Origin of the sequence: Actinoplanes sp. NPDC089786 (assembly GCF_040684855.1) — a bacterium.
In the GTDB taxonomy this organism is placed as follows: domain Bacteria; phylum Actinomycetota; class Actinomycetes; order Mycobacteriales; family Micromonosporaceae; genus Actinoplanes.
On record NZ_JBFBGU010000013.1, the window covers coordinates 55,842 to 171,184 of the forward strand.

Annotated in this window: 98 protein-coding genes, 1 tRNA gene and 3 pseudogenes (1 of these 102 only partly in view); 29 read left to right on the forward strand and 73 right to left on the reverse strand. The window is 70.8% G+C overall.

The annotated features are described in order from the left end of the window. Positions 1-200 precede the first annotated feature (200 nt). Positions 201-1,805, reverse strand: a complete 1,605-nt coding sequence (locus AB0O15_RS30095; protein ID WP_364325076.1) for an ABC-F family ATP-binding cassette domain-containing protein — start codon at positions 1,803-1,805, stop codon at positions 201-203. A 212-nt stretch (positions 1,806-2,017) separates the two neighbouring features. Between AB0O15_RS30095 and AB0O15_RS30100 the strand changes: the two genes are divergently transcribed. Then, the gene (locus AB0O15_RS30100; RefSeq protein WP_364325079.1) at positions 2,018-2,938 is read left to right on the forward strand and encodes a neutral zinc metallopeptidase; all 921 of its coding nucleotides are present in this window, start codon (positions 2,018-2,020) and stop codon (positions 2,936-2,938) included. Here AB0O15_RS30100 and AB0O15_RS30105 read toward each other — a convergent pair. Together AB0O15_RS30105 and AB0O15_RS30110 are read right to left on the reverse strand one after the other, a co-directional pair. Then, complete coding sequence (locus tag AB0O15_RS30105) at positions 2,935-5,487, reverse strand: hypothetical protein (RefSeq protein ID WP_364325082.1); 2,553 nt, start codon at positions 5,485-5,487, stop codon at positions 2,935-2,937. The genes AB0O15_RS30100 and AB0O15_RS30105 overlap by 4 nt on opposite strands. Before the next feature lie 40 nt (positions 5,488-5,527). Beyond that, positions 5,528-6,160: an acVLRF1 family peptidyl-tRNA hydrolase gene (locus AB0O15_RS30110; RefSeq protein ID WP_364325085.1), complete on the reverse strand. Its 633-nt coding sequence runs from the start codon at positions 6,158-6,160 to the stop codon at positions 5,528-5,530. A 78-nt stretch (positions 6,161-6,238) separates the two neighbouring features. Between AB0O15_RS30110 and AB0O15_RS30115 the strand changes: the two genes are divergently transcribed. Further along, positions 6,239-6,913 (forward strand): DNA alkylation repair protein, encoded by a 675-nt coding sequence (locus AB0O15_RS30115; RefSeq protein ID WP_364325091.1) that lies wholly within the window; start codon positions 6,239-6,241, stop codon positions 6,911-6,913. Between the two features lie 3 nt (positions 6,914-6,916). On the opposite strand, the gene AB0O15_RS30120 is transcribed toward AB0O15_RS30115, so the two are convergent. Next, positions 6,917-7,516 carry a LysE family transporter gene (locus AB0O15_RS30120; RefSeq protein ID WP_364325094.1) on the reverse strand — a complete coding sequence of 200 codons (600 nt, stop codon included), beginning with the start codon at positions 7,514-7,516 and terminating at the stop codon, positions 6,917-6,919. A gap of 169 nt (positions 7,517-7,685) precedes the next feature. On the opposite strand from AB0O15_RS30120, the gene AB0O15_RS30125 reads away from it, so the two are divergent. Together AB0O15_RS30125 and AB0O15_RS30130 are read left to right on the forward strand one after the other, a co-directional pair. Next, positions 7,686-8,696, forward strand: coding sequence for a histidine phosphatase family protein (locus tag AB0O15_RS30125; protein WP_364325097.1), 1,011 nt, complete (start codon positions 7,686-7,688; stop codon positions 8,694-8,696). A 24-nt stretch (positions 8,697-8,720) separates the two neighbouring features. Continuing rightward, the gene (locus AB0O15_RS30130; RefSeq protein ID WP_364325100.1) at positions 8,721-9,218 is read left to right on the forward strand and encodes a serine hydrolase; all 498 of its coding nucleotides are present in this window, start codon (positions 8,721-8,723) and stop codon (positions 9,216-9,218) included. A 161-nt stretch (positions 9,219-9,379) separates the two neighbouring features. On the opposite strand, the gene AB0O15_RS30135 is transcribed toward AB0O15_RS30130, so the two are convergent. The 10 genes from AB0O15_RS30135 to AB0O15_RS30180 all read right to left on the reverse strand — a co-directional run bounded on the left by AB0O15_RS30135 (position 9,380) and on the right by AB0O15_RS30180 (position 19,646). Continuing rightward, positions 9,380-11,959, reverse strand: a complete 2,580-nt coding sequence (locus tag AB0O15_RS30135) for a CHAT domain-containing protein (RefSeq protein WP_364325103.1) — start codon at positions 11,957-11,959, stop codon at positions 9,380-9,382. A gap of 411 nt (positions 11,960-12,370) precedes the next feature. Further along, entirely contained in the window at positions 12,371-13,087 is a 717-nt protein-coding gene (locus tag AB0O15_RS30140; protein WP_364325106.1) for a maleylpyruvate isomerase family mycothiol-dependent enzyme, read from the reverse strand. A 37-nt stretch (positions 13,088-13,124) separates the two neighbouring features. Further along, entirely contained in the window at positions 13,125-13,481 is a 357-nt protein-coding gene (locus AB0O15_RS30145) for a metal-sulfur cluster assembly factor (protein ID WP_364325109.1), read from the reverse strand. Next, a complete protein-coding gene (sufU, locus tag AB0O15_RS30150) occupies positions 13,478-13,912 on the reverse strand; it encodes a Fe-S cluster assembly sulfur transfer protein SufU (RefSeq protein ID WP_364325112.1) in 435 nt (144 codons plus the stop codon). Before sufU ends, AB0O15_RS30145 begins: the two co-directional genes overlap by 4 nt. Beyond that, a complete protein-coding gene (locus tag AB0O15_RS30155; RefSeq protein ID WP_364325115.1) occupies positions 13,909-15,144 on the reverse strand; it encodes a cysteine desulfurase in 1,236 nt (411 codons plus the stop codon). Before AB0O15_RS30155 ends, sufU begins: the two co-directional genes overlap by 4 nt. Before the next feature lie 85 nt (positions 15,145-15,229). Continuing rightward, positions 15,230-16,000 (reverse strand): Fe-S cluster assembly ATPase SufC, encoded by a 771-nt coding sequence (gene sufC / locus AB0O15_RS30160; RefSeq protein ID WP_364325118.1) that lies wholly within the window; start codon positions 15,998-16,000, stop codon positions 15,230-15,232. After that, positions 15,997-16,329, reverse strand: coding sequence for a non-heme iron oxygenase ferredoxin subunit (locus AB0O15_RS30165; protein WP_364325121.1), 333 nt, complete (start codon positions 16,327-16,329; stop codon positions 15,997-15,999). Before AB0O15_RS30165 ends, sufC begins: the two co-directional genes overlap by 4 nt. After that, positions 16,326-17,459, reverse strand: coding sequence for a Fe-S cluster assembly protein SufD (gene sufD, locus AB0O15_RS30170; protein WP_364325124.1), 1,134 nt, complete (start codon positions 17,457-17,459; stop codon positions 16,326-16,328). Before sufD ends, AB0O15_RS30165 begins: the two co-directional genes overlap by 4 nt. A 49-nt stretch (positions 17,460-17,508) precedes the next feature. Beyond that, positions 17,509-18,930, reverse strand: coding sequence for a Fe-S cluster assembly protein SufB (gene sufB / locus AB0O15_RS30175; protein ID WP_364325127.1), 1,422 nt, complete (start codon positions 18,928-18,930; stop codon positions 17,509-17,511). Then, positions 18,927-19,646, reverse strand: coding sequence for a transcriptional regulator (locus tag AB0O15_RS30180; protein ID WP_364325129.1), 720 nt, complete (start codon positions 19,644-19,646; stop codon positions 18,927-18,929). Before AB0O15_RS30180 ends, sufB begins: the two co-directional genes overlap by 4 nt. A 71-nt stretch (positions 19,647-19,717) precedes the next feature. On the opposite strand from AB0O15_RS30180, the gene AB0O15_RS30185 reads away from it, so the two are divergent. Then, positions 19,718-20,650: a COX15/CtaA family protein gene (locus AB0O15_RS30185; protein WP_364325529.1), complete on the forward strand. Its 933-nt coding sequence runs from the start codon at positions 19,718-19,720 to the stop codon at positions 20,648-20,650. On the opposite strand, the gene AB0O15_RS30190 is transcribed toward AB0O15_RS30185, so the two are convergent. Next, positions 20,647-21,336, reverse strand: a complete 690-nt coding sequence (locus AB0O15_RS30190) for a TetR/AcrR family transcriptional regulator (RefSeq protein WP_364325132.1) — start codon at positions 21,334-21,336, stop codon at positions 20,647-20,649. The genes AB0O15_RS30185 and AB0O15_RS30190 overlap by 4 nt on opposite strands. Positions 21,337-21,481: 145 nt before the next feature. Here AB0O15_RS30190 and AB0O15_RS30195 point away from each other — a divergent pair, with 145 nt between their 5' ends. Beyond that, positions 21,482-22,696, forward strand: a complete 1,215-nt coding sequence (locus tag AB0O15_RS30195; protein ID WP_364325135.1) for a cytochrome P450 — start codon at positions 21,482-21,484, stop codon at positions 22,694-22,696. A 10-nt stretch (positions 22,697-22,706) separates the two neighbouring features. Beyond that, on the forward strand, positions 22,707-22,901 hold the full coding sequence (locus AB0O15_RS30200) for a (4Fe-4S)-binding protein (protein WP_364325138.1): 195 nt from the start codon (positions 22,707-22,709) through the stop codon (positions 22,899-22,901). On the opposite strand, the gene AB0O15_RS30205 is transcribed toward AB0O15_RS30200, so the two are convergent. The 3 genes from AB0O15_RS30205 to AB0O15_RS30215 form a co-directional block, all read right to left on the reverse strand. Continuing rightward, entirely contained in the window at positions 22,888-23,805 is a 918-nt protein-coding gene (locus AB0O15_RS30205; RefSeq protein ID WP_364325141.1) for a hypothetical protein, read from the reverse strand. The genes AB0O15_RS30200 and AB0O15_RS30205 overlap by 14 nt on opposite strands. Before the next feature lie 29 nt (positions 23,806-23,834). Beyond that, positions 23,835-24,128 carry a hypothetical protein gene (locus tag AB0O15_RS30210; protein ID WP_364325144.1) on the reverse strand — a complete coding sequence of 98 codons (294 nt, stop codon included), beginning with the start codon at positions 24,126-24,128 and terminating at the stop codon, positions 23,835-23,837. A gap of 180 nt (positions 24,129-24,308) precedes the next feature. After that, positions 24,309-25,265 (reverse strand): heme o synthase, encoded by a 957-nt coding sequence (locus tag AB0O15_RS30215; protein ID WP_364325532.1) that lies wholly within the window; start codon positions 25,263-25,265, stop codon positions 24,309-24,311. 246 nt (positions 25,266-25,511) lie between these two features. Between AB0O15_RS30215 and tkt the strand changes: the two genes are divergently transcribed. The 5 genes from tkt (at position 25,512) to pgl (ending at position 32,202) form a co-directional block, all read left to right on the forward strand. Beyond that, positions 25,512-27,662, forward strand: a complete 2,151-nt coding sequence (tkt, locus tag AB0O15_RS30220) for a transketolase (protein ID WP_364325147.1) — start codon at positions 25,512-25,514, stop codon at positions 27,660-27,662. Positions 27,663-27,673: 11 nt separating this feature from the next. Continuing rightward, positions 27,674-28,816, forward strand: coding sequence for a transaldolase (gene tal / locus AB0O15_RS30225; RefSeq protein ID WP_364325150.1), 1,143 nt, complete (start codon positions 27,674-27,676; stop codon positions 28,814-28,816). Positions 28,817-28,901: 85 nt separating this feature from the next. Beyond that, the gene (gene zwf, locus AB0O15_RS30230; protein ID WP_364325535.1) at positions 28,902-30,419 is read left to right on the forward strand and encodes a glucose-6-phosphate dehydrogenase; all 1,518 of its coding nucleotides are present in this window, start codon (positions 28,902-28,904) and stop codon (positions 30,417-30,419) included. Next, complete coding sequence (locus AB0O15_RS30235) at positions 30,416-31,435, forward strand: glucose-6-phosphate dehydrogenase assembly protein OpcA (RefSeq protein WP_364325153.1); 1,020 nt, start codon at positions 30,416-30,418, stop codon at positions 31,433-31,435. Before zwf ends, AB0O15_RS30235 begins: the two co-directional genes overlap by 4 nt. After that, positions 31,432-32,202 carry a 6-phosphogluconolactonase gene (pgl, locus tag AB0O15_RS30240; RefSeq protein ID WP_364325156.1) on the forward strand — a complete coding sequence of 257 codons (771 nt, stop codon included), beginning with the start codon at positions 31,432-31,434 and terminating at the stop codon, positions 32,200-32,202. The genes AB0O15_RS30235 and pgl overlap by 4 nt, the downstream gene beginning before the upstream one ends. 69 nt (positions 32,203-32,271) lie before the next feature. On the opposite strand, the gene AB0O15_RS30245 is transcribed toward pgl, so the two are convergent. Both AB0O15_RS30245 and AB0O15_RS30250 read right to left on the reverse strand, forming a co-directional pair. Next, complete coding sequence (locus AB0O15_RS30245; protein WP_364325159.1) at positions 32,272-32,784, reverse strand: hypothetical protein; 513 nt, start codon at positions 32,782-32,784, stop codon at positions 32,272-32,274. Next, a complete protein-coding gene (locus AB0O15_RS30250; protein WP_364325162.1) occupies positions 32,781-33,737 on the reverse strand; it encodes a SigE family RNA polymerase sigma factor in 957 nt (318 codons plus the stop codon). Before AB0O15_RS30250 ends, AB0O15_RS30245 begins: the two co-directional genes overlap by 4 nt. A 746-nt stretch (positions 33,738-34,483) precedes the next feature. On the opposite strand from AB0O15_RS30250, the gene AB0O15_RS30255 reads away from it, so the two are divergent. Continuing rightward, positions 34,484-35,083 (forward strand): GNAT family N-acetyltransferase, encoded by a 600-nt coding sequence (locus AB0O15_RS30255; RefSeq protein WP_364325538.1) that lies wholly within the window; start codon positions 34,484-34,486, stop codon positions 35,081-35,083. A gap of 6 nt (positions 35,084-35,089) precedes the next feature. Here the strand turns inward: AB0O15_RS30255 and AB0O15_RS30260 are convergent, their stop codons facing one another. From AB0O15_RS30260 to rsgA, 13 genes and pseudogenes are all read right to left on the reverse strand, one after another. Beyond that, positions 35,090-35,431, reverse strand: a complete 342-nt coding sequence (locus AB0O15_RS30260) for an RNA polymerase-binding protein RbpA (protein ID WP_364325164.1) — start codon at positions 35,429-35,431, stop codon at positions 35,090-35,092. A gap of 153 nt (positions 35,432-35,584) precedes the next feature. Then, complete coding sequence (secG, locus tag AB0O15_RS30265; RefSeq protein WP_364325167.1) at positions 35,585-35,839, reverse strand: preprotein translocase subunit SecG; 255 nt, start codon at positions 35,837-35,839, stop codon at positions 35,585-35,587. Between the two features lie 85 nt (positions 35,840-35,924). Beyond that, complete coding sequence (gene tpiA / locus AB0O15_RS30270; RefSeq protein WP_364325170.1) at positions 35,925-36,716, reverse strand: triose-phosphate isomerase; 792 nt, start codon at positions 36,714-36,716, stop codon at positions 35,925-35,927. Continuing rightward, positions 36,716-37,918: a phosphoglycerate kinase gene (locus AB0O15_RS30275; protein WP_364325541.1), complete on the reverse strand. Its 1,203-nt coding sequence runs from the start codon at positions 37,916-37,918 to the stop codon at positions 36,716-36,718. The genes tpiA and AB0O15_RS30275 overlap by 1 nt, the downstream gene beginning before the upstream one ends. Continuing rightward, positions 37,915-38,910 carry a type I glyceraldehyde-3-phosphate dehydrogenase gene (gene gap / locus AB0O15_RS30280; RefSeq protein WP_364325173.1) on the reverse strand — a complete coding sequence of 332 codons (996 nt, stop codon included), beginning with the start codon at positions 38,908-38,910 and terminating at the stop codon, positions 37,915-37,917. The genes AB0O15_RS30275 and gap overlap by 4 nt, the downstream gene beginning before the upstream one ends. 329 nt (positions 38,911-39,239) lie before the next feature. Beyond that, the gene (gene whiA, locus AB0O15_RS30285) at positions 39,240-40,220 is read right to left on the reverse strand and encodes a DNA-binding protein WhiA (RefSeq protein WP_364325176.1); all 981 of its coding nucleotides are present in this window, start codon (positions 40,218-40,220) and stop codon (positions 39,240-39,242) included. A 59-nt stretch (positions 40,221-40,279) separates the two neighbouring features. After that, positions 40,280-41,251: a uridine diphosphate-N-acetylglucosamine-binding protein YvcK gene (yvcK, locus tag AB0O15_RS30290; protein WP_364325179.1), complete on the reverse strand. Its 972-nt coding sequence runs from the start codon at positions 41,249-41,251 to the stop codon at positions 40,280-40,282. Beyond that, positions 41,248-42,135, reverse strand: coding sequence for an RNase adapter RapZ (gene rapZ / locus AB0O15_RS30295; RefSeq protein WP_364325544.1), 888 nt, complete (start codon positions 42,133-42,135; stop codon positions 41,248-41,250). The genes yvcK and rapZ overlap by 4 nt, the downstream gene beginning before the upstream one ends. 432 nt (positions 42,136-42,567) lie before the next feature. Next, positions 42,568-44,526 (reverse strand): annotated as a pseudogene (gene uvrC, locus AB0O15_RS30300) (excinuclease ABC subunit UvrC); the annotation flags it as partial. 254 nt (positions 44,527-44,780) lie between these two features. After that, on the reverse strand, positions 44,781-45,302 hold the full coding sequence (locus tag AB0O15_RS30305; RefSeq protein WP_364325182.1) for a Rieske (2Fe-2S) protein: 522 nt from the start codon (positions 45,300-45,302) through the stop codon (positions 44,781-44,783). 961 nt (positions 45,303-46,263) lie between these two features. Continuing rightward, positions 46,264-49,167, reverse strand: a pseudogene (gene uvrA, locus AB0O15_RS30310) (excinuclease ABC subunit UvrA); the annotation flags it as partial. 138 nt (positions 49,168-49,305) lie between these two features. Further along, positions 49,306-51,018 (reverse strand): hypothetical protein, encoded by a 1,713-nt coding sequence (locus AB0O15_RS30315; protein WP_364325185.1) that lies wholly within the window; start codon positions 51,016-51,018, stop codon positions 49,306-49,308. A gap of 67 nt (positions 51,019-51,085) precedes the next feature. After that, positions 51,086-52,099 (reverse strand): ribosome small subunit-dependent GTPase A, encoded by a 1,014-nt coding sequence (gene rsgA / locus AB0O15_RS30320; protein ID WP_364325188.1) that lies wholly within the window; start codon positions 52,097-52,099, stop codon positions 51,086-51,088. A gap of 201 nt (positions 52,100-52,300) precedes the next feature. On the opposite strand from rsgA, the gene AB0O15_RS30325 reads away from it, so the two are divergent. Both AB0O15_RS30325 and AB0O15_RS30330 read left to right on the forward strand, forming a co-directional pair. Next, complete coding sequence (locus tag AB0O15_RS30325) at positions 52,301-53,005, forward strand: maleylpyruvate isomerase family mycothiol-dependent enzyme (protein WP_364325191.1); 705 nt, start codon at positions 52,301-52,303, stop codon at positions 53,003-53,005. After that, the gene (locus AB0O15_RS30330; protein WP_364325547.1) at positions 53,002-53,661 is read left to right on the forward strand and encodes an MBL fold metallo-hydrolase; all 660 of its coding nucleotides are present in this window, start codon (positions 53,002-53,004) and stop codon (positions 53,659-53,661) included. Before AB0O15_RS30325 ends, AB0O15_RS30330 begins: the two co-directional genes overlap by 4 nt. Positions 53,662-53,741: 80 nt before the next feature. Here the strand turns inward: AB0O15_RS30330 and AB0O15_RS30335 are convergent, their stop codons facing one another. Together AB0O15_RS30335 and AB0O15_RS30340 are read right to left on the reverse strand one after the other, a co-directional pair. Then, positions 53,742-53,972: a hypothetical protein gene (locus tag AB0O15_RS30335; RefSeq protein ID WP_364325194.1), complete on the reverse strand. Its 231-nt coding sequence runs from the start codon at positions 53,970-53,972 to the stop codon at positions 53,742-53,744. Between the two features lie 282 nt (positions 53,973-54,254). Then, a complete protein-coding gene (locus AB0O15_RS30340) occupies positions 54,255-54,491 on the reverse strand; it encodes a hypothetical protein (RefSeq protein ID WP_364325197.1) in 237 nt (78 codons plus the stop codon). Positions 54,492-54,567: 76 nt separating this feature from the next. Here AB0O15_RS30340 and AB0O15_RS30345 point away from each other — a divergent pair, with 76 nt between their 5' ends. After that, positions 54,568-54,951, forward strand: coding sequence for a hypothetical protein (locus tag AB0O15_RS30345; RefSeq protein WP_364325199.1), 384 nt, complete (start codon positions 54,568-54,570; stop codon positions 54,949-54,951). After that, entirely contained in the window at positions 54,951-56,621 is a 1,671-nt protein-coding gene (locus AB0O15_RS30350; RefSeq protein ID WP_364325202.1) for a caspase family protein, read from the forward strand. The genes AB0O15_RS30345 and AB0O15_RS30350 overlap by 1 nt, the downstream gene beginning before the upstream one ends. Before the next feature lie 45 nt (positions 56,622-56,666). Here AB0O15_RS30350 and AB0O15_RS30355 read toward each other — a convergent pair whose 3' ends face one another. Continuing rightward, positions 56,667-59,408 carry an alpha-amylase family glycosyl hydrolase gene (locus AB0O15_RS30355; protein ID WP_364325205.1) on the reverse strand — a complete coding sequence of 914 codons (2,742 nt, stop codon included), beginning with the start codon at positions 59,406-59,408 and terminating at the stop codon, positions 56,667-56,669. Between the two features lie 102 nt (positions 59,409-59,510). Here AB0O15_RS30355 and AB0O15_RS30360 point away from each other — a divergent pair, with 102 nt between their 5' ends. Continuing rightward, entirely contained in the window at positions 59,511-60,740 is a 1,230-nt protein-coding gene (locus AB0O15_RS30360) for a phytase (RefSeq protein ID WP_364325208.1), read from the forward strand. Here the strand turns inward: AB0O15_RS30360 and AB0O15_RS30365 are convergent, their stop codons facing one another. Next, on the reverse strand, positions 60,741-61,406 hold the full coding sequence (locus AB0O15_RS30365; RefSeq protein WP_364325211.1) for a hypothetical protein: 666 nt from the start codon (positions 61,404-61,406) through the stop codon (positions 60,741-60,743). Positions 61,407-61,597: 191 nt separating this feature from the next. On the opposite strand from AB0O15_RS30365, the gene AB0O15_RS30370 reads away from it, so the two are divergent. Continuing rightward, entirely contained in the window at positions 61,598-62,185 is a 588-nt protein-coding gene (locus AB0O15_RS30370; protein ID WP_364325550.1) for a DUF998 domain-containing protein, read from the forward strand. 39 nt (positions 62,186-62,224) lie between these two features. On the opposite strand, the gene AB0O15_RS30375 is transcribed toward AB0O15_RS30370, so the two are convergent. Genes AB0O15_RS30375 through AB0O15_RS30395 form a run of 5 tightly spaced genes read right to left on the reverse strand, consistent with a single transcriptional unit; the run spans position 62,225 to position 65,890 of the window. After that, on the reverse strand, positions 62,225-62,638 hold the full coding sequence (locus AB0O15_RS30375; protein ID WP_364325214.1) for a type II toxin-antitoxin system VapC family toxin: 414 nt from the start codon (positions 62,636-62,638) through the stop codon (positions 62,225-62,227). 2 nt (positions 62,639-62,640) lie between these two features. Further along, entirely contained in the window at positions 62,641-62,880 is a 240-nt protein-coding gene (locus AB0O15_RS30380; RefSeq protein ID WP_364325217.1) for a type II toxin-antitoxin system Phd/YefM family antitoxin, read from the reverse strand. Positions 62,881-62,933: 53 nt separating this feature from the next. Continuing rightward, positions 62,934-63,665, reverse strand: a complete 732-nt coding sequence (locus AB0O15_RS30385) for an aspartate/glutamate racemase family protein (protein ID WP_364325220.1) — start codon at positions 63,663-63,665, stop codon at positions 62,934-62,936. Next, complete coding sequence (locus AB0O15_RS30390; protein WP_364325223.1) at positions 63,655-65,148, reverse strand: NCS1 family nucleobase:cation symporter-1; 1,494 nt, start codon at positions 65,146-65,148, stop codon at positions 63,655-63,657. The genes AB0O15_RS30385 and AB0O15_RS30390 overlap by 11 nt, the downstream gene beginning before the upstream one ends. A 31-nt stretch (positions 65,149-65,179) precedes the next feature. Next, a complete protein-coding gene (locus tag AB0O15_RS30395; protein ID WP_364325226.1) occupies positions 65,180-65,890 on the reverse strand; it encodes a GntR family transcriptional regulator in 711 nt (236 codons plus the stop codon). 94 nt (positions 65,891-65,984) lie between these two features. Here AB0O15_RS30395 and AB0O15_RS30400 point away from each other — a divergent pair, with 94 nt between their 5' ends. Continuing rightward, the gene (locus AB0O15_RS30400) at positions 65,985-66,608 is read left to right on the forward strand and encodes an ATP-dependent Clp protease proteolytic subunit (protein WP_364325229.1); all 624 of its coding nucleotides are present in this window, start codon (positions 65,985-65,987) and stop codon (positions 66,606-66,608) included. 29 nt (positions 66,609-66,637) lie between these two features. Here AB0O15_RS30400 and AB0O15_RS30405 read toward each other — a convergent pair whose 3' ends face one another. Beyond that, the gene (locus AB0O15_RS30405) at positions 66,638-67,063 is read right to left on the reverse strand and encodes a 50S ribosomal protein L11 (RefSeq protein ID WP_364325232.1); all 426 of its coding nucleotides are present in this window, start codon (positions 67,061-67,063) and stop codon (positions 66,638-66,640) included. Between the two features lie 270 nt (positions 67,064-67,333). Between AB0O15_RS30405 and typA the strand changes: the two genes are divergently transcribed. Beyond that, positions 67,334-69,196, forward strand: coding sequence for a translational GTPase TypA (typA, locus tag AB0O15_RS30410; RefSeq protein ID WP_364325235.1), 1,863 nt, complete (start codon positions 67,334-67,336; stop codon positions 69,194-69,196). Between the two features lie 29 nt (positions 69,197-69,225). On the opposite strand, the gene AB0O15_RS30415 is transcribed toward typA, so the two are convergent. Next, positions 69,226-70,230 (reverse strand): TerC family protein, encoded by a 1,005-nt coding sequence (locus tag AB0O15_RS30415; RefSeq protein WP_364325238.1) that lies wholly within the window; start codon positions 70,228-70,230, stop codon positions 69,226-69,228. 351 nt (positions 70,231-70,581) lie between these two features. On the opposite strand from AB0O15_RS30415, the gene AB0O15_RS30420 reads away from it, so the two are divergent. Then, the gene (locus AB0O15_RS30420) at positions 70,582-70,872 is read left to right on the forward strand and encodes an antibiotic biosynthesis monooxygenase family protein (RefSeq protein WP_364325241.1); all 291 of its coding nucleotides are present in this window, start codon (positions 70,582-70,584) and stop codon (positions 70,870-70,872) included. Positions 70,873-70,933: 61 nt separating this feature from the next. Here AB0O15_RS30420 and AB0O15_RS30425 read toward each other — a convergent pair whose 3' ends face one another. The 3 genes from AB0O15_RS30425 to uvrB all read right to left on the reverse strand — a co-directional run bounded on the left by AB0O15_RS30425 (position 70,934) and on the right by uvrB (position 74,414). After that, complete coding sequence (locus tag AB0O15_RS30425) at positions 70,934-71,728, reverse strand: hypothetical protein (protein ID WP_364325244.1); 795 nt, start codon at positions 71,726-71,728, stop codon at positions 70,934-70,936. Continuing rightward, positions 71,721-72,221 (reverse strand): SigE family RNA polymerase sigma factor, encoded by a 501-nt coding sequence (locus tag AB0O15_RS30430; protein WP_364325247.1) that lies wholly within the window; start codon positions 72,219-72,221, stop codon positions 71,721-71,723. The genes AB0O15_RS30425 and AB0O15_RS30430 overlap by 8 nt, the downstream gene beginning before the upstream one ends. Before the next feature lie 69 nt (positions 72,222-72,290). Beyond that, positions 72,291-74,414: an excinuclease ABC subunit UvrB gene (gene uvrB, locus AB0O15_RS30435; RefSeq protein ID WP_364325250.1), complete on the reverse strand. Its 2,124-nt coding sequence runs from the start codon at positions 74,412-74,414 to the stop codon at positions 72,291-72,293. A gap of 450 nt (positions 74,415-74,864) precedes the next feature. Between uvrB and AB0O15_RS30440 the strand changes: the two genes are divergently transcribed. After that, complete coding sequence (locus tag AB0O15_RS30440) at positions 74,865-75,287, forward strand: DoxX family protein (protein WP_364325253.1); 423 nt, start codon at positions 74,865-74,867, stop codon at positions 75,285-75,287. A gap of 31 nt (positions 75,288-75,318) precedes the next feature. Here the strand turns inward: AB0O15_RS30440 and AB0O15_RS30445 are convergent, their stop codons facing one another. The 3 genes from AB0O15_RS30445 to rpsA form a co-directional block, all read right to left on the reverse strand. After that, the gene (locus AB0O15_RS30445) at positions 75,319-76,176 is read right to left on the reverse strand and encodes an HAD family hydrolase (protein WP_364325256.1); all 858 of its coding nucleotides are present in this window, start codon (positions 76,174-76,176) and stop codon (positions 75,319-75,321) included. Further along, positions 76,173-77,030: a dephospho-CoA kinase gene (coaE, locus tag AB0O15_RS30450; RefSeq protein WP_364325259.1), complete on the reverse strand. Its 858-nt coding sequence runs from the start codon at positions 77,028-77,030 to the stop codon at positions 76,173-76,175. Before coaE ends, AB0O15_RS30445 begins: the two co-directional genes overlap by 4 nt. A gap of 82 nt (positions 77,031-77,112) precedes the next feature. After that, positions 77,113-78,636: a 30S ribosomal protein S1 gene (gene rpsA, locus AB0O15_RS30455; protein ID WP_364325261.1), complete on the reverse strand. Its 1,524-nt coding sequence runs from the start codon at positions 78,634-78,636 to the stop codon at positions 77,113-77,115. Between the two features lie 310 nt (positions 78,637-78,946). Here rpsA and AB0O15_RS30460 point away from each other — a divergent pair, with 310 nt between their 5' ends. Together AB0O15_RS30460 and AB0O15_RS30465 are read left to right on the forward strand one after the other, a co-directional pair. Further along, on the forward strand, positions 78,947-79,741 hold the full coding sequence (locus AB0O15_RS30460) for a class I SAM-dependent methyltransferase (RefSeq protein WP_364325264.1): 795 nt from the start codon (positions 78,947-78,949) through the stop codon (positions 79,739-79,741). 10 nt (positions 79,742-79,751) lie between these two features. Further along, positions 79,752-79,862, forward strand: a pseudogene (locus tag AB0O15_RS30465) (DUF3140 domain-containing protein); the annotation flags it as partial. 28 nt (positions 79,863-79,890) lie between these two features. Here AB0O15_RS30465 and AB0O15_RS30470 read toward each other — a convergent pair. The 10 genes from AB0O15_RS30470 to AB0O15_RS30515 form a co-directional block, all read right to left on the reverse strand. Then, positions 79,891-80,265: a metalloregulator ArsR/SmtB family transcription factor gene (locus AB0O15_RS30470; RefSeq protein ID WP_364325267.1), complete on the reverse strand. Its 375-nt coding sequence runs from the start codon at positions 80,263-80,265 to the stop codon at positions 79,891-79,893. Positions 80,266-80,380: 115 nt separating this feature from the next. After that, entirely contained in the window at positions 80,381-83,074 is a 2,694-nt protein-coding gene (gene polA / locus AB0O15_RS30475; RefSeq protein WP_364325270.1) for a DNA polymerase I, read from the reverse strand. A 141-nt stretch (positions 83,075-83,215) separates the two neighbouring features. Next, positions 83,216-83,926 (reverse strand): ABC transporter ATP-binding protein, encoded by a 711-nt coding sequence (locus AB0O15_RS30480; protein ID WP_364325273.1) that lies wholly within the window; start codon positions 83,924-83,926, stop codon positions 83,216-83,218. Next, positions 83,916-84,812, reverse strand: a complete 897-nt coding sequence (locus AB0O15_RS30485; protein WP_364325276.1) for an ABC transporter ATP-binding protein — start codon at positions 84,810-84,812, stop codon at positions 83,916-83,918. Before AB0O15_RS30485 ends, AB0O15_RS30480 begins: the two co-directional genes overlap by 11 nt. After that, positions 84,805-85,956: a branched-chain amino acid ABC transporter permease gene (locus tag AB0O15_RS30490; protein WP_364325279.1), complete on the reverse strand. Its 1,152-nt coding sequence runs from the start codon at positions 85,954-85,956 to the stop codon at positions 84,805-84,807. The genes AB0O15_RS30485 and AB0O15_RS30490 overlap by 8 nt, the downstream gene beginning before the upstream one ends. Beyond that, positions 85,953-86,894 (reverse strand): branched-chain amino acid ABC transporter permease, encoded by a 942-nt coding sequence (locus AB0O15_RS30495; RefSeq protein WP_364325282.1) that lies wholly within the window; start codon positions 86,892-86,894, stop codon positions 85,953-85,955. Before AB0O15_RS30495 ends, AB0O15_RS30490 begins: the two co-directional genes overlap by 4 nt. 69 nt (positions 86,895-86,963) lie before the next feature. Further along, a complete protein-coding gene (locus AB0O15_RS30500; protein WP_364325285.1) occupies positions 86,964-88,121 on the reverse strand; it encodes a branched-chain amino acid ABC transporter substrate-binding protein in 1,158 nt (385 codons plus the stop codon). Between the two features lie 370 nt (positions 88,122-88,491). Continuing rightward, positions 88,492-89,646, reverse strand: coding sequence for a branched-chain amino acid ABC transporter substrate-binding protein (locus tag AB0O15_RS30505; protein ID WP_364325288.1), 1,155 nt, complete (start codon positions 89,644-89,646; stop codon positions 88,492-88,494). 164 nt (positions 89,647-89,810) lie between these two features. Further along, a complete protein-coding gene (locus tag AB0O15_RS30510; protein ID WP_364325290.1) occupies positions 89,811-90,977 on the reverse strand; it encodes a hypothetical protein in 1,167 nt (388 codons plus the stop codon). Beyond that, positions 90,974-91,588 (reverse strand): response regulator, encoded by a 615-nt coding sequence (locus AB0O15_RS30515; protein ID WP_364325293.1) that lies wholly within the window; start codon positions 91,586-91,588, stop codon positions 90,974-90,976. The genes AB0O15_RS30510 and AB0O15_RS30515 overlap by 4 nt, the downstream gene beginning before the upstream one ends. Before the next feature lie 124 nt (positions 91,589-91,712). On the opposite strand from AB0O15_RS30515, the gene AB0O15_RS30520 reads away from it, so the two are divergent. Continuing rightward, positions 91,713-91,789: transfer RNA gene (locus AB0O15_RS30520), tRNA-Leu, on the forward strand. Between the two features lie 87 nt (positions 91,790-91,876). Beyond that, entirely contained in the window at positions 91,877-93,094 is a 1,218-nt protein-coding gene (locus tag AB0O15_RS30525; RefSeq protein ID WP_364325296.1) for a hypothetical protein, read from the forward strand. Positions 93,095-93,307: 213 nt separating this feature from the next. Here AB0O15_RS30525 and AB0O15_RS30530 read toward each other — a convergent pair whose 3' ends face one another. The 5 genes from AB0O15_RS30530 to gltB form a co-directional block, all read right to left on the reverse strand. Further along, entirely contained in the window at positions 93,308-94,186 is an 879-nt protein-coding gene (locus AB0O15_RS30530) for an acyl-CoA thioesterase II (protein ID WP_364325299.1), read from the reverse strand. Positions 94,187-94,188: 2 nt separating this feature from the next. Beyond that, positions 94,189-95,625, reverse strand: a complete 1,437-nt coding sequence (gene pyk, locus AB0O15_RS30535) for a pyruvate kinase (protein ID WP_364325302.1) — start codon at positions 95,623-95,625, stop codon at positions 94,189-94,191. A gap of 91 nt (positions 95,626-95,716) precedes the next feature. After that, positions 95,717-99,700: a WD40 repeat domain-containing protein gene (locus tag AB0O15_RS30540; RefSeq protein WP_364325305.1), complete on the reverse strand. Its 3,984-nt coding sequence runs from the start codon at positions 99,698-99,700 to the stop codon at positions 95,717-95,719. A 57-nt stretch (positions 99,701-99,757) separates the two neighbouring features. Then, on the reverse strand, positions 99,758-101,236 hold the full coding sequence (locus AB0O15_RS30545; protein ID WP_364325308.1) for a glutamate synthase subunit beta: 1,479 nt from the start codon (positions 101,234-101,236) through the stop codon (positions 99,758-99,760). Then, the gene (gene gltB / locus AB0O15_RS30550) at positions 101,229-105,809 is read right to left on the reverse strand and encodes a glutamate synthase large subunit (RefSeq protein ID WP_364325311.1); all 4,581 of its coding nucleotides are present in this window, start codon (positions 105,807-105,809) and stop codon (positions 101,229-101,231) included. Before gltB ends, AB0O15_RS30545 begins: the two co-directional genes overlap by 8 nt. 149 nt (positions 105,810-105,958) lie before the next feature. Here gltB and AB0O15_RS30555 point away from each other — a divergent pair, with 149 nt between their 5' ends. Further along, positions 105,959-106,816 carry a GNAT family N-acetyltransferase gene (locus AB0O15_RS30555; RefSeq protein ID WP_364325314.1) on the forward strand — a complete coding sequence of 286 codons (858 nt, stop codon included), beginning with the start codon at positions 105,959-105,961 and terminating at the stop codon, positions 106,814-106,816. A gap of 77 nt (positions 106,817-106,893) precedes the next feature. Here the strand turns inward: AB0O15_RS30555 and AB0O15_RS30560 are convergent, their stop codons facing one another. From AB0O15_RS30560 to trpC, 5 genes are read right to left on the reverse strand one after another with little or no spacing between them, the layout of a single operon-like run. Next, a complete protein-coding gene (locus AB0O15_RS30560) occupies positions 106,894-108,075 on the reverse strand; it encodes an NAD(P)/FAD-dependent oxidoreductase (protein WP_364325317.1) in 1,182 nt (393 codons plus the stop codon). A 46-nt stretch (positions 108,076-108,121) separates the two neighbouring features. Next, entirely contained in the window at positions 108,122-109,207 is a 1,086-nt protein-coding gene (gene lgt / locus AB0O15_RS30565) for a prolipoprotein diacylglyceryl transferase (protein WP_364325320.1), read from the reverse strand. Positions 109,208-109,245: 38 nt separating this feature from the next. After that, on the reverse strand, positions 109,246-110,046 hold the full coding sequence (gene trpA, locus AB0O15_RS30570) for a tryptophan synthase subunit alpha (RefSeq protein WP_364325323.1): 801 nt from the start codon (positions 110,044-110,046) through the stop codon (positions 109,246-109,248). Next, entirely contained in the window at positions 110,043-111,278 is a 1,236-nt protein-coding gene (gene trpB, locus AB0O15_RS30575; RefSeq protein ID WP_364325326.1) for a tryptophan synthase subunit beta, read from the reverse strand. Before trpB ends, trpA begins: the two co-directional genes overlap by 4 nt. Continuing rightward, positions 111,275-112,078: an indole-3-glycerol phosphate synthase TrpC gene (trpC, locus tag AB0O15_RS30580; RefSeq protein ID WP_364325553.1), complete on the reverse strand. Its 804-nt coding sequence runs from the start codon at positions 112,076-112,078 to the stop codon at positions 111,275-111,277. Before trpC ends, trpB begins: the two co-directional genes overlap by 4 nt. A gap of 402 nt (positions 112,079-112,480) precedes the next feature. Here trpC and AB0O15_RS30585 point away from each other — a divergent pair, with 402 nt between their 5' ends. Continuing rightward, the gene (locus AB0O15_RS30585) at positions 112,481-112,813 is read left to right on the forward strand and encodes a hypothetical protein (RefSeq protein WP_364325329.1); all 333 of its coding nucleotides are present in this window, start codon (positions 112,481-112,483) and stop codon (positions 112,811-112,813) included. Between the two features lie 155 nt (positions 112,814-112,968). On the opposite strand, the gene AB0O15_RS30590 is transcribed toward AB0O15_RS30585, so the two are convergent. The 3 genes in view from AB0O15_RS30590 to hisI are tightly spaced (each overlapping or abutting the next) and all read right to left on the reverse strand, a layout consistent with a single transcriptional unit that may run on beyond the window. Then, positions 112,969-113,667 carry a Trp biosynthesis-associated membrane protein gene (locus AB0O15_RS30590; RefSeq protein WP_364325332.1) on the reverse strand — a complete coding sequence of 233 codons (699 nt, stop codon included), beginning with the start codon at positions 113,665-113,667 and terminating at the stop codon, positions 112,969-112,971. Beyond that, positions 113,664-115,187: an anthranilate synthase component I gene (locus AB0O15_RS30595; protein ID WP_364325335.1), complete on the reverse strand. Its 1,524-nt coding sequence runs from the start codon at positions 115,185-115,187 to the stop codon at positions 113,664-113,666. Before AB0O15_RS30595 ends, AB0O15_RS30590 begins: the two co-directional genes overlap by 4 nt. Next, on the reverse strand, positions 115,184-115,343 hold the end of the coding sequence (gene hisI, locus AB0O15_RS30600) for a phosphoribosyl-AMP cyclohydrolase (RefSeq protein ID WP_364325338.1). The gene runs 218 nt beyond the window's last position; 160 of the gene's 378 nt are visible here — the last part of the coding sequence; the start codon falls outside the window, past its right edge; it ends in the stop codon at positions 115,184-115,186. Before hisI ends, AB0O15_RS30595 begins: the two co-directional genes overlap by 4 nt.

The following is a 115,343-nucleotide window of genomic DNA, read 5'->3' on the forward strand; positions in this document are numbered from 1 at the left end:
AAGGTCACCGTGCGTCGATGTCTCGCTCACCGAGCGCCGTGATCCACTGACCGAACGGGCACAGCGCCGGCGATGTTAGCGCTCACCAAAATGACCGATGCCCTGTCGGTTCTGACCGTTGGCGGTCAGAAGTCGCACAGGCTGTGCGACGCCCGGTTGACAAAGCCAAACGCGCAGTGATCGGGATCAATTGGGACAGATCACGCCAACTCGACCAGCTCGAGCAGGTCGTCGCTCCACGCGTCCTCGTCGCCGTCCGGCAGCAGGATCGCCCGATCGGGCTTCAGCGCCTGCACCGCGCCCGCGTCGTGGGTGACCAGGACGATGGCGCCGGGATAGTTGGCGATCGCGTCCAGCACCTGCTCGCGGCTGACCGGGTCGAGGTTGTTCGTCGGTTCGTCCAGCAGCAGCACGTTCGCGCCGGAACAGACCAGCGTGGCCAGGGCCAGCCGGGTCTTCTCGCCGCCGGACAGCACACCGGCCGGCTTCTCGACGTCGTCGCCGGAGAACAGGAAGGCGCCCAGGATCTTCCGCAGCTCGGTGTCGGTCTGCTCGGACGCGGCGCTGCGCATGTGTTCCAGCACCGTGCGGTCGACGTCGAGCGTCTCGTGCTCCTGCGCGTAGTAGCCCAGCCGCAGGCCGTGCCCCGGGCGCACCTCGCCGGTGTCGCTGTCCAGGATGCCGCCGAGGATGCGCAGCAGGGTCGTCTTGCCGGCGCCGTTCAGGCCCAGGATCGCGACCCGGGAACCACGGTCGACGGCCACGTTCACGTCGGTGAAGATCTCCAGCGAGCCGTACGACTTGGACAGCCCGGCCGCGGTCAGCGGGGTCTTGCCGCACGCGGCCGGCTGCGGGAACCGGACCTTGGCGACCCGGTCGCTGGTGCGTACCTCGTCCAGACCGCTCAGCAACCGCTCGGCCCGCCGGGCCATGTTCTGCGCGGCCACCGTCTTGGTCGCCTTGGCCCGCATCTTGTCGGCTTGCGCCATCAGGGCGCCGGCCTTCTTCTCGGCGTTGGCCCGCTCGCGGCGGCGCCGCTTCTCGTCGGTCTCGCGCTGGTCGAGGTAGGTCTTCCAGCCGACGTTGTAGATGTCGACCATCGAGCGGTTGGCGTCCAGGTACCAGACCTTGTTGACCGCGGCCTCCAGCAGCGCCACGTCGTGGCTGATCACCACGAGCCCGCCCTTGTGCTGGGCCATGTAGCCGCGCAGCCAGGTGATCGAGTCGGCGTCGAGGTGGTTGGTCGGCTCGTCGAGCAGCAGGATGCCCTTGCCGTTCTGGCCGGAGTTCTGGAACAGGATGCGGGCCAGCTCGATGCGGCGCCGCTGACCGCCGGACAGGGTGCCGATGGTCTGCGCGAGGGCCCGGTCGGGCAGGCCGAGGTTGGCGCAGATCCGGGCCGCCTCGGCCTCGGCGGCGTACCCGCCCAGGCTGGCGAACTGGTCCTCCAGGTTGCCGTAGCGCCGGATCAGCTTCTCGTCGCTGCTCTCCTCGAGCTGCACCTCGAGCTTCTGCATCTCGGCCAGCAACACATCAAGACCGCGGGCGGAGAGTACGCGGTCACGTGCGGTCACGTTGAGATCACCGGTACGCGGGTCTTGTGGCAGGTAACCGACCTCGCTGGTGCGGGTGACCTCACCGGCGAACGGCTGGCCCTCACCCGCGAGCACCTTGAGGGTGGTGGTCTTGCCGGCGCCGTTGCGGCCGACCAGGCCGATCCGGTCGCCCGGCTGCACGCGCAGCGTGGTCGGGCTGATCAAGATGCGTGCGCCCGCGCGGAGTTCCAGGCCGGTGGCGGTGATCATGGTTGAGACTCTCGCTCTCAGAGGTCGAAGGCTGTTTTAAGGCACGCGTAGGCACCGGACACCCAGGTCGGGAGGCCGGTGTGGGGCGGTCAGCCTTGACAGAGCTTCACGGCCGCTAGTCTACCGGGCGGCCGGTGACACCTCCCAACCGATTAGTTCACAAGATCATCGGGTACACCGCTGCCACCTGCGTAAGCGCGAATGAGGGTGAGATGGAGCTCAACGAAAACGCCCGGGTCGACACGAGTCAGATCGACGACCAACGCGGCTCCGGCGGTGCCGGGGGCGGCGGCATCGGCGGCCTGCCGATCGGAGGCGGCGGCATCACCGGCATCATCATCAGCCTGCTGCTCGCCGTGGTCGGCGGCTACTTCGGCATCAACCAGATCAGCGGCGGTGGCGGCGAGCCACAGACCGGGGACAACACCAGCCTGTCCCAGGAGTGCTCGCAGCCGGACGCGACCGAGAAGCTCGACTGCCGCAACGCGCTCTACGTCAACTCGATCCAGGACTACTGGGTCGAGGCGATGCCGGAGGCGTTCGGCGACCCGTACAAGCCGGCCAAGACGGTGTATTTCGCCAACCGGGTGAGCACCGCGTGCGGCGCCGCCGACTCCGGGGTCGGGCCGTTCTACTGCCCCGGGGACGACCGGGTGTACATCGACCTCACCTTCTACAAGCAGCTCGCCGACCAGCTCGGCGCGCCGGGCGAGTTCGCCCAGCCGTACGTGCTGGCCCACGAGTACGGCCACCACATCCAGGACCTCACCGGCACCGAGGCCACCATGCGCCGCCAGCAGCAGCGCGACCCCAGCCAGCAGAACGCGCTGAGCGTCAAGCTCGAGCTGCAGGCCGACTGCTACGCCGGGGTGTGGGCCAAGAACGCCACCGGCACGGACGACGGCAGCGGCCAGAAGATCTTCACCAGCATCACCGACCAGGACATCCAGGAGGGCCTGGACACCGCGGCCAAGATCGGCGACGACACCCTCCAGCAGCGCGGCGGCGGCACGGTCAACCCGGCCGAGTTCACCCACGGCACGTCGGCGCAGCGCCAGCAGTGGTTCCGCACCGGCTTCGAGTCGGGCAGCGCCAAGTCCTGTGACACCTTCAAGCAGGGAGCGGTCTCCTAGACGATCTCGGCCTGGATCCGGCGGAGCTGTTCGACCGCGACCGCCGGATTCACGCCGACCATCCGATGGACCTCCGTCATCCCATCGGCCAGCCGTACCCGCGCCGCCACCTCGCGCGGCATGAACAGATCCAAGACGGTGGCGAAGTACAGGAAGACCGCGGCCACCGGCGGATGGGAGCCGACCACCTCCGCCGCCTCGCGCAGACCCTCCCCGCTGGCGGTGGGCCAGCTGTCCGCCGCGAACAGGGCCGGCAGCGGTGGTTCGAGGTCGGGTGACGCCTGCTGAAACGCCCGCTTCACGGCCTGGACCTCCAGCTCGACCAGCCGCTGCGCCATCAGCGATAAGGCGGTCGGCCCGGAGGATGTCCGATGTTCGTCGAGCATGGTGCGGGCCACCCGGAGGACATCACGGGGCATCCCGCCGGCCAGACAGTGACACAGGATCCAGAACTCGTCGGGTACGCCCGCCACCCGGTTCCGGAGCAGCTCGACCGAATCGGCCACCGCCAAGGCCCTCAGTCGCACCACGTGGTCGAACGCGCTGTCGAACACGGTCCTGATCCGTACCACCCGTCGCTCGAAGCCGGCCAGCGCCTCGTCCGAGAGCGAGACCAGGAAGACACAGTGCGGCACGCCGAAGGCCGCCTTGATCTCGTTGACGAACTGCTCCGCCAGCCGCGGGTCGGCGATCCGGTCGGCCTCATCGATGGCGACCAGCAGCTTTCCTCGCCCGTCGGTCTCGCCGTGCCACCAATCAGCCACCGCGGTCGCGAAGGTCCGGTATTCAGCCACCAACTCCGGGAGGCTGAAGGGCTGCTCCGCCCATTGATCGGCCCGCCTCAGTCCCACCTGCATCGGCCCGCGGCCGGCGCCGACCGAACGTTCGGCCGAGACGGTCTGCAGAAATCGGGTCCGACGCAGCCGTTTGGCGGCCTCCGCGGCGAGGGCGACCTCCTGCCGTCGTACCGCCGGCCGCAACCACCGCGCCAGGACGAACAGCGCGACGCTCACCGCCAGATATGTCGCCGGCAACTCGGGGAACGACAGGTGGTCGGCCAGCCGCTCGCGTGCCCCTGCGAAAGGGATGACCAGCAGACAGACCTTGGCCGCGGTGCGCAACGCCCAGACGAGAAGGCGACGGGCCTGCGACCACAGCCGGCCGAACAGCGAACGTGATCGCTGGTTCCCCAGGCGATCGAGGACGGTCTGGCACAGCCGGGCATAGAGGTGCAGCAGGAAGTCGCGCGGTTCGTACCGGACCGGAGCCGAAACCAGGACGCCGAGGGCCCCGGTGTCCTGGGCGTCGACCGTCGAGCGGAGGAGGGTGGTCTTGCCGACACCGCGAGACCCGCTGATCGCGACCGCCCCGACGCCGAGGTCGAAGACAAGACCGCGGAGCTGTTCGGCCTCCGAACGCGGCACCACCTGGTCGGCTGACAGCACCGCGAAGCCCGGGGCGCTGCGGATGTTCAACGTCGGCGGAGGCCGGGAGTTCGCGATCCTGGTGTATTCGTCCCGAAGCCGCTGACGGATCATCTCGGTGAGATCGCGTCGCCAGGATCGGTAGGCGCGCCGGCGCCGGCCCGCCGAGGTGACCAGACCACGCACCAACGCGATCATCACAATGACCAGAGCACCGAGCACGGCGTAGAAGTCGACCGCGGGCAGGGCGGAACCCGCCATCGCGGCGCCCCAATGCACCCGCTCGGTCAAGGGTTGGAACGAGCCCTCGCGCAGGGCCTCCAGCAACGCCCACAACACACGGACCAGATCGGGCACGATCAGGGCGACCGGCGCCAGCAGAACGGTGAAGAACACCAGCCGCCCCATGGACGATGAGGCACGTGCCCGTACCTCCGCGGTCGCGTCGTAGATGTCCTCCTGCTCACGCATCGCGTGGCTCACGATCGTCGGCCAAGGCACGTCGAACGCCGCGCTCAGGGCGAGAAACTCCGGAGTCAGCCGCAACCCCTCGGCGAGAGGCAGGCATCGGCCGCGATGCCGGTCGAGGATCTCGTCCCCGATCAACTCGGCCGCCTGGTCGAGCAATCGGTCGGCGGACATCGCCTTCCACACCGGTCGTCCCGCCAGCGCGGTCCACCGGCCCAGCCCGATGCGATGCCGACCGGCGACCACCGCGACACCCACGAGCGGGGGTTCCTCCGGTTTGTCAACGACCATGGCGGCCGCGGGCCGATGGATCGGCACGGTCAGCCGGACCGGGTCGCCCGGAGAGGGCAGGTTGCCGGGAAGCACCCGCATCCTCGTGCGCACGACCAGGTCCGGCTCGGCGCAGTCGATCGTCACCTCGGCCAGCTGGTACACCGCCATGTCGGTCAGCGACACCCGCCGGATCTCACCGGCCATCTCGACGTGTGCACGTGCCTGGAGGAAGAGCAGGATTCGACAGAGGACCGCGCACACCAGAAATACCAGGGCGACCACTGCGAATGTCCATCCGGCCTGGACGGCGGCCGCGCCCAGGAACGCGGCGACGAGCACGAGAACGATGGTGAACGCGCCAAGGAGAAATCGGGCAGCGGTCACCTGACGATCTCATCGGTGATGAATCGGGCCCGCAATCGTCCTATGGGTCCTTGACGAGCACGCGTACGGCCCGGGCCGCGGCGATGGCGTCCACCAGGACGGCGTGCCGCGGCTCGGGCACGTCGAGGAACCGGTCGGCCCGGACGGCGGCCAGCGGCGCCAGGTCGCGGCCGGCCAGCACGGCGTCCACCGCCGACCGGTCGCCGCCGGTGATCAGCGCGGCGAGGTCGCGTACATGAGGAAGAAGAACGCGCTCCGCGATGCCGGCGCCGTCGGCCGTGGCCGCCTTGGCCTGATTGTCCCGGCGACGCGCGAAGCGCTGTTGCGACCATCCACCGGCCGCGGTCCGGCCCTGCACGTAATGCCGGTCGACCTTGGAGACGGTGAGCTCGGCGCCGGTCGCGACACCGACCGCGATCGCACCCTTGCGGGCAAGGAGCAGGCCGAGCGTGCGGGGCGCGGCCGCGGTCAGCAGAAGATCGGCGAGCTCGGGTACGTCACCCGCGCCCGGCGGCGCCTCGAAGGTGGCGACGGCGCCATCCGACGCGGTCACGGTCAGGCCGCCGGTGGTGTACGACCCGTGCCGCGTCGCGAAGTTGTGCAGCCACCGCTCCAGCCGCTCGGGGGCGACATCCACCCACCGCCCACCTCCCGCCGCCGGCCGCGCACTCATGCCACCCACCCTACGGTCGGAGGAACCGCCGGGTCGCGAACCCGGGCGGCCCGGGCGGGAGTGGCATGATCGGTTTTCATGAGCGACGTCGCCGACCGGGTGCTGGCCCGCCTCGTGCCGGACTTCGAGCAGGAGGCCGACCCGGGGCGCGCCGAGGGGCAGCAGGCCTACATGCGCGACCAGTTCCCGTACCTCGGGCTGACCCTGCCTCAGGTCCGCAAGCTCAGCAAGATCGTCATGACGGGTCTCCCCCGCCCGGGCCAGGACGATCTGCGCGCCATCGTGCTGCGGTGCTGGGACCTGCCCGAGCGGGAGTTCCAGTACTTCGCCTGCGAGATCCTGCGCGGCGACGCCCTGGACCCGGAGTTCCTGCCGACCCTGCGCACCCTGATCACCACCAAGTCGTGGTGGGACACGGTCGACCCGCTGGCCACCCGGGTGGTCGGCGACCTCGTGCGGGCCCATCCGGCGCTGGCCACGACGATGGACGCCTGGTCGGCCGACGACAACCTGTGGCTGGCCCGGACGGCGATCCTGCACCAGCTGCACTGGGGCACGGCGACCGACACCCGGCGGCTGTTCTCCTACTGCACGGCGCAGGCCGGCCACCGCGACTTCTTCATCCGCAAGGCGATCGGCTGGGCGCTGCGCCACTACGCCCGCACGGATCCGTCGGCCGTGCGGGCCTTCGTCGACGCCCTCCGCGACGTGCTGTCCCCACTGTCGGTCCGCGAGGCCACCAAACACCTCTGACCACTAGATGATCATCTCGACGGCCAGCGCGGCGATCACCGCGCTGGAGGTCAGGGCAGTCACGAGCCGGCCACGCGTACCCGTCAGCAATCTCCCGACCAGCGATCCCCCGCCCGCGATCAGCAGTTGCCAGCTCGCCGAGGCCAGGAACGCGCCCACCACGAACCACAGCCCGCCGCCCGCGCCACCGCGCCCCAGCACGAGCGCCGCGAAATAGACCACCGTGGCCGGGTTCAACAAGGTCAAGCCCAAGATGCCGAGGTACGCCCGGAGCACGCCGGTCGGCCGATCGCGCTCGGCCGGCCGGGTCCGGCGCCGGCGCAGGGCCCCCACCGCGGTGAAGCCGGCGAACACCAGCAGCGCGATCGCCCCGATCCACCGCAGTGGCGTGGCGACGGGCGCGATGATCCCCGCGATGGCCGCGCCGCCCGCGACCGCGAGCAGCGCGTAGATCCCGTCGGCGGTGGCCGCCCCGAGCCCCGCGGCCGCCCCGACCCGCAACGATTCCCGGGCACTGAGCGTCACGATCAACGCACCGATGGCCCCGACGGGCACAGCGATGCCGTAGCCGGCGATCACGCCGGCCAGGAACGCCCCGCTCATGACCGCTGGAGAAGGACCGCCATCCGGCCGGCCGGCTTCTGCTGTCGCGCGGCGACGAGGCCGGCGCGAACAGAGACCCGGGTCCTGCGGTGAACGATCACGCGCCCATGATGCGCACCACACCGGCGATCACGCGACCGAATTCCGTGACGCGCCCTAGGGTGGAGCGGTGCCAGTCGTCTCGGAACTGATCCTGCTGCGCCACGGGCAGAGCGCCGCCAACGTGGCCTTTCCCGCGGCCGATGCCCAGGGCCTCGTGGACAGCGGCCTGACCGGTCGCGACCGTGATGTCGAGCTCACCGAGCTCGGCGTGACCCAGGCCCGAGCCGTCGGGGCCTGGCTGGCCGGGCTGCCCGCCGACCGCGTTCCCGAGATCCCGATCACGTCGCCCTATCTGCGCGCCCGCGAGACCTGGCGGATCGCGGCCGAGACGTCCGGCCTGGGCTTCCCGCCCGCGACGACCGACGAACGCCTCGTCGACCGCCTGCTCGGCGACCTCGAGATGATGACCCGCGCCGCGGTGGAACGAGACTTCCCCGACGACGCCCGCTTCCACGGCACCAGCGACTACCAGTGGCGGCCCCGGAACGGCGAGTCCTTCGGCGACATCCGCATCCGGCTGAAGTCGTTCCTCGACGACGTCAACGAGCAGCACGCCGGCCGCCGCGTCGTCGTCACCGCCCACGACTCCGTCGTCCTGATGATGCGCGCGATCATCGAAGACCTCGACTGGGACGGCGTCGACCGCGTCGCGGCCGGCAACACCGTTCGCAACGCCTCGATCACGGTCTTCGACGGCCGCGGCGGCACCCTGGTGCTCGACCGCTACAACACGGTCGACCACCTCGACGATGTCCCACCCCTCACCCTGCCGCCGCCGGTTCGGGCCGTCTTCGACGCCACCAACGCCGCCGACTCGGACGCCTTCGTGGCCGCGTTCGCCCCCGACGGCGTGATCGACGACTGGGGCACCACCTACCAGGGCCACGACGGCATCCGCGGCTGGAACAACACCGACAACATCGGCGTCCAGGCCCGGCTCGACCCGTCCGGCGCCGCCTGGGAACACGACGAGTACGTGGTCACCGCCACCGTCTCCGGCAACGGCTTCAACGGCGAGAGCCACTTCCGCTTCCAGGTGGCCGACAACCTGGTCACCCGCATGACGATCCGCGCCTGACGGTCGCCCGGGTCCATCTCCACTTTGGATGGTTATGGTGAACCTGGAAGAAATCGTGGCCGCCGGATCGTCGAGCCGCTCGGCCTGACCGGAACGCACCTGCCGGGAGCACAGACCACGCTGCCCTCGCCTCATGCCCGGCACTACTCCCCGCTCATGGTGCCCGGCGCGAAGCAACACGACGTGACCGAGCTGAACGCGAGCTACGCCTGGGCGGCCGGCGGCGTGATCTCCACCCTCGACGACCTCACCCGCTTCCTCGCCGCGCTGCTGGCCGGTCACCTCCTGCAGCCCGTCCTGCAGGAGCAGATGTTCACCGGCGCGCCCGGCAGCACCTACGGCCTGGGCATCCGCTGGCCGCTGGCCGGCAACCGAACGGTGTGGGGCCACAACGGCATGATCCACGGCTCCTTCACCATCGCCGCCGGAACCCACGACGGCACCCACGTGGCCGCCGCCAACATCAACAGCGACAACCGCGACTACCCGATCGACGCGTTCAGCGACCTCTTCAACTCCTGACGCGCGGGCACCCGGCTGGCCCTCCACCGGGCCGAGCCGGTGCGGGACGGGCCAGCCGCGTCCGGTCGGTCATCCTTTCGCCACCACCGGCACGCGGGCACCCCTCGCCACCACCGGCGGGCGCATCGTCTCGACCCTGGCACCGACGCAGAGGCGGGGCGCTATCGCCAGCCCGTCTCGATCAGCATGAACGGCCAGCGTTCGCGGGGGTGGGCGAAGACGGCCGGCTTGCCGCGACGGACCAGACGCACCGCCTCGGCCAGGGCCTCGGCCGGCGGGTGACCCTCGGACAGGGACCGATAGAACGCCTCGACCAGTGTGCGCATCGGGCGGTCATGAACCGGCCAGCGGGTCAGCAGCACGGCCCGAGCGCCGGCCGCGAACAGCGCCCGGCTCAGCCCGACAATGCCTTCACCGGAGCGGTCCGCGCCCACGGCCGACGCGCAGGCCGACAACGTGACAACGTCGGCGCAGAGGTCGAGCGAGAACAGCTCGTAGGCGCGCAGCGGCCCCGCGGCCAACGCCAGGGCGGAGTAGAGCGGCTCGTCGTCGCGGGCCAGCGCATGCACCGCGAAGTGGACGTACCGGCTGCCGGCCGCATAGGTGCGGACGGCCTCGGCGGAGGCATCCGGTCCGGAGAGGCACACAGTCTCGCCACTCAGGCACGCCGCCGCCGACTCGATCTCCCGGGTGACCGCCGGGATCCGCGGCAGCCCCGGCGCCTCGGCCACCGCAAAGCCCGCGAACTCCCGCGTCACCCGAGCCCGTCGCCGACCCCCGAACCGCACCACCGTCGTAGCAGACGGCGCATAGGAGACAACGCGTTCGGTGAGCGCCTCGAACGGAAGGTAACCCAGCGTCACATCAGCGCAGACAACCAGCCGGCCGTCCGTCGGCATCCCCGCGAGCAACCACTCCCCCAGCCGCCTCCACGCTGCCTCGGGTGGCGCCGCGGCTCCAGGGTCTCGACAGCTGTCGAGCACCTCGCCGACCGCCACGCGCAGCTCAGCCGCGCCGGGCTCCAGCCGCCGGAAGTCGAACGAGTCACAGGTAACCGTCCAGCGAAAGACTTCGTCGTCGGTGACCTCGTAGAGCGCCAGCATGACTCCACCGCCCAGCACCGCCTGAATCTCCGCAACGGTGCACGGCACGGGGTAATCACGCTGCGCCGACACCGGCTCACCGGCCAGCCGCCGCAACCGCTCCCGCTCGGCCCGCGCCTCCAACGCGTCACGCTCAGCTTCCAGCACCCGCCGGACATCGTCAGCGGCGCCACCTTCCACCCCGGCCGCCCGGTGACCGGCAGCGCCGCCTTCCACCCAGGACGCCCGGTCAACGGCGCCGTCCAAGCCATCAGGTTCCGCCTCAGGCAACGGGCGGACGACGCGGGCAGGTTCCACCTCCGGTGACGGCCGGACAACGCGGGCAGGTTCCACCTCCGGTGACGGCTGGACGGCACGGGCAGGTTCCGCAGGTGGTGACGGGGTGGCGGTGGCGGCCAAGGTGTCGAGTTCCGTGTAGATCCCGGCCAGGCGGCGCTGGATCGGGTCGGCGGCGATCGGCGCGGGTGTGCCGGCCGACAGGAGTTCGGCCAAGGTTCGGGCGCGGAACGCCTCGGCGGCGGCGAAGGCGGCCTCGGCGTCCCCGGGCGCCTGCCGACGGGCCGACACCTCGATGCGCCCGTGGTAGACCTCGCGGGTAGCGCCGAACCAGCGCTCCAGCCCGGGCTCCCTCGCCGAGCCGAGCCGGTAGCGCTCGGCCAGCGCGATCGCCTCGTCGTAGCGGGCCGCGGCGGCGTCCAGGTCGTCACGCCGGCGCGCGAAGTCGCCGAGCATGGCGAGGATGGGTTGCAGTTCACGCAGGCGGGTGGAGACCTTCGAGCAGATTTCGTACGCCCGGAGCGCCATCGCCTCGCCGGCCCGCGGGTCGCCGAGGAGGTCGTGCGCCCGGGCGGCGACGAGGCTGGCCTGGGCCAGGTTCCGGTTGGCCGCGGGCGCCGCGTCGATCGTCTGCCGGGCCAGGCTCAGCGCACCGGCGTAGTCGCCGGCCTCCAGCAGCTCGCCCGCCCGGTGGGCGCGGGCCACGGCCAGGGCGGGCGACGCCGGCGCCACCCGGCGGCCCAGGCCGACCGCTTCGTCGAGCAGCTCGGCCGGTGGCGGCCGGTCGGGCAGCCCGGCCAGGTTGCCGATCGCGTTCGCCAGCTCGATCGAGCCCGGGGCACACATCCGGCGCACCCGCACCGCCTCTTCGAAATGGCGCCGCGCCTCGGTCCAGTTCCGCAGCTCGGAGTAGCAGGCCCCGATGTTGTTGAGCACCGTGCCGCGCTCCCGCGACGGTCGCGGCAACGTCCCATCCCCCTCGCGGCCGACAATGGTGTCCAGGCTGCGGCGAAGCATGACCAGCGCACCCGCGAAGTCACCACGGTTCATCCGCTGGTAGGCCTGCTCCTGCTCAACCCGCTCACGCCGCTTCGGGCCAAGTCCGGGCAACCGCAACGCCTCAGCCAGCGCCGCCTCGGCACCGTCGGGGTCTCCCGCCGCTTGCAACGCAAGCGACAGATTGGTGAGCGTGGTGTGCTGTGAAGCCGCACTCTCGTGACTGCGCCGCTTCCACTCAACCGCCCGACGCAACAGACCGACCGCGTGTTCAGGGCGACCAAGCAACGTGTACGCCCGACCGAGATTCCCCAGCGCCGCCGAAGCCAGCGCATCACTGACCCCAAGCGCCGCATAGCCGCCCATCGCCACCTCGAGGCAGACGCGCGCAGCCTCGAGATCTCCACGTTCAAGCGCGGCATACCCCCTCGGCCGCCTGCGCGTCGACGTCGCCCCGGCTCCTCCGCTTCACATCAGAACCTGACGGACCGCCCGCAAACCACGTCAATCCGCCCGGCCACCCGACCCAGACCCAGATCAATCCGCCCAGCCACCCGACCCAGACCCAGATCAATCCGCCCAGCCACCTGACGCAGACGCAGATCGATCCGACGGCCGCCCACGCGAAGCCCGGCAGAGCCCGGCAGAGCCGACGACCGCATCACGCGAGACGCGCGTTCACGGCCTTGCGCACCGGCCCCGGTCGCGGAGTGCCACGACGGGTCGGTGTTGCGGTTGGTGGAGGCCGTTGGGCGTACCTTCGCACGGTTTTGATCGTCAGTCGGTGTTGACCCAGGCGCGGAGGCGGTCGAAGGTCTGGTCGCCGGTGGTGGAGAGGGCGGCCAGCGGGCTGCGGCCGTAGAGGCCGAGGAGCAGGTCGCTGGCGGTGCCGGTGACGGTGGCCGTTGATGACGACGGTGGGGCGGTGAGCAGGGACGCGCCGGACGGGGTGAGGTTGGTGGACCAGGAGCGGCCCTCGGTGGCGGTCAGGGTGAGGACGGCCGGTGGGTGGGGCCAGGCGCCCATCGAGCCCAGGCTGACCTCGACGAACTCGGCGATCGCGTCGGACGCCACCTCGACGGGGAGTGGGCTGGGCTTGCCGATCGCCTCCTCGGCGTCCCAGGCGTGGACCGCCGCCTCCTGCACCTGGTGGCGGGCCACGGCGCCGGCCGTCTGGGGCGCACCGGACGCGCCCCACCAGGTGAAGCAGGGCTGGTCGGGGGACGCCTCGCGTAACGCTGACAGCAGGTCGGCGGTCGAGGCGTCGAACCAGGTCAGCAGGTCGTCGGCCGGGGACGGCTCGTGCCAGGTGGGACGCTCGCCGCGCAGGCGGACCGACTCGGCCCAGAAACGCTGCACGCCGCCGAGGTGGGTGGTGAGGTCGTGCAGCGTCCAGCCCGGACAGCCGGGGACGCGGGCCTCGACCGAAGGGGCGGAGGCGACCGCGTCTCGCAGCGTGGCGGAACGGGCGGCGATCTGAGCGAGGTAGTCCATGCCCGATGTTCTATCAGCGGGCTACGACAAAATCGGCTCAGACGTTGAAGCCCAGGGCGCGCAGCTGGTCGCGGCCCTCGTCGGTGATCTTGTCGGGGCCCCACGGCGGCAGCCAGACCCAGTTGATCCGGAAGTCCTTGACCAGACCGCCGCCAGGGCCGGTGGTCAGGGCGGCCCGGGTCTGGTCCTCGATGACGTCGGTGAGCGGGCACGCCGCCGAGGTCAGCGTCATGTCCAGCGTCGCCACGTTCTCGTCGTCCACGTGCGCGCCGTAGACCAGACCGAGGTCGACGACGTTGATCCCCAGCTCGGGGTCGACGACGTCTTTCATGGCTTCTTCGATGTCCGCGATGGAGGCCTTCGAGACCTCCGACGGAACGGTGGACTCAGTCATACCGTTACCTCCACACCGGCGCGTGCCGCGGCGTCCTTGAACGCCATCCACGGCAGCAGCGCACACTTGACCCGGGCCGGATAACGCGCCACCCCGGCGAACGCGATCCCGTCACCCAGCACCTCTTCGTCCGGCTCGACCTGGCCGCGACCCTGCATCAGCTCGACGAAGGCGTCGTGAATCTTCGCCGCCTCGCCGATCGGCTTCCCCTTGAGCAGCTCGTGCAGCACCGACGCGGACGCCTGGCTGATCGAGCAGCCCATGCCGTCGTACGAGATGTCGGAGAGGTCGTCGGTCACCCGGATGGTGATCTCGTCACCGCACGTCGGGTTCACGTGGTGCGCCTCGCCCGAGTAGGGGTCGCGCAGCCCGCGGCCGTGCGGGTGCTTGTAGTGATCCAGGATGATCTCCTGGTAGAGCGCATCGGTCATGGCCCGAACACCTTCTTCACCTGCTCGACCCCAGCCGCCAGAGCGTCGATCTCGGCGGTCGTGTTGTAGAGGTAGAACGACGCGCGGGTCATCGACGAGACGCCGAACCGCGCACACACCGGACGTGCGCAATGATGCCCCACCCGGACCTCGACGCCCAGGTCGTCCAGGATCTGCCCGACGTCGTGCGGGTGCACGCCGGCGACGTCGAACGACACCGTGCCGCCACGGCCGTCGGGGGTTCCGGGGCCGAAGACCCGGACGCCGTCGATGCCCGCGAGCGTCTTCAGCGCGTACCCGGTGAGCTCCATCTCATGCTCGTGGATCGCGGCCATGCCGATGCCGGAGAGGTAGTCGATCGCGGCGCCCAGCCCGACCGCCTCGGCGATCGGCGGGGTGCCGGCCTCGAACCGGGCGGGCGGCGCGGCGAACGTCGTGTGTTCCATCGTGACGGTCTCGATCATCGAGCCGCCCCCGAGGAACGGCGGCATCTCGGCCAGCAGCGTGCCACGCCCCCAGAGCACGCCGATGCCGGTCGGGCCGAGCATCTTGTGGCCGGTGAAGGCGATCAGGTCGGCGCCCAGGTCGACCACCGAAAGAGGCAGATGGGGTACGGACTGAGAACAGTCGAGCAGCACCGTCGCACCGACCTGGTGGGCCCGCTCGACGATCCGGGAGACGTCGTTGATCGTGCCGAGGATGTTCGACATGTGGACGAGCGACACGATCCGGGTCCGCTCGTTGACCAGCGTGTCGAGGGCCGACTCGTCCAGCCGGCCGTCATCGGTCACGCCGAACCAGCGCAGCGTGGCGCCCGTACGCCGGCAGAGGAGCTGCCACGGGACGATGTTCGAGTGGTGCTCCATCTCGGAGACCACGACCTCGTCGCCGGGGCCGAGCTCGAGCAGCTGGCCCAGCGAGTGGGCGGCCAGGTTGATCGCCTCGGTCGAGTTCTTGGTGAACACGACCTCGTCGGCCGACCGGGCGCCGATGAACGTGGCCACCTTGGCCCGGGCGTCCTCGTACGCGGTGGTCGACTCGGTGCCGAGGGTGTGCACCGACCGCGACACGTTGGCGTTGGACCGCTCCCAGTACGAGCGCATGACGTCGAGCACCTGCACCGGCTTGTGCGAGGTGTTGGCGCTGTCCAGGTAGACCAGCGGATGCCCGTTGATCTCCCGGCTCAGGATCGGGAAGTCCTCCCGCACCCGTGCGACGTCGAAGCCACTCATGCTGCGCCTTCCTTTGGCATGCCCTTCTGGCCCTCGCCTGCGACGCCGTCCGCAACCGCCGGGCAGTGCCGCTCGGTGCAGGCGGTCATGCCGGCGAGCCCGCCTTCTCGACGAACTCGGCGTAACCCGAAGCCTCGAGCTCCTCGGCCAGCTCGGAGCCGCCCTCCTTGACGATCTTGCCGGCCACGAACACGTGGACGAAGTCGGGCTTGATGTAGCGCAGGATCCGCGTGTAGTGGGTGATCAGCAGCAGGCCGGACTCGCCGGTCGCGCGGACCCGGTTGACGCCCTCGGACACGACCTTGAGCGCGTCGATGTCGAGGCCGGAGTCGGTCTCGTCGAGGATGGCGATCTTCGGCTTGAGCAGCTCGAGCTGCATGATCTCGTGGCGCTTCTTCTCGCCGCCGGAGAAGCCCTCGTTGACGTTGCGCTGGGCGAACGCCGGGTCCATGTGCAGCTTCTCCATCGCGCCGCGCAGCTCGCCGGCCCAGGTGCGGAGCTTCGGCGCCTCGCCGTCGATGGCGGTCTTGGCGGTACGCAGGAAGTTCGCCACCGACACGCCGGGCACCTCGACCGGGTACTGCATGGCCAGGAAGAGGCCGGCCCGGGCGCGCTCGTCGACGGTCATCGCCAGCACGTCGTCGCCGTCGAGCGTGACCGTGCCGCCGGTGATCTGGTACTTGGGGTGGCCCGCGATGGAGTAGGCCAGCGTGGACTTGCCGGATCCGTTCGGACCCATGATGGCGTGCGTCTCGCCCGACCGCACGGTCAGGTCGACGCCGGCCAGGATCGGCTTGAGCTCGCCCTCGGGCAGCTTCACCGACACCTGCAGGTCGCGGATCTCCAGGGTGCTCACGGCATTACTCCATTGCTCGGTGTCGTCGATACGTAGATGTCGCCGTCGCGGATCTCGACGGGGAAGGTCGCCACCGGCTCGGTGGCGGGCAGGCCGCTGGGCTCGCCGGTCCGCACGTCGAAGCGCGAGCCGTGCAGCCAGCACTCGAGCGTGCAGCCGTCGACCTCGCCCTCGGAGAGCTGGATCGAGGCGTGGCTGCACTCGTCGCGTACGGCGTAGAACTGGTCGTCGTCGGCGTGCACGACCGCGATCTCGACGCCGTCGACCTCGGTGGCCAGGACCGAGCCCTTCGCCACCACGTCGGCCGGCCCCACGAACTGGAAACTCATGCCCCGGCCTTGGCCAATCTCGCCTCGATCGCGTCGCCCAGCCGCTCGCGCAGCTCCTCGGACGGGATCTTGTTGATCAGTTCGGCGAAGAAGCCGCGGACCACCAGCTTGCGGGCCTCACCCTCGGGGATGCCGCGCGCCATCAGGTAGAACAGCTGCTCGTCGTCGAAGCGGCCGGTCGCGCTCGCGTGTCCGGCGCCGGCGACCTCGCCGGTCTCGATCTCGAGGTTGGGTACGGAGTCGGCCCGCGCGCCGTCGGTCAGCACGAGGTTGCGGTTGATCTCGTACGTGTCGGTGCCCGTGGCCGCGGCCCGGATCAGCACGTCGCCGACCCAGACGGTGTGCGCCGACGCACCCTGCAGGGCGCCGCGGTAGCCGACGTAGCTGCGGCAGTCGGGCACGCCGTGGTCGACTAGCTGCCGGTGTTCGATGTGCTGGCCGGCGTCGGCGAAGTAGAGACCCCACAGCTCGGCGTCGCCGCCGCGCCCGGTGTACTCGACGCTGGCGAACTGCCGGAGCAGGTCACCGCCGAGCGAGACCTGCACGTGCTGGACCCGCGCGTCCCGGCCGACCTGGAACTTGATGTGCTGGGCCTGCACCGCGCCGCGGTCCCACTCGGTGAGCGTGACGAACGTCAGCTGGGCGCTGTCGCCGAGCACGACCTCGATGTTGTCGGCCAGCGTGACCGTGCCGGTCTGCTCGAGGATCAGCGTGAGCTTGGCGAAGTTGCCCACCTTGACGAAGGTGCGCGCCCCGGCCGCGTCGCCGCCCCGGCCGACCCGCCGGATCAGCACCGGCTCCTCGGCCTCGGTCTCGGCGGCGACGTCGATCAGCGTCACGCCGGCCGCGGAGCCGTAGGCGAGGGCGCTGATCCGGTCGAACGGCGTGAGGATGTCGTCGACCGACTCCACGTCCTTGATCGACACGCCGGGCGGCAGCTGGTCGTGCTGCCACTCCGGCGCGGTGCCGGTCAGGGCGGGCGCGGTGATCAGCTCACCGAGCCGCTTGATCGGGGTGAAACGCCACTCCTCCTCGAGCCCGCCGACCTTGGGGAAGTCGGTGACGTCAAAGGAGCGCAGCACCTGGGACTTGGTGCTGGGCGGCGGAGCTGCCAATGCGTCGGTACTCATCTCATCCTTCGGCTTAAAGCTGGACCACAGGTGCGGGGCATCTGGGCGGCTAGCCCACTGCCCCTTCCATCTGGAGTTCGATCAGGCGGTTCAGCTCGAGCGCGTACTCCATCGGGAGTTCCTTGGCGATCGGCTCGATGAAGCCACGGACGATCATCGCCATCGCCTCGTCCTCGGTCAGGCCCCGGCTCATCAGGTAGAAGAGCTGGTCGTCGCTGATCTTGGAGACGGTCGCCTCGTGGCCCATGTTGACGTCGTCCTCGCGGATGTCCACGTACGGGTACGTGTCCGACCGGGAGATCGTGTCGACCAGCAGCGCGTCGCACTTGACCGTGCTCTTGCTGTGGTGCGACCCGTCCAGCACCTGCACCAGACCGCGGTACGACGTGCGGCCACCGCCGCGGGCGATCGACTTGGAGATGATCGTCGAGGAGGTGTGGGGCGCGGCGTGCACCATCTTGGCCCCGGCGTCCTGGTGCTGGCCCTCGCCGGCCATCGCGACCGAGAGCACCTCGCCCTTGGCGTGCGCCCCGGTCATGTAGACGGCCGGGTACTTCATCGTCACCTTGGAGCCGATGTTGCCGTCGACCCACTCCATGGTCGCGCCCTCTTCGCAGGTGGCGCGCTTGGTGACCAGGTTGTAGACGTTGTTCGACCAGTTCTGGATGGTCGTGTAGCGGCAGCGGGCGTTCTTCTTGACGATGATCTCGACGACCGCGGAGTGCAGCGAGTCGGACGAGTAGATCGGCGCCGTGCAGCCCTCGACGTAGTGCACGTAGGCGCCCTCGTCGACGATGATCAGCGTCCGCTCGAACTGGCCCATGTTCTCGGTGTTGATCCGGAAGTAGGCCTGCAGCGGAATGTCGACGTGCACGCCCTTCGGCACGTAGATGAACGAGCCACCCGACCACACCGACGTGTTCAGCGCGGCGAACTTGTTGTCGCCGACCGGGATCACGGTGCCGAAGTACTCCTTGAAGACGTCCTCGTGCTCACGCAGGGCCGTGTCGGTGTCGAGGAAGAGGACGCCCTGCTCCTCGAGGTCTTCACGGATCTTGTGGTAGACGACCTCGGACTCGTACTGCGCCGCGACGCCGGACACCAGGCGCTGCTTCTCGGCCTCGGGGATGCCCAGCTTGTCGTACGTGTTCTTGATGTCGGCCGGCAGGTCGTCCCAGGTGGCGGCCTGCTTCTCGGTGGAGCGCACGAAGTACTTGATGTTCTGGAAGTCGATGCCGGTGAGGTCGGCGCCCCAGTTCGGCATCGGCTTGCGGTCGAACAGGCGCAGGCCCTTGAGCCGCAGGTCGAGCATCCACTGCGGTTCGTTCTTGAGCGCGGAGATGTTGCGCACCACGGCCTCGGACAGGCCGCGCTGGGCGGTCGCCCCGGCGGTGTCGGCGTCGGCCCAGCCATATTCGTACTTGCCCAGGGCGGCGAGGTGCTCTTCCTGAGTGACGATCTGGTCGGTCATATCTGTGTCCTAACCGTGGTTGCGTTCTCACGCGCCGGACCCGGGATGTGCGTGGTGCACACCCCGTCGCCGTGCGCGATGGTGGCGAGACGCTGCACGTGGGTGCCGACGAGCCGCTGGATGACCGCGGTCTCGGCGTCGCACAGCTGGGGAAACTCGGCGGCCACGTGCGCCACCGGGCAGTGGTGCTGGCAAAGCTGGCCGCCGGTCGCGATCGTCGTCGCGCTGGCAGCGTATCCCTCGGCGGTGAGCGCCTCGGCAAGCGCCTCCGCCCTGGCGATCGGGTCGTCCCCGGCCTCCAGCAGAGCGGTGCGGCAGCGCTCCTCGAGCGACGCGACCTGGGTGGCGGCGAAGGCGGTGACCGCTTCGGGACCGCACTGGTCGGCGATCCACCGCAACGCGGCGGTGGCCAGGCCGTCGTAGAAGTGTGGGAAGCTCTCGCGCGCGGCCGCGGTGAGCACGAACGCCTTGGCCGGACGGCCCCGGCCGCGGGGCGCCGAGTTGCGCGACTCACGAACCTCGACCAGCTGGTCGGCGAGCATCGCGTCGAGGTGCTTGCGGATCGCCGCCGGGCTCAGCCCGAGATCGGCGCCGAGCTCGGCCGCGGTGGCCGCGCCCCGCTCGAACAGGAGCTGGGCGACCCGGTCACGGGTGCGGACGTCCGGCGCGGCGGCCGTGGCCCCCGCGTTGCTCCGGATCTGCACCTCGTATTTCACTACGACAACGTTACGTATTTCGGCGGGCCGCCGCAAACCAGCCCGCCGGTGATCCGGAACACCCGCGTACGATCCGCCTGGTGAGCGTTCGCCTCCCCCTGCGCCCCCTGGCCCTCGCGTCCCTCGTGCTGAACGCGCTGCTGGTGGTGACCGGCGGCGCCGTCCGCCTGACCGGCTCCGGTCTCGGCTGCCCCACCTGGCCCAGATGCACCGACGCGTCGTACACGACGACCGCCGCGATGGGCGTGCACGGGGCGATCGAATTCGGCAACCGGCTGCTCGGCGTCGTGATCGGGCTGGTCGCGCTGGCCACGTTCATCGCCGCGCTGTTGGAGAAGCCGCGGCGCCGCGGGCAGGCCCGGCTGAGCTTCGCGCTCGGGCTGGGCGTGGTGGCGCAGGGCGTGGTCGGCGGCATCACCGTGCTGACCGGCCTCAACCCGTGGATCGTCGGCGCGCACTTCGTGATCTCGATGGTGATGACCGCCGGGGCGTACGTGCTGTGGAAGCGCACCGCCGAGCCGGGCGCCCCCCGCCTCCCGCTCGTGCCGGGACCGCTGCGCACCCTGGCCCGCGTCACGGCCGTGGTGAGCGCGGCGGTGATCCTGGTCGGCGTGGTCGTCACCGGCAGCGGCCCGCACGCCGGCGACGCCGAGACCCCGCGCAACGGCTTCGACCCGACCACCATCTCCCAGGTCCACGCCGACCTGGTGTTCCTGCTGATCGGCCTGTCGGTGGCGCTGTGGTTCGCGCTGCGGGCGGCGGACGCGCCGCCGGCCACGGTCCGGGCGGCCGGCGTGCTCGTCCTGGTCGAGCTGGGTCAGGGGCTGATCGGCTTCGTGCAGTACTTCACGCACCTGCCGGTCCTGCTGGTCGGGGCGCACATGCTCGGCGCCGTGTTCGTCTGGCTCGCCACCCTGGCCGCGGTACGCGCCCTCAGCGCGAGCCCCGCGCCCGCCCCGGCCACGCCGGCCGCCGAGCCGGTCCCGGCCACCAGCGCCGCCTAGGGGTCGTTGGGGGCGATCCGGCCGAAGCCGGCCAGTCCGCCGTGCTGCCGCAGGTGCTCGACGTCCTGGTAGTCCACCGGCCGCCCGGGCAACGGCGACGCGCGCTCCGGCCGGAACGCGTCCATCATCAGGGCGAAGAGCCGGTGGAAGGCCATCTCGCCGAGGTCGTCGTCGGCCGCCGGCACCAGCCGTGACACCGCCGCCAGCATCAGCAACAGGTCGCCGCCGTCGATGTCCGGGCGGATCGAGCCCTGCTCCTGACAGCGGCGCAGGAGCCGGCTGACCACGCCGAGGAGTTCGTCCCGCTGCTCCTGGATCACCGGGTTGTCCTTGATCGCCTGGACCGCGACCGCCGAGACGGACGTCATGACGATGCCCAGGTAGAGGTCGCGAATGGCGTGCAGGAGGGCGTCGAGGGCCACGGCCGGATCCGGCTCGTCCCGCTCCAGCCGACCGGCCAGCTCCGCCATCCGCCGCAGGTTGTCCTGGCTGACCGCCTTGATCAGCTCGGAGCGGTCCGGGAACCGCCGGTAGAGGGTGCCGACGCCCACCCCGGCCGCCCGCGCGATCTCGTCCATCGGCACGTCCGGACCCTTGCGCAGGAACATCGTCCGGGCCGCCTCGATGATCTGTTCCCGGTTGCGCCGGGCGTCGGCACGGAGCGTGGCCGACGTCTGCTGATCCACCGCATCTCCCTCCGACCCGCTGACCTGGCCGTGGCCCGGAGTATGGCATGCATCGCGCGGAACTCTTCCGTCCGCTGTGGACGAACGGTGCGCTGCTGAGTACGCTGCGTTAAGCGGAAGAAAATCCTCCGGATAACCCATTGAGGTGATCATCGTGACGGAACCAGAGCCCTTCCCGGTCGCGCGCCGCTGCCCGTTCGCCGAACCCGCCGAGTACGCGCAGACCCGCGACGAGGCGCCGATCAGCAAGGTCCGGCTCCAGGGCGGCGCCGAGACCTGGTGGGTCGCCCGGCACACCGAGGGCCGGGCCATCCTCGCCGACCGCCGGTTCTCCTCGGACCGCCGGCGGCCCAACTTCCCGGTCCCCGGCGCCGCCAAGGGCCTCCGCGAACGCCTCCGGGCCCAGCCACCGTCCATGATCGGCATGGACGGCGAGGAGCACGCCGCCGAGCGCCGCGCCCTGATCGGCGAGTTCACCGTCAAGCGGCTGGCCGCCCTCCAGCCGCGCATCCAGCAGATCGTCGACGGCTTCGTCGACACCATGCTGGCCGCACCCGAGCACCCGATCGACCTGGTCCGGGCGCTGTCGCTGCCAGTGCCGTCGCTGGTGATCTGCGAGCTGCTCGGCGTGCCGTACGACCAGCACGAGTTCTTCCAGAGCCGCACCACGGCGCTGATCCGCCGCGGCACCCCCGAGGACGAACGCACGCGGGCCCTGGCCGAGCTCCGCGGCTACCTCGGCGACCTGATCGTGCGCAAGGAGTCCGAGCCGGGTGACGACCTGTTCAGCCGCCAGATCGCCCTGCGCCGCGAGGCCGGCCCGCTCGACCACCCGGGCCTGGTCAGCATGGCCTTCCTGCTGCTCGCGGCCGGCCACGAGACCACCGCCAACATGATCTCGCTCGGCGTCGTCGGCCTCCTGAACCACCCCGCCCAGCTCGCCCGGATCAAGGCCGACCCGGGCCTGACGCCGATGGCCGTCGAGGAGCTGCTGCGCTACTTCACCATCGTCGAGACGGCCACCTCACGCGTCGCGACCGAGGACGTGGAGATCGGCGGGGTGCGGATCAACGCGCACGACGGGGTGATCGTCTCCGGCCTGTCCGCCAACTGGGACCCCCGGGTCTTCCCCCGCCCGGCCGACCTGGACATCGATCGTCGCGCCCGCAACCACATCGCCTTCGGGTACGGACCGCACCAGTGCCTCGGCCAGAACCTGGCCCGCCTCGAGCTCCAGATCGTGTTCGACACCCTGTTCCGGCGGATCCCCGGCCTCCGGCTCGCCGAACCGGTGGACGAGGTCCCGTTCAAGAACGATTCGGTCATCTACGGCGCGTACGAGCTGCCGGTCACGTGGTGAGGAGGCCATCTTGCGGATCAAGGCGGACACCGGCGTCTGCGTCGGCGCGGGTCAGTGCGTGCTGACCGATCCCGACGTCTTCGACCAGGACGACGACGGCATCGTCGCGCTGCTCACCGACCGGCCGGAGGGCGAGGCGGAACGACGCGCCCGGGACGCGGTCATGCTCTGCCCGTCCCAGGCGTTGTCGATCATCGAGGAGTAGCACCCAGGCGGGCGACGATCGCGTCGGCCATCCGCTCGGCCGAACCGGGCGCGTAGGTCCAGAACAGCGACGGCTCGGTCAGCTCCACCTCGACCAGCAGCGGCGCGTCGTCCGGGCCCGGGATCAGGTCGACCCGGGCGTAGAGCAGGCGGTCCGGCGAGGGCAGGGCGGCGATGACGCGCTCGCCGACGGCCAGTTCGGCCTCGGTCGGCGTACGCGGGCTGATCTCCTCGTTGTACTCCGCGTCCTTGTCGCCGAGGTCGGGCCCGGTCAGCAGCGGGCCCTTGCGGATCGCGTGGCTGAAGGCGAGCCGCCCGTCCGGGCCCGGGGTGTAGAGCAGCGCCGTCTCGCCGACCCCGTCGACCGCGGTCAGGTAGGGCTGCACCATCGCCGTACGCCCCGCCTCGTGCAGCCGGGCGACATGCGCGACCGCGACGCCGGCCTCGCCCGGCAGCGCGTACCGGCCGGTGTCCTTGCTGCCGGCACTGATCGTGGGCTTGACCACCCACTCGCCGGCGTCGGGCGGCGTCCACCCCTCCCCCGGCTCCACGAACGTCGTGGGTGTCACCGGCAGGCCGGCCGCGGCCAGCTCGCGCAGGTAGTGCTTGTCGGTGTTCCACTCGACCACGGCGGCCGGGTTGGCCAGGGCCGGGACGGTGTGGGCCCAGGCGACGAACCGGTCCCGCCGCGCCGGGTAGTCCCAGGTGCTGCGGAGCACCGCCAGGTCGTAGGACGGCCAGTCGGCCGCCGGGTCGTCCCACCTCGGGGACTCGACGGTCACCCCGCGGGCGCGCAGAGCGTCACGCAGCGGGAACTCGTCTTCGTACAGCTCCGGGAAGATGTCACAGGTTACGAGGGCGACCCGGGATCTCTCCCGGGTCGCCACGTCTTCATCTCGGGTCATGCGGCTATCAGATCAAGGGTGGGCCCGGTTCAGCGAGCCATGCTCCGCCGTGCCATGGAGCGCCACAGGTCGTTGCTGGGACGCATCTGCTCCATCAGTTCGCGCTCCCACTCGTTCTCCACCGCGACACCGGCCGCGTCGCACGCCTCGCGCGCCACAGCGGTGCTGTGGGCGAACTGGTCGGACCACTCGCCGTCGTCGCCGACCAGGACGATGCGCGCGCCCTTCTTGCCGACGTACTCGATGACGGCCTTCGCCCCACCGTGCTCGCCGGCGAACGACTTGATGCCGGCGGTCAGACTCGTATCGGAACCTTCTGCCATGGACCGAAGAGTAAGCAGACTTCGGGCGAAGGCAAGAAGACATGCCCGGTAATTGTGATGCCAATTACCTGCGGGTTTAAGCCTTCAGCACATTGGTTCATACCGATTTTGTCCGAATTGCACCCCGAGACGGTTCCACCGAAGGGCGTACCCCGAGTGTCGGACAAATCCGACATCGAGTCACACCAGAGCGTCGACCGCGACCGCGATGAAGAGGATCGTCAGGTACGTGGTGGACCAGTGGAACAGCCGCATCGGGCGCAGCGGGCGCCCGGCGCGGGACCGCCGGACGAGGAGCACCGCCTCGGCGAGGAAGAGCCCGCCGACGAGCAGAGCCGCGGCGCCGTAGATCGGGCCCAGGCCGAGCGGCCAGGCGGCCAGCGAGGCAGCCACGGTCAGCACGGTGAAGACCAGGATCTCGCGGTTCACCCGGGCGGCGGAACGGACCACCGGGAGCATCGGAATGCCGGCCCGCGCATAGTCGTCCTTGTACTTGATGGCCAATGCGTAGAAGTGCGGCATCTGCCAGAAGAAGACGACTGCGAAAAGCGCCCAGCCCATCGGGGCCACGCCGCCGGTCACCGCGGCCCACCCGATGATCACCGGAGCGGCGCCGCAGATGCCGCCCCAGAAGGTGTTCTGCGAGGTCCGGCGCTTGAGCCACAGCGTGTACACGACGTCGTAGTAGAAGATCGCCGCGGCGGTCAGCGCGGTCGCCAGCCAGTTGGTGAGGACCGCCATCAGCACCACCGAGATCACCGCGAGGGTGAACCCGAAGACCAGCACCGCGCGGGGCGTCACGCTGTGGGCCGGCAGCGGGCGCCGCTTGGTGCGGCGCATCAGCTGGTCGATGTCGCGGTCGATGTAGCAGTTCAGCGCGCTGGCCGCGCCGGCCGCCAGCGCCCCGCCGACCAGCACGATCGCCATCAGGCCGAGGTCGGGCAGCCCGCCCGCGGCGAGCATCATCGCCGGGATCGTGGTGACCAGCAGGAGCTCGACGATGCGCGGCTTGGTGAGCGCGACGTACGCACCGAGGACGGCCCGGAGATCGCGCTTGGCCGCCGTTCCCTCCCCGGCCTCGGCCGGCTCGGCCCGGAGGCCGGAGGGCCGTCCCTGGGCGGGACGCTCGGTGATCATGCTCACGGACAGCCACCTTCCGGCATCGGAACAACTGCGTCGCGGCCGTTGCCGTTGTCGATCCGGCGGCGCGCTCGGACAGACTACGCGCAGCCTGGGACCCTGCTCCGACGACCCGTCGTAGATGCCGGGCGTCACAGGTTTGAACCCCACTGTCCGCTCTCAGCGTATGGGCCTGTGCCGTTCGCCGGGCGTGGGTTTACCGGCAATGGATAGGGTCAACTTCATAAGGAATCCGATAAAGACATGCCCGAGGAGCACACCGACGTGGCTGCCAAGTCTCCAGAGCTGAACTGGTCCGACCTCGACAAGCGGGCGGTCGACACCGTCCGAGTCCTGGCCATGGACGCCGTCGAGAAGTCCGGCAACGGCCACCCGGGCACCGCGATGAGCCTCGCCCCGGTCGCCTACCTGCTGTTCAACCGCGTGATGCGACATGACCCGAGTGACCCGCACTGGGCCGGGCGCGACCGGTTCGTGCTCTCCTGTGGTCACTCCAGCCTCACCCTCTACATTCAGCTCTATCTCTCCGGCTACGGCCTGGAGATCGACGACCTGGCCGCGCTGCGGCAGTGGGACTCGCTGACCCCGGGCCACCCGGAGTACGGGCACACCCCCGGCGTCGAGGTCACCACCGGTCCGCTGGGCCAGGGCATCGGCAACGCGGTCGGGATGGCGATGGCCGCCCGGCGCGAGCGGGGCCTGTTCGACCCGACCGGCGAGCCCGGCGCGTCCCCGTTCGACCACAACATCTTCGCCATCTGCTCGGACGGTGACATCGAGGAAGGCGTGAGCCACGAGGCCAGCGCCATCGCCGCGGTGCAGAAGCTGGGCAACCTCACGCTGATCTACGACGACAACGAGATCTCCATCGAGGACGACACCCGGATCGCCAAGAACGAGGACGTGGCGGCGCGCTACGCGGCGTACGGCTGGCATGTCCAGACCGTCGACTGGCGCACCGGCGACGCCGACCAGGGCGACTACCACGAGAACGTCGAGGCGCTCTGGGCGGCGATCCAGGCGGCCAAGGCCGAGACCGGGCGCCCGTCGTTCATCGCGCTGCGCACGATCATCGGCTGGCCGGCGCCGAACAAGCAGAACACCGGCAAGATCCACGGCTCCGCCCTGGGCGCCGACGAGGTGGCCGCCACCAAGCGGGTGCTGGGCTTCGACCCCGAGAAGTCGTTCGACGTCACGCCCGAGGTCATCGAGCACACCCGCCAGGTCCGCACCCGCGGCCAGGAAATGCGCGCCGAGTGGCAGAAGTCGTTCGACGCGTGGGCCACGGCCAACGACGACGCGAGCGCCCTGTTCCACCGGCTCGACGGCAAGAAGCTGCCCGAAGGCTGGGAGAAGTCGCTGCCCGAGTTCCCGGCCGACGAGAAGGGCCTGGCCACCCGGGCCGCGTCCGGCAAGGTGCTGGAGGCGCTGGCCCCGGTGCTGCCCGAGCTGTGGGGCGGCTCGGCCGACCTGGCCGAGTCCAACAACACCACGATGAAGGGCGAGCCGTCGTTCATCCCGGCGGAGTACGCGACCAAGGCGTTCCCCGGCAACGAGTACGGCCGCACCCTGCACTTCGGCATCCGCGAGCACGGCATGGGCGCGGTGCTGAACGGCATCGCGGTGCACGGCGGCACCCGCCCGTACGGCGGCACCTTCCTGGTCTTCAGCGACTACATGCGCGGCGCCGTCCGGCTCTCGGCGCTGATGAAGATCGGCGTCGTCTACGTGTGGACGCACGACTCGATCGGCCTGGGCGAAGACGGTCCGACCCACCAGCCGATCGAACACCTGACCGCGCTGCGGGCCATCCACGGGCTCGACGTGGTCCGCCCGGCCGACGCCAACGAGACCGCGTGGGCGTGGCGGGGCGCGCTGGAGCACAACGACCGGCCGACCGCGCTCGCCCTGAGCCGGCAGAACCTGCCGACCATCGACCGCTCGAAGTACGCGAGCGCCGAGGGCACCCTCAAGGGCGGCTACATCCTGTCCGAGGCGTCCACCGGCTCGCCGAGCGTGATCCTGGTGGCCACCGGCTCCGAGGTGGCGATCACCCTCCTCGCGCAGGAGCGGCTGGAGGCGGCCGGCACGCCCACCCGGGTCGTGTCGATGCCCTGCCAGGAGTGGTTCTTCGAGCAGGACACGGCGTACCAGCAGCAGGTTCTGCCGCGAGGTGTTAAAGCCCGCGTAACCGTCGAGGCTGGCATCCGGATGAGCTGGGACCGCATCCTGGGAGAGGCCGGCGAGGCGGTGAGCATCGAGCACTACGGCGCCAGCGCTCCCGCCAAGATCCTGTTCGAGCAGTTCGGGTTCACCGCGGACAACGTGGTGGCCAAGGCCAACGCCGCCCTCGCCAAGGTCGGCGAAATCACCGGTCACACGACCGGTAGCTGAGGAGTAGCACGATGACCGACCGACTGGCCGAGCTGTCCGCCGCAGGGGTGGCGGTCTGGCTCGACGACCTCTCCCGGGTGCGACTGCACACCGGCTCGCTCGACCAGATGCGCCGCGAGCAGCACGTGGTCGGCGTGACCACCAACCCGACCATCTTCGCCAAGGCGCTGTCCGACGCCGGCTCGTACGACGAGCAGCTCAAGGACCTGGCCGCCCAGGAGGTGACCGTCGAAGAGGCGGTGCGCCTGCTGACCTCGTACGACGTGCGCTGGGCGTGCGACGTGATGCGGCCCGCGTACGACGCCTCCAACGGGGTGGACGGACGGGTCTCCATCGAGGTCGACCCGCGCTCGGCCTTCCTGACCGAGAAGACGCAGTCCGAGGCCAAGACGCTGTGGTGGCTGGTCGACCGGCCCAACCTGTTCATCAAGATCCCGGCGACCGAGGCCGGGCTGCCGGCGATCACGGCGACGCTGGCCGCGGGCATCAGCGTCAACGTCACGCTGATCTTCTCGCTCGAGCGCTACCGCGCCGTGATGGACGCCTTCCTGGCCGGCATCGAGCAGGCCAAGGCCAACGGGCACGACCTCACCAAGATCGCCTCGGTCGCCTCGTTCTTCGTGTCCCGGGTGGACACCGAGATCGACAAGCGTCTCGACAAGATCGGCAGCGAGGAGGCCAAGGCGCTCAAGGGCAAGGCCGCGGTGGCCAACGCCCAGCTCGCCTACCAGGCGTACGCCGAGGTCTTCGGCTCGGACCGCTGGCAGGCCCTGGCCGACGCCGGCGCCCACCCGCAGCGCCCGCTGTGGGCCTCCACCGGCACCAAGAACCCGGCCTACAAGGACACCATCTACGTCGAGGAGCTCATCGCCCCCGGCGTGGTGAACACGATGCCCGAGTCGGTCATCAAGGCCTACGAGGACCACGGCGAGACCCGGGGCGACACCGTCACCGGCAGGTACGCCGAGGCCCAGAAGGTCATGGACGACGTGGCCGCGATCGGCGTCGACCTCACCGACGTCTTCAAGGTGCTCGAGGACGAGGGCGTCGAGAAGTTCGAGGCGAGCTGGGGCGAGCTGCTCGAGGACGTCAAGAAGTCGCTCGACGCCGCCAAGGCGGGCTCGCCGAGCCCGAGCGACGCCGCCGACAGCTAGAGGCGTCGAACGGAGGCCGCCGCGGGCATCTGGCCTGCGGCGGCTTCCCCCGCGTAACCCAGCGACATTTGGCAGGATGGACCTCGTGGGCAATCCGCTGCGTACCGCACAGGACCGTCGGCTTCCCCGGATCCCGGAGCCGTGCGCTCTGGTGATCTTCGGAGTCACCGGTGACCTCTCCCGTAAGAAGCTCATCCCGGCCGTCTACGACCTGGCCAACCGCGGCCTCCTGCCGCCCGGCTTCGTGGTCCTGGGCTTCGCCCGGCGCGACTGGGGCGAGGGCGAGTTCGAGTCGCTCGCCTACGAGGCCGCCAAGAAGGGCGCCCGGACGACCTGGCGCGAAGACGTCTGGACCCGGCTGGCCAGCCAGTTCCAGTTCGTGCCCGGCTCGTTCGACGACGACGCCGCCTTCGACCACCTCGCGGCCACCCTGGACGACCTGCGCGAACGCAACGGCATCCCGGGCAACGCCGCCTTCTACTTCTCCATCCCGCCGGCCGCGTTCCCGCTGGTGCTCAACCAGCTCAACCGCACCGGGATGGCCGACAACGCGAAGTCCGGCGGCTGGCGCCGGGTCGTCGTCGAGAAGCCGTTCGGCAACGACCTGCAGAGCGCGATCTCGCTGAACCAGCTGGTCGACGAGGTCTTCACGCCCGAAGACGTCTACCGCATCGACCACTACCTGGGCAAAGAGACCGTCCAGAACATCATGGCGTTGCGCTTCGCGAACAGCCTGTTCGAGCCGGTCTGGAACTCCAAGTACGTCGACTCGGTGCAGATCACGATGGCCGAGGACGTCGGCATCGGCACCCGCGCCGCCTTCTACGACGCGTCCGGCGCCGCCCGCGACGTGCTCCAGAACCACCTGCTCCAGCTGCTCGCGCTGGTCGGCATGGAAGAGCCGACGAGCTTCGACCCCAATGAGGTACGCGCGGAGAAGCTCAAGGTCCTCAAGGCGATCAGCCTGCCCGAGGACATCGAGCAGGGTTCCGTCCGCGGGCAATACCTCCAGGGCTGGGTGGCCGGCGAGCGCGCGGTGGGCTACCTGGAGGAGAAGAACATCCCGGAGGACTCGACCACGGAGACGTACGTGGCGGTCCGGCTCGGGATCCAGAACCGGCGGTGGGCGGGCGTCCCGTTCTTCGTACGCGTGGGGAAGCGCATGCCCCGCCGGGTGACCGAGATCGCGATCCTCTTCAAACGCGCGCCCCATCTGCCCTTCGACCCGGCCGACGTCGAGATGCTGGGCCACAACCAGCTGGTCGTGCGGGTGCAACCGGATGAGGGCGTGGTGCTGAAGTTCGGGTCCAAGGTGCCGGGCACCACGATGGAGGTCCGCGACATCGCGATGGACTTCCAGTACGGCGCGGCGTTCACCGAGTCGAGCCCCGAGGCGTACGAGCGCCTCGTGCTCGACGTCCTGGTCGGCGACCGGACCCTGTTCCCGGACGCGGCCGAGGTCGAGCAGTCCTGGCGGGTCATCGACCCGCTGGAGGAGGCGTGGGCCGGTAAGAAGCCACATCCCTACCGCGCCGGCGAGTGGGGGCCGCGCGCGGCCGACGAGTTGCTGGCCCGCGAGGGTCGTTCCTGGAGGCGGGCATGATCGGGCTGTGGGACACCACCGGCAACGAGGTCGTCAAGGCCCTGGCCGCTGAGCGGCGCAGTGCCGGGGGCGTGGCGTCCGGTCTCGCCCTGACGCTGATCGCGGTGGTCGAGGAGAAGCAGGTACGCGAGGCCGAAGCGGCCGCCACGATCGCCGCCGCCGCACACCCGTGCCGGCTGCTCATCGTGGTCCGCTCCGACCTCGAGGCGAGCCGCAGCCGGCTCGACGCCGAGATCGTGGTCGGCGGCCGGCTGGGCCCGGCCGAGGCGGTGGTGATGCGGATGTACGGCCGCCTCGCCCTGCACGCCGAGTCGGTGGTCATGCCGCTGCTGGCGCCCGACGTGCCGGTGGTGACCTGGTGGCACGAGACGCCACCCGACCTGATCGCCAACGACTTCCTCGGCGTGGTCGCCGACCGCCGGATCACCGACTGCGCGCTCGCCACCGACCCGGTCGCGGCGCTGCGGCAGCGGGCGGCCGACTACGCCCCCGGCGACACCGACCTGACCTGGACCCGCATCACCCTGTGGCGGACCCTGGTCGCGGGCGCCTTCGACACCACCGAGGAGCGGGTCACCGGCGCGACCATCGTGGCGCCGCCGAGCGACCCGACGGCCGCGCTGATGAAGGGCTGGCTGCGGTCCCGCCTCGGCATCGAGCCGGTGTGGGAGCCGACCGACCGCTCGCCGCGCATGCATTCGGTGGCGCTGGAGTGCGCCAACGGCGACCGCGTGTCGGTCACCCGGGAAGAGGGCACGGCGCTGTTCAGCCGCACCGGCCAGGAAGACCGCTACATGCCGCTGCCGAAGCGGCCGGTGGGCGACGAGCTGGCCGAGGAACTGCGGCGGCTCGACCCCGACCAGATCTACGGCGAGGCGCTGGGGGCGATGGCCGGGCTGACCGGGCTCGACCACAAGCAGCCGTCCCGCGTACACGTCTGGAAGGACCCCGCCCTGGCCGCCCGCGCCGGCGACACGACCGGAGCGATGGCCGGGCCGGGCGGCTCCGCGGCATGAGCGAGACCGTAGTGGTGGTGGTACCCGACGCCGACATCCTGGCGTCGGCCGTGGCGGCCCGCCTGGTCGTCAAGATCATCGACGCCCAGGCGGAACGGGGCTGGGCCGGCGTGGTGCTCACCGGCGGCCGCATCGCCGGCAAGGTGCTGCGCGCGCTGCAGGAGCTGCCGGCGGCCGACGCGATCGAGTGGTCGCACGTCGACCTGTGGTGGGGCGACGAGCGGTTCCTGCCGTCCGGCGACCCCGACCGCAACGAGACCCAGGCCCGCGCCGCGGTGCTCGACGCGCTGCCGCTCGAACCGGCCCGGGTGCACGCCATGCCGCCCTCGGACGGCCCCGACGGCGACGACGCGGAGGCGGCGGCCGACCGGTACGCCCGTGAGCTGGCCGCCGCGGCCAAGCCCGGCAGCTCCGAACTGCCCCACTTCGACGTGCTGATGCTGGGCGTCGGCGAGGACGGCCACGTGGCGTCGATCTTCCCGGAACACCCGGTGGGCTACGAGACGGGTACGACCGCAGCCGTGCACAACAGCCCCAAGCCCCCGCCCACCCGCGTCACCCTGACCCTGCCCACAATCAACACGGCCGAAGAGGTCTGGCTGATCGCCTCCGGCCCCGACAAGGCCGCCCCCGTCGGCATGGCCCTCGAGGGCGCCGGCCCCAAGCAGATCCCCGCGGCCGGCGTGTCCGGCACCGAGAAGACCCTGTGGCTCCTCGACCGGGCGGCCGCGGCCAACGTGCCGGCCAAGATGCGCAGCCTGCGCTGACCCACCCTCCCGGCCGGTCAGCCCACCGGGCCTCTCGCGGTCAGCCCGCCGGGGCCTGGAGTCGGGCGGTCAGCCTTCCGGGCGCGGCGGCTCGCCCGGAGTCGGCCGGGCGTCACTGTCCTGGGGGCCCCGCCGCGGCGGAACCTCATCGCCCGGCTCCGGCCCCGGTGACGACCGGACGTCGCCCGGCCGGGCTCCAGGCCTGGTCGGCGCGGGCGGCGCCGGCTCATCGGGTCCCGACTCCTCAGGCCGCGGCGACTCCTCCGGCCGCGACGGCGTGGGCGCGATCGAGGAGGGCCCAGCCGGCGGCACCGCGGGTTGCGCGGGCGGCCCGTCCGGCTGCTTGATCACGAGTACGGCAAAGAGCACCGCCATCGCCGCGGCCCCCGCGAGCCCCGGCACCAGCCACTGCCGCAGCCGACTCCGGCCCCGTACTCCCGACCGCCCCGCCTTCCCCGCGTCGCCCTGCGCGCCACCCGGCAGTTCGGCCGGCAGTTCGGCCGGCCGCAGCCGCTCCGGGGTGATCTGCCCCGCGCGGGCCGCGAGCGCCCGGCGCACCCGGACGTCCAGTTCATCGCTCATCGCCGACCCTCCAACGCCCCACGCAGAATGGTCAGCGCCCGGCTGGCCGTCGACTTCACCGTCCCGCGGGAGACCCGCAGTGCGTCCGCGATCTCCTGCTCCGACAACTCCGACCAGTAGCGCAACACCACCACCTGCCGCTGCCTCGCGGTCAGCCGCCCGAGCGCCGCCAGCACTTCCCGATCCCCTTCCCCCAGCAGCGCCAGATCCTCCGCCGCCGGTGCCACTCCGACCCTGGGCGCGACATATGCCCGCGCGACCTTCCGCCGCCGCAACGCCGACCGCGCCGCATTGAGCACCGCGGTGGTCAGATAGGCCGCCGGATCATCCACCCCGCGCAGATCCTCCCCATGCCGCCGCCACAACTTCGCGAACGCCTCCTGGACGATGTCCTCCGCCGAGCCCAGGTCATCGACCATCAACACGGCCAGCCGCACCAGCCCGAGCCGCCGAGCCCGATAAAGCTCATCAATCCCACCGCCCGCCCCGCCACCCGCCCCGACACCGGCGCCCGTCCCCGCAGCCCCCGGTCCCGCAGCCCCCGGTCCCGCAGCCCCCGGTCCCGCAGCCCCCGGTCTCGCAGCGCCTTGGCCCACAGCCCCCGGTCTCGCAGCGCCTTGGCCCACAGCTCCCGGACCCGAATCAGCCGAGCCCCAAACTCGTCCCACCCCGACACGCGCCTCCGGGGACCGCCCCGCCGCCGCGGCGACACCGCCCGCCATCGAGCGGAACACGCGCAGCAGCCGCCCTCCCCACCAGACCGGGGACGACAGGGGAAGAAGAAGACTCATCGCATCCAGACAACCGAGAAGTGGACCCGTGGACAATGGCGCCCCGCGCCGCCCTCCGCCACGGAGTGAGCATGACAGCCCGTCGCCCCTTTGCTCTGCGCACTCATACTCACCCCCCTTCCCACCTGCAGAAACATCGTGGCGGGTAGCTGGCGCGCTCATCCCGGGCAGCCGGCCAGGCCGGCTCGCCGGGCCGTAAACGGCGACTGACCTGGGATTTCTTCAAACTCAGCATCGCCGGGGCGGCGGTGGACCGGGGGTGAGTATTTGTGCGCAGAGCAAAGGGGGTGGGGCAGGGTTAGGTCGGGGGTCAGCGCCGAGACCGCGACCCAGTGTCGTCGGCCGGCCGAGGCCGCGACCCGGGCGACGCCGGACGCGGCGTGGCCTCGGCCGGCGCCCGCCCCTTCTGATCCCGCGGCGGCGTGGGCGCGCCACGTCGCGGGGCCGGCGAATCAGCCGGCCTCGCCAGGCGAGCCTTAGGACGGCCACCAGGCGAATCCACCGGCGGCCGAGCCCCCGGCGAAACCCGGGCGGGGACCCCAGGCGAAACCGGAACCGGCGCCCCAGGCGTGGCCTCAGCCGGCGCCCCGGGCGAAACCGGAGCCGGCGCCTCGGGCTTGGCCTCAGCCGGCGCCCCGGGCGAGCGCGGGCCAACCGCGGGCGGCACCGGCCGAGGTGTGGCGTCATCCGCGTTGGCCGCCAGCGCCGCCACAGCCGTGCCACCCAACCCGGCCACCACCGCCGCGGACACCAATACCACCGTGCGCATGCGTCCCATCAAGCCACTCCCAAGCGTCGAGGATCGTTCCCTACGCCGGGACGGACGCTTCAGCCCGAAATCGGTTGGCTATCGCCGCGTGATCCACGTCACCCTGAGAGCGCTCTCTAAACTGAGCGACGTGCAGCCGATGATCCGCTCCTACCGCCCGTCCGACCTCGACGCCGTCTACGACATCTGTGTCCGAACCGCCGACAGCGGCGGCGACGCCCGTGGCACCACCATCGACGACCACCTGGTCGGCGACATCTTCGCGGTGCCCTACGTGACGCTCGAGCCGGAACACGCCTACGTCCTGGATGACGGCGAGGGGCATGCGGTCGGCTACGTCCTCGGGACCGCCGACACCCCGGCGTTCGTGCGCCGCTTCCGCGAGGAGTGGCTGCCGCTGGTCAAGACCCGTTACCCCGCCCCGAACGACCCGCCGGTCAACCAGACCGACTTCTGGCTCGGCCTGGCCCTCGACCCCGAGCGCATGCTCGTGCCGGAGATGGCCGACTACCCCGCCCACCTGCACATCGACCTGCTGCCGGAGTGGCAGGGCAAGGGCTTCGGCCGTGGCCTGATGGAGGCGTTCCTGGCCGGCCTGCGCCGCGCCGGCGTCACCCGGGTGCATCTGGGCATGGCCCGTGACAACACCGGCGCCCGCGTCTTCTACGACCGGCTCGGCTTCACCGAGATGCCGGTCGCCGACGCGGGCGCGCTGTTCCTGGTGCGCGAGGCGGCGTAACTCGACCTACCGGCCGCGGCGCTGGCGGACCTTGGCCAGCGCCTCGGCCAGGATCGCCTCGCCGTCGGCCTCGGAGCGACGCTCCTTCACATAGGCCAGGTGCGACTTGTACGGCTCGGTGCGCATGCGACCGGGCGGCTTCTCCCGGTCGAGCCCGGCCGGCTGACCGCAGCGCGGGCAGTCCCACGTCTCGGGCTCCGCGGCGTCGGCCGCGAACTTGACGATCGAGTCGTGCCCGGCGGCGCAGAAGTAGGTCACCTCCCGGCGGGGGGCGGGCTCACTGCGCTCGTCGGGGCGCATCGGGCTGGAGCCGACGCGGCTACCGCGGATGGCGCTGCCACTGGACACGGACGCAACTCCTGTCAGGCAAAGAATGACGGCACCCAGTTCTGAGAAACGGGGCCCGAGAAAAGTACGTCGCTAAAAGAACCGCGCGACCCGGAGTGACCGGACCGCGCGGCAGAGTCTACGACTCCGAAGTCGAGATAAGAAGGCTCGCCGTCAGCCCGCCTGGTGGACCTTGAGCCAGAGCCCGAGGCCGACGATGCAGGCGAACCACACGACGCCGACCAGAACGGTGTATCGGTCGAGGTTCTTCTCGGCCACCGAGGAACCGGACAGGCTGGAGGTGACACCGCCGCCGAACATGCTGGACATGCCGCCGCCCTTGCCGCGGTGAAGCAGGATCAGCAACGTCAGGATGAGGCTCGTGAGCACGAGCAATGACATCAACGTGTACGCGAACCAGGTGGGCATGGCCGGGGTCAGTCCTCTCAAAGGGCACAACAGCGCCGCAATAATAGCGGAATACCCGGCCGCCACGGTGGGCGGCCGGGTGGTGTCAGCGAGCCACGTGCTCCTTGAAGCGGCAGATGGACGCGAATTCCTCCGCGTCCAGGCTGGCGCCACCGACGAGAGCGCCGTCCACGTCCGGCTTTGCCATGATCGCGGCGATGTTCGCCGCCTTCACGGAACCGCCGTACTGGATGCGGATCGCGTCGCCGATCTCCGCGCCGTGCGCCTCGGTGATGCGGACCCGGATGGCGCCACACACCTCCTGCGCGTCGTCGGGAGTCGCGGTCTTGCCGGTGCCGATCGCCCACACCGGTTCGTACGCGATCACGGTCTGCTTGATCTGGTCGGTCTTGAGCCCGTCCAGACCGGCGTCGACCTGGCTGAGCACGTGGGCGACCTGATCGCCGGCCTCGCGCACCTCCAGGCCCTCACCGACGCAGAAGATCGGCGTCAGCCCGGCCGCGAACGCGGCCTTGACCTTCGCGTTGACCAGCGCGTCGTCCTCGTTGTGGTACTGCCGGCGCTCGCTGTGGCCGACAACCACGTAGGTGCAGCCGAGCTTGGCCAGCATGGCGCCGGAGATGTCCCCGGTGTACGCCCCGCCGGTGTGCGGCGACAGGTCCTGCGCGCCGTACACGATCTGAACCTTGTCCCCGTCGACCGAGGTCTGCACGCTGCGCAGGTCGGTGAACGGCGGCAGCACGGCCACCTCGACCGCGGCGAGCTGCTCCTCGCTGAGGCTGAACGCCAGCTTCTGCATCAGGGCGATGGCCTCGAAATGGTTGAGGTTCATCTTCCAGTTGCCGGCCATGATCGGCCGGCGGGTCTGGTCAGCCATCACTTCTCCAGAGCGGCGACGCCGGGGAGGGTCTTGCCCTCGAGGTACTCCAGCGACGCGCCGCCGCCGGTCGAGATGTGCCCGAAGGCGGACTCGTCGATGCCGAGCGTACGCACGGCGGCCGCCGAGTCGCCGCCACCGACCACCGAGAAGCCGTCGATCTTGGTGATCGCCTCGGCCACGCCCCGGGTGCCGGCCGCGAACGGCGCCAGCTCGAACACGCCCATCGGCCCGTTCCAGAACACGGTCTTCGCCGGCCCGATGGCCTCGGCGAAGAGCGCGACCGAACGCGGGCCGATGTCGAGCCCCAGCCGGTCGGCCGGGATGTCGGAACTGTCGACCGTCTCAAACGAGGCGTCCGCGCTGAAAGCAGTGGCGGCGACGACGTCCACGGGGAGCACGATGCGGCCGTCGGCCGAAGCCAGCAGATCGCGACAGGTGTCGATCATCTCGTCCTCGAGCAGCGACTTCCCGACCTCGTGGCCCTGGGCCTTGAGGAACGTGAAGCACATGCCGCCACCCACCAGCAGCTTGTCCACCTTGGGCAGCAGCGCCTTGATCACGGCCAGCTTGTCGGACACCTTCGAACCGCCGAGCACCACCACGTACGGCTGCTCCGGGCTCTCGGTGACCTTCTTCAGCACCTCGAGCTCACGCAGCACCAGGCCACCGGCGTAGTGCGGCAGCAGCGCCGGCACGTCGTACACCGAAGCGTGCTTGCGGTGAACCGCCCCGAACGCGTCATCCACGTACGCGTCGCCGAAGGCGGCGAGCTGAGCGGCGAACGCACCGCGGTCGGCGTCGTCCTTCGAGGTCTCCCCCGCGTTGAAGCGCAGGTTCTCCAGCAGAAGGATCTGCCCGTCCAACAACGCGTCCACCGCCGCCGACGCCGCGGGTCCCACGGTGTCCGAGGCGAAGATGACCGGCGTGCCGAGCAGCTCGCCCATCCGGGTCGCGACCGGGTCGAGGGTGAACGCCGGGTCGGGCGCGCCCTTCGGCCGGCCCAGGTGGGAGAAGACGATGACGCGGGCGCCGGCGTCACGCAGCGCGATCACGGTCGGCAGCACCGCGCGGATCCGGCCGTCGTCGGTGATGACACCAGCCTGTTTCTTGTCGAACGGGACGTTCAGGTCGGCACGCACGAGCACGCGCCGACCCGAGACACCCTCGCCGAGCAGGTCGTCGAGAGTCTTCAAGATCAGCCGACCAGCTTCACCAGGTCGACGAGGCGGTTCGAGTAGCCCCACTCGTTGTCGTACCAGCCGACGACCTTGACCTGGTTGCCGATCACCTTGGTCAGGCCGGCGTCGAAGATGCACGAGGCCGGATCGGTGACGATGTCGGACGAGACGATCTGGTCCTCGGTGTAGACCAGGATGCCCTTGAGCGGGCCGTCCGCGGCCGCCTTGATCGCGGCGTTGACCTCGTCGACCGAGGTCTCCTTCTTGGCCTGGAAGGTCAGGTCGGTGGCCGAGCCGGTCGGGATCGGCACGCGCATCGCGAAGCCGTCCAGCTTGCCCTTGAGCTCGGGCAGCACCAGGCTCACGGCCTTGGCCGCGCCGGTCGAGGTCGGCACCACGTTGAGGGCGGCGGCGCGGGCGCGGCGCAGGTCCTTGTGCGGGCCGTCCTGCAGGTTCTGGTCCTGGGTGTAGGCGTGGATCGTGGTCATCAGGCCACGCTCGATGCCGATCGTGTCGTTCAGCACCTTCGCCATCGGCGCCAGGCAGTTGGTGGTGCAGGAGGCGTTCGAGATGACCGTGTGCTTCGCGGCGTCGTAGAGGTGGTCGTTGACGCCCATCACGATCGTGATGTCCTCGTTCTTGGCCGGCGCCGAGATGATGACCTTCTTCGCGCCGTTGTCGGCGTGCACCTTGGCCTTGGTGGCGTCGGTGAAGAAGCCGGTCGACTCGATGACCACGTCCGCGCCGACGTCCGACCACTTGAGGTTGGCCGGGTCACGGTCGGCGAACGCCTTGAAGGTCTTGCCACCGACGGTGATCTCGTCCGCGGTCGCCTTCACCTCGGCGTCCAGGCGGCCCAGGATCGAGTCGTACTTGAGCAGGTGCGCGAGCGTCGCGTTGTCGGTGAGGTCGTTCACCGCGACGATCTCGATATCCGCGCCGGACTTTTGCACGGCCCGGAAGAAGTTGCGGCCGATGCGGCCGAAGCCGTTGATGCCAACCCGGATGGTCACAGGGTCTCCTCGTGCTAGGCCGACCTGTTCTAATCTCGGCCGGCGAGTCTTGGTGTGGCCGTCGCAGCCGCATCTGTGCAGCGCGGTCGGGCCATGCTTAGCGGCACCGTCGCCGTCAACCGCACCCTATCCGAGGTGCGGCTCGGCCTCGCTGCCGGGGCGCGATCCCACCGTTACTTAAAACCTATAAGGGTACGCGCACAGTAGGTGCTCGTTATCACCCACGGCCTCCCTGCAACTCCAGGCCGTGGGGAACCATCCGGGTCGGCGGGGCGCGGCAGCCGTGTGCACCCGCCCCGGCCACCCTCGGGTGTGCGCCGGGGCCAGCCTCAGCAGGCCATCATTTCGGGGGTCACGGCGGCCTCGGTGTCGGGGATGCCCAGGTCGCGGGCACGCTTGTCGGCCAGGGCCAGGAGGCGGCGGATGCGGCCGGCGATGGCGTCCTTGGTCAGTGGCGGGTCGGCCAGGGCGCCCAGCTCCTCCAGGGAGGCCTGGCGGTGTTCCAGGCGGAGCTGGCCGGCGCTGGTCAGGTGGTTGGGCGCCTCTTCGGAGAGGATCTCCAGGGCGCGGGTGACGCGGGCCGCGGCGGCCACCGCGGCGCGGGCCGAGCGGCGGAGGTTGGCGTCGTCGAAGTTGGCCAGGCGGTTGGCCGTGGCGCGCACCTCACGGCGTACCCGGCGCTCTTCCCAGGCCAGCACCGAGCCGTGCGCGCCGATCCGGGTGAGCAACGCCGCGATCGCGTCGCCGTCCTTGATCACCACGCGGTCGACGCCGCGTACCTCGCGCTCCTTGGCCGTGATGCCGAGCCGGCGGGCGGCGCCGCGGAGGGCGAGCGCCGCCTCGGGGCCGGGGCAGGTGATCTCGAGGGCGCTGGACCGGCCGGGCTCGGTGAGCGAGCCGTGCGCCATGAACGCGCCGCGCCACGCGGCCACCGCGCAGCAGACGTTGGCCGAGACGACGTGCGGCGGGAGGCCACGCACCGGGCGGCCGCGCACGTCGAGCAGGCCGGTCTGGCGGGCCAGGGCCTCGCCGTCCTTGACGATCCGGACGATGTAGTGGCTGCCCTTGCGCAGGCCGCCGGAGGCCAGCACGTGCACCTCGGACTGGTAGCCGTACACCTCGTGGATCTCACGCCGCAGGCGCCGGGCCACCGCGCCGGTGTCGAGTTCGGCCTCGACCACCACCCGGCCGGAGACGATGTGCAGGCCGCCGGCGAACCGGAGCAGGGCCGCCATCTCGGCGCGGCGGCAGCAGGGCTTGGGTACGTCGACCCGGCTCAGCTCGTCCTTGACCGCCGCTGTCATCGCCATCGTCTTCGTCACCTCATGTGCCGGATCTTCAACAGTGTGTGCCGTGTTGTGCCTGATGCTTAACGATCGGCACCCAGGACAGGCACCAGTGCAACACCCAACGACTCAGGATCATGCCTGGCGCTGCCGTCCGCAACGGCCAGTGGTGCCAGAACCAACCTGGCGCCCAGGGCCTCCGCGGCATGATGCACCGGTTCGGGCTCGCCCACCCATTTCGCGTCGGCCAGCACCACGTCGGCCCGCAACGCGGGAAGGTACCAGTGCAGCGCCCGCAGGTGGTCGGCCACGGACAGGCCGAGCGTCTCGTTGTCGGCCGCCAGGTTGAGCGTGACCAGTTTGCGGCCCGGGCTGGCGACGATCGCCTCGGCCAGCTCGGGCACCATCAGGTGTGGGAGCACGCTGGTGTACCAGCTGCCCGGCCCGAAGATCAGCCAGTCCGCCTCGGCGATCGCGGCCAGCGCGTCCGGGCAGGCCGGTGGCGCCGCCGGGACCAGGCGTACCGCCTCGACGTGGCCGGTGGTGATCGCCACCTGGTGCTGACCGCGGACCGTGATCGTCTCTTGAGGCCGCTCCGGGTCGTGACCGCGCACGTCGGCCTCGATGCCCACCGCGTGGCAGGCCATCGGCAGCACCCGGCCGTGCGCGCCGACCATCCGCTCGGCGTGCTGCAACGCCACGACCGGGTCGCCGAGCAGTTCCATCAGGCCGAGCAGCAGCAGGTTGCCGACCGCGTGCCCGCTCAGCGGGTCGGGGTCGCCCTCGCCGACCGCGGCGAACCGGTGCTGGAGCAGCTGCGCGGTGCGCTGGGCGGTGGCGTCGCCGTCGGCCAGCGCGGCGAGCGCCTGACGCAGGTCGCCGGGTGGCAGCTGGGCGTCACGTTCGGCCCGGAGCCGGCCGCTGGACCCGCCGTCGTCGCCGACCGTGACGACCGCGGTGATGTCCAGGTCGAGCTGGGACAGCCGCAGCGCGCGCAGCGAGGCGCTGAGGCCGTGCCCACCACCGAAAGCGACGACTCGCGTCGGTCCGGTCACTCGCGCCCCAGATCGCGGTGCGAGGCGTGGGCGGAAAGGCGGATGTCTCGCAACTTGCTGGTCAACTCCTCGGCGATGGCGACGCTGCGGTGCTTGCCACCGGTGCAGCCGATGGCCACGGTCAGGTAACGCTTGCCCTCACGCTCGAAGCCGGGCGCGGTGGTGGCGATGAGCGAGGCGTACGTGGACACGAAGTCCCCGGCGCCCTCCTGCCCCAGCACGTACCCACTGACCGCCTCTTCCAGACCGGTGTGGTCGCGCAGCTCGGGCACCCAGAACGGGTTCGGCAGGAACCGCGCGTCCATCACGTAGTCGGCGTCCGGCGGCAGCCCGTACTTGAACCCGAACGACAGCACCGTGATCCGGAGCTTGCGCGCGTCTTCACCGCCGAACAGCTCCTCCACCCGGCGGCGCAGCTGGTTCACGTTGAGGTGGCTGGTGTCGATGATCACATCGGCCTGCTCGCGGGCCTCTTCGAGCAGCTTCCGCTCGGCGGCGATGCCGTCGGCCAGCCGTCCGTCACCCTGGAGGGGGTGTGACCGCCGCACCGACTCGAAGCGCCGGATCAGCACCTCGTCGTCGGCGTCCACGAACACCACCCGGGGCGAGAAGCCACGTTCCTCGAGGGCGTGGACCGCGCCGCCCAGGTCGGTGGAGAACGCGCGGCTGCGTACGTCGAGGACCATCGCGGTACGCCGGGCGGCCCCGCCGGCCTTGGCCGCCAGCTGAGCCATGTCGAGCATCAGCGCCTGCGGCAGGTTGTCCACGACGTAGTAACCGACGTTCTCCAGAGCGCGGGCAACCGTGCTGCGCCCGCCGCCGGAGAGCCCGGTGACGATCACCAGGTCGGTCTCCTCCTCGGACCCCAGCGTCTCGTCCGCCATCTCGGTCACGCACGCCTCCCGCGTCACTTTCCGCCCCCGTCGGGCGACACTGCATCCTAGGCCGACCGCCCGGCCGGTTTCCCCGGGACGCACTGTCCGCTACCCGATCGGTCAGCCCTCCTGGGCACTCCCGGCCCTCACGTCATGCCCCGGTGGCCCACCGTCCACCCGGTCGTCACCCGCGCCGTCCCCCACCGTTGCGCCGTCCCCCACCTTTGCGCCGCCCGCCCACGTCTCGTCGGAGGCGGGCCGGCGGGCCGGGCGGGCGGCCTTGCTGCGGTTGGCGCCCGACTTCGTCCGGCCGGCGCCACCCGTCTTCGGCTCGCCCGCGGTTGCCTGGGTCAGGTCGGCTCCGTCGGCCGGGTCCGTTCCCGCCGCGGACGCGGGCGCCACGTTCTCGCCGGCCGCCGTCTTCTCGCCGGCCGCGGGCCGGAGGGCGGCGAGCACGGCCTCGGCGGTGCGCTTGCCGATGCCTTGGACCTCGGTGACCTCTTCCACGGTGGCCTGGCCGAGGCGCTTGAGCGACCCGAAGTGGCGCAGCAGCGCCTTGCGCCGGGTCTCACCCAGGCCGGGAATGCTGTCCAGGGCCGAGGCGGTCATCCGCTTCGACCGGCGCTGCCGGTGGAACGTGATCGCGAACCGGTGTGCCTCGTCGCGCACCCGCTGGAGCAGGTAGAGCGCCTCGGACGTACGCGGCAGGATGACCGGGAAGTCGTCGCCCGGCAGCCACACCTCTTCGAGCCGCTTGGCCAGCCCGCACAGCGCCACGTCGGTGATGCCCAGGTCGGACAGGACCGCGGCGACGGCGTTCACCTGTGGCTGGCCGCCGTCGACCACGACCAGCTGGGGCGGGTAGGCGAACCGCCGCGGCTTGCCGGTCAGCGGGTCGATGCCGGGCAGCTCGGTGGTGGCGATCTCGCCGCTCACCGCCCCGCCGCCGTCGTCCACTTCGGACTCTGGTGTGTCCCGGGGCGCGTCGGCGTCGGCCTGTGCCTTGTACCGGGCGAACCGCCGGCGCATCACCTCGCTCATCGCGGCCAGGTCGTCCGTACCACTGCCGTCGGGGTTTCCGCGCACCGCGAAGCGGCGGTATTCGCTCTTGCGGGCCAGCCCGTCCTCGAAGACGACCATGCTGGCGACGACGTCGGTGCCCTGGATCTGGGACACGTCGAAACACTCGATGCGCAGCGGCGCCGACTCCATGCCGAGCGCCTCGGCGATCTCGTCGAGCGCCTTGCTGCGGGTGGTCAGGTCGCCGGCCCGGCGAAGCTTGTGCCGCGCCAGGGACTCGCCGGCGTTGCGGGCCACGGTCTCCATCAGCGACCGCTTGTCACCCCGCTGCGGTACGCGCAACGTGGCCCTGCCGCCGCGCTTGTCGGAGAGCCACTCGTCGAGCGCCGCGGAATCCGACGGCAGCTCCGGGACGAGGATCTCCCTGGGCACGTCGCCGCCCTGCTCCGCACCGTACATCTGGGAGCAGAAGTGATGGACCAGATCGCCCGTGCTCAGATCTTCGACCTTCTCCACCACCCAGCCGCGCTGGCCGCGCACCCGGCCGTCGCGGACGTGGAAGACCTGGACGGCCGCCTCCAGCGGGTCTTCGGCGAACGCCACCACGTCGGCGTCGGTGCCGTCGCCGAACACCACGGTCTGCTTCTCCATCGCCCGGCGCAGCGCCGCGATGTCGTCCCGCAGCCGGGCCGCCCGCTCGAACTCCAGCTCCTCGGAGGCGGCGAGCATGTCACGCTCGAGCCGCTTGACGAAGGTGTCGGTCTTGCCACCCATGAAGTCGCAGAAGTCGAGGACGATCGCGCGGTGTTCGTCGGCGCTGACCGTCCCGACACAGGGCGCCGAGCACTTGCCGATGTAGCCGAGCAGGCAGGGCCGCCCGATCTGCCCCGAGCGCTTGAAGACGCCGGCCGAGCAGGTACGGGCCGGGAAGACGCGCAGCAGCAGGTCGAGCGTCTCGCGGATGGCCCACGCGTGGGAATAAGGCCCGAAATAGCGGACGCCCTTACGCTTGGCGCCGCGCATCACCTGCAGCCGCGGGTATTCCTCGTTCAAGGTCACGGCCAGGAACGGGTACGACTTGTCGTCCCGGTACTTGACGTTGAAGCGCGGGTCGAACTCCTTGATCCAGGTGTATTCGAGCTGGAGCGCCTCGACCTCACTGGTGACCGTGACCCAGTCGACCGAGCCCGCGGTGGTCACCATCTGCTGCGTACGCGCGTGCAGCGACCAGGTGTCGGCGAAGTAGGAGTTCAGCCGGCTGCGCAGGCTCTTCGCCTTGCCGACATAGATGACCCGGCCCTGGGGATCACGGAAGCGGTAGACACCCGGAGCGTCGGGAATGGTCCCCGGAGCGGGTCGATAGCTGGACGGGTCAGGCACGGGTCCCACAGTAATGCGGACCCCTGACAGAATGGCCCGACCGGAGGTCCGTTGCCGCCGCCACGGCGTCGGGCCTCCGGCCTTGCTCTCGCTGTCTTCGCGGCCCCGGGCGGCCCCCAGGCGACCAGGTCGAGCCGGCCGCCGGCCCTCTCGTCCGGCGCGGCCCTCGTCCCGCCGGGATACCTGGCCGGCACGGTCCGGCCGGCCCCATCACCGGGCCGACGCGGGCGTCGGGCCGTTCCGCGGTCGGCCGGTCAGGCCGCGACGATGTTGTCGCCGTCCACCTTGACCTGGGTCTCCGGCAGCGGCTGGCGCGCCGGCCCGCTCTGCGGCGAACCGTCGGTGATCGAGAACTCGCTCTTGTGGCACGGGCAGAAGATCACCCCGCCGTCGACCTTGCTCACGTCGCAGCCCTGGTGGGTGCACACCTTGCTGAACGCCTTGAAGGTGCCGGCCTGCGGCTGGGTGATCACCAGGTCGCCCTTGATGATGCCGCCGCCCTCCGGCACGTCGGCGACCGCGGCCAGGGCGGCGCCGCCACCCGAGGTGGAGCCGCCACCGTTATTGCCGGCGCCCGGGCTGGCACTGCCGGCCGGCACCGGGTCGGTGGTGTAGCCCGGCTGGTTCTGCCCGGAGCCACTGTTGGTGCCGCAGGCCGCCAGCAGGCAGGCGGCGCCGACGGCGCCGGCCCCCGCGAAGACCGCCCGGCGAGGCGCGCCGGTGCCCCGGTGCTCGCAGGTGGTCTCAGCCTCGGGCCTCGTCTGCACGTCAGTCATCTGTCGGAACCCTCCCAGTACCCGTCTGTCCGCGCACGACGGTCACGCGGCGTTGCCACTGAATACGCTTCTGCCCGTCGAGCGGTTCATAACTTGAAGCTGCAATTATTAGCCCACGAGCCTGAGAATTGTCTTAATTTCCCGCTATCGGCGCTGGATTTGCAGGGATTTCCCAGGTTAGCGAGCGCGACAGACGTCACAACGGCGCCCCCTCACCACCCGTAGCGGATCGAAACCAGGACATCACGCACAGTTGCTTTCGAATCCCCACGCGCGCGCCGCCACCTCCCCCACCCCTGTCATGGGTGGGCCAAACGTAGGCCCGAGGTACGACAACTTCCACCCGTCGTCCACAGGCCGCCAAGCCGAACACCAACACGAGCGGGACCGCCACGCCACGCGCGGGACCGCCACACCACGCGCGAGACCGCCACACCACGCGCGAGACCGCCACACCACGCGCGAGACCGCCACACCACGCGCGAGACCGCCACCCGAGCGGGGCCCGCGCGGGCAGCCCCACGCGAAGCCAGAGATGCCACGGGAGCAAACAAAGCGAGCCCGCGCACACGGCGCGGGCTCGCTGGTGAGACGTCGGCTACGAGGAGGTCTTGGCTCGTGAGCGCGCGGGCGCCTTCTTGGCCGGAGCCTTGGCGGCCGCCGGAGACGCCGACTTGGCCGCCGCCGATGGGGCCGCAGCCGACTTCGCCGCCGCGGGCTTGGCCGCCGCGGCCGACTTGGCGGCCGGCGTCCGGGCCGCGGCCGGCGCCTTGGCCGTGGTGGTCCGGCTGCCGTTCGACGCCTTGGCCGCGACCGCCGCCTTGGCCGCGACCGCCGCCTTGGCCGGCGCCTTCGCCGGCGCCGAAGTGGCCGACGAAGTGGCCGACGATCTGGCCGCAGCCGCCGTGGCCGTCGGCCGGCCGCCCGCCAGCGCCGCCGCGGCGGTCGACTTGGCCGCGGGGCGGGCGCCGTTGGCCTTGGCCGCCCGGGCCACCGCCTTGGCCGAGCCGGCCGGCTCGCCGGACAGGCCCAGGACCGGCCGCAGGAAGGCGCCCGTGTGGCTCTCGACCACCTCGGCCAGTTCCTCCGGCGTGCCGGCGGCCAGGACCAGGCCGCCCTTGTTGCCGCCCTCGGGGCCCATGTCGATCAGCCAGTCGGCGGTCTTGATCACGTCGAGGTTGTGCTCGATCACGATCACCGTGTTGCCCTTGTCGACCAGGCCGTTGAGGACCATCAGCAGTTTGCGGATGTCTTCGAAGTGCAGGCCGGTGGTCGGCTCGTCGAGCACGTAGACCGTGCGGCCGGTCGAGCGTTTCTGCAGCTCGGACGCCAGCTTGACGCGCTGCGCCTCGCCGCCGGAGAGGGTGGGGGCGGGCTGACCCAGGCGTACGTAGCCGAGACCCACGTCGACCAGGGTCTTGAGGTGGCGGTGGATGGCGGGGATGGCCTCGAAGAAGCCGGACGCCTCCTCGATCGGCATCTCCAGCACCTCGGAGATGGTCTTGCCCTTGTAGTGCACCTCGAGCGTCTCGCGGTTGTAGCGGGCGCCCTTGCAGACCTCGCAGGGGACGTAGACGTCGGGCAGGAAGTTCATCTCGATCTTGATGGTCCCGTCGCCGGCGCAGTTCTCGCAGCGGCCGCCCTTGACGTTGAACGAGAACCGGCCGGGGCCGTACCCGCGGACCTTGGCCTCGGTGGTCTCGGCGAAGAGCTTGCGGACGTTGTCGAAGACGCCGGTGTACGTGGCCGGGTTCGACCGTGGTGTGCGGCCGATCGGCGACTGGTCGACGCCGACCACCTTGTCGACGTGTTCCATGCCGCTGATCCGGGTGTGTCGCCCGGGCACCATGCGCGCGCCGTTGATGGTGTTGGCCAGAACCGTGTAGAGGATGTCGTTGACCAGCGTCGACTTGCCGGAGCCGCTGACCCCGGTGACGGCGATGAACTGCCCGAGCGGGAAGCCGACGGTCAGGTTGCGCAGGTTGTGTTCGCGCGCGCCCTGCACGACCAGCTCGCGCCCGGCCGTCTGGGGACGCCGGTGGCCGGGCAGCGGGATCTTCTTGCGGCCGGACAGGTAGGCCCCGGTCGGCGACTGCTTGTTGGCCAGCAGGCCCTTCACCGAGCCGCTGTGCACGATGTTGCCGCCGTGTTCGCCGGCGCCGGGGCCGATGTCGACGATCCAGTCGGCCGTGCGGATGGTGTCTTCGTCGTGTTCGACCACGATCAGGGTGTTGCCGAGGTTCTTCAGCCGGACCAGCGTCTCGATCAGCCGGTGGTTGTCGCGCTGGTGGAGGCCGATGGATGGTTCGTCGAGCACGTAGAGGACGCCGACCAGGCCGGAGCCGATCTGGGTGGCGAGCCGGATGCGTTGGGCCTCGCCGCCGGAGAGGGTGCCGGCGCCGCGGTCGAGGGAGAGGTAGTCGAGGCCGACGTCGACCAGGAACCGCAGCCGCGCGTTGATCTCCTTGAGCACCCGCTCGGCGATCATCTTCTGGCGGTCGTCGAGCTCGATGGTCGACAGCAGCTCGGCGCACTCGCCGATGGACAGGTTGCAGACCTCGGCGATGCTCCGGCCGGCGATGGTCACCGCGAGCACCTCGGGCTTGAGCCGCGAGCCGCCGCAGGTCGGGCAGGGCACGTCGCGCATGTAGCCCTCGTACTTGTCCCTCGACCAGTCGCTCTCGGTGTCGGTGTGCCGGCGCTCGATCCACTGGATCACGCCTTCGAAGCCGGTGTAGTAGGACCGCTCACGGCCGTACTTGTTCCGGTAGCGGACGTGGACCTGGTCTTCCGAGCCGTGCAGGATCGTCTTCTGCGCCCTCGACGGCAGCTGCCGCCACGGGGTGTCGACGCTGAACTTCTCCGACTTGCCGAGGGCTTCGAGCAGGCGCAGGAAGTATTCCAGGGTCGAGCCGCCGGACCAGGGCTGGATCGCACCCTCGCGGATGCTCTTCTCCTCGTCCGGGATGATCAGCTCGGGGTCGACCTCTTTCTTGGTGCCCAGGCCGGTGCACTCGGGGCAGGCGCCGTAGGGCGCGTTGAAGGAGAAGACCCGGGGCTCGATGTCCTCGATCGCCAGCGGGTGGTCGTTGGGGCAGGCGAGGTGTTCGGAGAAGCGCCGTTCGCGGGCCGGGTCGTCTTCGGGCAGGTCGACGAAGTCGAGCAGGACGATGCCGCCGGCCAGGCCGAGCGCGGACTCCACCGAGTCGGTCAGCCGCTGCTTGCTGGCCGCCTTGACGCTGAGCCGGTCGACCACCACCTCGATGGTGTGCTTCTCCTGCTTCTTCAGCTTCGGCGGCTCGGTCAGCGGGTGGACCACGCCATCGACGCGCGCTCGCGCGTACCCCTTGGCCTGCAGTTCGCCGAAGAGGTCGACGTATTCGCCCTTGCGGCCGCGGACCACCGGCGCGAGCACCATGAACCGGGTGCCCTCCTCCATGGCGAGGACCCGGTCGACGATCTGTTGCGGGGTCTGCCGGCTGATCCGCTCGCCACACACCGGGCAGTGCGGGACGCCGGTTCGGGCGAAGAGGAGCCGCAGGTAGTCGTACACCTCGGTGATCGTGCCGACGGTCGACCGCGGGTTGCGCGAGGTGGATTTCTGGTCGATCGAGACGGCCGGGGACAGGCCCTCGATGAAGTCGACGTCGGGCTTGTCCATCTGCCCGAGGAACTGCCGCGCGTACGACGACAGCGACTCGACATATCGCCGCTGGCCCTCGGCGAAGATGGTGTCGAACGCGAGGCTCGACTTGCCGGAACCGGACAACCCGGTGAACACGATCAGCGCGTCGCGGGGCAGGTCGAGGTTGACGTCGCGGAGGTTGTGCTCCCGCGCGCCGCGGACGATCAGTCGGTCGGCCATCAGGCAGGCGCTCCGTACATGTGTATGAGAGTCAGCAGAATCGCGGCCACTCTAGCCACGAGGTATGACAAGAACGGGCCGACGCAGTACAGCGTCGTGCACCTGACGCACATTCCCGCAGATCCGGCGGGCCAACCGTCACTCGTTGGAGCGAAGCGGAGGCACCGGGAGATCCCGCACGTCCCAGAGCAGCACCCCGCCGACCTGCTGCGGATCGCGCCCGAGCAGATCGGTCAGCGTGACGCCGAGCGCATCAACGTTACGACTTCCCGGCACCAGCACGACCACCGCGGCCCGCCAATAGGTGAGGTCCGCCACGGCCGCCGAGCGGTCCTCCGGGGTCAACGGCGGAACCTGCCCGTACTCCCGAACCTTCCAGAGCAGCACCGACGTCGGCCGGTGGGGCGCGTTCCAGGAGCCGGTAAGGTTGCCGGGCGGACCGGCCGGCCCCATGAAGTAGCCGCGCGGCACCCGGAAGGCCAGGTTGCTGAGCCCGGCCCAGCGCATCGCCTCCCGTCCCGTGGTGACCTCGGGCAGCGGCACCGGCACCAGGCTGCGGTCGTCGGCGACGTAGTCACGCCACATCCCGTCGGCGATGAACGGCGGCAGCGGCGCGGCCGGGATCGTCGGCAGCGGTTTGGGCAGCACCGGGACCAGCGCCACGGCCAGCCCGATCAGGAACCAGCGCCGCGAGCGGCCGGTCAGGCGTACCCCCCGATCGATGATCAGGGCGAGCAGGACGCCGACGACCGTGGCCGTGACCATCGCGAACCGGGTCACGCTGACCAGGTTGATCACCGGCAGGTGGCTGATCAGCCCGAACGGCAGCGGGATCGTCGTGGTCGTGCCAGAGACCCGCAGGTGGGGGCCCATCGAGACGAGAAGCATGACCAGGCCGGCGATCGCCACCGAGCGGGCGGCGACCGAGCGCCACACCAGGCGCGTCCCGATCACCAGCAGGACCAGCAGCGGCAGGCCGAAGAAGGTGTTCTCCTCGGTTCCGCTGACGCTGAGGACGCCCGCCACGTACGAGTTGCCGGCCAGCGACTGGCGGGCGTACGCGCCCAGCGAGAGCAGATCGGTGACGTACTCGTCGGGGGTGAAGGGCTGGCCCTGGTAGCTGCCCTTCCCGGTGAATTGCCACCACAGGGGGTACGCCAGGAGCACGCCCGAGGTGATCGCGGCGACACCGACTCCCGCGGCGACCCGGCCGGCCACCGCCCTGGCCTCGGAGCGCGCCATCAGGGCGTACGCGATCACGAAGACACCCAGCGTGAGGGCCGCGAAGAGCAGGACCTCCTCGTTGATGAAGACCTGCAGCACGATCAGCAGACCGAGCGTGACGCCGCCGCGCACCGCGCGGCCCGGCTCACGCAGCCGGATCACCTGCCAGACGATGAACGGCACCACGAACTGGCTGACGAAGTTGATGTGCCCGTTGGCGTGCGACACCATCGCCGGGCAGAAGCCGCACCACAGCGCGCCGATCCAGGCCGCCAGCCGGCTGGTCACCAGGTGCCGGGAGAACACCCAGTACCAGGCGGCCGCGGTGCCGGCCAGGCCGAGCGTGAGCAGCAGCACCACCGAGACCGCGGCGCCGAGGAAGTGGGTGATCGGCGCGACCGGCAGGGTCAGGGCCAGGACCGTGGTGTTGGCCATGATGTTGACGCCGTCCGGCACGTTCAGCCGGTCGGAGAAGAACGGGTTGTCCCCGTGGAACAGGACCCGTTCACCGTGCGCCACCACGAAGAGGAAGAAGCCGTGGTCGTCGTCGTTGTGCGACAGCACCCGGCCGCTCGGGTCGGCCCAGAGCCGGATCAGCACCAGGGCGGCCAGCGCCGGGAAGCTCACCCAGGCCCACCACTCGCGGGCGGTTCGAACTGGGCCCGGAGAAAGATCGGCCTGCACCCCGAGGAGTCTAGAGGCGGCGCTTCCGCCGTCCGGCGGCAGCCAGCCGGGCGCTCTCGAGGGCTACCTCTTTGTGCAGTTTGCGCCAGCTGTCGAGGCGGCGCCGGGTCAGCGAGCCGGTGGCGATCGCGTCACGCACCGCACACGCCGGCTCGGCCTCGTGCCGGCAGTCACCGAACCGGCAGAACACCGCCAGCCCCGCGATGTCCGCGAACGCCTGATCCAGCCCCGACTCGGTGTCGAGCAGGCCCACGCCCCGGATGCCCGGTGTGTCGAGCACCGCTCCCCCGCCGGGCACCGGCACCAGGTTGCGGTAGGCGGTCGTATGCCGTCCCTTGCCGTCCGTCCGGATCGTCTGCACCGGCATCACATCGGCCCCGGCCAGCGCGTTCACGATCGTCGACTTGCCCGCGCCGGACCGGCCCAGCAGGGCGAGGGTGCGGCCGGTCGGGACCAGCGCTCGCAGTTTGGCCAGACCTTTGCGCTTGGTCACGCTCACGGCGTGCACGGGTACGCCCGGAGCGATCTCGCCGATCTGCCGGGCGATGGCGGCGGGGTCGCGAGCGGTGTCGGCCTTCGAGAGCAGCAGCACCGGCTCGGCGCCCGACTCCCAGGCCAGCGCCAGCAGCCGTTCGATCCGGGCGCTGTCCGGCGCCGGATGCATCGGTTCGACGACGGCGACGGTGTCCATGTTCGCGGCCAGCACCTGCCCGCCGGCGTCCTTGTCGGCGGTCCGGCGGATCAGGGTGGTCCGCCGGGGCAGAACGGCTTCCACAGTGGTACGCCGGTCGGGCCACAACCGGAGCACCACCCAGTCGCCGGAGCACGGCAGCCGGGCCGGGTCGCCGGCCGCGGTGATCAGGAGCCCGCCGGCCAGCGAGGCGCGGTGCACGCCGTCGGCGGCCAGGACGGTGCAGACGCCACGCTCGGCGCGCAGCACCCGGGCGGGTTGTGAGTCGGTCGCGGGTCGATAGGAGGATGCGAACGTATCGTCCCAGCCGAGCTGGGACAGGTCCTGTTTCATGGAAGCCCTTAGTAAAAGGGAGAGACGGGCGTCAGCCCCAGCTCTCCGGCAGACGGGACGCACCAACGACGCGCAGCACGAGACCCACCCCCTTCCGCGAGCTCCGATCGAGGTCCTGAAACCGACGGTACGTGCGCTCTCACCGGCGGGAAAGCGAATTCCGGTGCGGGCGCTCGGGGCGCGGCGGATAGGGTCTTCGTCGTGACCATCGATCCGCTCGTGCTGATGACCGATGTCGAGGCCGCCACGGCGCGCCTCCTGCGTACCGCCGAGGGCCTCGAGCCGTTGGCCGTCTCCCGGCCCTCGGCGTTGCCCGGCTGGACCGTGGGACACGTGCTGACCCATGTGGCCCGCAACGCCGACGCTTACACCAACCTGCTGACCTGGGCCCGGACCGGGGTGGAGACGCCCGCGTACGCGTCGCCGCAGGCCCGCACCGAAGGCATCGAGGGTGGCGCCGAACGGTCCCTCCGCGACCAGGTCGTCGATGTCCGCGAGTCGCACGAGCGCTTCGCCGACGCGGCGGCCACGATGACCGCCGAGGCCTGGACGTTCTTCCTCGAGCCGACCGGCCAGTCGGCGGCCGCGATCCCGTGGGCCCGGCTGCGCGAGGTGGAGGTGCACCACGTCGACCTGGCCGCCGGGTACGGTCCGGACGAGTGGTCCGACGCCTTCGCGCTGCGGCTGCTGAGAGAGATCGTGACCGGGTTCGGCGACGACGGGTTCGCGGCGGTGCTCCGGCCGTACGGCATCGACCATCCCCTGCTGATCGGCGGCGACCCGGACGCGCCCGTGGTGGGCGGGCCCACCCGCTCGATCGCGGCCTGGCTCTCCGGCCGCGGCGACGGCGCCGACCTGACCGTCTCGCCCGACGGCGAGCTTCCCGTGGTTCCGAGGTGGAAATGATGAGCGACTACACCGGCGACGTCACCTCCGGCGGCGCGCCCGCCGTCCGCGAGCTGCCCGGCCTGACCATCACCAAGCTGTCGGTCGGCCCGATGGACAACAACGCCTACCTGCTGCGGTGCGCCGCCGACGGCAGCCAGGTGCTGATCGACGCGGCCAACGAGGCCGACCGCCTCCTCGACCTGATCGGCCCGGCCGGCCTGACCGCGGTGATCACCACCCACCGCCACGGCGACCACACCGCCGCCCTGGCCGAGGTGGTGCGGGCGACCGGCGCCGAGTCGGTGGCCCACACCGACGACGCGCCCGAGATCCCGGTGGTCACCCGCACGGTGACCGACGGCGAGACGATCGCGGTCGGCGACTGCACCCTGGAGGTGATCCACATCGTGGGCCACACCCCGGGCTCGATCACCCTGGCCTACCGCGACCCGTCCGGCACCGCCCACCTGTGGACCGGCGACTCCCTGTTCCCCGGCGGCGTCGGCAACACCCGCGGCAACAAGAAGAACTTCGCGTCCCTGATCGGCGACGTGGAGTCGAAGCTGTTCGGCCGCTTCCCCGACGACACCTGGTTCTACCCGGGCCACGGCAAGGACTCGACCCTGGGCGCCGAGCGCCCGGCCCTGCCCGAATGGCGCGCTCGCGGCTGGTGAGCCCGGCTCTCATCCGTTCTGGCAGTAGGGAAACATCGTCCACACGTTGAAGAAGCCCTTGCCGAGGTAGCCGTTCGGCGTCACCGGTCGTCGGCCGTGAGGCGGCCGTCGTGGAGGCGGAGGACCCGGTCGCAGCGGTCGGCCACCTGGTGCTCGTGGGTGGCCACCACGATGGTCAGGTCGGGCAGGGCCACCTCGCCCATGATGGCCGCCGCCACCGCGTTGCCCAGGAACAGCACGCAGACCACCAGGACCGGGCCGGACAGCAGCAGGCCCTTGCGGTCGGCGGCCTGCACGATGGCGACCGCCACGCCCTTGCGGGACCACGGCTCGCTGAGGGTGAGCAGCGGGCGCCCGTACCGGCCGGCCGGCCGGCAGTTCCACGGTCTGCGGCGCCGGCGACGACCCGATCATGATGTCCACGTCCAGGCCGGTGCCGGCGGCGATGTCGTGCGCGACCTGGCGGACCCGTTCCTGGCTGACCCTGTCCATGCCGGTCACGCCGGCCACCCGGACCCGGATGGCGCTGATCGGGGCGGCCTCCTGCTCGTACCGCAGAGGAAGGGTGTCGATCGCGGCCAGGTTGGTGAGGATCAGCGGCGGCGCGGACAGGTAGCCGAGCGGGCCGCGTCGTAGCTGGGCGCACCCGGCTGGTAGAGCGGCCCGAGGTCGGCGCCGTCCCCCAGGGGCGCGCCCTTGGTGCGGATCTGCGACGTGGTCGCCGAGCCGCTGAGCACGATGAACCCGGTGGTCGCGGCCAGGATGCCGGCCAGCATGGCCAGCACACGCCGAGGGCGGCCGCGCAGTTGCGAGACGACGAACCTCAGCACGGGATCACTGTATTTCGATCTTGTGTCCCTTCTCTAGCCAGATGAAGGAACCCCCCTCGGTCCATGTGGAGCGCCGATGCCTGACACCCTCGAGATCGGACTGGTCGCGAGCAACGACCGGTACGACGACGACGATCCACGCTGGCTCACCCAGACCGCCACCCTCGTGCGGGATCTTCGCCGGGACACCGGGGCGGTGGGCGTGCGCCGGACGCCGGTGCCCGGCACGAAGGGCGCGGTCGACCAGCTCATCCTGTCCCTGGGCTCGGCCGGCGTGTTCAGCGTCGCCGTCCAGCTGATCACCACCTGGGTCAAGCGCGACCGCCACCGCTCGGTCGAGCTGACCTTCACCGACGCCGAGGGCAATCCCCGGTCCGTGCGCGTCTCGGCCGAGAACGCCGGGGCCGATGCCCTGGCGCCCCTCATCACAGCGGCAACGGAGCTCGCCAAGGAGCGGTGATGACGTACCGGGCCCTGCTCATCGGCAACAGCGCGTTCGAGTCGGACGCGGGCCTCAATCCGCTGAACGCCCCGACCAAGGACGTCGCCCGGCTGCACCGCGCGCTCGTCGACCCGGCGACCGGCGTCTTCGCCGAGGAGAACGTCCGGCTGGTCATCGAACGCAGCTCGCACGACCTGCTCGACGAGCTCGACACGTTCTTCTCGGCGGCCCACCGCGACGACCTGCTGCTGCTCTACTACAGCGGTCATGGGCTGCTCGACGAGCGCAACCAGCTCTTCCTCTGTGGCCGGAACACCCGGTCGGACAAGCTGCTCCGGACCGCGGTCAGCAACGTGCGGATCAACGAGTTCATCGAGCAGTCGGTGGCCCGCTGCACCGTGATCATCCTGGACTGCTGCAGCAGCGGCATGTTCAAGGGCGGCGACGTCTCGGCGCCGCTCGCCGGCCCCGGCCGCTACGTGGTGTCCAGCACCCGGGGCACGGCGCTGGCCAACGACGCGGCCGTGCCGACCGGTACCAGCCTGTTCACCGAACATCTGGTCACCGGCCTGCTCGGCGCCGCCGAGGACAGCGACGGCGACGGCTACCTCGACCTGCGCGAGATCTTCGACTACGTCCGCAAGAAGCTGACCGCCACCACGAAACAGATCCCGCACTGCCGCTTCGACGGCGACGCGGCGGTCACCCTGGCCAAACGCCCCGCCGCCCCGGTACCGGCCGCTCCGGCCGTGGCCGCCGCCCGCGCCGGCGATCCGTCGTTCGTCCTGTCCGAGAACGTGATCACGTTGCGCGACGTCGGGCCGGACGAGCGGCTCACCCCGGAAGTGATCGAGATCTACCCGCTCACCGACGCGCCCGTGAACTGCACGGCCGAGACCGCGGACGCCTGGCTGAGCGCCGAGGTGAGCGGCGGTCGCCTGACCATCGGCCTGCGCCCGCGCCCGGGCCCCAACCGCGGCAAGGTCGTGGTGCGAGACCGCGATTCGGGTACGGCCCAGGTGGTCCGGATCCACGTCACCGTCGAGCGATCGAGCCGGCCGGCGCCCACCACGGCCGAGCCGACCGCGACCGTGCCGGACGCGACCGTGCCGCGCACGCCCGTGCCGCCGACCCGTGTTCTGGCCCGGGTCCCGATGCCGCACGCCGTGGCCGATCCTCCTCGCCCGGCGGAATCCGGCGGCGGCCGACGACGGAAGAAGAAGTGGCTCGTGGTGGCCGCCGCGGCCGTCCTCCTGACCGCCGGCGCGCTGGTGCCGCTGCGGTGGGACCGGGAACCGCCGTCGGGCCCGACCACGCCGATCCCGTCGCTGGTCGAGGTGACCGCTTCGGCGACCAGCGCGGCGACCACGGGCGGCACGGCGGCCACCAACGAGGTCAAGGTGCCCCCGGTCGGCACCAAGCACAAGACCACCGATCCGCCCCCGCGGTGCGAAGTGCCCAACGTGATCGGTCAGACGGTGGACACGGCCAGGGACGTGCTGAGCGCGGCCGGGCGCACCGCTCGGATCGAGCAGGTGTTCTCCCCCGCGCCCGAGGGGACGGTGGTCGGCCAGGACCCGCCGGGTGGCACGGAGAACGGGTGCGGTGGGTCGGTGTCGCTCTCGGTGTCGAAGGGGCCGGACACGACCGGATCGACGGATCCCGTCATCTCTCAGGGCCAGTCCTGACGATCAGCCGAGAGCGGGGCGGGGCCCAGAGCGGCAGAACGGGCCCTACGTGGTGGCCGGCGGGGTGGTGTGGATCGTGGGGTCGCCCTGGACGAGCCAGATCTGGGGGTTGTCGATCGGGGTGAAGGAGCGGTCGCCGCCGGGTTCGCGGGTGGTGGGGACGGTGTCGCCGCTCGGGGTGTGGATGATGAAGTTGACCGGCTTGGTGTCGTCGGTCAGCGGGATGTCGAACTCGGCCCAGCCGCCGGCGATCCGGGCCGGCGGCAGCGGCCGGTCCCACGCGACCCGCGCCAGCGTCGCCGGGTCGATGCCGTCGCCCCACAGGTGCAGGCCCCAGCCGTCGTAGTCGCCGGCCGGGCGGTGGTAGCGCAGCGTCGCCACGGTCACCGGCGGCCCGGCGTACCGGACGGTGCGCACCGCGCTGGTCACCCGGGTGCCGTCCGGTTCGGCGAGGATCGCGCGGTAGCGGACCTGGGCGCCGGCCGCCAGGTTGAGCGGCGCGAGGTTGTCGAAGACGGTGTACGCGGGCGACGACGTGTCGCGGCCGATCGTGGTCCACCGCCCGCCGTCGACGCTGCGCTCGAAGCGGACCACGTGGGAGGCCCGTTCGGGGTTGGCGACCGCGCGCACCTCGACCGTGCCACGCACGTTGGCGGCCTCGGCGGGCGCCTCGATGGTGATCGTCGGCGAAGGCACGGTAGCGGAGACCGGGGACGAGGCCCGGGTATGGCCGGCGTTGTCGAGGACCACCGCGCGGTACTGAAGCTTGGTCGCGGTGGGCAGGGCGGAGACGTCGTGGAAGACGCGGTACGGCGCGGTGTCGTCGGTGCCGATCGGCTTCCAGTCGCCGCGACCCGCCTTGGCGTAGAACGTGACCTCGTTGAACGAGTCGCTCCCGACGTCGGCCGTCACCTGCATGCGCCCGGACACCGGGGTGGGAGCGTCGAGCGACACCGCGGGCGCCCGGCCGGCGGCCGGGATGCGGCCGGCGGATCGGTAGACCACGGTGGACAGCGGCGGCACGGTGACGGTGAGGCGGCGGTCGGCCGCCGACCGGGAACGACCGGACGCGCCGTAGATCGCGGCGAAGTCGCCACGGGCGAGGTAGGTCGGGACGGCGACCGTACGCGGCTGTTCGCTGTTGTTGAGCGCGACCACGTACTCGCGCTGCCGTTGCCGGTCGACGCGGGAGAAGGCGTAGACGCCGGCGTCCTGGTCGGCGTACCGATGCTGGTGGGCGCCGTCGCGCAGCGCCGGGTGCTGCCGGGTGAGCGTGGCCAGGTCGCCGATGGCCCGGTAGAGCGGATGGGTGGCGACGAAGTTGTCCTGCGCGTGGGTGGCGTCCGTGCCCAGCAGGTCGTCGTCGAGGTAGTCGGGCACCCGGCTGGCGAACATCGTCTGCCGCGCGTCCTGGTCGCCGCCGGGACCGGTGAAGCCCTGCTCGTCGCCGTAGTAGACGACCGGGTTGCCGCGGGAGAAGTACATCAGCTCGTGCGCGAGCCGGTCGCGAGCCACCCATTCGGCGTCGCCGGCGCCCGGGTTGTCGGCCCGCACGAAGCCGCCGATCCGGCCCATGTCGTGGTTGCCGAGGAAGGTCGGCAGCTCGTAGACGTTGGAGTCGGCGTCGGTGTACCAGTCGTCGCCGGTGAAGAAGTCGCCGAGCGCCGCCGCCGGCCGCCCGCGCGAGGCGTAGTCGCGCGCCGCCTCCTGGAACGGGAAGTCGAGCACGGCCTGCATCTTGTCGGTGGTGGTGAAGTGTGAGGTGAACGGCCGGCTGGTGTCGAAGACCTCGCCGAACATGAAGAACTCGGTCTTGCCGTGCGCACGGGCGAACCGCAGGATCTCCGGGCCGAACCGCTGCCAGAACTCGTCGTTGACGTGCTTCATGGTGTCGATCCGGAAGCCGTCCACGCCGAAGTCGCTGATCCACGTCTTGTAGATGTCGGTCATGCCGCGCACCACGCGTGGGTGTTCGGTGAACAGGTCGTCGAGGCCGAAGAAGTCGCCGTAGAGCGAGTTCTCGCCGGTGAACGTGGTGTCGCCGCGGTTGTGGTAGAGCGTGACGTCGTTCAGCCAGGCCGGGACCTTGAGGTCGCGCTCGGCCGGGTCGAGCACCGGCGTGTACGGGAACGAGGTCGCCGGGTCGAGCGTCGGGAAATCGCCCGTCCCGGCATAGTCACGATCGTCGAAGACCTTGCCTGCGGCGCTGCGGTACGGCGAGACGTCCTTCGACACGTACGGCTGCCGCGCGCCTTCCTCGTACCCGATGACGTCGGCGGTGTGGTTGGTGATGATGTCGAAGTAGACCTTCATGCCCCGCTGGTGCGCGGCGTCGATCAGCGCCTTGAGGTCGGCGTTGGTGCCCAGGTGCGGGTCGATCTGGGTGAAGTCGGTGATCCAGTAGCCGTGGTACCCGGCCGACGGCCCGTCCTCGAGCTGCACCGCCTTGTTCTTGAAGCTGGGCGTCAGCCAGATCGACGTGGTGCCCAGCCCCTGGATGTAGTCGATGCGCTCGCGCAGCCCGGCCAGGTCACCGCCGTTGTAGAAGCCCTTGCGGGCCGGGTCGAACCCGGACACCAGCGGGTCGTCGCCGAGCCCGCCGCGGTCGTTGGCGGCGCTGCCGTTGGCGAAGCGGTCGGCCATCACGAAGTAGAAGTTCTCGTCGGTGACCGGGGCGCGCAGCCCGTGGCGGCCGGGGAGGCCGGCGTCGGCCTGCGCGGCCGTGGCGATCACCCCGCCCGCGAGCACGGTGGACAGCAGGACGGCCAGACCGCGGCGGATGCGCATGTGGGTTCCTCCCGTGCTTAACGCAGCGGAAACATTCAAGCACGTAGGGCGCGTTCAGGTGACGGTCATGTGGTGGTCAGATCGATGGGGGAGCGTTCGGCCATGCGCCTTCGATCAGGACTTGTCGTACTTCTGGCGGTCGCCGGCGCCGGTGTGGCGCCGGTCCCGGCCCTCGCCTCCGCGCCGAGGAGGATCGTCGCGGCGGTGGAGACGCCGGCGCTCTTCGACGACGAAGCGGGCGGTGACGCCGACGCGGACGACCCGGCGATCTGGATCCACCCGTGGGACCGGGCGCGCACCCGGATCATCGGTACCGCCAAGAACGGCGGACTCCGGGTGTACGACCTGGGCGGACGCGAGGTGCAGTCGATCCCGGTCCCGGCCGGCGGACGCTTCAACAACGTGGACGTCGTCAGCGGGTTCCGGCTGGGCGGCCGGCGTACCGATCTGGCCGTGGTCACCGACCGCGGCCGCGACCAGCTCCGGGTCTATCGCATCGACCCGGTCGCGGCGAAGCTGGCCGACGTCACCGTCGGCGACGCCCCGCTGCTGTTCTCGCGGGACCAGGCCGAGGTCGGGGCGCAGGCGACCGGGTACGGGCTGGCCATGCGCGGCGCCGTCGCGGTGGTCAGCCGCCGCCACGCCACCCGGCTGGGCACGTTCGAGCTGGTGGCGAAGAAGGATCGGGTGACCTACCGGAAGGTGGACACGCTCGACCTGCCGAAGGCGTTCACGCTGCGGGACGGCAGCTCGTGGACGCCCTGCGCCGAGCCGGGTGAGGACCCGCAGGTCGAGGGCATGGTCGTGGACGCCGACCGGAACGTGCTCTACGCGGGTCAGGAGGATGTCGGGCTGTGGCGGATCGGGCTGAGCCCCGACGGGCGGTTCGGCCGGCGATCCATCGTCGAGCGCACGGCCGAGTTCGGCGTGCCGGCGACGTACGACCCGTCGACCGAGGAGTGCGTGCTCGGCGTGGACCCGTGCGAGGGCGGGCGGATCCACGCCGACGTCGAGGGCGCGACGATCTACCCGACCGGCCGCGGCGAGGGCTATCTGCTGGTCAGCGGCCAGGGCGACAGCACGTTCTTCGTGTACGACCGACGTACCAACCGACTAGTTGGTAACTTCGTCGTGGCTGACGGCCCGCGGGTCGACGGGGTTCAGCACTCCGACGGCGCGGCCGCTACCGCGGTGCCGCTGCCGGGCTATCCGCGCGGCCTGCTCGTGCTGCACGACGGCGAGAACACGCCGGACGAGGGCCGGGTCAGCACCAACTTCAAGGTCGTGGACTGGCGGAAACTCGTCCAGCCAAGCTGGCTACGCGCGGTCTGATCAGAACCACGCCTTCACGTCGAAGATCACCGAGTCGTCGCCGACGAAGTCGTCGCTCATGTTGTTCGCCTTGGTGACCTCGATGAGAGCCCTGCTGTTCCGCCCCGCCACGCAGAAGCGGAAACCCGGCTTCAGTTCCCGCCGCCCGATCACCTCGGTGTAGGCGGTGGCGGCTTCACAGGTCGCCAGGGTGCCCGGGTCGCCCGGCTGCAACCTCGACAGGCCGCCTCCCCATTTGTTGATGAACCCGTTGTCGAAGTCCAGATCGCAGTTGTCGCAGTAGTCGCGCACGTTCCAGTTCGGGTTGTCGGTGTCCAGATCCACCACGTATCCGTTGTTCAGCGTGATGCTCTCGGCCCGCCGCGGTTCCGCTCCGGCCACTGCGTCCACCGGGGCGGACTCGCTGGAGGACGGGTCGGCGGCAGGCTCGCTGGGGTCCGCGCTCTCCGTGGGTTCCGCGCTTTCCAGGGGCGGCGGCGAGGGCTCGGCCGTTGTCGTGGCCGGCACCGTGATGGTCGAGCCGGGCGACGCCTGGGGCTCGCTGCCGGGAACCATCCAGGCGGCGACGGCCACCAGCACGGCCACGACCGCCACCCCGATGGCGATGACGTTGGTCCGGCGCCCGGTCGACGGGCGCCTCTCGTTGCGTTGGTCGCACTCGGTCATCTGCGGTCTCTCCGAGGTCGTGGACGGCTCTGTCTCTCCTCGGCCGGTGACTGACGGACGGCCCGCGTCAACCAACGTTGACACCCATGGCCCGTGTCAACTACGGTTGACGCCATGACCGTGTTGACCAAGGTGGCCGCCGCGACCCCCGCGCGGCCCCGTCACGCCCCAGCCGGCTGCTCGCCCTCGGCCTGCTCGCCGGCCCGCTCTTCACCGCCGGCCACCTGGTGCTGGGCGCCGTCCACGGCGACGGCTACTCGGTCGTGCGCCACCCGGTCAGCTCGCTCGCTCTCGGCCCGCTCGGCTGGGCCCAGGTCGCGAACTTCGTCGTGTGTGGACTGCTGGTCGTGCTGTTCGCGATCGGCCTGCGCCGCAGCCTGCGCCCCGGCCGGGGTGCGGCCGCCGTCCCCGCATTGGTCGTGACCTGCGGAATCGGGCTGATCGGCGCGGGTGTCCTCCGGTCCGACCCGGTCGGCGCGACCGTCTTGACGTGGCACGGCCAGCTGCACAACCTGGCCTTCGCGCTGCCCGGTTTCGCCGCGCTGACGCTGGCCATGGTGGCCGCCGCGATCACCTTCGCCCGCCGGGGTTTCGCCGTCTACTCGATGGTGAGCGCCCTGGCCTTCGCGACGCTGTTCGGCGTGGCGATGCTCGGCTTCTTCGGCGTCGACCCCTGGGCCACGACGGCCGGCCTGTGGCAACGCCTGTGCCTGTCGACCGGCTTCCTCTGGCTGGCCCTGCTGGCGATCAGCCGCCGCCGTGTCACTCCAACGGGGTAGCCCGGTCACGCCCGAACGGCGGCTACGCCCCCATGCCGGCTATGTCTCGAACGGATTGACCACGGCGACCCCGGTCCGCTCGACGTCCTTGACGTTGCGCGTGACCAGCGTGAGCCGGTGGGCTTTCGCCGTCGCGGCCATCAGCGCGTCGACCACCGGCGGTGGCTGTGGGACCGCGAGCAGCCGGCCCCACTCTTCGGCCGCGGCCACCGACACCGGCAGGACGCGGTCCTGGTAGACCTTGACCAGCTGATCGAGCCACGAGTCGAGCGCGTCGGCCCGGCCCTGGTCGCCCGGGCGGGTCAGTTCGATCCCGCGGCGGATCTCCCCCACGACGAGCACGCTGATGTAGGCCACGGCCGCGGAGTTGTCCCGGAACCAGGCCACCACGTTGCGATCGGGTCTGCTCTTGCGCATCTCGGACACCACGTTGGTGTCCAGCAGGAAGGCCACGCTCAGCCGCCGAGGTCAAGGTCGCGGGGCGGGGCCGACGAGCGTTCGATGTCGAGGTCGCCGTCGATCGTCGGACCGGACTGGAGGAATTGCATGAACCCGACGGTCTCGCCGCGCAGCCGCCGGTATTCCACGATGTCGATCATCACGGCCACCTGCTCGCCATGTTTCGTGACGATCTGCGGTTCGCCGGCCTCAGCGGCCCGCAACAACTCGCTGAATCTCTGCTTCGCATCCTGCACCTGCCAGATCATTCGGCTACCCCCACCGACGAGAATAGCATCGCCTAGACAGACTAGACAGAAATCCCGAAGTCCTCGAGGGCGCCTGTGTACAACTTCGGCGGCGGTGGGGCGTACTCGCCCCGGGTGGAGGTGGTGGCGCCCAGCCGGATCAGCGCCTCGGCCATCGTCACGGCCGCGGCCACCCCGTCGATGACCGGGACACCCAGCTCGGTCGACACCGCGGCGCAGAGGTCGGCCATGCCGGCGCAGCCCAGCACGATCACGTCCGATCCGTCGCGGTCCAGGGCCGTACGCGCCAGATCCACCACCCGCTCGAGCACCGCAGGGTCGGACTCCAGCGCGAGCACCGGGATGTCGCAGGCGTACACCCCGCGGCAGGCCCCGGGCGGGACGTAACGCGCGGCCAGCTCCCAGGCCCGGCCCTTGGTGCGGTCGAGCGTGGTGACCACGCTGAAGCCCCGCCCGAGGAAGCCCGCCGCGTGCATCGCCGCCTCGGCCATCCCGATCACCGGACCGCGGGCCACCTCCCGGGCCGCGTCCAGGCCGGGGTCGCCGAAGCAGGCCAGCACAAAAGCGTCAGGCGGGGCGGACGAAGAAGACAGGGAGGCCAGCAGGCCGGGCACCGCCAGCGCCTCGTCGTAGTGGCTCTCGATCGAGGCCGGCCCCATCGGCGAGGTGACCGCCTCGATCACGGTGCCCGGGCCGGCGACGGCCCGGGCGCTCCGCTCGATCAGCGCCGTCATCGACGCCGTGGTGTTGGGGTTGATGACCCTAATCAACACGGGACAGTTCCCGCACCCGGTAGACCGGCGCCAGCAGGTAGTAGGTGACGAAGCCGAGGCCGCAGCCGATGAACCAGCTGTACTGGGCGATGTCGTGCATGCCGGGCCCGCCGGCCCACAGCACCGGGATCACCGCGATGATCGCGCCGACCGCGGTGGCGATGATCGCCGCCGGGTTGTAGCCCTTGTGGTAGTGGTAGCGGCCGCCCGGGTCCATCGTGAACATGTCGTCCACGTCGACCTTCTGCCGCCGGATCAGGTAGTAGTCGGCGATCAGCACGCCGAACAGCGGGCCGATGAAGGCGCCCAGCGTCTCCAGCGTGTAGTGGATGACGTCGGGGTTGTTGTAGAGGTTCCACGGGGTGATCAGCACCGAGCCGACCGCGGCGATCATCCCGCCGGCCCGCCAGCTGATGCGTTGCGGGCTGACGTTGGAGAAGTCGAAGGCCGGCGAGATGAAGTTGGCGACGATGTTGATGCCGATCGTGGCGATGGTGAAGGTCAGGGCGCCCAGCACGATCGCGAAGGTGGAGTCGATCCGGGACACCGTCGCCACCGGGTCGGTGATCAGCTCGCCGAAGACCGGGATGGTCAGCGACGCGGTGACCACGACCAGCAGCGAGAACACCAGGAAGTTGACCGGCAGGCCGAGCAGGTTGCCGCGCCTGACCGCGGTGAAGCTCTTGCCGTACCGGGAGAAATCCCCGAAGTTCAACATCGGCCCGGAAAAGTACGAGACCACGAGCGCGATGGCGCCGAGCATGACCGGCACCGCGGACCAGCCCTTGTACTTGACGTCGCCCAGGGTCAGGTTGATCGAGCCCCAGCCGGCCTTGTGGATCAGGTAGCCGCAGAGCACGAACATCACCACGTAGACGGCCGGCCCGCAGAAGTCGATGAACCGGCGGATCGTCTCCATGCCGGTCCAGAACACGGCGGCCTGCAGGACCCAGAGCAGCGCGTACGTGCACCAGCCGAGCAGCGGCAGCCCGAGGAAGCCGTACTGGCCGACGTCGGCGTAGGGCATCAGCGACGGGAACAGCTTGAGGACCACCACGTCGAGGGCGGCCGACGCGAGGTAGGTCTGGATGCCGTACCAGGCGACCGCGATCAGCCCGCGGATGATCGCCGGCACGTTGGCACCGAGCACGCCGAACGACGAGCGGTTGATCACCGGGTACGGCACGCCGGTGACCTGGCTGGGCCGGGCGACCAGGTTGCAGAAGAAGTAGACGATCGTGATGCCGACGACCAGCGCCACCAGCACCTGCCAGCTCGACAGGCCCAGGGCGAAGAGGCTGCCCGCGGTCACGTACCCGCCGACGCTGTGTACGTCGGACATCCAGAACGCGAAGATGTTGTACGAGCCCCACGTCTGTTTCCGCAGCGGGGCGAGGTCCTCGTTGGAGAGCCGGGGGTCGTACTCCGGCTTGATGAATCCGCTGCCCACCGGATGTCCGGCGGCCTCAATGATGTCGGCCATGGGGTCAAACTAAGAACGGACTGTTACGGGATTATGACTGGAACGGTATATCTTCCCGGGTCGACAACGTGGCCATGAACGCCTGCAACCGCCGATGATGAGCCGCGCAGACGGCCAGCAGCCGGTCGGTGTCCCGGTCGCCGAACGCCGCCAGCATCTCCGCGTGGTCGCCGTGCAACGACTCCCGCTCGACGCTCTCCAGATGGGACATCGGCTGCAGCGGCTCGGTCATGTTCCACGCCGTGTCCAGCATGTGCAGCAACCGGCTCATCCGGCACGGGCGGATCAGCGCCAGATGGAACCGGCGGCTCTCCCGATGATGCGCCCGCACGTCGCCCAGCGTCACGGCGGCGTCGAGCGCGGCGTGCGCCTCCCGGGCCGACACGTCGTCGTCCGGGCCGGCCAGCGCCACCGCCGCCCGCAGCGCCGCCGTCTCCAGGGCCTCGCGCACCAGGTAGAACTCGCCGAACTCCCGCGCCGTCATCATCGCGACCCGGTAGCCGCCGTTCGGCCGATGATCGACCAGACCTTCACCGATCAAGGTCATCAAGGCTTCGCGTACGGGGATCCGGCTCACCCCGAACGCGGCCGCGACCTGATCGACCGGGATCGGCGAACCCGGCGGCACCTCACCGTCGAGGATGGCCGCGCGCACCTCATCCAGGATCACGCTCTGCGGGCTGCCGACGGGCTTGTCCGCGAGCCGCGAGATCAGGATCGATCGCCGTCGCGGACCAGGCATGCCTCACCCTAAGCGCTGCTGATTATCGATGCGTTTCGTCCGCCCACAGCGGAAGCCCTCCGCGTTCGGCCGGCCGGCTGGCTAGATTCGAGCGATGGACGTTCGCTGGCAACCGCGACCCGACCGGCCCACCGACCCGTGGTCCCCGCCCCCGGTCCCCGGCCCGGGCGCCCAGGTGCCCGGCTGGCTCGAGGAACGCCTCTTCGACCAGCGGATCGTCATGGTGCGCGGCGCGCTGACCGCCGGCGACGCCACCGGCATCGCGGCCGCCCTGCTCACCCTCGACGCGGCCGGCCCCGCCCCGGTCCAACTGCACGTGGCCAGCCCCGGCGGCGAGCTCGGCGCCGCCCACGCGATCACCGACGTGATCGACGCGATGATCTCGCCGGTGCACGCGGTGGTCACCAGCGAGGCCGGCGGGGCGACGCTCGCGGTGCTGGCCGCGGCCAGTCAGCGGTCGGCCTACCGCCATGCCCGCTTCCGGCTCACCGAGCCGCGCACGGCCGGCGTCACCGGCACCGCCGACGAGGTCGCGTCCGCCGCCGGCCAACACCTGCGCGAGCTGGAAGAGATGGTGCTGCGGCTGGTCGAGATGACCGGCCAGACCCGCAGCCGCATCGAGGACGACCTGTCCACCGGCCGCGTCATGAGCGCCACCGAGGCCCGCGACTACGGCCTGATCGAGACCATCGTCGGCGACGACAAAGGGCCCGCCTGAATCAGGCGGGCCCCGCAGTCCGAAGCTGGTTACTCAGCGACCTTGACACCCATCGAACGGGCCGTGCCGGCGACGATCTTGACCGCGGCGTCCATGTCGTTGGCGTTGATGTCGGGCATCTTGCGCTCGGCGATCGACCGCACCTGGTCCTGGCTCAACGTGCCGACGGTCTGGGTCAGCGGGTTCGACGCGCCCGACTGGATACCCAGCGCCTTGCGGATCAGGAAGCTGGTCGGCGGCGTCTTGTAGGTCAGCTGGTGCGAGCGGTCCTCGAACACCGAGACGATGACCGGGATGATCTCGCCCCGGTTCTTCGAGGTGGCCTCGTCGTACTCCACCTTGACGGCGCGCATGTTGGCGCCGGTCGGGCCGAGCATCTTTCCGAGGTCGACCATCGCGGCGTTACCCGCCTCAAGCGCGAGGGTTACCTCATGGGTCTTCTTCTTGGGCGGCATTGCTTTCAGGCTCCTTCTGGTGTGCTGCACGGGCCGAAAGTCGGAGCCTCGCGAGCATCTGAACGCACAACAACCCCGAGACCTTACAGCGGCGCCCAGAAGAGGGTCAAAACAGCAGGGATCACGGGTTTCCAGCGACAAGTGTAGCCGCCCGTGCTCGCCTACCGGCGGCCAGGTCGGGATGGTCCAACCAAAAGACCCAGTGTGAGGTGGCGTACGTGATACACCCCCGGGGCGGCGTCCGCAACCACCGCCCGCGACAATGGGAGCATGCAGACCCGTTCGGACCTACGCAACGTCGCCATCATCGCGCACGTCGACCACGGCAAGACCACCCTGGTCGACGCCATGCTGCGGCAGGGTAGCCAGTCCCACGCCCGCGGCGAGATGGCCGACCGCGCCATGGACTCCATGGATCTGGAGCGGGAAAAGGGCATCACCATTCTCGCCAAGAACACCGCCATCAGCTACCAACCGGCCGACGGCAAGCCGGTGACCATCAACATCATCGACACCCCGGGCCACGCCGACTTCGGCGGTGAGGTCGAGCGCGGCCTCACCATGGTCGACGGCGTCGCCCTGCTCGTCGACGCCTCCGAGGGCCCCCTGCCGCAGACCCGCTTCGTGCTGCGCAAGGCGCTCCAGGCCAAGCTGCCGATCATCCTGATCATCAACAAGGTCGACCGGCCCGACGCCCGCATCAAGGAGGTCGTCGACGAGACGTACGAGCTGTTCCTCGACCTCGACGCCGACGAGCACCAGATCGAGTTCCCGATCGTCTACGCCTGCGCCCGCGACGGCGTCGCCTCGCTGAAGCAGCCCAAGGACGGCACCATCCCCGAGGACACCACCGACCTCGAGGTGCTGTTCAGCACGATCCTCGAGACCATCCCCGCGCCGACCTACACCGAGGGCGCGCCGCTCCAGGCCCACGTCGTCAACCTCGACGCCTCGAACTTCCTCGGCCGGCTCGCGCTCTGCCGCGTCCACCAGGGGACCATCCGCAAGGGCCAGACCGTCGCCTGGTGCAAGACCGACGGCAGCGTCAGCAACGTCCGCATCTCCGAGCTGCTGATCACCGAGGGCCTCGACCGCAAGCCGGCCGAGAGCGCCGGCCCGGGCGACATCATGGCCGTCGCCGGCATCGCCGACATCATGATCGGCGAGACGCTGGCCGACGCCGAGAACCCGATCCCGCTGCCGCTGATCACCGTCGACGAGCCGGCCATCTCGATGGTCCTCGGCACCAACACCTCACCCATGGTCGGCAAGGTGAAGGGCAGCAAGGTCACCGCCCGCATGGTCAAGGACCGGCTCGACCGCGAACTGGTCGGCAACGTCTCGCTGCGCGTGCTGCCGACCGAGCGGCCCGACGCGTGGGAGGTGCAGGGCCGTGGCGAGCTCGCCCTGGCCATCCTGGTCGAGCAGATGCGGCGCGAGTCGTACGAGCTGACCGTCGGCAAGCCCCAGGTCGTCACCCGGCTGGTCGACGGCAAGATCCACGAGCCGGTCGAGCGCCTCACGATCGACGCCCCCGACGAATACATGGGCGCCATCACCAGCCTGCTGTCCACCCGCAAGGGCCGGATGGAGGAGCTGATCAACCACGGCACCGGCTGGCTGCGCATGGAGTGGCTGGTCCCGGCGCGCGGCCTGATCGGCTTCCGCACCGAGTTCCTCACCGACACCCGCGGCACCGGCATCATGCACCACATCTTCGAGGACTACGAGCCGTGGTTCGGCGAGCTGCGGACCCGCAGCAACGGCTCCCTGGTGGCCGACCGCGCCGGCCCGGTGACCGCGTTCGCCATGACCAACCTGCAGGAGCGCGGCTCGCTGTTCGTCGAGCCGACCACCGAGGTGTACGAGGGCATGATCGTCGGCGAGAACTCGCGGGCCGACGACATGGACGTGAACATCACCAAGGAGAAGAAGCTCACCAACATGCGGCAGTCGACCTCCGACGAGACGGAGAAGCTGATCCCGCCGCGCAAGCTGTCCCTGGAGCAGGCCCTCGAGTTCTGCCGCGAGGACGAGTGCGTCGAGGTGACGCCGGCCGCCGTACGCATCCGCAAGGTGGTTCTCGACCAGCAGATCCGCGGCCGGGCCGCGGCCCGGCGCAAGCACCAGTGATCAACGGTTGAGCCCTGGGGCCCGTGTCGTCAGACGCGGGCCCCGACCAGTTCTTTCTTCTTGTCCCGTGACGACTTGGCCAGGCTCGCGACCGTGGCGATGCCCAGCGTCCCGAGGATGACCAGCAGAGACAGCCAGATCGGGATCTCCGGTGCCCAGTGGAAGCCGTGGCCGCCGTTGATGAAGCTGATCGTGTTCGTGTGCAGCGCCTCGAGGACCAGCTTCACGCCGATGAAGGCGAGCACGAAGGCCAGCCCGATGTTCAGGTAGACCAGGCGTTCCAGCAGGCCGCCGAGCAGGAAGAACAGCTGCCGCAGGCCCATCAGCGCGAAGACGTTCGCGGTGAAGACCAGGTACGGCTCCTTGGTGATGCCGAAGATCGCCGGGATCGAGTCGAGCGCGAAGATCAGGTCGGTGGTGCCGATCGCGATCATCACGATCAGCATCGGCGTGAACAGCCGCTTCCCGGTGGTGGCGACCGTGGTGGTCATCCGCCCGTCGCCGAACGACGAGGAGATCGGGAAGGCCTTCTTGGCCCACCGGATGAGGATGTTCTCCTTGAAGTCGTCCTCGTCGTTCTCGCCCTGCTTGAGCAGCGTGATCGCGGTGTACACGAGGAAGGCGCCGAAGATGTAGAAGACCCAGGAGAACTCCGCGATCAGGGCGGCGCCGGCGGCGATGAACAGGCCGCGCATGACCAGGGCCAGCACGATGCCGATGAGCAGCACCTTCTGCTGGAAGACCCGGGGCACGGAGAACCGGGCCATGATGATCACGAAGACGAAGAGGTTGTCGACCGACAGGCTATATTCGGTCAGCCAGCCCGTGTAGAACTCACCGGCCGCCGTACCGCCCGCGAAGATCCAGATGCCGGCGCCGAAGAGCAGGGCCGCCCCCACGTAGAACCCCACCCAGGAGCCGGCCTCGCGCATGCTGGGCTCGTGTGGCCGGCGGCCGACGATCAACAGGTCGACGGCGAGCATCACGACGAGCGCGGCAAGGGTGGCGATCCACACCCAGCTGGAGACAATCACGGTCGGGGAACCTCCGGCAGACACGAGTTATCGCCAGATGGGGGATCCAGCGACGTGCGGCTGTCGAAGGTCTCTTCCGCCGCGACCAGCTGATCTGGCCGCGACCGCCGGCCCCGGGACCAACCCCCGGGTGAGGATCAGAACCGTGTTGACGAGACCGGCGCGGCAGGAATACTCCCCTTGCAACCTCGCCATTGTGTCGCATCCTGCTTCGTTTCCACACATGTCTCCGGCAAGAAGTGCGCGACATCTCCCCGTCACCTGGCGCAATCCTCCCACTACACACCTGGTGAGACATCCTAGGAGGCTAGCTCATTCATTTCTCACTCCGCGATGTGGCAGGCTGCGATCATGGTTCTCGAAGTCGCGCTCATCGACGTGATCCCCGGCCACGAAGACGCCTTCGCCGACGCCTACCGCCAGGCCCGGCCCCTGTTCGACGATGTGGAGGGCTGCCGCTCGGTGCGGATGACCCACGGCATCGAGTCGCCCACCCGCTTCGTCCTGCTGATCGAGTGGGACAGCGTCGAGGCCCACGACCAGAACTTCCGCGCCACCGAGAAGTTCCAGCAGTGGCGCGGCTTCATCGGGCCCCACTTCGCCGGCCCGCCGCTGGTCGAGCACTTCACCGACGTCAGCTAGGCCGTGTTTCATGACCCGGCCAGGGCCGCGGCAAGGCTCCGGCCGGGCTTGAAACACACGTTTACGGCGTCATCGGCTGAGGCTTGATGATCACCTGGTCGCGGCGGATGCCCCAGGCGGTCGCGGCGATCGACCGGATCCGGTCCAGGCCGGCCCGGTCCACCCCGCCGTCGAGGTACCAGGCGTTCATCGTCCAGTCCTTGTCGCCGCCGGGCCGGTGCTTGAAGTTGCTCGCGCCCCACCGGATGCCGGGTTCCCCGATCAGCGGGTTGCCACCGGGCTTCTCGTCCGCGCCCAGCCGCTTCCGCACCGTGACGACGAACCGCATCCCCCGCACCGTGGTCACCCGGGCGTCCCGCACTCCCGGCGCGTCTCGGAGCCGCTCGGCCAAGTGTCGAACCTCGGTCAGCGACTGGGTGCCGGTCGGGATCATCGCCGGTCCGGTGACACCAGCGGCCCGGAACGCGGCCGCCAGGTCGGGCACCGACTCGTCGTCGTTCGACCAGAGCACCGCGGAGACCCCCGGCAGGGGCCCCCAGGCGTCGTCAACGGACCGACCGGGGTCCGGCGTCCACGCGATGACCGGGATGTCGACGACCAGCGGCGCCAGCACCGGGTCGCGCTCGGCCACGGTGAGGACCGACGGCGGTGGCGGCGCGGGATCGGGACCGTCCACGACGACCACGGTCCCGGCGGCCACGCAGGCCGCCAGCACACCGGCGCCGGCGACCGCCGACCAGCGGTGACGTCGCTGACGGCGGCGGGCGCCCAGCACGACCGCGTCGAAGTCGCCGGGCCGGGCCCGGGTGGTGGCGTCGTCGGCGGCGACGCGAAGCAGTTCGTCCAGCTCAGGCATGGCGCGCCTCCAGGATCAACTCGTCGGCGGACAGCAGCTCACGCAGGGCGGCCCGGCCCCGGGACAGCCGGGCCTTGATGGTTCCGGCCGGCACACCAACCTCGGCCGCCACCTGGTCGACGCTGAGGTCACAGAGGTGGTGGAGAACGATCGCGCGGCGTTGCGCCTCGGGCAGCTGGGCCAGGGCGGCCACGATCAGCGGCGTCTCCACACCGGGCCCGGGATCGTCGCGCGCCGGGCCGGCCCGGCGCCACGCGGCGAGGGTGGACCGGGCGGCCCGCCACCGGCTCACCGCCAGCCGCCGGGCCACCGTCCGGATCCAGGCGTCCGGCGAGTCACCCGGGGCGAACGACCGGCGCCGGTTCCACCCGCGGATGAACGCTTCCTGCACGACGTCCTGCGCCTCGCTGAGGTCGCCGGTCATCAGATAGACCTGGCCCACCACCCGGCTGTAGGCGGCCGCGTACCAGGCCCGGTATTCCTCGTCCGTCACGTCGTCCCCCGATGTCGCTTCCGCGGTGTCATCCGGAGACACGCAGCCCGGGGGTTGATCGGTTGCGTGCTATTTCACGCCGGTCATGTCCATGCCGCGGAGTTCCTTCTTGAGCTCCTTGACCTCGTCGCGGATGCGGGCCGCGAGCTCGAACTGGAGCTCGCGGGCGGCGCCGAGCATCTGGTCGCTGAGGTCCTGGATGAGCTGGGCCAGCTCGGCCCGGGCCATGCCCTCGCGGGCCGGCGTGGCCGCCGAGCGCGGCGGCTTCGACCGGGTCTCGGGGACCGGGCCCTTGCCACGCGACATCTGCCGCCCGCCGCCGCCCACGACCGCGGCGGTGCCGACCGCGGCGTCGGTGTCCTCGGCCTCCTTGTAGATGTCGTCGAGGATGTCGTGGATCCGCTTCCGCAACGCCGTCGGCTTGATGCCGTTCGCCTCGTTGTGGGCGACCTGCTTGGCCCGGCGGCGGTCGGTCTCCTCGATCGCGGCGCTCATCGACGGCGTCATCTTGTCGGCGTACATGTGGACCTCGCCGGAGACGTTCCGGGCCGCCCGGCCGATGGTCTGGATCAGCGAGCGGCCGGAGCGCAGGAAGCCCTCCTTGTCGGCGTCGAGGATCGCCACCAGCGACACCTCGGGCAGGTCGAGGCCCTCACGCAGCAGGTTGATGCCGACCAGCACGTCGTAGTCGCCCTTGCGCAGTTCCTTGAGCAGCTCGACGCGTCGCAGCGTGTCGACCTCGGAGTGCAGGTAGCGCACCCGGATGCCGTTCTCGAGGAGGTAGTCGGTGAGGTCTTCGGCCATCTTCTTGGTCAGCGTGGTGACCAGGACCCGCTCGTCCTTGTCGGTGCGCAGCTTGATCTCGTGCATCAGGTCGTCGATCTGGCCCTTGGTCGGCTTGACCACGACCTCGGGGTCGACCAGGCCGGTCGGCCGGATCACCTGCTCGACGAACTCGCCCTGCGCCTGCTGCATCTCCCACGGGCCCGGGGTCGCGGACAGGAACACCATCTGACCGACCCGCTCGAGGAACTCGTCGAACCGCAGCGGCCGGTTGTCGGCGGCGCTGGGCAGCCGGAAGCCGTGCTCGATCAGGATCCGCTTGCGCGAGGCGTCACCCTCGTACATGCCGCCGATCTGGGGGATCGTCACGTGTGACTCGTCGATGACGGTGATGTAGTCGTCGGGGAAATAGTCGAGCAACGTGTACGACGGCTCGCCGTAGGTTCGCCCGTCCATGTGCATCGAGTAGTTCTCGATGCCGTTGCAGAACCCGACCTGCCGCATCATCTCGATGTCGTAGGTCGTCCGCATCCGCAACCGCTGGGCCTCGAGCAGCTTGCCCTGTCGTTCGAACTCGGCCAGCCGGTCGGCCAGCTCGGCCTCGATCTGGCCGATCGCCCGTTCCATCCGCTCGGGGCCGGCCACGTAGTGGGTGGCCGGGAAGATCACCAGCTCGTCGACCTCGCGGACCACCTCGCCGGTCAGCGGGTGCAGGTAGTAGAGCTTCTCCACCTCGTCGCCGAACAGCTCGATGCGCACGGCGAGTTCCTCGTACGCCGGGATGATCTCGAGCGTGTCGCCCCGCACCCGGAACGTGCCCCGCTGGAAGGCCATGTCGTTGCGCGAATACTGAATGTCGACCAGGCGGCGCAGCAGCTTGTCGCGGTCGACCTCGGCGCCGACCTTCACGGTCACCGACCGGTCGATGTATTCCTGAGGCGTACCCAGGCCGTAGATCGCCGAGACGGTCGCCACCACGATCGTGTCGCGCCGGGTCAGCAGCGACATCGTCGCCGAGTGACGCAGCCGCTCGACCTCTTCGTTGACCGACGAGTCCTTCTCGATGTAGGTGTCGGACTGCGCGATGTAGGCCTCGGGCTGGTAGTAGTCGTAGTAGCTGACGAAGTATTCGACCGCGTTGTTGGGCAGTAGCTCGCGGAACTCCTTGGCGAGCTGGGCGCACAGCGTCTTGTTGGGCGCGAGCACCAGCGCCGGCCGCTGCAGCTTCTCGATCAGCCAGGCCGTGGTGGCCGACTTGCCCGTGCCGGTGGCGCCCAGCAGCACGGTGTTGCGGTCGCCCCGGCGCACCCGTCGATCGAGCTCGGCGATGGCCGTCGGCTGGTCACCGGCCGGCTGGAATTCACTGATGACCTCGAAGCGGCCGTCGAGTCGTGGGATGTCGAGCGCCATGCTGACCACGGTACGTCGGGGGTACGACAAGTTCGGCCCGGCCGCGGTTTGCGGGTGATGCCAATTCGCCTCGCCGCCGGATGCAACCGGGCACGGGGGTCCTACTCTGGTGCGGTAGGCCGCTTGCGGCGGCCGCCCGGCGAGGCTTCCGGACCCACCACACGGTCCCTCCCCGCCGGGCATCGAGATCGCAGCACCCGGGTCATACCGGCGAGCGCGAACCGATGGCCTTCACGGGCCGGCCGCCGCGAGCGGCCCATTATTTCTCCTGTGACGCTGAGCCTGCCTGTGACGCACTCAACACACTCTGAGTAGTTTCTGAGATACCACCCGTCACCAGCGGCGCTAACAACCCGGCAATACGGCGTCTACCTGCGGCTTCTTGAAGATTGAGCTTGCAACTTATTAGCGTGTATCAATCTCCATGACCCCCAGAAGCCAGGGAGCACCATGAGCACGCACAAGTACGCCGGACCGATCTGGTCGCTCTTCCGCATCGTGGTCGGCCTGCTGTTCACCCTCAACGGCACGGTCACCGTGTTCGGCGTCCTCGGCGCCGCCGGCAAGCACGCCGCGCCCCTCGGTCAGTGGCCGGGCTGGTGGGCCGGCCTGATCCAGCTCGTCTGTGGACTCTTCGTGCTGGCCGGCCTGTTCACCACGCCGGCCGCGATCGTGGCCTCCGGCTCGATGGCGTACGCGTACTTCACCGTCCACCAGCCCCAGGCCCTGCTGCCGACCCAGAACGGCGGCGCCTCGGCCGCCCTCTACTGCTGGGCCTTCCTGGCCATCGCGGTGCTCGGCGCCGGCCCGTGGTCGCTCGACGCCGCCTTCCGCCGCGACGCCAGAACCAAGGACCTCGTAACCAGCAGCTGATGAACGTCTGTTGCTACTTCCGCCGCCTCCGTCAGCATCTGTCGGAGGCGGCGGGAGGAAGCACAGTTCTGAGGTTCTCGATGAAGGCGGCCACGGCCTCGTCGGCGTTGCCGCCGATCACCTCGTGTGCCGCCGCGCGGACCTCCGGGACGCCGTTGGCCATCGCCACGGCCCGATCGGCGACGGCGAACATCGGCAGGTCGTTCGGGCTGTCGCCGAAGCAGATCAGCGACGTCGCGCCGACCTCCTCGCGCACCTCGGCCAGGGCGGCCGCCTTGGTCGCCCGCTCCGAGGTCAGCTCCAGCCACCAGGTGCCCCGCACGTAGACGTCCTCGCTGTAGACCGTGTGGCAGATCGCCGCGTGGACCTCGAGGGCGGTACGGAGCGGCGCCAGCCGGGCCGGGTCGCCGAGCAGCGCGATGCTGATGACGGTGGCCGGGTCGATCTCGGCCCACGAGGTCAACGGGAGCAGCCGCGGGTCATCCCGCCGGGTCTGGAGGAACGGGGACATGGCCGGGGTGGCGAGATCGGCGAGGAAGCAGAGGCGGTCGCGGTCCTCACGCATGACGAACAGGACGGGCTGCAGATCGGGGTGGGCCGTGGTGTGCGCGAGCACGGTCTCGACGACCGCCGCGTCGAGCAGGCGGGGTGGCCGGGCCGCGCCGGTGCGGGGGTCGACGATCATCGCCCCGCCGTAGGTGATCACCGGCAGGGTCAGGTCGAGGGCCGCGGTCACCTGCCCGGCGGAGGCGAAGGATCGGGCGGTCGCGTACGTGAACAGCCCGCCGTCGGCCAGGAAGCGGTTGATCGTGTCCACGCTGCGGGCGCCCAGGGTGCCGTCGGGCCGCAGCAGCGTTCCGTCCAGGTCGGAGATCAACAGCTCGCTCACCGCTGCGGGCCTTCCGCCCGGACGCGCACCGTGACCGGGCAGCCGGGGTCGGCGCTGGCGAACTCCCCCGGGGCGATCCGTGGGAAGCCGGCGGCGGTGAGCCGATCGGCCTGGTCGGCGGCGCCGGCCTCGACGATCAGGTCGGAGCCGCTGACGGTGATCCGGGCCTCGGCGCCGAGGGCATGCTGGACGCGGGCGACCAGGCGCGCGGGCGGCACGGCACGGTCGCCGGAAGCGGCGCGGCCCAGGCGCAGGTTCTCCTCGAACGGGACCAGCCGGTCGCGCCACAGGGCGGCCAGGAAGGCGTCGAGCTCGTCGAGGGCGCTGTCGTTGGGGATCAGCACGTCGGCCACGGCGGCCCGCTCGGCGTCGCTCGCCTGGGCGGCGATGCGGGAACGGGCCTGGTCGGCCGGCATGCCGCGGGTCTCGGCCAGCCGGCGGACCCGGGTATCCAGGTCGGCGGCCACCACCAGGACCAGGTGGTACGAGGGCGCCTGGCCGGTCTCGACCAGCAGCGGGACGTCGTTGACCAGGATCGCGTCGGCGGGCGCGGCGGCGGCCAGCTCGTGCGCTCTGGCGCGTACCCGGGGATGAATGATCTTCTCGAGCCGGTGGCGGGCCTCGTCGTCGCCGAAGACCTTGGCCCCCAGCGCGGGGCGGTCGAGCTCGCCGCCGGGGCCGAGCACCCCGTCGCCGAACGCGGCCACCACCTCGGCCAAACCGTCGGTTCCGGCCGCGACCACCTCGCGGGCCAGCTTGTCGGAGTCGACGATGACCGCTCCCCGGCGGGCGAGCCGAGCCGCCACCGCGCTCTTGCCCGCACCGATCCCGCCGGTCAGACCCACCTTCAGCACGGGTCGAGTATTCCGGAAAGGCGAAGGCCCGCCCACGACCGGGGTCGCGGGCGGGCCTGCCTTACTACAGGGCGGAGTTAGTTCACTTGCCGCCGGCCAGCTTCTCGCGAAGCGCGGCGAGCGCCTCGTCGGTGGCCAGGGTGCCGGCCGGCTCCTCCGACGCGCGCGCCGGGGCCGGCGAGCTCGAGGAGGTCGCGCCGCCGCCGCCACCGGGGGTGGAGGAGGAAGCGCCGGGAATCACGGCCGGAGTCGGGTTGAGAGCAGCCTCGGCGTCGGCCTCGCGGGACGCCTGCACCTGCTTGGTGTGGGCCTCCCAGCGCTCGCGGGCGTCGGCGTACTGCTTCTCCCACGTCTCGCGCTGCTTGTCGAAGCCCTCGAGCCACTCGCCCGTCTCGGGGTCGAAGCCCTCCGGGTAGATGTAGTTGCCCTCGGTGTCGTAGGTGGCCGCCATGCCGTAGAGGGTGGGGTCGAAGTGCTCCTCGCCCTCCACGAAGTTCTCGTTCGCCTGCTTCAGCGAGAGCGAGATCCGGCGACGCTCGAGGTCGATGTCGATGACCTTGACCATGACGTCCGAACCGACCTGGACGACCTGCTCGGGCAGCTCGACGTGACGCTCGGCCAGCTCGGAGATGTGCACCAGGCCCTCGATGCCGTCGTCGACGCGGACGAACGCGCCGAACGGAACCAGCTTGGTGACCTTGCCCGGCACGATCTGGTTGATCGCGTGGGTCCGGGCGAACTGACGCCACGGGTCTTCCTGGGTCGCCTTCAGCGACAGCGAGACACGCTCGCGGTCGAGGTCGACGTCGAGCACCTCGACCTCGACCTCCTGGCCGACCTCGACGACCTCGGAGGGGTGGTCGATGTGCTTCCAGGAGAGCTCGGAGACGTGCACCAGGCCGTCAACACCGCCGAGGTCGACGAAGGCGCCGAAGTTGACGATGGAGGACACGACGCCCTTGCGGACCTGGCCCTTCTGGAGCTTGTTGAGGAACTCGGTGCGGACCTCGGACTGCGTCTGCTCGAGCCAGGCCCGGCGGGACAGGACCACGTTGTTGCGGTTCTTGTCCAGCTCGATGATCTTGGCTTCGAGCTCGCGGCCCACGTACGGCTGCAGGTCACGGACACGACGCATCTCGACCAGCGAGGCGGGGAGGAAGCCCCGGAGACCGATGTCGAGGATGAGGCCGCCCTTGACGACCTCGATGACGGAGCCGCGCACGACGCCGTCGTCCTCCTTGATCTTCTCGATGGTGCCCCAGGCGCGCTCGTACTGAGCGCGCTTCTTCGAGAGGATCAGGCGGCCTTCCTTGTCCTCCTTGGTGAGGACGAGGGCTTCGATGTGGTCACCGACCGACACCACTTCCGCGGGGTCCACGTCATGCTTGATCGACAACTCACGAGAGGGGATCACTCCCTCGGTCTTGTAGCCGATGTCGAGCAGGACCTCGTCCCGATCGACCTTGACGACGGTGCCTTCGACAATGTCGCCGTCGTTGAAGTACTTGATGGTCTCGTCGATGGCCGCGAGGAATGCTTCCTCCGAGCCGAGATCGTCGACGGTGACCTTGTTGGCGCTCGAGGTGGCCTCGATGCTGCTCGTCATGTGGACTGTTGCTCCGAACGGATGGTGTCGTGGTGTCTCTCGCGCCCCGCGGAACTGCCGGCGGGCACAGCACGAACATCCTTCAGTGATCATGACGGGCGGTCTGATCAAGACGACGTAGAACGGGCTGAAACCGACGACTTGCGGAACCTGCTCCCTGCCGAGGTACACGATCCGCGAGCGCATCGACTAGCTTACCGTGCGCATTACCACAGGTTGCAAGCCCTCCCGAGGACCCGGGCAGAAACTTCACCGAGACGCGAGGTTTGCCCCGGTTTGGGGCCGTCCCTGATGTGTCTAGGCTAGCGCAGTGATCGATAAGGTTACCCGTCGGCCCGTGTCGGATGCCGAGAGCCGGGTCGCGAGCCGCGGGTGGTGGGACGCCGACGCCGACGAATATCAGGACGAGCACGGCGCCTTCCTGGGCGACGTCGACCTCGTCTGGTGCCCCGAGGGGCTGCGTGAGGCCGAGGCGGGGCTGCTCGGTGACGTCCGCGGCCGCCGGGTGCTCGAGCTGGGGTGTGGCGCGGCGTCCGGCTCACGCTGGCTCCAGGGCGCCGGCGCCGAGGTGGTCGCCCTCGACCTCTCGGCGGGCATGTTGCGGCAGGCACGCGAGACCTCAGACCGTTCCGGGGTACGCGTACCGCTCGTCCAGGCCGACGCGCTGGCGCTGCCCTTCGCCGCGGGCAGCTTCGACATCGTGTTCACCGCCTTCGGCGCGGTCCCGTTCGTGGCCGACTCGGGCGCGGTGATGCGCGAGGTGGCCCGCGTGCTCCGGCCGGGCGGCCCCTGGGTCTTCTCGATCACCCACCCGATGCGCTGGGTCTTCCTCGACGAGCCGGACGAGCGCGGCCTGCTCGCGGTCAACTCGTATTTCGACCGCCGGCCGTACGTCGAGGAGGACGGGTCGGGCACGCCGACCTACGTCGAGCAGCACCGGACCCTCGGCGACCGGATCCGCGAGCTGGTGGCGGCCGGGTTCCGGATCCGGGACCTGGTCGAGCCGGAGTGGCCCGAGGGACACGAGCAGATCTGGGGCCAGTGGAGCCCGCTGCGCGGCCGGCTCTTCCCCGGCACCGCGATCTTCGTCTGCGACAACGGGTGAACGACCAGAAATGACCACGAAGACGGCGGACGAGACGCGGACCGAGTTCGGCGAGGCGGTCACCGTGACCGCCTCGCGGCTGGAGAAGTGGCTGAAAACCGACGAGTCACGCGAGGTCGGGCAGAAGGCCGGCGGCGCGCCGGCGCCGGTCAGACGGCCACGCCGACCGCGTCGGTCACGGCGATCAGACCGGCCATCAGGGCGATCGCCGCGGGCACCAGCCGGTAGTAGACCCAGGTGCCGCGGCGGTCGCTGTCGACCAGACCGGCCTCCCGCAACACCTTGAGGTGGTGCGAGATGGTCGGACCGGTCAGCGCGAACGACCCGGTGAGGTCGCAGACGCAGACCTCACCGCCGCCGGCCGACGCGATCATCGAGAGCAGCCGAAGGCGGACCGGGTCGCCGAGGGCCTTGAACATCGGCGCGAACGCGGTCGCCTGCTCGGCGTCGAGCGCACTCCGCGTGATCGGTTGCCACGCGGGCGTGTCTGTGCGTGACGTCGTGTCCATGGAAGAGCCTGGCATGTGGCACAGCTAAGCAAAGCCTCGCAAGTCCATTGTCTGCGCAGGTCGGAGCTGCTTGCTTCGAGGTTTGCCGAAATCCCTGCACCGGTTCACAGAGTTCACATCGATATGACGCTCAGTGGTCGGCGCCGTTCCAGTCGCGGCCCGCGCCGACCGACACCTCGAGCGGCACCGACAGCGGGTAGGCCGCGCCCATCTCGCGCCGGACCAGTTCCTCGAGCGGCTCCCGCTCCCCCGGCGCCACGTCGAAGACCAGCTCGTCGTGCACCTGGAGCAGCATCCGCGACCGCAGCCCGGACCCGCGCAGCGCCTCGTCGACCTTGAGCATCGCGACCTTGATGATGTCGGCCGCCGAGCCCTGGATCGGGGCGTTCAGCGCCATCCGCTCGGCCATCTCGCGCCGCTGGCGGTTGTCGCTGGTCAGGTCGGGCAGGTAACGCCGGCGGCCGAGGATGGTCGCGGTGTAGCCGTCCTGCACCGCCCGCTTCACCACGGCCTGGAGGTAGTCGCGGACCCCACCGAACCGGGTGAAGTATTCCTCCATCAGCCCGCGAGCCTCCTCGGTGGAGATGCTCAGCTGGTTGGAGAGGCCGAACGCGCTCAGACCGTACGCCAGGCCGTAGTTCATCGCCTTGATCTTGCGCCGCTGGTCGGGCACGACCTCTTCGACCGGGACGTGGAACACCGACGACGCGGTGATCGCGTGGAAGTCGAAGTCGGTGTTGAACGCCTCGATCAGCGCCTGGTCGCCGGACAGGTGGGCCATGATCCGCATCTCGATCTGGCTGTAGTCGGCGGTCATCAGCTGGTCGAAGCCGGCGCCGACGACGAACGCGCGGCGGATCCGCCGGCCCTCCTCGGTGCGGATCGGGATGTTCTGCAGGTTGGGGTCGGTCGACGAGAGCCGGCCGGTGGCGGCCACCGTCTGGTTGAACGTGGTGTGGATGCGCCCGTCGTCGGAGACCGACTTGAGCAGGCCGTCCACCGTGGACTTGAGCTTGGCCACGTCACGGTGGCGGAGCAGGTGGGCCAGCAGCGGGTCGCCGGTCTGGGCGAAGAGGCTCTGCAGCGCGTCGGCGTCGGTGGTGTAGCCCGACTTGATCCGCTTGGTCTTGGGCAGCCCGCGCTCGGTGAACAGGATCTCCTGGAGCTGCTTGGGTGAGCCGAGGTTGAACTCGCGGCCGACCACCTCGTGTGCGCCCTGCTGGGCCGACTTCACCTCGGCGGCGAAGTGGGCCTCGAGCTCGGAGAGGTACTCGGTGTCGGCCGCGATGCCGACGTGTTCCATCTCGCCGAGCACCACCGACAGCGGCTGTTCCACCTCCATCAGCAGGCGCTGTGAGGCGCCGTCGTCGCGGGACAGCTCCTCGGTCAGGGTGTCGGCCAGGTCGAGGGTGGCGCGGGCCCGGAGCATGACGTTCTGCTCGGCGACGTCCTCCTCCTGGTCGCCCAGCACGTCGAGGGTGAGCTGGCCGTCGTCGGGGGTGTCGACCCGCAGCTCGCGCTTGAGGTAGCGCAGGGCGAGATCGGTCAGGTCGTACGCCCGCTGGTCGGGCTTGGCCAGGTAGGCGGCCAGGGCGGTGTCGACGCGTACGCCGGCCAGCGCCCAGCCGTGGGCCCGGAACGCCAGCCTCGCGGGCTTGGCGTCGTGGATCACCTTGGGCCGCGCCGCGTCGGCCAGCCAGGCGGCCACCGCCTGCTCGTCGGCCTCGTCGAGCGCCGCCGGGTCGAACCAGGCGGCCGGGCCGTCGCCGGTGGCCACCGCGACGCCGGTCAGCTCGCCGCTGCCGCGCCCGAACGTGCCGGTGACGGCGACCCCGACCGGCGCCTCGCCGGCGTGCTCGCCCAGCCAGCCGGCCACCCCACCGGCGCGCAGCACGCTGCCGGACAGGTCGAACCCGGACTCGGCCTCGGGCTCGACCGCCTCGAGGTAGGAATACAACCGCTCGCGCAGCACCCGGAACTCGAGCGCGTCGAAGACCTGGTGCACCGCCTCGCGGTCCCAGCCGTGCCACTTGACGTCGTCGGGGCCGAGCGGCAGCTCGAGGTCGCAGACGAGCTTGTTGAGCTCGTAGTTGCGCATCACGTCGGCCAGGTGGGCGCGCAGGTTCTCGCCCGCCTTGCCCTTGATCTTGTCGGCGGCGGCGATGATGCCGTCCAGGCCGCCGTACTCGTTGATCCATTTCGCCGCGGTCTTGTCGCCGACGCCCGGCACACCGGTCAGGTTGTCGCTGGTCTCGCCGACCAGGGCGGCCTTGTCGCGGTAGCGATCGGGGCGGACGAAGTATTTCGCCTCGATCGCGTCGGGCGTCATCCGCCACACCTCGGAGACGCCGCGCACCGGGTAGAGGATCGTCGTATGCTCGCCGGCCAGCTGGAACGCGTCTCGGTCGCCGGTGGAGATGATGACCTCCATGCCGGCCTCGATCCCCTGCGTGGCGAGCGTGCCGATCACGTCGTCGGCCTCGTAGCCCGGCTTCTCCACCACCGGGATCCGCAACGCCTCGAGCACCTCCTTGATCAGGCTGACCTGACCCTGGAAGGGCTGCGGTGTCTCGGACCGGCCGGCCTTGTAGTCGGCGTACTTGTCGGTGCGGAAGGAATGCCGGGAGACGTCGAAGGCGACCACGATGTGGGTCGGCTGCTCGTCACGCAACATGTTGATCAACATCGACGTGAAGCCGAACACCGCGTTGGTCGGCTGCCCGGTCTGGGTGGAGAAGTTCTCGACCGGCAGCGCGAAGAACGCGCGATAGGCCAGCGAGTGGCCGTCGAGCAGGAGCAGGCGGTTCTTGGCTTCAGCGCTCACGGGTGACGACTCTAGTCGGGGGGTGTGACACAAACGCCGGGGGCGGCCACGCGAAACGCGGCCGCCCCCGGCGCCTGGTCTCAAATTCGCCCTGAGGTGATACGCCCCGAAAGCGAATTTGCGACCAGGCGGTACTAACGATCAGGCGACGCCGAGGTACGCCTCTTTGATCGAGGCGTCGTGCAGCAGTTCCTGACCGGTGCCCTGCTTGACGATCCGGCCGGTCTCCAGCACGTACGCCCGGTGGGCCCGGGACAGCGCCTGCTGGGCGTTCTGCTCGACCAGCAGCACCGTGGTGCCCTGCTGGTTGATCTCCGTGATGATGTCGAAGATCTGCTGGATGATCATCGGGGCGAGACCCATCGAGGGCTCGTCCAGCAGGAGCAGCCGCGGCCGCGCCATCAGCGCCCGGCCGACCGCGAGCATCTGCTGCTCGCCGCCGGACAGGGTGCCACCGGCCTGCTTGCGCCGCTCGGCCAACCGCGGGAACAGGGTGAGCACCCGGTCGAGGTCCTTCGCCACCTCGGCCGTGTCGCGCCGGGTGAAGGCGCCCATGTCGAGGTTCTCCAGGACCGACATGCCCGGGAAGATGCCCCGGCCCTCCGGCGACTGACAGATGCCCAGGGGCACCCGCAGGTCGGACCGCAGGTTGCTGATGTCCTTGCCGTCGAACCGGATCTTGCCCGACGCCAGCGGGTTCAGTCCGGAGATGGCACGCATCGTGGTGGTCTTGCCGGCGCCGTTCGCCCCGATCAGGGCGACGATCTCACCCTCGTCGACATGGATGGACATGCCGTGCAAGGCCTCGATCCGGCCGTACTTGACGACGATCTCGTCCAGCTCAAGAAGCATCTGCGGTCTCCCCCAGGTAAGCGGCGATGACCTTGGGGTTGTCCCGGACCTCGGCCGGGGTGCCCTCCGCGATCTTCTTGCCGAACTCCAGCACCACGATCCGGTCGGTCACGCCCATGACCAGCCGCATGTCATGCTCGATCAGCAACACGGTGTAACCCAGGTCGCGGATCCTGCGGATCAGCTGGAGCAGGGCCTCCTTCTCGGCCGGGTTGAAGCCGGCGGCCGGCTCGTCCAGGCAGAGCAGCTTCGGCTCGGTGGCCAGCGCCCGGGCGATCTCGAGGCGGCGCTGGTCGCCGTACGGCAGGTTGCGCGCCTCCTCGTTGGCCCGGTGCTCGATCCCGACGAAACGGAGCAGGTCGAGCGACTTCTTCTCGCCGGCTCGCTCCTCCAGGGTGTGCCGGGACAGCCCGAACGTCTTGGCGCCCCAGCGACGGACCTGCTGGGTGAACCGGATGACGCCGTTGTCCGAGTCGACCTGGGGCAGTTCGTCCGGCTTGACCCGCACGCGGTAGAGCCGGAACAACGCGCCGACGACGCTCGTCTTGTGTCGGGAGTCGGTACCGACCATGACGTTCTCGAGCGCGGTCATCTCGGGGAACAGCCGGATGTTCTGGAACGTCCGGGCCACACCCATGTGGTTGATCTCGTGCGGGCGGCGCCCGGTGATCCGCTGATCGTCGAACGTCACCTTGCCCGAGGTCGGCTTGTAGACGCCGGTCATGACGTTGAAGCAGGTCGTCTTGCCGGCGCCGTTCGGGCCGATCAGGCCGAGGATCTCGCCCCGGTGGATGCTGAAGCTCACCTCATTGAGAGCCACCACGCCGCCGAACTTCAACGTCACGTTGTCGACGTCGAGCAGCACCGTACGAGTCAGGTCAGACACCGGCGGGCACCTCCTCCTGTCGGTCCTTCAGCTCGCGCGCCCGCCGCCGGCTGGGAAGCAGGCCCTGCGGACGGATGAGCATGATGATGACGAGCGCCAGACCGAAGACCAGGAACCGCCACTCGGCGAAGTCCCGGAACCGCTCCGGCAGGTACGCCAGCATGAACGCGCCGATCGCAACGCCGCCCATGTTGCCCGCGCCGCCGACCACGACCATGGCGACGAACAGGATGGACAGCTGCGCGTTGAACTGGTTGGGCTCGATGAACCCGGCCCGGCTGGCGAACAGCAGACCGGACAGGCCACCGAGGGCCGCCCCGATCGCGAACGCCCACAGCTTGAACTTGAACGGGTAGACGCCCATCACCGCGGCCGCGTCCTCGTCCTCACGCACCGCCAGCCACGCCCGGCCGACCCGGCTGTTCTCCAGCCGGCGGACCAGGAACACGATCAGCAGTACGACGCTGAGCGCCAGCCAGTACCACGGCTTGGCGTCGAGCAGGCCGAACACGTTGTTGTCGGCGGACGGCGCGCCCTGCGGCCCGGGGATGGCCGCGACCCCGGCCGGGCCACCGGACCAGCTCACCGAATTGCGCACCACGCGCTGGATGATCTCGCCGAAGCCGAGCGTCACGATGGCCAGGTAGTCACCGCGCAGCCGCAGCGTCGGCCAGCCCAGCAGCACACCGGAGATCATCGCCAGGACCAGCGCGATGATGATGCACACGGCCCAGGCCATCGCCCATTCCTGGCTCAGTCCGAACCGCTCCTGGATCGCCTGGACGACCGGTGACTGCCGGGATCCGAACAGCGCGACGCTGTAGGCGCCGACCGCGTAGAACCCGACATATCCGAGGTCGAGCAGGCCGGCCAGCCCGATCACCACGTTCAGGCCCAGGGCGATCAGCACGTAGACCGCGCAGGTGAACAGCACACCGGCCCAGTTGTTGCCGTTCGCGATGTAGTCGGTCCGCAGCCAGGTCAGGCCGGGGATGCCGAGCAGCGGCAGGTAGTAGAGGAAGACGATGCCGGCCAGGTAACCGATCCAGCGCTGCCACTTGGGCAGCGCCCGCCACCGGTCGCCGATGCTGACGCGGGTCTTGCCCTGAGGCTTGTCCGCGTCCTTCTCAACCGTCTGTGTCATGCCCGGGCCCTCCCCAGCGACTCACCCAGCAGACCGGTCGGCCGGAACAGCAGCACCAGGACCAGTACGACGAACGCGGCGACGTCTTCCCAGTTGGACGAGGTCAGCGTAGCCGCCCAGACCTCGATCACGCCCAGGACCAGACCGCCGACCAGGGCGCCCCGGAGGTTGCCGATGCCGCCCAGCACGGCCGCCGTGAACGCCTTGAGGCCGAGCACGAAGCCGACGTTGAACCGGGTGTTGCCGTACCGGACCGCGTAGAGCAGCGCGGCGGCCCCCGCCAGAAGACCACCGAGCAGGAAGATCAGCATGATCACCCGGTCCTTGTTGACGCCCATCAGCGCCGCGGTGTCCGGGTTCTGCGCCACCGCGCGCACGCCACGGCCGTACCGCGTGCGGTTGATGAACACGTCGAGGCCGATCATCATCAGGATGGCCGCGATGATCGTGAGCAGCTGGGTGTTCGAGACCGACGTGTTGCCGATGCTGAACACGACCTTCTGCGGGACGATCGTCGGCATACCGACGACCAGGCGTCCCCGCCACACCCCGAAGGCCTCGGAGAGGACCAGGGAGAGGCCGATCGCGGTGATCAGGAACGCCAGGGGTGGTGCGTTCATGGACCGCAATCTCTTGTACGCGATGCGCTCGACCGCCACGGCGGTGGCGCCGGAGGCCAGGGCCCCGGCCACCAGACCAGCCGCCAGGAAGACCAGCATCATGCCGATCCCCGGGTTGTTGGTCGCGCCCAGAAGGGTCCAGGTGCCCACGACGGCGAAGGTGCCGACCATGAAGACCTCGGAGTGGGCGAAGTTGATCAGCTTCAGAACGCCGTAGACCAGCGTGTAGCCGAGCGCGACGAGGGCATAGATGGAGCCCTTCGCCAAGCCGTCCACCGTGTGCTGACCCAGGTGCCCGAAGAGTTCGTCGAAATTCACAAAAACTCCTTATGCACCAGATACGGCCGAGGGCGTAGGACACCCCCGGCCGCACCACGTACCGATGAATCAGCTGGTGAGCTTGATTTCCTGCTCGGGCTCGAAGTTCGTGCCCGAGATCTTGTAGGACCAGATGGCGACCTTGGACTTGTCCACGTCACCGGTCGGGTCGAACTTGATGTACTTCGAGACGCCCTGCTTGTCGTACGAGTCGACCCAGGCGAGCAGGTCGGCGCGGGTCTTCTTGCCGGCCTTGAAGCCGTCGAGGAAGACGTTGGCGCCGTCGAAGCCCTCAGCGCCGTACGAACCCGGAGCGATGTTGTACTCGGCCTGGTAGTCCTTGGCGAACGTGCCGCCGGCCTTGTCGGCCGGGAGACACGGGCAGGTGACCACGGCGTCGTTGGCGGCGTCGCCGGCGCCCTTCGGGAAGCCGGGGTCGTACAGGCCGTCGAAGCCGAGGAACTTCGCCGTGACGCCGGCCGCGCGGGCCTGCTTCAGCAGCGGAGCCGCCTCGTTGGTGTAGCCGCCGTACGCGATCAGGTCGGCCTTCGCGCTCTTGATCTTGGAGATCGTGGCGTCGAAGTTGGTCTGGTCGGTCTGGACCTTGTCCGAGCCGGCCACCGTGGCGCCCAGGCCCTTCTTGACCACGTCGATGATGCCGACGCCGTAGGTCTGACCGTCGTCGATCAGGAAGACCTTCTGGCTCTTGGAGACGTTCTTGATGTACTCGACCGCGGCGGCGCCCTGGGTGCCGTCGTTGCCGACCACGCGGTGGAACGACTTGTTGCCACCGGCGGTGAGCTCGGTGGCGGTTGCCGACGGGCTGACCATGACCATGCCCGCGGCCTCGTAGATGGGCATCGTGGCCTTCGACTCACCGGAGAAGTGACCGCCGATGACGCCGACGAACGACTGGTCCTGAGCGACCTGGTTCGCGATCGGGGTCGCCTGGTCGGCGTTACCCTGCGTGTCGAACTCCTGCATGGTGACCTTGCAGTTGGGGTTCGCGGTGTTGAACTGCTTCACCGCGAGCTTCGCCCCGTTGAGCGACGGGATGACGAGGCCCGCGTTCGGGCCGGTGAAGGCGCCGAAGATCGCGATCTTTCCACCGCAGTCGGCAGCCGTCGTGTCGCCGCCACTGCCGCCGGAGTCCTGACATCCGGCCGCCGCGAGCATGGCGGCGGCGAGCCCCACGGCACCGAGGGCTCGAACAAAATTACGCCTCAAGGCTTATGACCTTTCCTCTGATGCAGGGTGCGGCGGGCCCGGTCCCTGTGATGGGTTGAACCGCTTTCCTGCGCACTGCTCGTGATGGCGCAGCGTACTTGGGTGTCAATTACCTAAGTAGGGTCTAGCCAGCACGCTTGCCAAACCGTTACAGAGTGTCGGCTCGAAGGTTCCTCAGCGGAAGGGCCGAGCGGGCACAATTCGGGGAACCGGCCCCGTTACAGCGGCGTTTCCCGCAGGTAAAAGCGGTCATTTCGCCCGCCGGAGTGATCACCGGATCGTGGCCCCCGGGCCCGGATTCCGTTTCACAGCGTGATCGGCGGGACGGGCCGCGACGGCTGCACCGCCGATCGGCGGACCACCGTGCCGGTCAGCCCGCGAGCTTGAGCTCCTGGCCGGGCTGGAACTTGCCGCCGCTGATCTCGTACGACCAGACCACGACCTTGGACTTGTCGACGTCGCCGTTCTGGTCGAACTTGATGTACTTCGAGACGCCCTGCTTGTCGTACGCGTCGACCCAGGTCAGCAGGTCGGCGCGGCTCTTCTTGCCCGCCTTGAACCCGTCGAGCAGCACCGTCGCCGCGTCGAAGCCCTCGGCGCCGTACGCGCCCGACGGCTCTTTGTACTCGGCCTCGTAGTCCTTCGGGAAAGTGCCGCCGGCCTTGTCCGCCGGCAGACACGGGCAGGTCACGATGGCGCCCTGGGCGGCCTCGCCCGCGCCCTTCGGGAACCCCGGGTCGTAGAGGCCGTCGAAACCGAGGAAGGTCGCCTTGACCCCGGCCGCGCGGGCCTGCTTCAGCAGCGGAGCCGCCTCGTTGGTGTAACCGCCGTACGCGATGATGTCCGCGTCCGCGCTCCTGATCTTCGAGATCGTGGCGTCGAAGTTGGTCTGGTCGGTCTGCACCTTGTCCGAGCCGGCCACCAGCGGGCCCAGGCCGTCCTTGATCACCTTGATGATGCCCGAGCCGTAGGTCGAGCCGTCGTCCACCACGAAGACCTTCTTGCTCTTCGCGACCGTCTTGACGTACTCGACCGCCGCCGCGCCCTGCGTGTTGTCGTTACCGACCACCCGGTGGAACGACTTGTTGCCCGCCGCCGTGAGCTCCGGAGCGGTGGCCTCGGGGCTGACCATCGCCATGCCCGCCGCCTCGTAGATCGGCATCGTGGCCTTCGACTCACCGGAGAAGTGCCCGCCGATCACCGCCAGGAACGACTGATCCTGAGCCACCTGGTTGGCGATCGGGGTCGCCTGATCGGCGTTACCCTGCGTGTCGAACTCCTGCATGGTGACCTTGCAGTCCGGGTTCGCCGCGTTGAACTTCTTCACGGCCATCTTGGCCCCGTTGAGCGAGGAGAGCACCGCGCCCGCGTTGGCGCCGGTGAAGGCGCCGAAGATCGCGACCTTGCCGCCGCAGGCCGCCTGGGTCTCCCCGCCGCTGCCGCCCGCGTCCTGACAACCGGCCACCGCGAGCATGGCGACCGCCAGCCCCACGGCGCCCAGGGCCCGTCCAAAGTTGTGCCTCAAGGCTCATGCCCTCTCGTCTGCGCTGTTCCCGTGCCCCTGTGCGGGCGCAGCGTATGGCGCGGGCAAATGCCACAGTAAGGTCGCGGGGCCACAACACCGGTAAGCCGTTACGCAGTGCGGCAAAAGGTGCCCCGGGAGACGTGGCCGAACGGGCATCGGCCCGATCAGGCCGGCGTCTCCGCGAGATAGGTCCGTCCGGTCACGCCGTCGTCGGTGAGCAGCAGCAGACGGCCGTCCGCACCCGCGGTGAGCGTGACCGCGTGATCGGCGCCGGCCGTCACCGCGGGCAACGTGACCGGCCGCCACGAGCCGCCCCGGTCGGCGGACACCCAGCCGGCGTAGCCCTGGGCGTCGGCGGTGACCGCGAGCAGCCGCCCGTTCGACGCCACGAGCGACCGCACCGACGTGCCGCCGCCGGGACGGACCACGCCGAAGGTCCCCGCCGGTTGCCACGTGTCACCGTCGAGCCGCCACGCTCCGAAGGCGGCGCCCCGGAGACCCACGGCCATGGGTACGCCGTCCAGCACGGTCACGCGCTGCAACTCGTCGTAGTCCTCCGTGCCACCGGCGGCCGGCACCCGGGTCCAGCCGCGGCCGTCCGGCGACCGCCAGCTCATCGGGTCGCGGTCGACCCGGCCGGCCGGGATGATCCCGCCGACCACCAGCCAGCCCGGGGGCAGGGCGGCCGCGTCGAACGCGTACGTCTCACCCGCCTGGTCCGAGGCCAGGCCGGCGGCCCGCTCGACGATGTCGAACCTCGCGGCGTCCGGCGAGACCCAGGCCGCCGCCCCCGACATCCGGTTGCCCGAGATCAGGAAGCCGCTGGGGCCCGCGTCGAGCCGGTTCACGTTCAGCGCCTGCGGGCCGCCGAACAGCTCGAACGGGGCGGTCACCTCCTGGAGCACCCCGTCGGCGTCCTGCGACCAGGAACTCGTCCGCGGGTTGCCGTGCGCCCCGCCGACCTTGGCGCCCAGGGCCGCCAGCCGGCCGTTCGCACAGGCCACGGCGTACAGGATGTTCTGTTCGCCGTAGAAGGTCTTGGGCTTGAAGGTCATCGGGGACCAGGCCGTGCCGTCGCGGGTCAGCCACGCCGCGGGCCGCGTGCCCCCGGACTTGTCCCGCAGCGCGCCCACCACGAAGAACGCGCCGCCGCACGAGGTCGCCTCACGCAGCATGATCGCGGCACCGGACGGGTCGGCCGGCAACGCGGCCGGCTGCCAGGCGATGGTCACCGGCGGGACGGCCGGCGGCGGAGCGGGGTCGTCGCAGCCACCCACCGCCCCGGCGGCCAGCACCACCGCGGCCAGCACCCGGGCGGTGGCCGGCCTCACTGCGGCGGTTCCGCCTCGGCCTGCTGCTCGGCCAGGATCCGGTCGGCGACCTCACGCATGGTCAACCGGTGGTCCATCGCGGTCCGCTGGATCCACTTGAACGCCTGGGGCTCGGTCATCTGGTACTTGGTCATCAGCTCGCCCTTGGCCCGCTCGACCGACTTGCGGGTCTCGAGCCGGTCGGTCAGCCCGGCCACCTCGGACTCGAGCGCCGAGATCTCCGAGTACCGGGAGAGCGCGATCTCGATCGCCGGCACCAGGTCGGACTTCTGGAAGGGCTTCACCAGGTACGCCATCGCGCCCGCGGCCCGCGCCCGCTCGACCAGGTCGCGCTGGGAGAACGCGGTGAGGATGACCACCGGGGCGATCTTGGCGCCGGCGATCCGCTCGGCCGCGGCCAGCCCGTCCATGATCGGCATCTTGATGTCGAGGATGACCAGGTCGGGTGAGAGGTCTTCGGCCAGGCGCACAGCCGTCTCGCCGTCACCGGCCTCACCGACGACGTCGTAGCCCTCCTCGACGAGCATCTCGGCCAGGTCCAGCCGGATCAGCGCCTCGTCCTCGGCGATGAGAACCCGCCTGCGCTCAGCGCTCGCCTCCGTGTCGGCCACGTACCCCTACCCCTCAACCCGCTGCGTCCGCGACACCCGGGTATCTGGGTGTCACCCCCAACAGCGTAGTGGGTAGTGTGTGTCAGGCTCGTGACGGCTTCACCGTCAGGAGACGTACCTCTGCGTCCCCGTATCCCAACCGGCAGAGGAAATGGTCTCAAACACCATCCAGTGTGGGTTCGAATCCCACCGGGGACACCACCACCGCCATCCGCTTTCGGCGAAAAGTCCGCTTGAGGCGCTTCTTCCTGGTGTCATGGGCAAGTACCAGGACCCCGGGAGGCGTTCATGTTCACGACCGGACCGTTGAGTGCCGTGCGGCACGCCATGTGGGGCTGGCTGATGCTCGCCGGCGTCGCCTGGCTGGCCGTCGGCTGGACCGTGCTCCGGCTCGAACCGGCCGACATCGTGCGGGTGGCCGGGCCGGTCGTGCTGTTCGGCGCGCTCACCGAGGCGCTACGGGCCTGCGCCGGGGCGCGGACCTGGTGGATGAACGCGTCGATGTGCCTGCTCTTCACGGCCACCGGCGTGGTGCTGCTGACCGGACAGACCTCCTCGTACACCACGCCCGCCGCGCTGATCGGCTGGTACCTCATGGTGCGCGGGGCGGTCGACGTGGCCGTGGCCATGATGACCCGGGACACCGACCGGGTGTGGGGCCTGATCATGGTGGTCGGCGTGCTGGAGGCCGGCCTGGGCTTCTTCTCGGCCAGCCCGCTGTCGCGGACGGCCGATCTGGTGGTCACCGTGATCGGCGCGCTCGGCCTGCTGCGCGGCGTGGCCGACCTGGTCACCGGGCTTCGCCTCCGAGAGGTACGCGCGGCCCGCGCCGACATCCTCGACCTGCCACCGGAGCGCGCCGAGGGCCTGAGCGGCTACACCGCCGGCCTGGCCGACTTCGACACCGCCCCGCCCAAGCCGCCCGTCGCCGTCCGGCCGGCCCCTCGCCACCGCGCGGCGCCCCGCTCCTCGGCCGACGCTGCCTCGGCCGGCGCTGTCTCGGCCGGCGGCGCGGACGTCTCGCCGGGCGCTGACCCGATGTGGCCGGGCGGTCCCACCGAGCACGCCCTGGGCGCCTCGGGCGGCGCTCCCTCGGCCGCCGCCGAGCCGGGCCTCGCGGCCGCGGGCGGGATGGCCGCGGCGGGCTACGTGGCCGCCGGTGGCGAGACCACCGAGCAGGCCGGCCCGATGATCGTGCCGGGACCGCCCGGGGCCGCCATGGCCTACGCCTCCGAGCCCGCCCCACACACGGCCGCCACAGACCAGCCCGCCACCACGGACCAGCCCGCTGCCTCTGCCGCGCCGGCCGCTCCCCAGGGGGATGACTTCCACCAGGAGGTTCTGCGGACCACAGCCGACCTCGACGCCATGCTCGCCCTGGCCGGGGTCACCGGCGCGGCGGTCGGCCACCACTTCGACGACGAGGACATGCCCGAGGTCCCGGACACCCCCGAGGGCGTCAACTCCCCCGCCGAGTCCTCCCGCAAAACCCACCAGTCCGGCTGACGCCAATCCCTTGCTGTGAGCAAAGGGCCGGCGACGGGGTTCGGGCGCGAAGCGCCCAAAGGGCGACCACTCACTCAGAATGAAGGGTGGGCGGCTCTGTTCTGGCCGGTCACGGCCTTGGAGTCGCACGCCCGGCCTCGGCGGGAGCGACGGTCAGAACCACCCACCCAGGTGCGACAAAACGATCTTGATCTTGATTTTGGGCGGGAGGAACTATTTGCTCGCGCCGACGCGGCGGAGCAAACCCTCCTGGACGGCGCTGGCGATGTGAACGCCGGATTCCGTGAACAGCTTCCCGCTGGCCAGGCCGCGGGCGCCGCTGGCCGACGGGCTGGTGCAGTCGTAGAGGAACCACTCGTCGGCGCGGTACGGCCGGTGGAACCACAGCGCGTGGTCGAGGCTGGCGCCGATCACGCCGCCCGGCCCCCACACCTCGCCGTGCGTCGACAGGACCGCGTCGAGCAGGGACAGGTCGGAGGCGTAGGTCAGGGCGCAGGCGTGGATCAGCGGGTCGTCCGGCAGCGTGCCGTTGATGCGCATCCACACGCGCTGCTCGGCGTTGACCTCGCGGTCGCCCGGCGGGACCCAGCCGGGCACGCCGACGTAGCGCAGGTCGATCGCCTGGGGGGCCGCGTTGAAGGCGCCCGCGCGCTCGGGGTAACGCTTCACCCAGTCGTGCATCGTGGGCACCTCGGCGGGCCCGGGCACGTCGGCCGGCGGTGTCGACGGGTGGTCCAGGCCCTCCTCGTGGACCTGGAACGACGCCGACATGAAGAAGATCGTCCGGCCGTTCTGCTGGGCCGTCGAGCGCCGCACCGAGAACGACCGGCCGTCGCGGATCGTCTCGACGTGGAAGTCGATCGGCACCGTCGGGTCGCCGGGCCGCACGAAGTAGCCGTGCAGGCTGTGCACCGTCCGCTCGGACGGCACCGTGCGGCCCGCGGCGACCAGGGCCTGGCCGGCGACCTGCCCGCCGAAGACGCGCTGCGCCCCGGTCTGCGGGCTCTCGCCGGTGAAGGTGGCCGCGTCGATCTGCTTCAGGTCGAGCAGTTGCAGAAGCTGATCGACGGCGGCCTGGCCCTGGAGTGGCATGTTCACACGCTACTGGGATCGGCCAGCGAACCCAGTTGGTGCACCCGGAGCGTGTTGGTCGAGCCGGGGGCGTTCGGCGGGCTGCCGGCCACGACGACCACGTATTCGCCCGGCTTGGCCAGGCCGAGGCCCAGCATCTTGGCGTCGACCTGACGGAACATGTCGTCGGTGTGCTGGACGAAGTCGGTCAGGAAGGTCTCGACACCCCAGGTCAGGGCGAGCTGGTCGCGCACCTCGGCGATCGGGGTGAAGGCGTACAACGGGAGCTCGCAGTGCAGCCGGGACAGCCGCCGGACGGTGTCGCCGGTCTGCGAGAAGGCGACCAGCGCCTTCGCGCCGATGTTGCGGGCGATCTGCGAGGCGGCGACGGTCAGGGCGCCACCATGGGTACGCGGGTCGTGCTGGAGCCGCGGCACCCCGATCGGGCCGCTCTCGGTCGTGGTGACGATGCGGGCCATCGTGCTGACCGTGAGCACCGGGTACTTGCCGACGCTGGTCTCGCCGGAGAGCATCACCGCGTCGGTGCCGTCGAGCACCGCGTTGGCCACGTCGGAGGCCTCGGCCCGGGTCGGGCGGCTGTTCTCGATCATCGAGTCGAGCATCTGGGTCGCCACGATGACCGGCTTGGCGTTCTCGCGGCAGAGCTGCACGGCGCGCTTCTGCACCAGCGGCACCTGGTCGAGCGGCAGCTCGACGCCGAGGTCGCCACGGGCCACCATGACGCCGTCGAAGGCCAGCACGATCGCCTCGAGGTGGTCGACCGCCTCGGGCTTCTCGACCTTGGCGATGACCGGGCGGGTGACGCCCTCCTCGCTCATGATCTGGTGGACCAGCTTGATGTCGTCGGGCGAGCGGACGAACGACAGCGCGATCACGTCGCAGCCCATGCGCAGCGCGAAGCGCAGGTCTTCCTCGTCCTTGTCGCTCATCGCCGGCACGCTGACCGCGACGTTGGGCAGCGAGACGCCCTTGTTGTTGGAGACCGGGCCGCCCTCGACGACCAGGCAGACGATGTCGTTGCCCTCGACCGCGGAGACCTCGACGGCGACCTTGCCGTCGTCGATCAGCAGGCGGTCGCCGACCTTGACCTCCTGCGGCAGCCGCGTGTAGGTGCAGGAGACCCGGTCGGGGGTGCCCTGGATGTCGTCGCTGGTGATGGTGACGACGTCGCCGGTACGCCACTCGTGCGGTCCGGCGGCGAAACGGCCGAGCCGGATCTTCGGGCCCTGCAGGTCGGCCAGCACCGCGACGGCGCGGCCCGACTCGGCGGCGGCCTCGCGGACGAGGTCGTAGACGTGCTTGTGATCATCGTGGCTGCCGTGGCTGAAGTTCAGCCGGGCCACGTCCATGCCGGCCTCGACGAGCCCGCGGATGCGCTCGGGGGACGCGGTGGCCGGACCCATGGTGCAGACGATCTTTACTCGGCGTGACACAGCCATCAGGCTATTTCTCCTCCGGGTCGGCCCGCGGACCGACCCCCGGTCCCAGGGGTGCTCAAACGGCTAAGAGCTTAGCGCCCTGGCCGGGTTGTCATCGGCACAGCCGGGGCAGGTTCCTCGCTTCGGCCTCGGCGACCGGCCGGATGACGGCACACAGCCGTCGCACAGCGTCATCGGGGTCGAGGTGGAAGAGGGCGACGGTCCAGTCGCCGGAGGCGGCCGCCAGGGTCCGGCCGTCCGGGGAGAACTCCAGGTCCTGGATCGTGTTGCCCTGGGCGCGGGCGGCCGCGATCGGGTCGCCGGTGGCGGCGTCCCAGAGCCGGATCGGGTCGCCCTCCTCGTTGCTGGAGGTGGCGAGGATCCGGCCGTCCGGCGACCAGGCGACATGGTCGGCCTCGAAGTCGTGCCGCCCGATGGATCCGTCCGGTTCCAGGCCGGCGGTGCGGAACACGGCCGCGTGCCCGGCCCGGGTGGCGACCGCGTACCTGCTGCCGTCCGGGCTGAACGCGCCGTCGCCGGCCGCTTCGGCGAACGGCAGCGAGCGGCTCGCCACCAGGCGCATGCCGTCGACCTGCCACTGGAACACGGCGCCGGTCTGGTTCCCGTCGTCGGCCCTGGCGGTGGCACTGGAATTGCCGGTGCCCAGCAGCCGGCGGCCGTCCGGGGTGAAGGCCAGCCGCATGATCAGATGATCGGTCGCGTCGACCCCGGCGACCCGGGCGCCGGTGCGGAGATCCCAGACGATCACCTTGGGCTCGCGGCGGCGTTCGCGCACGTAGCTCGACTTGTCGGCCGCCCGGTCGGCGCCGTCGCCGTCGATGCTGACGGCCAGCAGCGTCCCGTCCGGCGAGACGGCCGGGCTGCTGGCGATCCGCCGGGGGCCGGCCCGGAAGGTGTGCCGGAGCTTGCCGTCCGCGTCGAAGGCCAGGATGCGGCCGTCGGACAGGGTCGCGACGATGACGCCGCCGGCGCCCCAGGCCAGACCGATCGGTCCGCCGTCGTGGCCGGTCAGCTCGATCGTCGAGACGATGTTGCTGGTGGCGGTGTCCCAGACGCGGATCCGCGGGTCGCTGGAACCGCTGGCCATGCGGGTCCCGCCCGGTTCGAAGGCGACGTAGCCGACGAGCTGCGGGTGCGGCAGCCGGTCGACGTCGAGCCGGAACAGCATGGGCGGGGCGCCGAGGCCGGCCGCGGCGAGCAGGTGCCCGTCGGCCGAGAGGGCCATCGAGGTGGCCGTGCCGCGGAACTCGCTCATCTCCGGCCGCGGGCCGCCGCCGTCCGACTTGAGCCGCTGGATCTCGTTCTCCTCGCCGCCCTGGGCGAGCACCGTGCCGTCCGGTGTGACAGCGAGTTGCCCGCCGCCGAGCGGATTGTCCGGGTCGCTGATCCGGCCGAGGCGGCGTCCGGTGACGGGGTCCCAGGTGACCAGCTCCAGCGACTTCAGGCCGGAAGTGATCAGGGTGCCGTCCGGCGCGAACGCCACATCGAAGTAGGTCTGGTCGGTCAGGGTGAGCAGCGTCCGGGCGTCGGCCCGCCGCACCACCACCACCCGCTGGGGCCCGGACAGGGCGACATGGCGGCCGTCGCGGCTCACGGCCATGGCCAGGACGCCCGCCAGGCCGACCGGGGTCGTACCGGCGACCCGGCCGGTGGCCGGATCCCAGGTGGCGAGCAGCCGGCCGACCGGCTCGCCCTCGGACCGGACCGCGAGCAGCCCGCCGTCACCGGGGAGCCAGGCGACGCCGCCGAAGGCGTTCAGCGTGCGCAGCTGCCGGCCCGTCACGCCGTCCCACAGGGCCACCCCGCCGGGCAGCGACAGCGACGACGACGCCAGGTAGCGGCCGTCGGGCGAGAACTTCAGCGAGACCAGGACGGTCTCCGTGCCCGGGACTCGGAAGTCGCCGCCGACCTGGCGGAGCGTACGGGCGTCCCAGAGCTGGAGCCGCCCGTCGTAGTAGCCGACCGCCACCCGGCTGCCGTCCGGGCTGACCGCGATGCGGTAGGCGCCGTCCCGGGTGCCGAGGTGGCCCAGGGTCACCGTCTGCTGGGTGGAGATCAGAGCGGTGTGCGCCTCGGAGGTGTGCGCGGCGTCCCAGCCGTTCACCGCCTTCGTCCTGGCCTCGAAGTCGTTGAGCGAGATGGCCGTGCGCGCCTCCGCGGCGAGCTGGCGGGACAGCGCCTCGAGCCGGTTCCGCTCGGCGGTGTTGCGGGTCACCAGGGCGGCCACGCCACCGGCCACGGCGAGCAGCAGGAGAACGGCGAGACCGGCGACCAGCCGGCGGAGGCGGTTGGTGGTGCGGCGGGCCGCGGACGTGCCGGCCGCGAGGAAACGCCGCTGCGCCTCGGGCACGTCGCCGCGGCCGGTCGCCCACTCACGGGCGGCGTCGAGGCGGGCGCCACGGTAGACCGAGTCCTGATCCTCGCCCGCGGCCAGCCAGTCCTGGGTGGCCAGGGCGAGGCGCTGCCGCAGCAGGATGGTCTCGCGCTCGTCGACCAGCCACCCGGCCAGCCGCGGCCAGCCGGTCAGCAACGCCTCGTGGCTGACCTCGACGGTGTCCTCGCCGGTGGTCACCAGGCGCGCCTCGATCATCGGCCGGAGCACGTCCAGATCGGTCTCGGCGCGGGCGGCGCGGCGGCGGACCGGGAGGTCGTCCACAATGGTCACCAGGCTGAGCACGGCCCGGCGCAGCGCCGCCCGGCCGGCCTCGTCCAGTCCGAGGTAGATCTCCTCGGCCGACTCGGCCACGGCGCGCCGGATCCCGCCGGTGGCACGGTAACCGGCCACCGTCATGGTGTCGCCCTCGCGGCGGTCCCAGGTGGCCCGCAGAGCATGCGCGAGCAGCGGCAGCGCGCCGCCACGATCGATCGCGCCGAGGTCGGCGAGCAGCAGGTCCTCGAGGCCGGGCTCGAGGTGATAGCCGGCGATGGCGGCCGGTTCGCGGATGGCGCGCCGCAGATCCACCTCGCTCAGCGGCCCGGCCACCACCTGCCCGATGGCGAGCATGCCGGCCAGCGGCGGCAGTTCGGTGCATTGTGGATAGAAGTCGGCGCGCACCGTGATGATCAGCAGGTCGGGCGCGAGATCGGCGAGGGCCTCGGCGAACGCGAGCCGCTCGGCCGGGTCGGCGCACTGGGTGAACAGCTCCTCGAACTGGTCGACGAAGACGACCTTGCGGTCCTCGCCCAGCGCGGCCAGGCGGCCGGTCAGCTCGGCCCGCGGGGACGCGCCCGGCGTCATGATCACCCAGGGCAGGTCCATCGTCATCGCGGGCAGCACGCCGGCCCGGATCAGCGACGACTTGCCCGCGCCGGAGACGCCGACCACCACCAGCGGCGGGCCGCCGACGGCCTGCTCGCTCAGCCGGCCCAGCAGCGAGGCGACCAGCGTCTCGCGGCCGCGGAAGTAGCGGGCGTCGAGCGCGTCGAAGCTGGCCATGCCCGGATAGGGGGCGGGACCGCCCGGGTCTTCGCCCCGCGAGAGGGCCTTGTTCGGGATCGGCCGCCGACCGCGTACTTCCTGCATGATCTGGTGGGCCGCGACCAGGCTCTGCCGCAGCAACTCGGTCTGCTGCCGCTGCTCGACGCCGATCCGGGCCAGCGCGTCCGCGGCGTCCGAGGCCAGCAGGTGGAGGCGGCCCACATCCGCGCCGAGCGAGCCGAACGCCGCGATCAGCTCGCTGCGCACCCCGTCGTCGGCGGCCCGCAACGCCACCTCGACCGCGTCGATCGCCTGCAGCACCGAGGCGATCTCGTCACGCAGGCCGGTGTCCCCCGCGTCGAGCCGGGCCACCAGGTCGACGGCGAGCGCCTCGCGGAACTCGTCGGCGGACGCGTCGTTGCGCAGCCGGTCGGCCGTGCCGGCGAGCGCGTCGGACAGATAGTTGCTGCCCATGCCGCCGAGCTGGGACAGGGCCGCGCTCATCTCGTTGGACGCGCCCAGCGCCGCGCCCGCGACCGGCGCCACCGCGGCGGCGGCGAGGAACGCAACGATGCCGTACGGCGACGCCCGGCGCAGCCCGGAACCCGCGGATCGGACCCAGGCGCGCACCCCGTCACGGGCACGCGCGACGGGCACCGTGTGATCGATCAAAGGCTCACCCCACAGGCGACGCACCGGGCGTCGCCCATGGTGTCATCGAACGGCGGTGAGCGGCAATGATCCAGGGTGGACGGGAGCGGGCAGCTCGCCGAACGCGCCGAGGTAGTTGTGGATCGCGGCGGCGGCGGCCCGGCCCTCGGCGATCGCCCAGACGATCAGCGAGGCACCCCGGTGCATGTCGCCGGCCACGAACACGCCGTCCACATCGGTCTGCCAGTCCGGGCGGGCGTCGACGATGCCGCGGGCGGTGCGGGTCACGCCGAACTGGGCCAGGAGCGGCTGCTCCTCCGTACCCTCGAACCCGATCGCGAGAAGGACCAGATCGGCGCGCAACTCGCGCTCCGAACCCGGCACGACGGTGACCGTGCGGCGGCCGTCGACGCGCTCGACGACCACGTCGGCCACCCGGATCGCCCGGACGTTGCCCTCGCCGTCGTCGACGAACTCCTGCACGGCGACGCCGAACACCCGGTCGCCGCCCTCCTCGTGCGCGGGGTAGTTGCGCAGGATGGTCGGCCAGGTCGGCCACGGGTGCAGCTCGCCGGCCCGGACCTGCGGTGGCAACGGGTACTGGTCAAGCTGGGTCACCGACGCCGCGCCCTGCCGGTGGGCGACGCCCAGGCAGTCGGCGCCGGTGTCGCCGCCGCCGATGATCACGACGTGCTTGCCCCGCGCGTCGATCGGCGTGCTCTCCTGCAGGCCGGCGGCGACCCGGTTGGCCGGCACGAGATGATTCATGGCCAGATGTACGCCGTTGAGCGCGCGCCCCGGCGTGTCCGACGCGTCCCGGCCGGCCAGGGCGCCGCAGGCGAGCAGCACGGCGTCGTACCGGTCCTTGAGGTCGTCGGCCGTCACGTCGGCGCCGACGTCGATCGAGGTGCGGAACTCGACGCCCTCGGCCTCCATCTGGGCCATCCGGCGGTCGATGTGCACCTTCTCGATCTTGAAGTCGGGGATGCCGTAGCGGAGCAGGCCGCCGATCCGGTCGTCCCGCTCGTAGACCGTGACCGCGTGTCCGGCCCGGGCCAGCTGCTGGGCCGCGGCCAGGCCGGCCGGGCCGGAGCCGACCACGGCGACCCGCTTGCCGGACGCGGCCGGGGCGGGCTGCGGGCGGACGTACCCGAGGTCGAAGGCGTGGTTGGCGATCTCCACCTCGACCTGCTTGATGGTCACCGGGTCGTCGCCGATGCCCAGGACGCACGCCTCCTCGCAGGGCGCGGGGCAGAGCCGGCCGGTGAACTCCGGGAAGTTGTTGGTGGCGTGCAGCGACTCGGCCGCCGCCTGCCACGCCCCGGTGCGGACCAGGTCGTTCCAGTCCGGGATCCGGTTGCCGAGCGGGCAGCCGTCGTGGCAGAACGGTACGCCGCAGTCCATGCACCGGGTGGCCTGGTCGCGGATCAGCTCCTCGCCGGCCGGCGGGTAGACCTCGCGCCAGTCCTGGATGCGGACCGGCACCGGCCGGCGCTTCGGGAGCTGGCGCTCGTACCGCAAAAATCCCATCGGATCAGGCACTTCTAACCCCCATGACCGCCTCGTCGACGTTGCGACCGGCGGCCTCGGCGGTCTTGATCAGCTCCATCACGCGCTTGTAGTCGCGCGGCACCACCGCGGTGAACTCGCGCACCGCGGCCGGCCAGTCGGCCAGCAGCCGCGCGGCCACCTCGGACTGGGTCTCCTCGTGGTGCTTGCGCACCAGCGTGTGCACGGTCTCCTGCTCCTCCTCGGTGAGAGGGGTCAGGTCGACCAGCTCGGGGTTGACCCGGTCGGGGTCGAGACCGAGCACGAACGCGGTGCCGCCGCTCATCCCGGCCGCGAAGTTGCGCCCGGTCGAGCCGAGCACCACCACGGTGCCGCCGGTCATGTATTCGCAGCCGTGGTCGCCGACGCCCTCGACGACCGCGCTGGCGCCGGAGTTGCGCACCGCGAACCGCTCGCCGGCCCGGCCGCGCAGGAACAGCTCGCCCGCGGTCGCGCCGTACAGGATCGTGTTGCCGGCGATGATGTGCTTCTCGGCCTCGCGCAGGAACGGCGCCTGCTCGTCCGGCCGCACCACGACCCGGCCGCCGGACAGGCCCTTGGCGACGTAGTCGTTGGTGTCGCCGATCAGCCGCAGCGTCACGCCGCGCGGCAGGAACGCGCCGAACGACTGGCCACCGGTGCCGCGCAGGGTGAGGTGGATGGTGTCGTCGGGCAGGCCGGTGCCGCCGTACCGCTTGGTGACCTCGCCGCCGAGCATCGCGCCGACACTGCGGTGGTCGTTGCGGACGTCGAGCTCGGCGCGGACCTCGGTGCCCTCGGTCAGGGCCGGCCGGGCCAGCTCGATGAGCTTGTTGTCCAGCGCCTTCTCGAGGCCGTGGTCCTGCGGGACGATGCCGCGCCGGGCCGCGCCGGGCGGCAGGTCGGGCACGTGCAGGATCGGCGACAGGTCGAGGCCGCCGGCCTTCCAGTGGTTGACCGCGGGCACCACGTCGAGCATCCCGGCCTGTCCGATCGCCTCGTCGATCGAGCGGAAGCCCAGCTCGGCCAGGTATTCGCGGACCTCCTCGGCGATGAACATGAAGAAGTTCTCGACGAACTCGGGCTTGCCGGTGAACCGCTCGCGCAGCACCGGGTTCTGGGTGGCGATCCCGACCGGGCAGGTGTCCAGATGGCAGACGCGCATCATGATGCAGCCGCTGACGATCAGCGGCGCGGTCGCGAAGCCGAACTCCTCGGCCCCGAGCAGCGCGGCCACCACCACGTCACGGCCGGTCTTGAGCTGCCCGTCGACCTGCACGGTGACCCGGTCGCGGAGCTTGTTGAGCAGCAGCGTCTGCTGGGCCTCGGCCAGGCCCAGCTCCCACGGCGTGCCGGCGTGCTTGAGCGAGTTGAGCGGGGACGCGCCGGTGCCGCCGTCGTGCCCGGAGATCAGGATGACGTCGGCCTTGAGCTTGGCCACGCCGGCGGCGACGGTGCCGACGCCGATCTCGGAGACCAGCTTCACGTGCACCCGCGCCGCCGGGTTGACCATCTTCAGGTCGTGCACCAGCTGGGCCAGGTCTTCGATCGAGTAGATGTCGTGGTGGGGCGGCGGCGAGATCAGGCCGACGCCCGGGGTGGCGTGCCGGGTCTTGGCGATCCACGGCCACACCTTGTTGCCCGGCAGCTGGCCGCCCTCGCCCGGCTTCGCGCCCTGCGCCATCTTGATCTGCAGGTCGTCGGCGTTGACCAGGTATTCACTGGTCACGCCGAAGCGGCCGGACGCGATCTGCTTGACGCTGGAGCGCCGCTCCGGGTCGTACAGCCGCTCGACGTCCTCGCCGCCCTCGCCGGTGTTGGACTTGCCGCCCAGCCGGTTCATCGCGATGGCCAGGGTCTCGTGCGACTCGGCCGAGATCGAGCCGTAGCTCATCGCGCCGGTGGCGAACCGCTTGACGATCTCGCTGGCCGGCTCGACCTCGTCGATGCTGATCTTCTGGGCCGGCCGGAACCGGAACAGCCCGCGGAGCGACCCGGCCTCGGCGGCCAGCCCGTCCACCTTCTCGGTGTACCGGCGGAAGACGTCGTACTGCTTGGACCGGGTCGCGTGCTGGAGCAGGAACACCGTCTCGGGGTTGAAGAGGTGCACCTCGCCCTCGCGCCGCCACTGGTATTCGCCGCCGACCTCGAGGCGGCGGTGGGTGCGCTCGGCCGGGTTCTTCGGGTACGCCTTGTCGTGCCGCGCCTTGACCTCGGCGTGGATCTCGGCCAGCCCCGAGCCGCCGATCCGCCCCGACGTGCCGGCGAAATAGCGCTGGAGCAGCTTGTTGTCCAGGCCGACGGCCTCGAAGACCTGGGCGCCGCAGTACGACGACACGGTCGAGATGCCCATCTTGGACATGATCTTGAGGACGCCCTTGCCGAGCGCCTTCACGTAGTTGCGGACCGCCTTGCGCGAGTCCATCCCGGCCAGCGGCCCGGTGGCGATCAGGTCGTCCACCGTCTCGAAGGCCAGGTAGGGGTTCACCGCCGCGGCGCCGTAGCCGATCAGCACCGCCGCGTGGTGCACCTCGCGGCAGTCGCCCGACTCGACGACCAGCGCCACCTGGGTGCGGGTCTGCTCGCGGACCAGGTGTTGATGCACGGCCGCGGTCAGCAGCAGCGACGGGATCGGCGCCAGGCCGGCGTTGGCGTCGCGGTCGGAGAGCACGAGGATGCGTACGCCGTCCTCGATCGCCTCCGACACATGGCGGCAGATCTGGGTCAGCCGCGCCTTGATGCCGGCCCCGCCCTCACGCAGCGGGTACAGCCCGGACACCCGGACCGCCTTGAACCCGGGCAGGTCGCCGTCTTCATCGATGGACAGCAGCTTGGCCAGCTCGTCGTTGTCGATGATCGGGTACGGCATGGCGATCTGCCGGCAGCTCGCCGGCCCGGGGGCCAGCAGGTTGCCCTCGGGCCCGATGGTCATGCCCAGGCTGGTCACCATCTCTTCGCGGATCGCGTCGAGCGGCGGGTTGGTGACCTGGGCGAACATCTGGTGGAAGTAGTCGAACAGCAGCCGCGGGCGCTGGGACAGCGGCGAGATCGGGGTGTCCGTACCCATCGAACCGAGCGGCTCGGCGCCGAGCCGGGCCATCGGCGCCACCAGGATCTTCAGCTCCTCCTCGGTGTAGCCGAACACCTGCTGGCGGCGGGTGACCGAGTCGTGGGTGTAGATCACGTGCTCACGTGGCGGCAGATCCTCGAGCCGGATCAGGCCGGCGTGCAGCCACTCGTCGTACGGCTGGGCCGCGGCCAGGCCGGCCTTGATCTCGTCGTCGTGCACGATGCGCCCGGCCCCGGTGTCGACCAGGAACATCTTGCCGGGCTGCAACCGGCCCTTGGCCACCACCGTGGCCGGGTCGAGGTCGAGCACGCCGGCCTCGGAGCCGAGCACCACCAGGCCGTCCCGGGTGTGCCACCAGCGGCCGGGCCGCAGCCCGTTGCGGTCGAGCACGGCCCCGATGATCGTGCCGTCGGTGAACGCCACGCTGGCCGGGCCGTCCCACGGCTCCATCAGGCTGGAGTGGAAGCGGTAGAACGCCTTGCGGTCCGGCGCCATCGCCGGGTCGTTCTCCCACGCCTCGGGGATCATCATCAGCACGGCGTGCGGCAGGCTGCGCCCGGCCAGGTGGAGCAGCTCGAGCACCTCGTCGAAGCCGGCCGAGTCGGACGCCTCGGGGGTGACGATCGGGAACAGCCGCTTGATGTTGCCCGGCAGCACGGTCGACCGCAGCAGGGCCTCGCGCGCCTGCATCCAGTTGCGGTTGCCGCGGATCGTGTTGATCTCACCGTTGTGCGCGATGAAGCGGTACGGATGAGCCAGCGGCCAGGACGGGAACGTGTTCGTCGAGAACCGGGAGTGGACCAGGGCGATCGCGCTCTCGGACCGCGGGTCGGTCAGGTCGGCGAAGAACTCCGGAAGCTGGTCGGGCGTCAGCATGCCCTTGTACGTGATGGTCCGCGACGACAGCGACGGGAAGTAGGCGGCGATGCCACGCTGGGTGGTCTCCCGCTCGGCCTGCTTGCGGATGCAGTACGCCACGCGGTCGAGGTCGAGCCCGCTCAGCGGGTCGCCGGACCGGCCGTCGGGCGAGTCGGTGAGCCGGTGGGCGGCCAGGAAGACCTGCATGATGTACGGCCGGGCCTCCTCGGCCGTGGCCCCGAGACCGTCCGGACGCACCGGCAGGTCACGCCAGGCCAGCACCTCGCCCCCCTCGACCAGGGCGTACTTCTCGAAGATCTTGATCGCCCGGGCCCGCGCGCCGGAGTCGGACGGCAGGAAGGCCAGACCCGTCGCGTACGACCCGGCCGGCGGCAGCTCGGCGTCGACGATCTCGCGATAGAGCCCGTCGGGCACCTGGATCATGATGCCGGCGCCGTCGCCGGTGTTGTACTCGGCGCCGCGGGCGCCGCGGTGGTCGAGGCGGATCAACGCCGACAAGCCCTGGGCAACCACCTCGTGGGAACGGCGTCCATGCAGGTCGGCCACGAAGGCCACGCCGCACGCATCACGCTCCTGCTGCGGGTCGTAAAGCCCCTGGGGGTGCGGAAGAGCCACCGGGCCTCCAGTCGTCTCACTCATTTCAATTCAAGGTCGGGACGACGTCGGCCCTGCAAAGTCTCTCGATACTACGTTAGGGACCGAGGATCTCCGCCAGGTGTGGATGAATCACACAACACCGCAGGCTGCGGGTAGTCTCGTGACACCTGGTGGTTGGATAGTCTCGCGCGGTGGCGCTACCTGACTCTGACGTCTTCGTCCGGCTCGAACGCTTCTACGACGCCGTGCCCCGTGACGCCGCGGTCGCGGAGGACATCGGGGGTTTCGTGCTGTTCGTGCGTCGGGGCAGCACCGGCTGGCCCTATTACGCCCGGCCCCGGTTGGGGGCAGAAACGCCGTCCGCCGCCGATATTACTGCCGTCCGCCGCCGGCAACGAGAGCTGGGCGCGCCGGAGAGCTTCGAATGGGTCCACGAAACCACGCCTGACCTGCTCGCCGTGGCCCGCTCGGCCGGTCTTGCGGTGTTGCTCGCCCCGCTCATGGTGCTGGAGCGGGCGGCCCTGGTCCCCGACCTGCCGCTGCCCGGGGCGAAGATCCGCTTCCTCGACCCGGCCGGGCCCGGCTTCGGCGCCGACCTGAGCGCCAGCCGGGCGGTGGCCAACCTCGGCTTCGGCGCGGCGCACGGCACGGCGCCGACCACGACGGCCGCCCCGGCCGGGCCCCGCGAGCGCGACGCGCTGCCGCCGCTCGGCGAGGACGCGGTCGAGGAACAGCGCGGGCGCCACGCCGGCGGGCGCTTCACCGGCGCGGTGGTCGAGTCGCCGGCCGACGGCATCCTGGCCAGCGGGATGTGTCAGCGGGTCGGCGACGTGGCCGAGATCGCCGGCGTGGCCACCCTGCCGGCCGCCCGCCGCCGTGGCTTCGCCTCCCAGCTCACCGCCAGCCTGGCCCGGCACGCCCTGGAGAACGGCGTCGACCTGGTCTTCCTCTCGGCCGGCGACGACGACGTGGCCCGCCTCTACTCCAAGGTCGGCTTCCGCCGCGTCGGCACGGCCTGCATCGCCGAGCCCGCCCCGGCGCCCCTCTGACAGTGGCCGGCCAGGACGGTGTTCGGGCCGCGGATACCGTCCTGAGCTACCACTGACCTGAGTGACGACACGGGGTTCTACTCGGGCGGGACCCAGTCGGCCGCCGGGCCGTGGGAGTGGCCGAGCAGGCGCGGGCGCAGCGAGTTGAGGGCGGCGTCCCGGGCGCGCAGCGCGAGGCGGCCGCGCGCCTGCACCACCGCGGACATCCGGCGGGTCTGCCGCACCACGCTGTTCGTGCGGGGGCGGCGGGCCCGGCTGTACGCCTCGACCGCCGCGGTCAGCTCCGGTCCCGGCGCCGCGCCGGCCACCAGCGAGCGCAACGTGGCGGCGTCCTCGAAGGCCAGGCACGCGCCCTGACCCAGGTGGTGCGGCATCGCGTGGGCGGCGTCGCCCAGCAGCACCACACCGCCGGGGCCGGACGGGAACCCGTACGCCCGGGGCAGCGGACGCAGCTCGCGCACCTCCTGCGGCACCAGATCCTCCGGGCGGGTCGCCGCCAGCAGCTCACCGACCGGCGCGTGCCACCCGGCGAACCACCGCCGCAGCAGGGCCAGCTGGGTGGCCGGCGATTCCGGGCGGGCCGCGCCGGCCGCGGTCGCCACCCAGTAGACGCCGCCCCGGCCGGCCGCGCGCTCGCCCAGCGGGATCGCCACGAAGCGGTAGCCGGCGCCGAGCGTCTCACCGCCGTCGCCGGTCAGGTCGGGCGCCCGGAACGCCGGGATCACGGCCTGCCAGGCGGCGAAGCCGGAACCGACCGCGGCCGCCTCGGGAGCCAGCGCCCGGCGGACCGCGCTGTCGATGCCGTCCGCGGCCACGATCAGGTCGGCCTCGTACTCGGTGCGGCCGTCGCCCACGGCGGGCCGGCGGCCGGGGCCGCAGCGGACCACCGAGATTGCCACGCCGGTGCGGATCTCCACGTCGCCGCCGAGGCCGGCCACCAGCGCGTCGTACAGGTCTTCGAGATGGGCCACGGCGGGGCCGTAGCCGGAGGCGGTCCGGGGCCGGGGCGACACCAGCCACTGGCCGTCGGGGCGCCGGACACCGCCGTCGGGCAGCGGCGCGGCGATGGCCGACCAGCCGCCGTCGGGGTCGAGCGCGCTCAGCGCGCGCAGGCCGTTGGGCCACAGCACGAGCGCGGTCGGCGAGGCGGCCACCCGCTCGCCGCGTTCCAGGAGGGTGACCCGCCAGCCGGCCCGGGCCAGGGCGCCCGACGCGGCCAGGCCGGCCATGCCCGCACCCACCACGACGGCAGTGCGCACGGTCGCCTCCTGTGCTCGTACGCCCGAGCCTTCCGGGCCGGCCTGGTCAGCTCTCGTCGGACTTTCCCGCGGACGACGCCGCGGGGGTCTCGCCGTCCGCGCCGGCCGGTTCCGCCACGGTGGTGACCGTGGGCGGCAGGATTCCGGTTCGTTGATACTCGTCGAATCGGTCCTCGCTGACAACCTGGTACGCCTTAGGCGCGCGCGGCTGGGCGTCGGCGGCGTCGGACACGTCCACCTGCGACACCCCGCTCTCGGCGGCCGGCTCGGGCGCGGTCTCCGGCGCGTCGACCGGCACCAGGTACTCGCGCGGGCCCTTGGCCAGGAGGAAGAAGGCCAGCCCGCCGAGGAAGACGATGATCGAGGTGAAGATGTTCAGGCGTACGCCGAAGAAGTGCGTCGCCTCGTCCGTACGCATCATCTCGATCCAGAGCCGGCCCACCGTGTACCCCATCACGTACACCGCGAAAGCGCGCCCACGGCCGAACTGGAACTTCCGGTCGAGCAGGAACACCAGCGCCGCCACGCCCAGGCACCACAGCGCCTCATAGAGGAACGTCGGGTGGTAGAGCTCGGGCAGGGTGACCGCCTTACCGTCGATCACCGTGGCGTGGCCGGGGTTGGCGCGGTCCATGTCGTGCACGCGCAGGCCCCACGGCAGCGTGGTGACGCCGCCGTACAGCTCGTTGTTGAACCAGTTGCCGACCCGGCCGATGGCCTGCGCGATCGGCAGACCGGGCGCCGCCGCGTCGAGGAAGACCCTCAGCGGGATGCCCAGCTGCCGGGCGGCCAGCCAGGCGCCGACCGCGCCACCGGCGATCGCGCCCCAGACACCGAGGCCGCCCTCCCAGATGTAGAGGGCGCGGACCGGGTCGCCACCGGCGCCGAAGTAGTCACCGGGCGAGGTGATGACGTGGTAGAGGCGGGCGCCGATGATGCCGGCCGGCACCGCCCAGACCGCCATGTCGAGTGAGGCCCACGGCGCGACACCACGCTTGCGGAGCCGGGACTCCATCACCAGCACGGCGGCGACGATGCCGAGCACGATGCAGAGCGCGTACGCCCGGATCGGCAGCCCGAGCAGGTGCCAGACGGACGTTTCAGGGCTGGGGATGGCGGCGAAGTTCTCCACGGCGGACACGGTACCGTCGCATGGTCACGGAACGAGCGTCAGGGGCGGTTCCGGACACCCTCCGCGAGTTCCGCGCTCAGCGCACGCAACTTGCGTTCCCCCTCGGCCGCGTCGGGCGCGTCGAGAACGCAACGGATCAGCGCGCTCCCCACGATCACGCCGTCGGCGAACGCGGCCACCTCGGCGGCCTGCACACCGTTGCCGACACCCAGCCCGACACCGACCGCCATGTCCGGGTCGACGTGCCGGACCCGGGCCACCAGATCGGGCGCCTGCCGCGACACCGCGGTGCGGGCGCCGGTGACACCCATCAGCGCGGTGGCGTAGACGAAACCGCGGCACTGCCCGACGGTCATCGCGATCCGCTCGTCGGTCGACGACGGCGAGACCAGGAAGGTCCGGTCGATCCGGTGGGCGTCCGAGGCGGCGATCCACTCGGCCGCCTCGTCCGGGATCAGGTCCGGCGTGATCATGCCGGTGGCGCCGGCCGCGGCCAGGTCGCGGGCGAAGGCGTCGACGCCGTACTTCTCGATCGGGTTCCAGTAGGTCATCAGCACCACCGGCACCCCGCGGGACGCGACCGCCTCGATGATCCGCAGCGTGTCGCGGGTGCGTACGCCGGCGGCCAGCGCGATGTCGCTGGCCTTCTGGATCACCGGGCCGTCCATCACCGGGTCGGAGTACGGCAGCTCGACCTCGATCACGTCGCAGCCCGCGTCGGCCATGGCCAGCATCGACGTGATGCTGTGGTCGACCGTGGGAAAACCGGCCGGCATGCAGCCGATGAGCACCGAGCGGTTCTCCGCCTTCGCCTTGCCGAAGACGTCGGCGATGCTCACTCCTGCTCCCCCATCACGATTTCTTCGCGCTCGTTCAGGATCCCGAAGTACGCGCCGGCCGTGTGCACGTCCTTGTCGCCACGGCCGGACAGGTTCACCACGATCACCGGCTCGCGGCCCAGCTCGGCCCGCAGTCGCGGGGCGATGCGGGCGGCGCCGGCCAGCGCGTGTGCGCTCTCGATCGCCGGGATGATCCCCTCGGTCCGGCAGAGCAGCTGGAACGCGGCCATCGCCTCGGCGTCGGTGACCGGCTCGTAGGTGGCCCGGCCGGTGTCGTGCAGCCAGGCGTGTTCCGGGCCGACACCCGGGTAGTCGAGGCCGGCCGAGATCGAGTGCGAGTCGACCGTCTGGCCGTCGTCGTCCTGGAGCACGTAGGTGCGGGCGCCGTGCAGCACCCCCGACGAGCCACCGGTGATCGACGCGGCGTGCCGGCCGGTCTCCACGCCGTCGCCGCCGGCCTCGAAGCCGTACAGCCGGACGTTCTCGTCGGGCACGAAGGCGTGGAAGATGCCGATCGCGTTGGAGCCGCCGCCGACACAGGCCGCGACCGCGTCCGGCAGCGCGCCGGTCTGTGCCAGCACCTGCGCCCGGGCCTCGGTGCCGATGCCGCTCACGAAGTCGCGCACGATCTCCGGGAACGGGTGCGGCCCGGCCGCGGTGCCCAGCAGGTAGTGGGTGGTGTCGACGCTCGCGACCCAGTCGCGGAGGGCGTCGTTGAGCGCGTCCTTCAGGGTGCGCGACCCGGTGGTGACGGGTACGACCGTCGCGCCCAGCATCCGCATCCGCGCCACGTTCAGCGCCTGCCGCTCGGTGTCCACCTCGCCCATGTAGACCACGCACTCGAGGTCGAGCAGGGCGGCCGCGGTCGCGCTGGCCACGCCGTGCTGGCCGGCCCCGGTCTCGGCGATCACCCGGGGCTTGCCCATCCGCTGGGCCAGCAGTGCCTGGCCGAGCACGTTGCGGACCTTGTGCGCGCCGGTGTGGTTCAGGTCTTCGCGCTTCAGCAGGATCGTCGCCCCGAGCTTGGCCGAGAGCCGCTCGGCCGGGTACAGCAGCGACGGCGTGCCCGCGTAGCCGGTCAGCAGATCGGCGAACCTCTGGTTGAACGCCGGGTCCTGCCGGGCCTCCCGATAAGCCGCCTCGAGCTCGTCAAGAGCACGGACCAGGGCCTCGGGTACGAAGCGGCCGCCGAACTTGCCGAAATGTCCCTTTACCCGGGTCGGCGCGCTCATCGCACGGGCCGCGGCGTCGCCGGGTGGTTGCCGGCGTTGACCAGCTCGGCCACGGCGTCACGCGGGCTCTTCTTGGTGACCAGACCCTCACCCACGAGTACGGCGTCAGCACCCGCCGAGGCATAGCGGATCAGGTCGTGCGGTCCGCGTACCCCCGACTCGGCGATCTTGACCACCTTGCCCGGCAGACCCGGGGCGATCCGCTCGAACACCGACCGGTCCACCTCGAGCGTGCGCAGGTCGCGGGCATTGACCCCGATCACCTGCGCGCCGGCCTCCAGGGCACGGTCGGCCTCGTCCTCGTTGTGCACCTCGACGAGCGCGGTCATGCCCAGCGACTCGATCCGCTCCAGCAGACCGGTCAGCACGTTCTGCTCGAGCGCGGCCACGATCAGCAGCACCAGGTCGGCGCCGTGCGCCCGGGCCTCGTGGATCTGGTAGCTGGAGACCACGAAGTCCTTGCGGAGCACCGGCACATCGACCGCGGCTCGCACCGCGGCCAGGTCGTCCAGCGACCCGCCGAACCAGCGGCCCTCGGTCAGCACGCTGATGCAGCGCGCGCCGCCGGCCGCGTACTCACCGGCCAGCTCGGCCGGATCGGGGATGTCGGCGAGCGCGCCCTTCGACGGCGACGCCCGCTTCACCTCGGCGATCACGGCGACGCCGGGCTTACGCAGGGCCGCGTAGGCGTCGATGGCCGGGGGCGCCTTGGCGGCGAGCTCCCGGATCTGCTCCAGCGGGATCTGCTCCTGCCGGACGGCCACGTCCTCGCGGACCCCCGCCAGGATCTCCTCGAGCACGTTCGCCGGTCCCGTCTCACGCTCGGCGGGTCCGCCCCCCGCCCCGGCCTGATCGGATGTCACGTAATGACTCCCCTCTCCGGGTGTCCTCGGCCCGATGCTAGGCGTCCGGGGACGACGGCAAGCCCCCGGGGTATGGCGTGGCTTACATCCTGGCCTGCGGCATAATGCGCCGCCGGGCGCATGTCACGTCTGTCACAAACGTCCCGTCGGCACCCCGCGCCGAGCTGGACACCTTCGGATGATCGGCTGACCCCCCATCGAGTTGACGGTGGCTTCACGGATCGGAAATACGACTCGGCCATCATTTCTGTCGGGCACACTTGCCCGTGGCGAACCGGCCGGATCCTCCCTGGTCAGACGCCACGCCCGGCCCGCGTAGATCGAGTTTCGGAGTTGACCATGGCCACCGCAGCCGGCACCCAGCCGTTGGGCGCACCGCCTTCGGGCATCGCCTCCCTCTCCCGAGCCGTCGTCGCCGCGGCCGCCGACCTCGTCCTTAGCGTCGAGCGCGCGATGGTCGGCGACGCGAAACTGCGCACCGCCCAGAGCAACGCCTGGGACGCCCTGTGCGAGGACCGGGCCCGCGCCCGGGCCCGCGCCGAGATGGACGCCATGGTCCGCGCCATCCTCGCCGCCACCGCCACCTCGGCGGCGGCCGAGTCCGAGGGCCCGGCCCAGCCGGCCCGGCGGCGCCGCGCTTCCCGCCGCCTCACGACCGGCGCCCGCCGCTAGACCCGGTCCCGCGCCGCCCTCGCGACCCTGGCGGGCCCTCTCGCCGCCCGCGCGGCACCGGCCGGCCCTTTCGCCGCCCGCGCGGCCCCGGCCGGCCCTTTCGCCGGCCTCGCGGCCCTCACGATTCGGCCGGCTACGCGTGCCGGTGGACGACGTCAGGCGGTCGGGTCGTCGCCGCGGTCCAAGGCGTCCCAGGCGGCGCGGGTGTCCGTGGCGGTGACGTCCGGCTTCAGACCGGCGGCGGCAGACGGCTCGGACGGACCGCCCGGCTGGGCGAGCGGGGACGGCGCCGTGCCGCGCTCGTACCTGGAACCCATGGCCGGCCATCGATGACCGCGCCGCGCCGCGCCCAGGCCGCCCAGCACGATCAGCGCGGATCCGATCACGCAGACCGCGGGCCAGACGATCGAGCCCGCGCCCGCCGCGCCCACGTCGAGGCCCGAGCGGGCGGCGATCGCGGCGACCGCCAGGCCGGCCCCGACCGGCATCAGCAGGACGCCCAGCCCACGCCGCAGCCCGCCGCGGGTCGCCAGCAGCGCGCCGGCGCCGCCCAGCGCGACCACGGCGAGCGCGATGATCCAGCCCTGAGCCGCCGCGCCGGTCGTCTGCTCGCGCAGCTCGGGCAGGCCGGGCCGCTCGGTCACGGCCACCGCCCACACCCGGGTCGCCGCGAAGATCGCCAGCCCGGCGCCGGCCACGCAGCCCAGCACCGCGGCCGCCAGCCCCCGCCCGCCGCTCCCCGCCTCTTTGTCCCGCGCCTCGTCGTCCCGCGCCTGGTCGTCCCGCGCCTCGTTGTCGGGCGTCGCCGGCGGCTCGCTCGCGGTCGGCTCGGCGGAGGCGGCGGGCTCGGTCATCGGGCGGCGCGGAGGGTCTCGGCGGCGGCGATCGCGGCCAGGACGGCGGCCGCCTTGTTGCGGGTCTCCTGCTCCTCGGACTCGGGGTCGGAGTCGGCGACGATGCCGGCGCCCGCGCCCACGTAGGCGACGCCCGCGCGCATCAGGGCGGTGCGGATCGCGATGGCCATGTCCATGTCGCCGCCGAAGCCGAAGTAGCCGACCGTGCCGCCGTACAGGCCGCGGCGGACCGGCTCGAGCTCCTCGATGATCTCCATCGCCCGGACCTTGGGCGCGCCGGACAGCGTGCCCGCCGGGAACGTCGCGGCCAGCGCGTCGAACGCCGTCCGGTCGGCCCGCAGCTCGCCGACCACCGTCGACACGATGTGCATGACGTGGCTGTAGCGCTCGATCCGCGCGAAGTCGGGCACCTCGACCGTGCCCGCCCGGCAGACCCGGCCCAGGTCGTTGCGGCCCAGGTCGACCAGCATCACGTGCTCGGCGCGTTCCTTCGGGTCGGCCAGCAGCTCGGCGGCCAGCGCGTTGTCCTGCTCGGGGGTCGCGCCCCGCCAGCGGGTGCCGGCGATCGGGTGGAGCAGCGCGCGCCGCACCCCGCCGGACTCGGCGCTGACCTTGAGGTGGGCCTCGGGCGACGAGCCGACGATGTCGAAGTCGTCGAAGCGCAGGAGATACATGTACGGGCTCGGGTTGGTCGCCCGGAGCACGCGGTAGACGTCGAGCGGGTCGGCGTCGGTGACCCGCTCGAAGCGCTGGCCGACCACGATCTGGAAGCACTCGCCGGCCCGGATCGCCTCCTTGGCCTGCTCGACCGCCTTCTGGTAGTCGCCGGGCGCGGTACGGCTACGGACCTCGCCGGGCGCCCGTCGCTCCACCGTGGAGATCATCGGCGGGGTGGGCCGGGACAGCGCCGTGGTCATCGCGTCGAGCCGGCCGACCGCCTGGTGGTAGGCGGCGCGGCGGGCCCGGTCGTCGGCGTCGGCCGGGAGCACCGCGTTGGCCACCAGCACGGCCGAGCCGTCGAAGTGGTCGAGCACCACCAGGTCGGTGGCGAGCATCATGCCGAGCTCGGGCACCGGCACGTCGTCGATCGCGGTGGCCGGCAGCCGCTCGAAGCGGCGTACCAGGTCATAGCTCAGATAACCCACCATGCCGCCGGTCAGCGGCGGAAGCCCGGCCACCGCCGGCTCGGCCGGGCCGGCCAGCGCCGCGACCGTCTCACGCAGGGCGGTCACCGGATCACCCGTCCGGGGTACGCCATCCGGCGGCACGCCCAGCCAATGCGCCTGTCCGTCCTTCGCCGTCAGCGTGGCGGCGCTGCGCACCCCGACGAATGAATAACGCGACCACGCCGCACCCTGCTCGGCCGACTCCAGCAGGAAGGTGCCGGGGCCGCCGGCCAGCTTCGTGTAGACCCCGATGGGCGTCTCGCCGTCGGCCAGCAACCGCCGTGTGATCGGCACCACACGCCGCCGGAGCGCGACGAACTCGTCCTCGCTCGGGGCCACCGCGCCGCTGGTCATGCGTCCACCCCCGGCGCGGTCACCGGCAGGTCGTCGAAGAAGCAGGTGTGCGACCCGGTGTGACAGGCCGCGCCGTCCTGCTCGACGGTGACCAGCAGGGCGTCGCCGTCACAGTCGAGCGCGACCCCCTTGACGTGCTGGAAGTGGCCGGACGTG

Bases quoted from the DNA above. Each gene is read 5' to 3' on its own strand.
- AB0O15_RS30420 (WP_364325241.1), top strand. From the start codon at position 70,582: ATGGTTCTCGAAGTCGCGCTCATCGACGTGATCCCCGGCCACGAAGAC.
- AB0O15_RS30215 (WP_364325532.1), bottom strand. From the start codon at position 25,265: ATGATCACCGAGCGTCCCGCCCAGGGACGGCCCTCCGGCCTCCGGGCC.
- AB0O15_RS30135 (WP_364325103.1), bottom strand. From the start codon at position 11,959: ATGGGCGGCTATGCGGCGCTTGGGGTCAGTGATGCGCTGGCTTCGGCG.
- AB0O15_RS30140 (WP_364325106.1), bottom strand. From the start codon at position 13,087: ATGGACTACCTCGCTCAGATCGCCGCCCGTTCCGCCACGCTGCGAGAC.
- AB0O15_RS30405 (WP_364325232.1), bottom strand. From the start codon at position 67,063: ATGCCGCCCAAGAAGAAGACCCATGAGGTAACCCTCGCGCTTGAGGCG.
- AB0O15_RS30110 (WP_364325085.1), bottom strand. From the start codon at position 6,160: ATGAGTGCGCGGCCGGCGGCGGGAGGTGGGCGGTGGGTGGATGTCGCC.
- AB0O15_RS30345 (WP_364325199.1), top strand. From the start codon at position 54,568: ATGCCTGACACCCTCGAGATCGGACTGGTCGCGAGCAACGACCGGTAC.
- sufU (WP_364325112.1), bottom strand. From the start codon at position 13,912: ATGACCGATGCGCTCTACCAGGAGATCATCCTGGATCACTACAAGCAC.
- sufB (WP_364325127.1), bottom strand. From the start codon at position 18,930: ATGACCGACCAGATCGTCACTCAGGAAGAGCACCTCGCCGCCCTGGGC.
- AB0O15_RS30530 (WP_364325299.1), bottom strand. From the start codon at position 94,186: ATGCCACTCCAGGGCCAGGCCGCCGTCGATCAGCTTCTGCAACTGCTC.
- gltB (WP_364325311.1), bottom strand. From the start codon at position 105,809: ATGAGTGAGACGACTGGAGGCCCGGTGGCTCTTCCGCACCCCCAGGGG.
- AB0O15_RS30395 (WP_364325226.1), bottom strand. From the start codon at position 65,890: ATGCCTGGTCCGCGACGGCGATCGATCCTGATCTCGCGGCTCGCGGAC.
- AB0O15_RS30100 (WP_364325079.1), top strand. From the start codon at position 2,018: ATGGAGCTCAACGAAAACGCCCGGGTCGACACGAGTCAGATCGACGAC.
- secG (WP_364325167.1), bottom strand. From the start codon at position 35,839: ATGCCCACCTGGTTCGCGTACACGTTGATGTCATTGCTCGTGCTCACG.
- AB0O15_RS30120 (WP_364325094.1), bottom strand. From the start codon at position 7,516: ATGAGCGGGGCGTTCCTGGCCGGCGTGATCGCCGGCTACGGCATCGCT.
- AB0O15_RS30425 (WP_364325244.1), bottom strand. From the start codon at position 71,728: ATGCCTGAGCTGGACGAACTGCTTCGCGTCGCCGCCGACGACGCCACC.
- AB0O15_RS30350 (WP_364325202.1), top strand. From the start codon at position 54,951: ATGACGTACCGGGCCCTGCTCATCGGCAACAGCGCGTTCGAGTCGGAC.
- AB0O15_RS30355 (WP_364325205.1), bottom strand. From the start codon at position 59,408: ATGCGCATCCGCCGCGGTCTGGCCGTCCTGCTGTCCACCGTGCTCGCG.
- AB0O15_RS30525 (WP_364325296.1), top strand. From the start codon at position 91,877: ATGTTCACGACCGGACCGTTGAGTGCCGTGCGGCACGCCATGTGGGGC.
- AB0O15_RS30250 (WP_364325162.1), bottom strand. From the start codon at position 33,737: ATGAGCGCGCCAGCTACCCGCCACGATGTTTCTGCAGGTGGGAAGGGG.
- AB0O15_RS30205 (WP_364325141.1), bottom strand. From the start codon at position 23,805: ATGACCCGAGATGAAGACGTGGCGACCCGGGAGAGATCCCGGGTCGCC.
- AB0O15_RS30155 (WP_364325115.1), bottom strand. From the start codon at position 15,144: ATGAGTGGCTTCGACGTCGCACGGGTGCGGGAGGACTTCCCGATCCTG.
- typA (WP_364325235.1), top strand. From the start codon at position 67,334: ATGCAGACCCGTTCGGACCTACGCAACGTCGCCATCATCGCGCACGTC.
- sufD (WP_364325124.1), bottom strand. From the start codon at position 17,459: ATGAGTACCGACGCATTGGCAGCTCCGCCGCCCAGCACCAAGTCCCAG.
- whiA (WP_364325176.1), bottom strand. From the start codon at position 40,220: ATGGCGATGACAGCGGCGGTCAAGGACGAGCTGAGCCGGGTCGACGTA.
- AB0O15_RS30165 (WP_364325121.1), bottom strand. From the start codon at position 16,329: ATGAGTTTCCAGTTCGTGGGGCCGGCCGACGTGGTGGCGAAGGGCTCG.
- rapZ (WP_364325544.1), bottom strand. From the start codon at position 42,135: ATGGCGGACGAGACGCTGGGGTCCGAGGAGGAGACCGACCTGGTGATC.
- AB0O15_RS30245 (WP_364325159.1), bottom strand. From the start codon at position 32,784: ATGAGCGATGAACTGGACGTCCGGGTGCGCCGGGCGCTCGCGGCCCGC.
- AB0O15_RS30360 (WP_364325208.1), top strand. From the start codon at position 59,511: ATGCGCCTTCGATCAGGACTTGTCGTACTTCTGGCGGTCGCCGGCGCC.
- AB0O15_RS30210 (WP_364325144.1), bottom strand. From the start codon at position 24,128: ATGGCAGAAGGTTCCGATACGAGTCTGACCGCCGGCATCAAGTCGTTC.
- AB0O15_RS30440 (WP_364325253.1), top strand. From the start codon at position 74,865: ATGAGCACGCACAAGTACGCCGGACCGATCTGGTCGCTCTTCCGCATC.
- AB0O15_RS30235 (WP_364325153.1), top strand. From the start codon at position 30,416: ATGATCGGGCTGTGGGACACCACCGGCAACGAGGTCGTCAAGGCCCTG.
- AB0O15_RS30480 (WP_364325273.1), bottom strand. From the start codon at position 83,926: ATGCTTCTTGAGCTGGACGAGATCGTCGTCAAGTACGGCCGGATCGAG.
- AB0O15_RS30470 (WP_364325267.1), bottom strand. From the start codon at position 80,265: ATGCCAGGCTCTTCCATGGACACGACGTCACGCACAGACACGCCCGCG.
- AB0O15_RS30365 (WP_364325211.1), bottom strand. From the start codon at position 61,406: ATGACCGAGTGCGACCAACGCAACGAGAGGCGCCCGTCGACCGGGCGC.
- tkt (WP_364325147.1), top strand. From the start codon at position 25,512: ATGCCCGAGGAGCACACCGACGTGGCTGCCAAGTCTCCAGAGCTGAAC.
- rpsA (WP_364325261.1), bottom strand. From the start codon at position 78,636: ATGACGAGCAGCATCGAGGCCACCTCGAGCGCCAACAAGGTCACCGTC.
- uvrB (WP_364325250.1), bottom strand. From the start codon at position 74,414: ATGGCGCTCGACATCCCACGACTCGACGGCCGCTTCGAGGTCATCAGT.
- AB0O15_RS30585 (WP_364325329.1), top strand. From the start codon at position 112,481: ATGGCCACCGCAGCCGGCACCCAGCCGTTGGGCGCACCGCCTTCGGGC.
- AB0O15_RS30330 (WP_364325547.1), top strand. From the start codon at position 53,002: ATGATGAGCGACTACACCGGCGACGTCACCTCCGGCGGCGCGCCCGCC.
- pgl (WP_364325156.1), top strand. From the start codon at position 31,432: ATGAGCGAGACCGTAGTGGTGGTGGTACCCGACGCCGACATCCTGGCG.
- AB0O15_RS30115 (WP_364325091.1), top strand. From the start codon at position 6,239: ATGAGCGACGTCGCCGACCGGGTGCTGGCCCGCCTCGTGCCGGACTTC.
- tpiA (WP_364325170.1), bottom strand. From the start codon at position 36,716: ATGGCTGACCAGACCCGCCGGCCGATCATGGCCGGCAACTGGAAGATG.
- AB0O15_RS30590 (WP_364325332.1), bottom strand. From the start codon at position 113,667: ATGACCGAGCCCGCCGCCTCCGCCGAGCCGACCGCGAGCGAGCCGCCG.
- trpB (WP_364325326.1), bottom strand. From the start codon at position 111,278: ATGAGCGCGCCGACCCGGGTAAAGGGACATTTCGGCAAGTTCGGCGGC.
- AB0O15_RS30255 (WP_364325538.1), top strand. From the start codon at position 34,484: ATGATCCGCTCCTACCGCCCGTCCGACCTCGACGCCGTCTACGACATC.
- rsgA (WP_364325188.1), bottom strand. From the start codon at position 52,099: ATGAAACAGGACCTGTCCCAGCTCGGCTGGGACGATACGTTCGCATCC.
- AB0O15_RS30400 (WP_364325229.1), top strand. From the start codon at position 65,985: ATGGACGTTCGCTGGCAACCGCGACCCGACCGGCCCACCGACCCGTGG.
- AB0O15_RS30595 (WP_364325335.1), bottom strand. From the start codon at position 115,187: ATGACCAGCGGCGCGGTGGCCCCGAGCGAGGACGAGTTCGTCGCGCTC.
- AB0O15_RS30390 (WP_364325223.1), bottom strand. From the start codon at position 65,148: ATGGCCGACATCATTGAGGCCGCCGGACATCCGGTGGGCAGCGGATTC.
- AB0O15_RS30145 (WP_364325109.1), bottom strand. From the start codon at position 13,481: ATGACTGAGTCCACCGTTCCGTCGGAGGTCTCGAAGGCCTCCATCGCG.
- AB0O15_RS30490 (WP_364325279.1), bottom strand. From the start codon at position 85,956: ATGACACAGACGGTTGAGAAGGACGCGGACAAGCCTCAGGGCAAGACC.
- AB0O15_RS30095 (WP_364325076.1), bottom strand. From the start codon at position 1,805: ATGATCACCGCCACCGGCCTGGAACTCCGCGCGGGCGCACGCATCTTG.
- tal (WP_364325150.1), top strand. From the start codon at position 27,674: ATGACCGACCGACTGGCCGAGCTGTCCGCCGCAGGGGTGGCGGTCTGG.
- pyk (WP_364325302.1), bottom strand. From the start codon at position 95,625: ATGGCTGTGTCACGCCGAGTAAAGATCGTCTGCACCATGGGTCCGGCC.
- AB0O15_RS30305 (WP_364325182.1), bottom strand. From the start codon at position 45,302: ATGACTGACGTGCAGACGAGGCCCGAGGCTGAGACCACCTGCGAGCAC.